A 115,343-nucleotide genomic window follows, 5' to 3' on the forward strand; every position below is an offset into this window, starting at 1 on the left:
GATATAAGGACAAGGTGGGACGGCCACAGCATCAAGATACTGAAGGTGGATGAGGCCGGAAATGTAAGATTTGCGGTTGCGGGGTACATGAACCGCGGACTCCATGAGGGAAATGTGGGCATCGCCGTCTATGATTATGACGCGTCCATAAATGCCGTGGAGGAAGTGGGATTCGTTGAGAGTACCCAGTCCGAAGAGATACTGATGCACTATGTGGATACACTGGCGTACTGTGGAAGCGGAGACGTTCTGTATGCGATGCTTGATCAGAATATCTACGCAGTTGACCTTATAGACCATAACGCCAGCCTGGTGGTAGATAACATTGGCGCAGGACAGTACAAGATATCCGAGTCTGAGAGCACCATTGCATGGCAGAGCGACCTTAAGAAGCTGAGTCTGATGAGCCTCAATTCCAGGACTGCTTCCGATATTGAGGCAGAGGCCGGGGATTACATCATTCTTCTTGGCTTTATGGGTGAGGACCTGGTATACGGTCTTTGCCACAGCGATGATGTGCGAAGCGACAGGATCGGAAATCCCATCTACGCCATGTACACCATCTGTATAGAAGACACTGACGGAAATACCCTGGAGAACTATCATCCCGAGGGGATTTATGTCACCGGTGTCAATATTGTGGACAACCAGATCAGGCTTACAAGAGTAGTCAGGGATGAGGAGAGTGATAATTACGTCTCCACATATGATGATCAGATAACCAGTACACTGAAGGCTGAGGAGGGCAGCAATACCGTTTCTCAGGTTTCCGTGGATATTTTTGAAAAGATTGTTCAGATCAACACCAAGAGTGATATCAAGCAAAAGCAGCTCAGGGTCCTTACACCGAACCAGACTCTTTTTGAGGGCAGCAGGAACATTGCACCGGGCCTGGAGAGAGATGCCACCCAGAAGCCTTTCTACTATGTCTACGGACTTGACGGAATCAGAGGCATCTACACCAATCCGGCAGATGCGGTGAGCCTTGCAAATACCGCTCCCGGTGTGGTTGTTGGAGACGACAACAGATATGTATGGGTAAAGGGAAATCTTCTTCGTTCCAACCAGATCATGTCCATCACAAGAAGTGCTGAGAGCTATGAGGATATTACCTCCACCGACAGCACAGTGGTGTGTCTTGATCTTATCCTTAAGTTTGAAGGAGTGAACCGGAACGTGGAGGCTCTTTTGACCGGAGGAAGCTCTGTTGTTGATATCCTTAAGGATTCTCTCACCGAGGCACAGATTTTGGAGCTGGACGGATGTCCTTTGTCATCTGTGTTATACTATGTTAATCAGGATCTGCCGGTTCTTGCCATGCTCAACGATGGACGGGCGATGCTGGTGATCGGATTCAATGACCTTAATACGGTGCTGATGGATCCCCAGACGGGACAGGTTTACAAGTACGGAATGAACGATTCCGACAAACTGTTCCAGGAGAACGGAAACCACTTTATTACATATATAAAGAGCCAGTGGTGATGCCCGGGGCTTAGGCCGGGCACACAGAAACGGAGTACCAATGAGTGACGATTTAGATTTCAGAGAAGTTACCGACGATGAGAGCGTTGATATAGTCGATGACGGCACAAAGAGCGGAAGCAGCGCGAAGGGCGGAAGTGATAAGAAGCCTGAGAGCGAAGTTTCCGACAAGGCTGAAGGCAGCGTTGAAACTCCAGATAAGAAGGACGATGCGGACAAAAAAGACAGCGAATACGAGGATGTTTGCTTTGTGTGCAGACGTCCCGAGAGCAAGGCCGGCAAGATGTTCCATCTGCCCAACAACATCTGCGTCTGCGATGATTGCATGCACAAGACCATGGATGCAGTGAGCCAGTTCGATTACCAGAACATGCTCAATAACCCGCATCTTATGAGCGAGCTCAATAAGCAGACAGGCAGCAGCTTCCCGGGATTCGGCTTCCTTAACATGGATGACCTTAAGAACGGCGGTTTCAATCTTGGGGGAGGAATTCCAAACACCCAGAAGATCAAGAAAAAGAGCGAGAAAGAGGCTAAGCCTGCCATAAATATCAAGGATATCCCTGCGCCTCACAAGATAAAGGCCAAGCTTGACGAGTATGTTATCGGCCAGGACCAGGCCAAGAAGATCATGTCCGTTGCGGTCTACAACCACTACAAGAGAGTGGCCACCGACACAATGGATGAGATAGAGATCGAGAAGTCCAATATCCTGCTTCTTGGACCTACCGGAAGCGGTAAGACCTACCTTGTAAAAACTCTGGCAAGGCTCCTTGATGTGCCCCTTGCCATTACCGATGCCACATCACTTACGGAAGCCGGCTATATCGGCGACGACATCGAGAGCGTTGTTAGTAAGCTCCTTGCGGCAGCAGGCAACGATGTAGAGAAGACCGAGCACGGAATCATCTTTATCGATGAGATAGATAAGATCGCCAAGAAAAAGAACACTACCTCCAGGGATGTCAGCGGCGAATCCGTTCAGCAGGGAATGCTTAAGCTCCTTGAGGGCTCTGACGTGGAAGTGCCTGTGGGTGCCGGCAGCAAGAATGCCATGGTTCCTCTTGCCACAGTCAACACCAGAAACATTCTGTTTATCTGCGGCGGTGCCTTCCCGGATCTTGAGGACATCATCACTCAGAGACTCAACAAGCAGACCTCCATCGGATTTGATGCCGACCTCAAGGACAAGTACGAAGATGACCCAAATATCCTTTCCAAGGTTACCATTGAGGATCTCAAGAAATTCGGTATGATCCCCGAATTCCTGGGAAGACTTCCCATTATCTGTACTCTTCAGGCCCTTACCAAGGACATGCTGGTACAGATCCTGAAGGAGCCCAAGAATGCTATCCTCAAGCAGTACCAGAAGCTTCTTGCTCTGGATGAAGTGGATCTTCAGTTTGACGATACAGCACTGGAAGCCATTGCCGAGAAGGCCATGGAGAAGGACACCGGAGCCAGAGCTCTTCGTGCCATCATAGAAGATTTCATGCTGGATATCATGTATGAGATTCCCAAGGATGACAACATTGGCCGTGTTACCATCACCAGGGACTATATAGAGGGCAAGGCATCTCCGTTGATCGAGATAAGGGGCGACGGAGTCGGCCCGAGGCTCCCTCAGTTTAATACGGAGGCTGCCACCGAAGTCTGATGTATAAGAGGACGGATAAAAAGTCTGATAAATAATCAGTAGTATATAACACAAAACTAAGAAGGGCGTTTCATCCCCGGCACTGCATTGCAGTCAGTCGGAATGAAACGCCCTTTTGTTTTATTGTCAGTCCGGGTAAAGAACCCTCGTTTGTTCTGTGACTGCCCCGGGAAGATCTCCCCGGCGGCTCAGCCGTTCACGATCATGGTTCCGGCTTTGCCCTTGAGGGCATCGGCAACGGAAGTGAGTGAAGTGATAAGAACCGATCCGTCGGGATTGGCTGAAAGGAACTCGATGGCGGCTTCTATCTTGGGAAGCATGTCAACTTCGCCGAATTCGCCGTCCTCGATGTACCTCTTTGCCTCGGAAACAGTCATTCTGGCGATGGGTGACTCCTCGGGAGTCTCATAGTTGAGGTATACGTAGGGCACGGAGGTGAGAATGATGAGCCTGTCTGCCTTGAGATCTGCTGCAAGCTTGCCGGCGATGGCATCCTTCTCGATGACTGCGGAAGCACCTTTAAGAACATGTCCCTGCTGGATAACCGGGATTCCGCCTCCTCCGCAGGCGATGACCTCCTGACCTGCATCAACCAGAGCCTTTATGGCATCAATCTCTACAATATCAATGGGCTTGGGAGCGGCGATTATTCTTCTGTAGCCGTTGCCGGGCTCCTCCCTTACGAAGTTGCCTTTTTTCACCTCGGTGTCAGCGTCCTCCTTGGACATGTTGCGGCCAATGGCCTTGGTGGGCGCATAGAAAGCCTCATCATAGGGGTCAACCGTTACCTGGGTGAGTATGGTGCTGACGGGAGTTGAGATCCCGCGGCTTGTGAGCTCTGTCTTTAAAGAATTCTGAATATCAAAGCCCACATAACCCTGGCTCATGGCATTGCACACGCACATGGGAGCCGCTGTGTAATCAATGTATATCCTGTGGAGCTCTGTCATGGCTTTGTGGATCATGCTGACCTGAGGGCCGTTGCTGTGTGTGATAACCAGCTGGTATCCGGCCTCGATAAGATCTGCGAGGGCCTTGGCAGTAACCTTTGTGGCATTTTTTTGTTCGTTGGTGGTAACGCCGAGAGCTTCATGTCCCAGAGAGACCACAGCTTTTTTGTTGTCCATCTTTTCCCCGTTTCCGCGCCGTTTGTAAGTGAAATGCCCCTCCGGCGCCATTAAGATAAAGTTATTATACATGATTTTTGTGAATTATGCTCTTGTTGTGCGGATTTTTCACCATGTATTTTTGGCGAAATTGTGCTTGATTATATTTGATATTGTAGTAGACTTACATTTTGTCTGTTGCAGTAATGTATTGTTTATTTTTGTTCGCTAAAGCGACAGTTGGGATATTTATGCAGAATAAATCAATTGTAAGGGACCTCACAGTGGGGGATCCCATGAAACTCATTATCGGATTTGCAATGTCTCTTTTCTGGGGCATGCTTTTCCAGCAGCTTTATAACATCATTGATACCGCCATTGTTTCCTGGTTCCTGGGAAAAGAGGCATACACCGGAGTGGGCACCACCGGCGCCGTGAACTTCCTGATCATGGGATTTTGCATGGGCGTATGCAACGGCTTTGCCATCCCTGTTGCCCAGAGATTCGGAGCCAAGGACTTTAAGAGCATGAGAAAGTTCGTATCCCATGCCATCATTCTCTGCTCTGTATTCGCGGTAGTCATGACATTTTTTGTAAGCGTATTTGCGCGTCAGATCCTGGTGGCCATGCGCACTCCCGCGGATGTTATTGATTACGCCTACGGCTACATCATCGTGATATTCCTTGGAATTCCCGTGACCTATATGTACAACCTGCTCTCCGGTGTCATCAGAGCCCTGGGAGACAGCAAGCACCCTGTGCAGTTCCTTATTATTGCGTCCATCATCAACATTTTCCTGGACCTTCTGTTCATCGTGCCCTTCCACATGGGAATCACGGGAGCGGCCCTTGCGACTGTGCTGTCACAGGGGATTTCCGGCATCATGTGCCTTGTGTTCATAATCCGCAAAATGGATATCCTCCACCTAAAGAAGGAGGACTGGGAGCTTGATCACTCTCATTTCATGATCCTTTTAAATATGGGAGTTCCCATGGGACTTCAGTATTCCATCACTGCCATAGGAAGCGTTATTCTTCAGATGGCCATCAACGGCCTTGGAACAGATGCTGCGGCTGCGGTAACAACAGCGGCCAAAGTCGGAATGTTCTTCTGCATTCCCTTTGACGCCCTCGGATCCACAATGGCTACCTACGGCGGTCAGAACGTTGGGGCAAAAAAGCTGGAGCACCTTCAGCAGGGCCTTGTGGCAGCCGTAAAGCTTGGCTGCGGCTATGCGCTCCTGGCATTTCTGGTGCTGTACTTCTTCGGAAGGTCCTTTGCTCTGATATTCCTTGATGCTTCGGACGTTGCCTGCCTTGATAACGCGCATCTGTACCTTATCATCAACAGCGCCTTCTATATTCCCCTGGCTCTTGTAAACATAGTCAGATTCCTGATCCAGGGAATGGGCTTTTCAATGTTTGCTGTTTTGGCGGGAGTTATGGAGATGATAGGCCGAACCCTGGTGGCGGTAGTGCTGGTTCCGATCTTCGGATTCCCCGCAATCTGTTTCGCCAGCCCCATCGCATGGATACTGGCGGATGCCTTCCTGATCCCGGCCTATATTTCCGTAAAGAACAAGCTTAAGAGAATCTTCAACGGTCAGGTTGAAGTCTACTGATAAAGCTTAGAAAAGATCACTGATTGTTGATGCCTGAAGTCATGTTGGGGTCAAGATCCGGATTGATCTTGGTAATGCGCCTGTCATAGGTGATAAGGCCGTTTACCTCTTCCTCAACATCACTAAGCTGAGTATATACCACTCCCGAGAGGCCCTTGGTGATAAGGGGCTTCATGGAGCCGTTCACAAGATTGTAATATGCGACACCCAGTTCATCCAGGGTGTCGTATTTTTTATATCCGTAAATCCTGTCCACGCTGCTGTGTCCGTCGATATGGCAGGCAAGGCCGCCGTACTCGGAGATCACAAAGGCGCGGTTTTCATTGTTGACTTCAACGGTGAGGGGCCTGAAATAGTTGTGGACACTTCTGAAGCTGCCGCTGCCCTCATCAAACCAGCCGCTGGCCTGGTCAATTGGACGGGTAGGATCCAGGTCTTTTGCCATGGTGGTGGCACCTGCGGCATTGAACTGTCCCCAGCCCTCGTTGAACAGAACCCAGGTTGCGATGCTGGGAACGTTATAAAGGTGCCTGATGGTAGCAAGCATCTCCTGAAGCCACTCGGAGCGGCCCTCGGAATCTCCTCTTGAGAAGGTCTTGTAATGGGATGGACCGTCGTTCATGCGGCCGAATACCTTCGGGAAAAGAGTCGGCAGATAAGACACCACGGGCTTGGCATAGGAGGAACCTCCGCTTACCATGTCCTGCCAAACGATCATACCCAGGCGGTCGCAGTGGTAGTAATATCTTGCGGCCTCCACCTTGATGTGCTTGCGGAGCATGTTGTAGTGGAGCCTCTTCATCTCCTTGATATCGAAAATAAGCGCCTCATCAGAAGGGGCGGTATAAAGCCCGTCGGGCCAGTATCCCTGGTCCAGAACTCCCATAAGGAAGTAAGGCTTTTTATTAAGGAAAAACCTGTAGATGCCTTCGCTGTCGGGCTCTACGGTAAAGCTTCTCATGGCAAAATAGGACCTTACGTTGTCATTTCCTGCCTCGATCACAAGAGGATACAGGTAGGGATCCTCCGGAGACCAGAGGTGCGGGTCCTCAATCCTGAATTCAAAATCATAGCAACAGCTGTCTGAAGGCGCCTTGCCGTCAGGGCCACAGGGACAGGTGTCAGAGGAAAGGAATGTCTCCTCAGTGCTCTTCCATCCGGAAGAGCCTGTGCTCTCGGGAGAGCGCACCATCTCATGCCCCGGTATCTTAACAGTCACCTTACAGGGACTGCAGGTGGAAACCTGAATGGAAACGGTCTGAAGGTCCTGGCCGGGAGTTATCTTGATCTGCCTAACATAGTTTTCGGGAACTTCCTCGATCCAGACGGTCTGCCAGATTCCGCTCTGACAGGTGTAGTACATGCCGCCGCGCCTCAGGGTCTGCTTACCTCTGCTGTGATAGGAGGAGTCGCTGGTATCCCTGACTCTTACGCAAAGCTCGTTCTCCTCGAGGGTCCGGGATCCATCCCCGGAAAACTTCAAAAGATCTGTTATATCAAGGGTAAAAGGAAGATATCCTCCGCTGTGGGAACCCGCAAAGGAGGAATTTACATATACGTCCGCAAACTGATCCACTGCGCCGAAGTGCAGAAGGAAGCGGGAATTTTCACTGCTTCTTTTTAATACGGGAAGTGTCCTCTTATACCAGAGGTACTGGTCGGGCAGAAGTCTCTTTTCCACTCCGGAGAGCATGGCCTCCGGCGAAAAGGGAACCAGGATCCTGCCGTCCATTTTGCTGGGGATCTGTTCTCCAAAGGCGTTGTTGAGCCCTTTGGTGTCGAATTCGGAAGGCTGTGGCACGATGGAATACTCCCAGTAGCCGTTTAAGTTTATGTAGCTGTCCCTGACAAACTGAGGCCTGGGGTACTCAGCAAGCACGTGTTCCGGATCAAGATTTTCTCCCCAGGGGGTAAAGAGCCTGTTCAGAACGTCGTCTTCATGGGGCTTGTCGATAGCTTTTATTGCGTCAATGAGATCCATATGTGTCCATCCTTAATGATGATATATTGGTAAAAAGATTTAGTTATTGCCGGAAGCTGCCGATGCAACAAGGTCCTGATAGAATGCGCAGGTTGATGCGTATCTGTAGACACTTACCCACAGAAGCGGCACGAACAGGGAAATGCATCCCAGAAGATATAGCGGAACAAAGGAAACGTTCAGGGCAAAGAGACGCAGCTTGTTTCCTTTCATAAGTCTCCTGCTGGTGGCCAACAGCTCTTTTGCCGACCTTCCCGGAAAGTCGTGGAGAAGGAAGAAGGCCTGGGAGTAGGTGAGTGAAACAAGGATATTCACCACAAGACCCAGGAAAAGAGCTATCAACAAAGCGGAGCGCAGATCGTAGCTCTGGTCCTGCTGATAGAACACCAGAAGGATCTGGCTGGGAATGCTCACAAGGAAATCCACCAGCACAAACAATGCCTGGATAACAACCGCTTTCTGAGGCTCTTTGCGCAGGCCAAAGAAGATGTCTGAGGTGGATACGGTCTGGGAATACAGAAGATTCATATAAAGATAAGCCTTGCCGGACATAAGAAGGCCCAGAAGGATATTCACTATCAAAGTTATGATGTTGTTGATGATAATGATGGCGATATTGCCTGAGGCGGCCACTGTGGTAAAGCCGGTGGCCAGTATCTGAATTGCAAAGATTATAATGTTGGCACCTATGAGGGTACCGTATTTACCCAGTGATTTCTCTTTGGCAATTCCCTTAAGTTCTGCAGATGATTTCATACTGCTCATGAAAAAGCGCTCCCCACCTTATCCGGCGAGGTCAACGTTTGCCCCCAGCAAGCCCTGCTTGTTCATGTTCTTTCTCGCCTGTATATAAGGATTTTCTTCGTTAGAATATGCTATCTTGGTGCAGGTCTCACCGCCTGCTACATAGGTTCGTCCGCACTCCGGACATACTGCTGTCTTGATTGATACCGATGCCTGAAGGACCTTGCCGTTGTTCATGGCCGCATCCTTGTAGGCGTTGCTCACGTGCTCAGCCTCATGGCCGCGAACCCTTGAAGCTGCCGCCTGAGGAGAAATGTGCTGTGCGCTCTTAAAAGAAACCATCTCGTCGGAACCGTCCTGATACTTGCGGTTCTTGCAGGTCTCACACTCGGCGGGAGAAACTCTCTTGCCGGGCTTTGCCTCTGTGGGCTGTCCGGGATTTAATATCGCCTTGCCCGCTTCATCAGCCTTGCCTGCGCCGCCGGCTGCGTATCCGCTGCCTGCCGCCGCCATCGACATCTGGTTTGCATAAGCACCATATCCACTTCCTATAGCACCGATCATACTCATAGGCACCTCATTTCATATGCCCGGGAAAAGGATCAGTTACCGCCTATGGAAACTCCGATTTCCTTGAGCATATCGTCAAAGCTGACACCGTTCATCTGCTGTGACATCTGGTTTAACTGCTCATGGTACTGAGGATCGGTCAGTACCTTGTGCACGTCATAGGCCATAACGCTGTATCCCAGGACTATTCCCAGGATTCCGAATATGACTGCCCGCCTGGCCTGTGGCAGGAATTTCTCCATCGTTCCCTTGGACAAAAGAGCCATCACTATGGCGATACCACCGATGACAACTCCTATGTTAAGAAAGAAACATAAGGGTATGGAAGCAAGCCCTAAAATAAGGGCCGTGCCTGCCATGGCTACATGCGGATCCAGCTCGTTATGAGCTTTGTTGTAGTCATAGTTATTGTAATAGTAATTGTTGTCCCCGTTTTCTCCCATCAATACTTCCTCAAATACTTATACTTACTATAGATTTTACTATAAAGCCGCCTTTTTTTCAATGTTTGAGCGGGGTTGACGAGTCTTGAAAACTGACTGAAAGGCTTGGTATAATAAGGAAGTGTGTTCTGTTTACGAAAGTTTTATCGAAATTTCCCACAGGGTTTATCCGCAGCAGAACGTATTTTGGTTTTTGGAGAGGTTTTTTATGGACATTGTATTAAAGATCAAAGAAGAACTTGGCGTAGAGAAGTGGCAGGTAGAGGCGGCTGTTAAGCTGATCGATGAGGGCAATACCATTCCCTTCATTTCCCGATACAGGAAAGAAGTGACAGGATCCCTTAACGATGAGCAGCTCCGTAACCTGGACGAGAGACTTAAGTATCTTAGAAGTCTTGAGGAGAGAAGAGAGCAGGTGCTTGCTTCCATAGAGGAGCAGGGCAAGATGACAGATGAGCTTCGGGAGAAGATCATCGCTGCAGAGACCATGGTAGCCATCGAGGATCTCTATCTTCCCTACAGACCCAAGAGAAAGACAAGGGCCAGTGTTGCCAGAGAGAAGGGCCTTGAGCCTCTGGCACAGATCCTTCTTTTGCAGGAGACCACAAAGCCTCTTCAGGAGGAGGCTGCGGCCTTTATAGATGAGGAAAAGGGCGTTAATGATGCGGCAGAAGCTCTTCAGGGAGCCATGGACATCATCGCCGAGGATGTTTCGGACAATGCGGATTTCCGTACCTACATCCGTGAAGCTACCATGGAGGAGGGCGTTCTTACCAGCAAGGCCAAGGATGAGAAGGCTCAGTCCGTATACGAGATGTACTACGACTACTCAGAGCCCGTTAAGAAGGTTCTGGGCCACAGAGTTCTTGCCCTCAACAGAGGTGAGGCTGAGAAATTCCTGGTAGTTAAGATCGAGGCTCCCGAGGAGAAGATCCTTCAGTTCCTCAACAAGAAAATGCTTAAAAATGACAATCCCATCACCACTCCCGTTATCGAGGAGATCAATCAGGATGCCTATGAGAGACTTATAGCTCCTGCCATTGAGCGTGATATCAGAAACGAACTTACAGAGAAGGCTGAGGATGGCGCCATTTCAGTATTCGGCAAGAACCTGACCCAGCTTCTCATGGCACCTCCCATTGCAGGCAAGACAGTCCTTGGATGGGACCCTGCTTTCAGAACAGGATGCAAGCTGGCCATCGTTGATGCCACCGGCAAGGTGCTTGATACCAAGGTCATCTATCCCACAGCTCCCCAGAACAAGGTTGAGGAGTCCAAGGCTGAGCTCAAGAAGCTCATCGACAAATATAATGTAGACCTTATCTCCGTAGGTAACGGTACCGCTTCCAGAGAATCTGAGCAGGTTATCGTGGAACTCATAAAGGAACTGCAGCGTCCTCTTCAGTACGTTATCGTAAACGAGGCCGGCGCTTCCGTATACTCAGCAAGTAAGCTGGCAACTGAGGAGTTCCCTCAGTTTGATGTGGGACAAAGAAGTGCCGCATCCATCGCAAGAAGACTTCAGGATCCCCTGGCAGAGCTGGTTAAGATCGATCCCAAGTCCATCGGTGTAGGCCAGTACCAGCATGACATGAACCAGAAGAAACTTGGCGAGACCCTTGAGGGTGTAGTTGAGGACTGCGTTAACAAGGTTGGTGTTGACCTCAACACCGCATCAGCACCGCTTCTTCAGTATATTTCAGGTATCAGCAAGACCATTGCCAAGAACATCGTTGATTACAGAGAAGAGAACGGCAAGTTCAAGGCTAGAGAAGAACTTTTGAATGTTCCCAAGCTCGGACCCAAGGCCTATGAGCAGTGCGCAGGTTTCCTCCGTATCGCAGACGGCGATAACCCTCTGGATGCCACCAGTGTTCACCCTGAGTCCTATGAGGCTACATTGAAACTTATGGAGAAGCTCGGCATCACCTTCGATGATGTCCGTGCAGCTCAGAAGAACGCAGCCAAGGCAGCTTTGGAGAAACCCGCAGCCAAGTCCGAAGATAAGCCCCGCCCTCAGAAGAAACAGAAGCAGGTAGTAATAAGGAATACCGGAACAGCCATGGGTGCCGCTCTGGCAGCAGCTCTGGCAGGAAGTAACCTTGCGGTTGTGGAGGACGGATCTGATAATGGTGCATCTAAGGGCGTTAGCGGAAAGGGCGCAGGCAAGAACGGCAATGGCTCAGCAAACGACGCAGGTAACGCTACGGCCGGTTCAGGCGCAGGAAGCCTCTCCAAAAAGGTAACCGAGGCTGAGAAGAAGAAACTTGCCCAGGAGCTTGGAATAGGTGAGATCACTCTTACGGATATCCTCTCCGAGCTTGAGAAGCCCTCAAGAGATCCACGTGAGAACATGCCTGCTCCTATCCTTAGAAGCGACGTCCTTGACATGAAGGACCTTAAGCCCGGTATGATCCTCAAGGGAACAGTAAGAAACGTTATTGATTTCGGATGTTTCGTAGATATAGGCGTGCACCAGGATGGACTGGTACACATTTCACATATTACAGATAAGTTCATCAAACATCCCCTCGAAGCTGTAAGCGTAGGCGACATCGTGGACGTTCAGGTGCTTGATGTTGAGCTGGACAAGAAGCGTATCTCTCTTACCATGAAGCTTCAGGATCCCGCTAAGGTTGCCGCAGAGGCAGCAGCCAATGCGGCAAAGAGAGCATCCCAGGCTCCGGCTAAGACTGCTGCTGATGGCGATGCCAAGAAAGCAACTAAGAGAGTCTCTGTTGTAGATCAGATGGCAAAGGAAGCAGGAATCACAAGAAAGCCCGCTGCAAAGAAGACTCCGGCTACATCATCTGCCCGCAGAGCCGATGGACCTGCACCTGACGCAAGACCCGGCGCCGCAACATCATCTGCCCGTCGCCCGGAAGGCAGCAGCGCAGCAGCCAAATCCGCTTCTGCCACAGCTTCCGCAGATGCCAAGCCCAAGACCTTCAAGAAGAAGGGAATTGTAATCTTTAAAGGCAACGCCAACGACTGATGAATTGCAGCATCAGCTGCACTGTTGGAGGATTACTGCACAGAAGAGGGAATTGAGACAGAGGCGTCATATGAAGTAGTGAGACAGGGCAAAGAGCATGTGGATTGAGTTTTTCTTGCGGTGAGTGTGATCGTTTGAAGAGCATGTGGATTGAGCACTTTCCGACACAAAGTACTCTACAAGCTGATTGAGTCGGTAAAATAGCCCCAAAACTTGACGTTATATCGGTAAATGGCTTGTTTTAGCGCTCGGTTATCGGAATAGCGTTTTCGTTCTGAATATTCTATATGCTATTTCGTCAATATCACCGCCGCAAAGTCCAATCACAGACAATTGCGTCGGAAGCACCTTGTAGAAATCATCGAAATCTTGTAAGCCCGTCGCATATAAATATAAGTTCGCCGCACATACCCAATTACGCAATCTGCAGATCGGTCTGTACCAGTTATGATGATGTATAGAACTCGTATTTGTATCATCCTGTTTCGGGCAACACAAATATAAAAAAGTGACAAAAAGAAAAACGGCAAAACCGGGATTTATAACCAGCTTTGCCGTTTTTTGCTTAGAGTCTTTTTCGGATTTTCGTCCGGTTTCTTCTTTTTATCATCTATAGGTCCTATAAGAATTCTCATTTCGTGAGCAAAATACTTACTGTTCTATACAATTATACGAATGAAAAAGAAAAATGGACATAAATATGGGCATTTTTTTACTTGATTTTATTTTAACAATCTGATAACCTAGTCCTCGTGCGCTTCTTGGGCCTTCCAAAGGACCGTATGGACAGGCGCACAAAAAATAATATGTTCCCTGTAAAGGCAAAAAGCTGTCTTTCAAAAGGAACATAAGAGGGTTAAGAGGAGAGAAAATTTATGAAAAAAAGATTTATCGGATTCATGCTGGCTACAGCAATGATGGTTACAGTTGCAGGCTGCGGCAAGCAGATCACACCTGCAGAGAACGTGACAGAAGAGACAGCTGTTGAGGAAACAGCGCAGGCAGAAGAGCAGACAGCAGAGGCTGAGCAGACAGAGTCTGCTGAGGCAGAGGAAAACGAGACAGCAGAGGCTGAGGCTCCCGCAGAGGAAGAGAGCGACGTTGAGTTCACAACAGGAACCGTAAACGGCAATGTATATGAGAACGAGTACTTTGGTATCAAGCTCACTGTTCCTTCTGACTATTCATTCCTTGATGATGATACACTTTCACAGCTTACAGGTATGGCTTCAGATATCATGAAGGACAACAAGGCTGCCAAGGAGGCACTTGAGAACGGAACAGCTGCTATCGTAGCTTACGCTATCAAGTCAGGCGCTGCTGATAACATTAACGTAACTATTCAGTCAAACGCATCTCTTGCAAACGCTGTATTCGATGAGAAGGCTATCATGGATGTAAGCAAGGATCAGCTTAAGAGCGTGCTTGAGTCACAGGGCGCAGAGATCACAAGCTGCGAAGTTGTTGAGAGCGAAGTTGCAGGCGAGAAGCACTACATCATCGAGCTTGAAGGAAACGTTAACGGTATGGAAGTACATGAGCAGGTTGTTAACTTCCAGAAGGGTGATTACATGATGGCAATCGCAGCCAGCACCTTCAATTCAGACGATGTTGCCGCACTTATGGCCGGTGTTGAGAAAAATTAACGTTTATTTTATCAAAAGACTATTGATTTATTTTATACCATAGGTTATTATTGCATAACGGACGACGTAAGAAGTCCAATATAACTATAGTTCTCTTATTCAGAGTGGTGGAGGTACATAGGACCTGAGAAGCCACGGCAACCCCTGACATACAGGAAGGTGCCAACCTGAGCGTGCAACTTTCGAGGCCTGATAGTTAGGCTGAGATACAACGAGCAATAAGAGGATCTGAAACCAGATCAGTTCCGCTTGTTTGTGTCCTGCACGCACCAAACAAGCGGATTTTTTACGCGTGTTATGGCAGAGGCATGAATCAACCTCGATATATGCAAAGCCACGTAAGTGAGGAATCGCGGAGTGATTTCGAGTATGCCATAACGCTTTATTGGCGCAAAGCGCAAGAAAGGAAAGAAGAATGGATAAGTTTATTTTCACATCCGAGTCAGTAACAGAGGGACATCCCGACAAAATTTGCGACAACATCTCAGACGCAATCCTTGATGCCTGCATGGCACAGGATCCCATGAGCCGTGTAGCCTGCGAGACTACAGCCTGCACAGGTTTCGTTCTCATCACAGGTGAGATCACCACAAAGGCAGTTGTAGATTACGCCAAGATCGCAAGACAGACAGTTTGCGAGATCGGCTATGACAGCTCAGAGAAGGGCTTCGATGGAAACACCTGCGCAGTTATGGTTGCTCTTGATCAGCAGTCAGCTGACATCGCTATGGGCGTTGACAAGGCTCTTGAGGCAAGAGAGAACAACATGACCGATGAGCAGATCGAGGCTATCGGTGCCGGCGACCAGGGTATGATGTTCGGTTATGCTACCAACGAGACAGAGGAGTATATGCCCTACGCTATCAGCCTTGCACACAAGCTCACCAAGAAGCTCACAGAGGTTAGAAAAGACGGAACTCTTCCTTATCTTCGCGCAGACGGCAAGAGCCAGGTTTCTGTTGAGTACGATGAGAACGGCAAGCCCATCAGACTTGAGGCTATCGTTATCTCAACTCAGCATGACGAGAAGGTTACACAGGAGCAGATCCACACAGATATCAGAAAGTATGTTATTGATGCAGTAGTTGATGCAGCTATGGTTGATGCAAACACCAAGATCTTCATCAATCCTACAGGACGTTTCGTTATCGGCGGACCTCAGGGTGATGCAGGACTTACAGGACGTAAGATCATCGTTGACACCTACGGCGGAGCAGCTCGTCACGGCGGCGGAGCATTCTCCGGCAAAGACTGCACAAAGGTTGACCGTTCAGGTGCTTACGCAGCAAGATACGTTGCCAAGAACATCGTTGCAGCAGGACTTGCTGACAAGGCTGAAATCCAGCTTTCATACGCTATCGGCGTAGCACAGCCCACATCAATCCTTGTAGACACCTTCGGAACAGGTAAGGTTTCCAATGAGAAGCTCACAGAGGCAGTTCGTAAGGTATTTGACCTTCGCCCTGCAGGAATCATCAAGATGCTCGACCTTCGTCGTCCCATCTACAAGCAGACAGCAGCTTACGGACACTTTGGCCGCAACGATCTGAACCTTCCCTGGGAGCAGCTTGACAAGGTAGAAGAGCTCAAGGCAGCAGTACAGTAATCTATATAAATCGCTTATATAATGAAAAGAGACGCATCATGCAGAGACGCATCATGCGTCTCTTTTTTTGCGTGTGAATAAATATACTATTAAGATTCTAACCGCGATATAAACGAAAAATGAAATTTATTTTAGATTTTACAAAAAATACCCCCTTTTATGATGGGTCACATGATGGGTCATAGGGTAGAATCTATTTTGGAGTTCACACTAAATTCACACAAAGTTCACACATTCTTATGAGAGGGTAAACAAATGAAGAAAAAATCAATTAAGAAGCAAGTAGTAAAAGCGCTTGCAGTGGGAATCAGTGCATCTATGGCGCTTCAACCAATGGCAGTATTTGCCGAGGGTGAAGCGGTACTTGAACCTATTGCACCGGCCCCTGTAGAAGGCTCTGCAGAAGAAGTTCCCGCAACTACCATATCCGAGTGGGTAGCTCCTACTCCTCAGGACATTGAGGGTAAAGCAGATGCTGCGCAGGAAGCTGCAGATGTTGTTTCAAATGATGTTGAAACAAACGAAGAAACCGGCCAGGTTCGCGGAGACCTGGACACAACTATCGATGATACTGAGACACTTACAGAAGATGTCTTCGACAACAGCAATATCTTTGAGACTCCCGGAGAAGCAGGCCCCGGTGTTCCTTTCGGAACAGACGCTGCACTCAATGTAGTTGTTGATGCTGCTGTTATAGCAACTCACGATCATGCAGAAGATGCTAAGGCTGATATTGAGAGTGCCAAGAAGGATCTTATCGTGGGTGAGATCGCTGAAGCTCAGGAAGAGCGTGGTGCTCAGGATGCAGCTAAGGCTGTCAATGATATGCAGACTCTGGCTGATGCCACCGATAAGCAGGTTGACGATGCAATAGTACAGGCTAATGAGTACGTTGATGGCATCAAGAATGCTACAACCCGTAATGCTGCACAGACAAACTATAACAATCTGGTAGCTCTTGCAGGCGAGACAGAGCAGGCAGTTATCGATGCTAATTCAGAGATGGAAGAGCTCAATGAGAAGTATGATGCTGCTAAGGCATACCTTGTAGCTGCTCAGATGAGATTTGAAGCAGCTATTAATGGTAGGGATGGCGCTTCTGCTGATGTTGCTGAGGCATCCAGAGAGATGAAGAAAGCTCATGAAGAGATTCATCAGCTCCAGGCGGATATTGCAGTAGCAGAGCAGAATATTGAGAGACATTACGCAGTAGCTCTTGAGATCGTAGCTCTTCAGGAAGAAGTTGCTAATGCTCCTGAGATTGAGAAATCCGAGAAGCAGGATCAGCTCTTTATAACAGTTATTGAGAAGCATTATGCAGACCAGTTCGCAGGCAAAGATGCTAAGAACGTTAAGGTAGAGAAGTCCGATAGCGGATACTTCACACTTAGCTATGAAGTTCCCGGCAAATCCCCTTATCGCACAGAGTTCAAGCAGAAATATTACACCTATGAAGTTGGCGAGAACGGAAATATCTCTTTCAGATTAAAGAGCGCTGAGCAGGTTGCAGCACTTGATTATGCAGCTAAATTTGAGGCAGAGCATAAGATTTCTCTTACAGATGAACAGAGAACAGTTTACAAGACTACCGAAGAAGGAAGACCTGGTCATGCTGATAAGGTTACATATTACACAAAGTATGAGCTTGAAAACAGAGATGATGTAGTATTTGTTGATGGCCAGCCTTATTTCCTTAACGGTAAGGGCAAGACTACACCTGAGATCACAATAGTTGGTGAGGACAATCTTAACAGCCTTTACAATGAGATTGCTCCCGGCGAGACCAAGGAAGTTGCTACCGGTATCGTAGAAGGCACCGAGCAGGTTTCCTATGAGGTTACAAAGAGCGGACGTCTTCTTAAGCACACAACAGCTACTGTCAATGTGACTGAGTATAAGAGAGAGCAGACCGAAGAAGCTGAATACAAGAAAGCATATGAAACAGGGAAAGGTCGTAATAAGACTACTGTTAATGGATACACCGAAGCTGATAAGAAGGCTGCTCAGGAAGCTTTAGAGGAAGAGTATGAGACAATCGTTATCTCCAAGATCGTAAATAAGGAGAAGACCTTCTTCGTAGTTTCCGGAACATATACACCTACATTCGTTGTTGACCTTGACGCCGCAGGTGGTATTTATAAACGTGCAATTGGCGGCTATAACGCTAAGAATAAGCTCATTGATGACATCGATGACGATATCATAGGCAAGTTCTGGTATGATGACAGTAAGCTTACTGCTCAGTATGAGAGCGATGTTTCAATAGCACTTGGATACGAGAATTATAAGCTTGGCGGAAAAGTGGTTCTCACCAGAAAACAGGTGTCAGGTGTTATCACTTCTGACGAGTTCGTATATTCAGATGATGCAGCTTTTGCTGCAGCCATAGCAGATCTTAAGAGTAAGATGAAAGATAATCTTGGCAAAGATGGCTATACAATGTCAGATGTGGTTCTGGATTCTTATAAGTATAATACAATTTGGCGTGGACTTATTCCTAAAGTAACTGTTGAAGATAAGGAAGTTAAAGTTTCACCTACAGAAGATTTCATTCTTAATCAGTCCTCCCTTACTGTGGACGATTACAAGAAGTATTCTTACTACATTGACTACATCAAGAAGGTTGGCGAGAGCACCAAGGAAGGCGAGCTGATCTCAACTACCGAGTACAAGAATGCTAAACATGCTATTGAGATCCTCCAGAATTCAGGACGTGAGCTTGAGCTGATCGATAAGCACTATCAGGAGTACCTTGATTATGCCAAGGATCTGCTTGATAAGTATCAGAGATATGCCGAAGAGGCAGAGGCTGTTCATCAGGATATCAAGCAGACTCAGAAGGATCTTAAGAAGCTTGATAACGCCATCGACAGACTGAACGATACACAGAAGGCAGGCGTTCTTCTTGAGTCGCTCCTCAATGGCGCAACAATTGCTGATTACTTCGGAATCAGTGAACTTCCGGAGGAGGAGAAGCGTGAGATCCTCGGTCATGTTAGAGAGGAAAATCTTGAGAATATTTCAGTCAGAGGACTTATCAGAATCTTAGACAGACTGAAAGTAAGAGCAAATAATAAGCTCCTTGAAGCAAATGAGAAACTTGGAGAGTTCGATGACATTCTTGCTACTGCAGATGAAGAGCTTCAGAAAGCACTTGAGCGTCTTCCTGAACCCACTCCCGGTCCCGGACCCGGACCTGGCCCTGCACCCAGTGGCCCTTCAACCACAGAAGATGTTATCACAACTTTGGCAGTTGTAAATCCTCCTGCAGCAGAAGAGGAGGCAGCAGTTCTTGGTGAGCAGAGACGTGTTTCCAGAAGAAGAACAGCAGCTACTGTAGAAGAAGTTGAAGCACCTGCTGAGACACAGGAAGCTCCCGCAGTTCAGGAAGAGCAGAAAGCTCCTGAGAAGACTGAAGAAGTTGAGGTTAAGCCTGAGACAACTATCGAGGATGCTGATACAGCTAAGGCTGCAGCACCTATACAGGCACAGACAGGATTCCCTTGGTGGATTCTTATCATCGTTGCAGCGGTAGCAGGCGTATCGGTTGAGGAGATCGTAAGACGCAGAAACGCTAAGGCAAAAGCAAACAGCGTAAGCGACACAACCAATAAGGATATCTGATAACTGATTTTTACACGTATAAAACGTGCAGCTCGTTATGTGAGCTGCACGTTTTCTTTTCCAAATACATCGGAAAGAGCTGCCAATGTAACTTTATCTGCATTTATGCTCTGGGAGCGCCCCAGGGCTTTCACCTGCTTGGTCTCTTTGAGGTATATCTTTACCTCATCATGGCCGTCGCTCTTTGCAATGATCTCTTCAAGAGCACCGGATCCGGCTTCATAATCCTCCTTGTTGGCAAACTGAACCCAGACAGTCTTGGGAACTTCATCAAAGGTCTTTACCTCAGAGGCGATAAGCTTGGCACTGCGGCCCTCCTCCACCGAAACTCTTCCGGAGATGAAAACCTTGGCATCCTCCATGAGCTTTGGCCCGTAGGTCTCGTAGGCCTTGGGGAAGACTATGACCTCCACGGTGCCAACCATATCCTCTATGGTGACGAAGGCCATCACCTGCTGAGTTTTGGTGTATTTAATGGTCTTGGCGGTGATGATTCCGCCGATGGTGGCGTTTGCCTTGTCTGTAACAGCGGGAACACTGTCGCCCGCAGAGGAATTCTTGTCATCATCGGTTCCTTCCTTGGTCTCCACAAAGAAGTCGGTGGAAACATTGGTGATCTTCTTTTTCCACATATTGACGTACTCTTCAAGTGGATGCCCGCTGGCATAGATTCCCAGTACGTCCTTTTCAAATTCAAGGAGCAGCTCCCTGTCAAACTCTCCGACCTTGGGCATGGGGATCTCGTATTGCTTCTTCTGATCCTCTCCCGCAATATCAAAAAGAGTCATCTGCCCGGCCATGGCATTTTTGCCGGAGGTGTGGAGCTGATCCATGATGGTTCCGTAGACGGTTATCATCTGCTTCCTGGTGTGGCCGAAGCAGTCAAAGGCACCGGCCTTTATAAAGTTCTCAACGGCACGCTTGTTGACTTCGCACTCGCCGCCCTGCATTCTGGTGAGGAAATCGTTGAGGTCCTTGAACCTGCCCCGGATCCTTCTCTCATGGACGATACCTTCGATAATGGGTCGTCCCACGCCTTTGATGGCAGTGAGGGCATAGCGGATTGCCTTACCGGAGGCCTTGCCTGCAGCAGCGCTTCCTTCAGCTTTGGAATTGTCACCGGCGGCGCCGCTTCTGTCCACGGAGAATCCCTCAACGCCGTCATTTATATCAGGGGGCAAAAGAGCTATCCCCATATTCCGGCAGGTCATGATGTAGCCCGCAACCTTACCCGGGGCATCGATGACGGAAGTCATCAGTGCAGCCATGAATTCAGCGGGATAGTAGTATTTGAGCCAGGCGGTCTGTATAGCCACAACGGCATAGCAGGCAGCGTGAGCCTTGTTGAAGGCATAGGCTGCAAAACTCATCATGGAATCAAAGATGCTCTTGGCAACTTCAGGAGAGATGCCCTTGGCTGCGCAGCCGGGGATTCCCTCTTCGGGATTGCCGTAAATGAAGTTTGCCTGCTCACGTTCCAGCTCGTCTGCGTGCTTCTTACTCATGGCGCGGCGGATCATGTCAGCTCGTCCAAGGGTAAATCCCGCCAGCTGCTGGAATATCTGCATAACCTGCTCCTGGTACACGATACATCCATAGGTTGTACTAAGGATAGGCTCAAGCTCAGGAGTTGCGTAGGTAATGGGCTCCTTGCCGTTCTTGCGGGCAATGTAGGTTGGAATGAAATCCATTGGGCCCGGGCGGAAAAGGGCCACGCCCGCTATGATATCCTCCAGTGACTGGGGCTTGAGGTTCTTCATGAATGCCTTCATTCCCGGAGACTCCAGCTGGAAGATACCGTCTGTCTGTCCTGATCCTATGTAGGAGAGAACATGCCGGTCGTTGTAATCAATTTTGTCTATATCTATAAAGTTAGGATCTCCGGGCTTTGCACCGATGGACTTATTGGCGTCACGCACGGCATCCTTGATAACGGTCAGAGTCCTAAGCCCCAGGAAATCCATTTTAAGAAGTCCCAGTGATTCCGTGGTCTTCCAGGGGAACTGAGTGGTGACACCGCCTTCTGCGGAGCGGGCAAGAGGTATCATATCCTCCGCCGGGTCTTTGCAGATAACCACGCCGGCAGCGTGGATGGAAGCGTGCCTTGGAAGGCCTTCAAGCTTCTTGCACATGTCAATGAGCTTGTGGGCAGTGGGATCCTCGTCGTACATCTTCTTAAGGTCCGGGCTCAAGCTAAGGGCCTTATCCAGAGTGATCTTGGGATCCGCAGGGATCATCTTGGCAATCTGGTCCCCGTAGCTGTAGGGAAGGTCCATTACTCTGGCAACGTCCCTTACAACGCCCTTGGCCAGGAGACTTCCGAAGGTTATGATCTGCATGACCCTGTCGGGGCCGTACTTGCGGGTAACGTAATCTATTACCTCCTGGCGCCTTTCGTACTCGAAGTCCACGTCTATATCGGGCATGGACACACGCTCGGGATTAAGGAAACGCTCAAAGAACAGATCATATTTAATAGGGTCGATATTGGTTATATGTATGCAGTAGGATACGATACTTCCGGCGGCGGAGCCACGGCCCGGGCCTACAGCGATGTCGTTCTCACGGCAGAAATTGATGTAGTCCCATACTATAAGGAAGTAATCCACATATCCCATGTTCCTGATGATATTAAGCTCGAAGTCAAGACGCTTACGAAGGGTCCCGTCATCATCGGGATATCTCTCCTTAAAACCGTCGTCGCAGAGCTTGTTGAGATAGGTCCAGGAATCGTACCCCTCCGGAACATCGTAGCTTGGGAGTTTGCTCTTGCCCATCTCGATATCCACGTGACATCTGTCGGCGATCTTCTGTGTATTGTCGATAGCCTCCTGAGCATAAGGGAAAAGAGATCTCATCTGCTCTTCACTCTTAACGTAATACTGCCCGCCCTCGTAGCGCATACGGTCTTCGTCGCTGACTTTTTTGCCCGTCTGGATACACAAAAGCAGGTCGTGAGCTTCCGCGTCGTCCTCGTAGGTGTAGTGGCAGTCGTTGGTGGCTACAAGCGGGATCCCCAGCTGCTGGGACAGAGCCATGAGAGAGTTGTTCACCATGCGCTGTTCGGGAATGCCGTGATCCTGCAGCTCCAAAAAGAAGTTGCCCTGGCCGAAGATGTTGTTGAGGCGAAGGGCTGCCACCTTGGCAAGGTCGGGAGTACCCTTTAGGATATTCCTTGGTATCTCGCCGGCAAGACAGGCACTTAGTGCTATGATGCCCTCATGGTACCGGGAAAGAAGCTCGTAATCCACACGGGGCTTATAGTAGTAGCCTTCCGTGAAGCCGCGGCTCACGATGTGGGTGAGGTTCTCATAACCCTTGTTGTTCTCTGCAAGAAGCACCAGGTGATAGTATCTGTCGTCGCTCTGGGACTCTCTGTCAAAGCGGGAACCGGGAGCAACGTAGACCTCGCAGCCGATTATGGGATTGATGGCATAGTCGGTGGGATCGTCCTTATTGACCTTTTTGCAGGCATTATAGAAGTCGATGACACCGTACATGACACCGTGGTCCGTAATGGCACCGGCGGTCATGCCAAGCTCCTTGAGGCGCGCTACATATTCTTTTATTTTATTGGAACCGTCCAGAAGGCTGTATTCCGTGTGGACGTGAAGATGTGTGAAAGCCATATGAAATCCCCCGTTTTTGCTCCTTACATAATAACACATTACGAGGGAGGATTGTGGGACACCTTCCTATATGATGATGGCTTTTTTGACCACATTTTTAGTTGCATCATAAAAAAACATGCGCTAATATAATAAGTTAGAGAAGATTGGGGAATTTATTTAGAATCGAGGATTAAAATATGGCAGCTAAGCAGATTAAGACAATCGGCGTACTTACAAGCGGTGGCGATGCACCGGGCATGAATGCCGCAATCCGTGCGGTAGTCCGCAAGTCACTTGCCAACGGCCTTAGAGTAGTGGGCATCAAGAAAGGCTATCAGGGTCTTCTCAATGAGGAGATCATTGAGATGGACAGACGCAGCGTTTCCGACATCATCCAGAGAGGCGGTACAATTCTTGGAACCGCAAGATGCATGGAGTTCACAACACCTGAGGGACAGGCCAAGGGCGCTGAGATCTGCCGCAAGCATGGAATAGACGGAATGGTTGTTATCGGCGGCGACGGTTCATACCGCGGAGCTCAGAAGCTCTCTGCACAGGGGATCAACACAGTTGGTATTCCCGGAACCATCGACCTTGATATCGCCTGCACAGATTACACCATCGGATTCGATACAGCCATCAACACAGCGATGGACGCTATCGACAAGATCCGTGATACTTCTTCCTCCCACGAGAGAGTCAGCATCGTAGAGGTTATGGGACGTCACGCAGGATACATCGCACTGTGGTGCTCAATCGCCAACGGCGCAGACGACATCCTTCTTCCCGAGAAGTATGACTACAACGAGCAGCGCGTTATTGACAACATCATCGATAACCGTAAGAAGGGCAAGACCCATCATATCATTGTAAATGCCGAGGGTATCGGACATTCAACCTCAATGGCACGTCGTATCGAGGCAGCTACAGGTCTTGAGACCAGAGCTTCAATCCTTGGATACATGCAGCGTGGCGGAAGCCCTACCTGTAAGGACCGTGTATATGCTTCCATGATGGGATGCTATGCAGCAGATATCCTTGCAGCAGGCAAGACCAACAGGGTTGTAGGCTACAGAAACGGCCAGTTCGTTGACTACGATATCGATGAGGCCCTTGCAATGAAGAAGAACATCAACGAGTACATGTACGAGATCGCGCGTACAATCTGATGTCTGTCATCTGAAGCGGCGGGGATGACCTGTCATTCATATAACAAGAAATTATGTGGACTTTTTTGCGCAGTGACTAGCACAAAACAAAAAAGTCCACTTTTTCTATTTATGCGCATCTGCTAAAATTTCCTTATGAAAACCCAAAACGAAGACAGCTACAAGAAAAGAATAGGCAGGCAGTACCTTTTGCTGATCCTGACTCTTATATTTGTCCTTATCACCCTGATCGCGGGAGCAGTGTTTTTCAGGCTCTACAGATCTGCCCTGGTGGCCAAGGCAGAGTCAAGGGTTTACGACAGATATTACGTAATGATCACGGATAATTACAAGTCTGATTTCTGGAAGTCCGTGTACAAGGGAGCGCTTGATACCGCAAGGGAGGAGAATGCCTTTGTGGATCTTCTGGGAGAGCATTTCTCCAAGGACTATTCCGTGGAGGAGCTGATGGAGATTGCCATCGCCTCAAAGCCTGACGGAATAATGGTTTACGCCAACGAGACCTTGGAGATGTCGGCCCTTATCAACAGGGCGGTAAACGCAGGGATCCCGGTGGTCACCCTTTACGGCGACTGCACCAAATCCGACAGACTCAGCTTCGTTGGAGTGGGCAGCTACAGCATCGGCAAGATGTACGGCAGCCAGATCATAGATATCATTAAGGAAAAGAGACGAGAAGAGCTTTTGGAGTCCGAGACCATCGAGGACAGAAGCCAGGTTAAGATCACGGTACTTGTCAACTCGGATACCAAGGACGCCGGGCAGAACATCATTATTTCCAGCCTTCAGGATACCATCTATCAGGGCAATGTCACCGACGCGGAGTTTGCGGTGTCAGTGGCGGCCATCGATAACACCAACAGCTTTTCCGTGGAGGAATCCATCAGGGATATTTTCCTTGGGGAGAATGTGCCCGATGTTATCGTATGCCTTGACGAGCAGAGTACGGACTGCACCTATCAGGCGGTGGTGGATTTTAATAAGGTTGGAGAGATCAGCATCCTTGGATACTACGGCTCCGAGACCATTATCAACGCCATAGACAGAGGCGGAATCTATGCCACTATATCAATAGATGCGGCCCAGCTCGGGGAATACAGTGTTACAGCTCTTTCCGATTTCCTGGAGTTTGGAACCACCAGCGAATATTACCTTGCGGACATAACTCTTATAAATCAGGACAACGTGGATGAATACCGGAAGGAGGATGGAGATGAATAAATTCCTCAACCGCCCCCTTCAGTTCAAGATCATCAGCGTCTGTATTTTTGCCAACGTAATTATCTTCATAGTAAATATCTTTTTGATCCTGGGCATCAACAGCATGTCCGAGGATATGGAGATGGTCTATCAGGATAACCGCTCCTTGAACCAGCTCTCCGAGGCTATGACCAAGGTTCAGGACTCCATGACCGCTTACCTTAGTTCCAAGACCAGCGAGTCCTTGGAGGAGTACTACAGGGATGCCCAGCATTTCTCGGATCTTTCCCTAACACTTAATGACTCCGTAACGGACCTTGCCTACAGCAGGATGGAGAGAAACATAAGGTACATGTCCCAGAATTACCTTCAGGAAGTAGCCCAGACCATCGAGGCCAAAAGAGGACGTAACGTCGAAAAATACAGGTCTTTTTACGAGAGCAGCACAAGGCTCTACGAGGACATCGATGACTATATCACAAGCCTTAACCTGGAGCTTTTCGTTATCAACTCCGAGAACTATCTGACCCTTTCAAGGGCGTTCAGAAGGTTCGAGGTCATCGGCGTCGGCGTAATGACCCTTGTCATGATAGGAAACGTAATCCTGGTTACAAGCTTTGTTACCACGGTTATCATGCCCCTTAAGAACCTGGCGAATACCGCCAACGAAGTTTCGGAGGGTAATTTCGACGCCAACATACCGCCGGCTCTTTACCATGATGAGGTGGGAATCGTTATCAATGCCTTCAGCAAGATGGTTGTCAGCATCAAGGACTACATCGAGAGGCTCAAGGAGAGTATGGAGAAGGAACGCTACATGCAGGAAAAAGAGCTGCTGATGGAGGCGCACCTCAAAGACGCCCAGCTTAAGTACCTGCAGGCACAGATCAATCCCCATTTCCTTTTCAACACCCTGAATGCGGGAGCGCAGCTTGCCATGATGGAGGGGGCTGACAGGACCTACGAGTACGTTCAGACCGTTGCGGACTTTTTCAGGTATAATGTACAGAGCCAGAAAAGAGATGTCACCATCAGGGACGAAGTGACGCTGGTGGACAACTATATAAGAATTCTTAACGTAAGATTTTCCGGGGACATCGGCTACGAGAAGCAGGTTGACGAAAGACTCCTTGACCACATTATGCCAAGCATGATACTCCAGCCCATTGTTGAGAATGCGGTAAACCACGGCATCAGGGAGATGGCCGGGGCAGGTAAGATAATGCTCCGGGTCTACAGAGAGGATGATATCGTATGCATCAGCATCAGGGATAACGGCAAGGGAATCAGCAAGGAAACCATTGATCAGCTGCTGAGCGGAAGCTTCAGTCACATAGAAGACAGCTATGACAACAACGGAATAGGAATGGACAACGTTATTTCCAGGATCAGGATCTTTGCCGGGGCGGAGGATGCCATCGACATCATCAGCTACGGCGAGAACAAGGGGTGCGAGGTCATCATAAGACTTCCTTTGGGAGGAGAAGAATGTATAGAGTGATGGTGGCGGATGACGAAGGCATCGTCATCGATTCCATGAAATTCATAATAGAAAAAGAGTTTGGCGACAGCTGCCAGGTGGAATGCGCCAAGAGCGGCAGGAGCGTAGTTGAGCTGGCGGAGAACTTCAGGCCCGACATTGCGGTCATCGACATTCACATGCCCGGCATCAACGGCATCGACGCCATAAGGGAGATGAAGCAGTTCTGCACCAACACCGTGTTCATCGTAATGTCCGCCTATGACAAGTTCGACTACGCCAAGGAGGCCATTGCCCTGGGTGTTATGGAGTACATCACCAAGCCCATGGAGAAGATGAAGGTGGTGGCAGTCCTCAAAAGAGCCATGGCCCAGATAGACGGAGACAGGCAGAAGCGCAGCAACGACCTTCTTATTAAAGAGAAGCTTGAGACCGTGGAGCCCATCATAGAGAACGGCCTTATTTATGACATTCTTTTGCAGGAGCATTTTGAGGAGGATGTGAACAACTACAAGACCATTCTTGGAATCACCGAGAACTACGGCTGTATGATGGCCATTATCTGCGGAGATTCCCAGGAGGGCAGCAGGATGACCAACGCCATCGGAAGCTCCGTTAAGATCTCCGGCAAGTACCACGAGATCCGTGAAGGCGTCAAATCCTACTTCAACTGCAAGATCGGAAACGTGATGTCCAACAAGATCGCGGTGCTGATCCCCTGCAACGAGTCCAGGATCGAGTACAACGAAAGAACCGAGATGATCGACAGGGCAAGAGAACTGGCCCGTTTCCTTCGCAAAAAAACCGACATAAGCTTCAGGATCGGAATCGGCGGAGTAAAGCCTCTTAGGGAACTTGGAGATTCCTACAGGGAGGCCCTGAACGCGCTTATAGCAACAACAGGTTCCGTAGCTCATGTGGATGACCTTGTCATCCCCTGCGACTACGACGAGGATTATCCCAAGAACCTTGAAAAACCGCTGTTTGAAGCCATCGCCAAGGGCGACCTCAACGAGGCTCAGGTGATGGTTGATAAGTACGGAGACTGGATGTGTCAGAAGGCCGGGGACGGGGATCTTATGTCAATGAGGCTCAAGACCCTGGAGTTTGCCCTTTACGCCGAACACATCGCCTACCAGAACGGCGGTCAGACCTACCACTATTCCGGAAGGAAGGACTATCTGCCCCAGATCATGGAGCTTGAGACGCCAGGGGAGATACGGGACTGGTTTTCGGAAAAGATAATGAGCGCCTGCCGAAACGTTGTGAGCAAGCGCGAGGAGCGCTCCGGCGACATCATAAGGAATGCAAAGAGGTATATTGAGGACAACTTTGACAAGGACATCTCCCTGGACGACGTATCCAGGGTGGTGAACATCTCCCCTTACTATTTCAGCAAGGTCTTCAAGGAGGAGAGCGGCCTCAATTTCATCGAATACCTGACCAACATCAGGATAGAGAAGGCAAAAGAGCTGTTGGAGAATTCCGGACTTTCCATCAAGGAGATATGTCTCTCCTGTGGATATACGGATCCCAACTATTTCAGCAGGAGTTTCAAGAAGAACGTAGGGGTAACTCCTACTGAGTACAAGGAGAAACTGAATGTATGAAAAAGAAGGTTAAGGGGCTATTGGGGATGGCACTGGCCATGGCGCTTCTTGTCATGTGCCTTGGCGGGTGCGGCGCTGCTTCTCAGGGCGATACCGACATGACGGCAGATGACGGCGACAAGATACAGATCGGCATGAGCTTTGACTCTTTTGTCATAGAGCGATGGCAGAGAGACCGTGATGTATTTGTTTCCGCGGCAAAAGAGCTGGGTGCGGAAGTCAACATCCAGAATGCCAACGGGGATGTGCAGCAGCAAAAAGATCACATCGACTACTTTATAAAGAAGGGAATGGATGTCATTGTTATAATCAGCATCGATCCCGATGAACTGGTGGATTCCGTCAGGAAGGCTCAGGATGTGGGGATAAAGGTCATCGCCTACGACCGTCCCATTCCCAAAGCATTGGTGGACCTCTATATCTCTTTTGACAATGAAAAAGTCGGAGAGCTTATGGGAGAAGCTATGGTAAAGGCAGGTCTTGACGAGGGAGGCAAGGCAGTGATGATCTGCGGATCACCCAAGGACAGGAACGTGCCCATGGTGGACGGCGGCTTTAAGGCTGTTATGAGCGACAACGATGTGGAGATCCTTGATGAGTACTACTGCGACGGCTGGAAGGCCGAGCTGGCGGGAGACTATGTCTACAACAATCCCGACAGGATCGAGGAAGCGGACGCCATCATGTGCGGCAACGACGACCTTGCCAGCAGAGTGGTGTATGCCCTTGCCGAGAAGAGAATGGCGGGAAAAAAGCTGGTGGTAGGCCAGGACGCCGATCTTGAAGCCTGTCAGAGGATAGTTGAGGGTACTCAGCTGATGACCGTTTACAAGCCCATCGAGAAGCTGGCCCAGAAGGCGGCGGAGGCAGCAGTCAGCCTTGCCAAGGGAGAAGAACTGCAGGGGGACGATGTATCGGAGTATGTGGGTGAAGCCGGCAAGGTTCCGTATCTTAAGATAGAGCCCATCGCCGTTACCCAGGACAACATCGATGAGGTGATCATAGGCAGCGGATTCCATCTGAAAGAGGATGTATACCTGAATGTTCCGGGGAAGATGCCGCCCAACTGACAGAAATTTAGTTTCACTTTAAAGGACTAATAGCAAAATATTGTTACATTAAAGCTGTGCTTGCAAAAAAATGCTAGCACAGCTTTTTTATGAAAGAATACAACTTAAAAATGTGCTACAAGTCGTAAATCATTCCTATTTGTTCTATGGTAAATTGAATCATGTAAAGAGCAGACATTCGTCTGTATAAACCAATCCAAAAAGGGAGGATTACTAAATGAAGAAGAAAATTTTAAGCGGTATTCTTTCAGTATTACTGGCAGCTTCCATGCTGGTTGGATGCGGCGGCGCAGCAGCTCCTGCATCTTCATCAGGATCAGCTTCAGGTAAGATCGGTGTAGCAATGCCTACAAAGGATCTTCAGAGATGGAACCAGGACGGTGCCAACATGGAGAAACAGCTCAAGGAAGCTGGCTACGATGTTGACCTTCAGTATGCATCAAACGATATCGCAACTCAGGTTTCTCAGATTGAGAACATGATCTCTTCAGGAGCAAAGGTTCTCGTAATCGCATCTATCGATGGTGATTCACTTGGAACAGTTCTTGCACAGGCTAAGGAGCAGGGCATCAAGGTTATCGCATATGACCGTCTGATCATGAACTCCGACGCTGTTTCCTACTACGCTACATTCGATAACTACATGGTAGGAACAAAGCAGGGCGAGTACATCAAGCAGCAGCTTGATCTCGACAATGCAGCAGGTCCTTTCAACCTTGAGATTTTCACAGGTGACCCCGGTGACAACAACGCAAGATTCTTCTACGGCGGTGCTCTCGACGTTCTTAAGCCTTACATCGACAGCGGCAAGCTGGTTGTTCAGTCAGGTCAGGTTGATTTCGATAACGTAGCTACAGCTAACTGGTCAACAGAGAATGCACAGGCTAGAATGGATGCCATCATTTCTGCTAACTATGCTGACGGAACAAAGCTTGATGCAGTTCTTTGCTCAAATGACTCAACAGCACTCGGTGTTACAAACTCACTTACAGCTAACTACACAGGTGAGTGGCCTATCATCACAGGTCAGGACTGTGACGTTGCTAACGTTAAGAACATGATCGCCGGCAAGCAGTCAATGTCTATCTTCAAGGATACACGTACACTTGCTGCTAAGACAGTTGAGATGGTTGACGCTATCATGAAGGGAACAGAGGCTCCCGTTAATGATACAAAGACATATGACAACGGCACAGGCGTTATCCCTTCATACCTTTGCGAGCCCGTATTCGCAGACGTAAACAACTACAAAGAGCTTCTTATTGATTCCGGCTATTACACAGAGGATCAGCTTAAGTAAAACCTCTTATTTTCCCAAATTGAACAAAGGGCGGGCCTTAGACGACCCGCCCTATGTTCGCTCTAAAAAGAAAAGCAATAAGATAGGAGGAGGGCAAAGTGGCACAGATATTGCTGGAAATGAAAAATATCACCAAGACCTTCCCTGGTGTTAAAGCCTTAGATAATGTAAATCTTCAGGTAGAACAAGGCGAGATCCATGCGCTGGTTGGTGAAAATGGTGCAGGAAAATCCACCCTTATGAACGTGCTTAGCGGAGTGTATCCCTATGGTTCATATGAGGGGGATATTATTTATGATGGTCAGGTTTGTCAGTTCAACCAGATCAAAGACAGTGAGGCAAAGGGTATAGTTATCATCCATCAGGAGCTTGCTCTTATACCTTACATGACAATTGCGGAAAATATGTTCCTGGGGAATGAGAGAGGACAGAAGTACAAGATTGACTGGCACGAAACAAACTCGCTTGCCAGAGAGTATCTGGACGTCGTAGGACTTAAGGAGAATACTCAGACTCTTATTAAGGACATCGGTGTAGGTAAGCAGCAGCTTGTTGAAATAGCGAAGGCTCTTTCCAAGGATGCAAGACTTCTTATCCTTGACGAGCCCACATCTTCACTTAATGAGACAGATTCAAAGGCACTTCTTGATCTGCTTCTTAAGCTGAAGGCAGAAAGAGGTCTTACCTCTATCATTATTTCTCATAAGCTCAATGAGGTTTCTTATGTTGCCGATAAGATCACCGTTATCAGAGACGGTGCAACTATCGAGACTCTTACAAAGGGTGTAGACGATCTCTCCGAGAGCCGTATCATCAAGGGCATGGTTGGTCGTGAGATCTCCGACAGATTCCCTAAGAGAGAGTCCCACATCGGCGAAGTAATGATGGAAGTAAAGAACTGGAACGTTTATCATCCTTTACAGAAGGAAAGAAAAGTCGTTGACAACGTAAATATTTATGTAAGAAGAGGCGAAGTTCTCGGTATCTCAGGTCTTATGGGCGCCGGAAGAACAGAGCTTGCCATGAGCATATTTGGGAAAAGCTATGGGGAAAATATATCGGGTCAGACTTTTATAAACGGCAAAGAAGTCCATATGAATACGGTAAGCAGTGCTATCCGCAATGGACTTGCATATGTAACGGAAGACAGAAAGGGTAACGGACTTATCCTGTCCAATCCCATAAAGATCAATACAACTCTTGCCAACCTTGATGATGTCAGCAATCACAAGGTTATCGACAAGCATAAAGAGTACAATGTAGCAGTAGAGTATAAGGAAAAGCTCAAGACCAAATGTCCTACAGTAGAGCAGAACGTAGGAAACTTAAGCGGTGGTAACCAGCAGAAGGTCCTTCTTGCAAAGTGGATGTTTGCGGATCCCGAGATCCTTATTCTTGATGAGCCTACAAGAGGTATCGACGTAGGTGCCAAGTACGAGATCTACTGCATCATAAATCAGCTGGTAGCTGAGGGTAAGTCAGTAATCATGATTTCTTCAGAGCTTCCTGAGATTCTTGGTATGTGCGACAGAATATACGTAATGAATGAAGGAAAAATGGTTGGGGAGCTTGATGCAAAAGACGCGACCCAGGAAAAGATCATGACTTATATATTACAGTCATCCGCAGAGAAGGAGGAGAATCATGAATAAAGAATCAGTTTTGGGATTTTTGAAAAAGAACACGATGATCATTGTTCTCGTCATCGTAGTTGCATTTTTCTCAATGCAGACAGGCGGAGCAATCCTGCTTCCCATGAACGTAAGTAACCTGATCTCACAGAATGCATACGTATTTGTTCTTGCAACAGGTATGCTGCTGTGTATCTTAACCGGTGGTAACATCGACCTTTCCGTTGGATCTGTTGTGTGCTTCGTAGGTGCGGTAGGTGCGGTTCTTATGATGAACCTTAATGTACCTGTATGGCTTTCAATCATTATCATGGTTCTCATCGGAACAGCTATCGGTGCTTTCCAGGGCTTCTGGATCGCCTTTGTAAGAATTCCTCCTTTCATCGTAACACTGGCAGGAATGCTTGTATTCAGAGGGCTTTCAAACGTAGTGCTCAACGGTCTTACCGTTTCAATCGGAGACAAGGTTGGCTTTGTAAACCTCTTCGGCGGCGGTGCAAACTGCTATATCCCCGATTACATCGGAGGCCAGGGCGGACTTAACATGACCTGTCTTATCGCAGGTATTCTTGCAGCAGTTTGTCTGGTTGTTGTTCAGGTAATGGGCCGTATCAAGAAAAAGAACTCCGGATATGAGCTGGAAGCTGTTTGGACCTTCACTCTTAAGCTGGTAGTACTTGCAGGTGTTCTTGTAGCATTTGCTTACAGACTTGCTCAGCACAAAGGTATCCCTTCAGTTCTCATCTGGGTTATCATCGTAGTATTCGTTTACGGTTACATCACCTCCAACACCACGGTTGGCCGTTACTTCTACGCAGTGGGCGGTAACGAGAAGGCAACAAAGCTTTCCGGTATCGATACAAACAGAGTTTATTTCCTTGCTTACACAAACATGGGCTTCCTTGCAGCTCTTGCAGGAATGATCACCATCGCAAGACTTACATCCGCTCAGCCCACATACGGCCAGAACTACGAGATGGACGCCATCGGTTCCTGCTTCATCGGTGGAGCATCAGCTTACGGTGGAATCGGAACAGTTCCCGGCGTTATCGTAGGTGCGGTTCTCATGGGTGTTATCAACCTCGGTATGTCACTGATGGGCGTTGATGCCAACATGCAGAAAGTTGTAAAGGGTGTCGTTCTTCTTGCAGCTGTTATCTTCGACGTAGTATCAAAGCGTGGCGGCAAGATGATCGTAAAGAACTGATAATCAAATCAGAAATATGGGGTTACAGGCCGGGGCCGGTTTTTCCGCCCCGGCCTTTTTGTGCTATACTAATCGTACTAACAATATTTGTCAGTGAGAGGAAGCTTAGATGATAACCAGTACCAGTAACGACCGGGTTAAGAAGGTTGTTTCATATGTAGAAAAGAGCAAGGCCCGCCGCGAGGACAAGGTCTTTGTCATAGAAGGCATGAAAATGCTAAGAGAAGCACCTGTGCTTCAGGTTAAGGAAGTCTACATCACCGAGAAGTTCCTTGACAGCGCCGGGGAGGACGACAAGGAGATCCTCTGGAGATACGGCGCCGAGACAGTCAGCGACGAAGTCATGAAGAAGATGTCCGACACCCAGACGCCCCAGGGAGTTCTGGCAGTTATGCGTCAGTACGAATACTCCGCTGAAGAGGTACTTACCGGCTACAACGAGAGCTCTTTTTCCGAGGGAAAAGAGACAGCGCCTCTCATTCTGGTCCTTGAGAACATCCAGGATCCCGGGAACCTTGGAACCATGCTAAGGTCCGGTGAGGGAGCAGGTGTTACGGGCGTGATCCTAAGCAAGGGATGCGCAGATATCTATAATCCCAAGGTAATAAGATCCACCATGGGTTCGATTTTCAGAATGCCTTTTATATATGTGGAGGACCTTCCCGGAACCGTGAAAGACCTTGAGACAAAGGGCATAAACACCTATGCGGCTCACCTCAAGGGAGAGAAGAACTACGACGAATTCGACTATACCGGGCCGACAGCTTTTTTGATAGGAAACGAGGGCAACGGCCTGACAAAAGAAACTGCGGATGCAGCAAAGACCTACGTACTCATCCCCATGAAGGGAGAGGTGGAGTCCATGAATGCTGCTACATCATCAGCGATATTAACATTTGAAGCTTCAAGACAAAGGAGGGGGTGAACCAAATGACAATCGGATTTATCGGACTTGGAAACATGGCGAAGGCCATGATCGGAGGTATGCTACAGAAAGGCGTTGTGGCGCCCAACGAGATCATAGGAACGGCGAACACCGAGGCGACCTGCCAAAAGGTGGCTGCTCAGTACGGCATTCAGACCCGCAATTCAAATGCGACGGTAGCCAAGGAGGCGGACATCATCTTCCTGGCTGTTAAGCCGGATTACATGTCAGTGGTCATCGCCGATATTATGGACAGCGTGGATGACAGCAAGGTAATTGTCAGCATCGCTGCCGGAAGAAGTATTTCCTGGATTGCCAAGGAATTTGAGAAGCCCGTCAAGATCGTGAGGGTTATGCCCAATACTCCCGCCCTTGTGGGAGAGGGATGCTCTGCAGTCTGCAGAAATGACCTGGTGAGTGATGACGACCTTCACTTTATCATGGAGCTGCTTGGAAGCTTCGGCAAGGCTTATACTGTCAAGGAATCACTTATGGACGTGGTGGTTGGAGTATCAGGCTCCTCACCTGCATATGTCTTTTTATTCATAGAGGCAATGGCCGATGCGGCTGTGGCAGGCGGAATGACCAGGAAACAAGCCTATGAATTCGCAGCCCAGTCCGTAATGGGCAGTGCCAAGATGGTTTTGGAGACCGGCAAGCATCCGGGCGAGCTAAAAGACATGGTTTGCTCCCCTGCAGGTACCACAATCGAGGCTGTGCGCGTACTTGAGGAGAACGGATTCAGGGGAACCGTTATGGATGCTGTATCTGCCTGCATTGACAAGAGCCGAAATCTTTGTTAATATTTCCTGCGGAGTGTTTTCACATTCTTAACAAGTTGCAACAAAGTTGTAACAAACTTATGAGGATAGCGGGAGAGATATGGACAAGTCAGTAAAGTTGTCTGCCGGCCTGTCAAGGCGCCTTGTTTCGGCATGCCTTGCATTGAGTGTATTTTTAGGCTCGGGGATGACCGTAGAGGCAAGGAATACATCAAGCTATTTGGAACTTGCTACAGGAATAACAAACATTATCAGCCCAATTTCGCCTCTGGGCATGGACAGCGAGGCGCCTGAAGTTAAGGCGGCGGAGAATGCGGAGAAGTCTTCTGCATCATCCAGCGCTTCAAGCCAGGAGGAAGAGAAAGAGAGCCCGAAGATCGTAATGGCCAACGTCAGCAAGGTCATGAACGTCAGGGAAGAGCCCAGTGAGGACGCCGTTAAGGTAGGTGTCCTTTACAAGGACTGCGGTGGTAAACTTCTTGACAGACAGGACGGATGGAGCAAGATCCAGTCCGGCGAGCTGATTGGATGGGCCAAGGATGAGTATCTTCTTTTCGATGAGGATGCGGAGGCTCTTGCCGAGGAACTGGGCAAACAGATCGTTACAAGCCAGAGCAGTGCTCTTAACGTAAGAGCAGAGGCATCTGCGGATGCAGAGATTCTGGGAGTTCTCACTGAGAAGACCTTCGTTGATATGATCGAGGATCTGGGCAACGGCTGGATCGCCATCGATTACAACGACGAGACGGGTTATGTTCAGTCCGAATATGTAACAACAGATTTTAAGATAGACCAGGGTGAGACCGTAGCGGCCATCAAGCTCCGTGAGGAAGCTGAGAAGAAGGCTGCACTTACCAGGAACCGCGGCGCAGTCAGCGCAGATGCGGATGAGGTCAAGCTTCTGGCAGCACTTATCCAGTGCGAGGCAGGTAATCAGCCTTACGAGGGAAGAGTCGCTGTTGGTGCGGTTGTCCTTAACAGGGTTAAGTCAGGTGCTTATCCCAACAGTATATACGGTGTTATCTATGCATCAGGCCAGTTTACACCAGCCCTTAACGGAACAGTGGCTAAGGTATACAACAGCGGCAGGATCAGTGATACCAACATCCAGGCAGCTCAGGCAGCCATAGGCGGTGAGACGACCGTAGGCGGAGCGCTTCACTTCAGAAGGGTCAACGGAAGAGAGGGTATCATCATCGGAGCCCATGTATTCTGGTAATTAAACATAGGGGTGCACAAAAAGCCCGCATAATGGTAGAATGAAGGGGATTGCAGAAACTGCAATCCCTTTTTCACTGGTTTTTTTGCCTATTAATAATTTCATATACAAGGAGGAGCCACATGAATCTGTACGGACGGGATTTTTTGAAACTGCTGGATTTTACCACAGAAGAGATCGAGTATCTCATAGACCTGGCAGCAGAGCTTAAGGACAAAAAGAAGAACGGTGTTCTTCATGACGAGCTTAGAGGCCGCAATATAGCGCTCATTTTTGAGAAAACCAGTACCAGAACCAGGTGCTCCTTTGAAGTGGCTGCCCACGACCTTGGAATGGGCACCACATATCTTAACCCCACTGATTCCCAGATCGGCAAGAAGGAGAGCATTGCAGATACCGCAAGGGTTCTGGCAAGCATGTACGACGGTATCGAGTACCGCGGCTACGGGCAGGAGATCGTTGAGACCATTGCAAAGTACAGCAAGGTTCCTGTATGGAATGGCCTTACCAACGAGTTCCACCCCACGCAGATGCTGGCAGATGCCCTGACCATCAGAGAGCACTTCGGACACCTTAAGGGGATCCATCTGGTTTACATGGGTGATGCAAGGTACAACACCGGCAATTCCCTGATGGTTCTTTGCGCCAAGCTTGGAATGCACTTTACCGCTGTTTCCAACAAGAAGTACTTCCCGGGAAAAGAGCTGGTGGAGGAGTGCCGGAAGATCGCCGAAACCACAGGAGCTGTCATCGACTTTAGCGAGGATGCCATCGAGGGAACCAAAGGTGCTGACGTTATCTACACCGACATCTGGGTATCCATGGGCGAACCCGACGAAGTCTGGGAAGAGCGTATCAGGGACCTCAAGCCCTATATGGTAACCATGGACATCATGAACAATGCCGGCCCTCAGTGCGTATTCATGCACTGCCTGCCTTCATTCCATGATCTCAACACCGGAATCGGCAGGGACATCAAGGAAAGGTACGGACTGGACGAGATGGAAGTTACAGATGAAGTTTTTGAGTCAGACAGGTCCATCGTATTTGAAGAAGCAGAGAACCGTATGCACACCATCAAGGCTGTGATGCTGGCAACTCTCAGGAAATAATTAGCAAAGGATGCAGAAAGCATGCTTGGCAGCAGTAAGATAATAAGCCTGCTCCGAACAAGGTGGGCAGGAAGAAATACAGTTTACAAAGACATAACGGGCTCCACCAATGACGATGCAAAAGAGCTGGCGGCTGCCGGTGCAGATCACGGCACGCTGGTGGTTGCGGACCGGCAGGATACCGGCAGAGGCTCAAGGGGCCGAAGCTGGGAGACACCTCCCGGAGCAAACATCGCCATGAGCCTTATAGTACGGCCCAATATCCCCATAGATCGGGTTCCCATGCTGACACTGGTGATGGGACTTTCTGTGGCGGAGGGCGCAGACGAGGCCATTAAAGAGACAGCAGAACTGCAGGGGAGTGAAGGCGCAACCGGTGCAGCAAACAGTGGACCGGCGACCACAGCGCACGAAGATGCCTCCAAGGATAACCTCGTACCTGCCTGCGGTATCAAGTGGCCCAACGACGTGGTTTTAGCAGAAAGGAAGATCTGCGGAATACTCACAGAGCTTCACATGAATCCCGATGGTTCTATAGGCGATGTAGTCATAGGCGTTGGCATCAATGTTAACATGAAACACGAAGATTTTGCCGAGAGCATAAGGCAGGTGGCGGGATCTCTTTTGACCGGAACCGGACTTAGGGTGGACAGAAGCCTGGTGGTGGCAAGGGTCATGGAGAGGTTCGAGGAGAACTATGAGAAGTTCACCGAAACCTGCGACCTGTCACTTTTAAGGCAGCAGTACGAGGCAAGACTCCTTAACAAGGACCGGCAGGTGATACTCATAGACCCCAAAAGGACGGCGGACATAGCTTCGAGGAGCAGCGTGGAAGATAAGTTCAGGGAGCAGAATGCAGCTTTGGACGCAGATGCCAAGGCCGGCAGCGCGAAGGCAGAAGGTGCCGCAGCCGGAAATACGAAGGCATCAGGCACCGCGGCTTCGGAGGAAACCGGCACAGCGCTTGGAATAACAGATCTTGGAGAACTCAGAGTAAAGCTTTCAAACGGCGAAGAGCTGCAGGTTAATTCCGGAGAAGTTTCTGTTCGCGGAGTCTACGGATACGTGTGATAGCCACACATTTTTTGATGGAGAGATAAGAAGATGATACTGGTGGCAGATGTTGGAAATACTAATATAACCTTCGGAGTTTTCAAAGGAGAGACGCTAAAGAGCTCCTTCAGGATGATCTCCAGGATCGAGCATACCTCCGATGAGTACGGAATGCAGATCCTTTCAATGCTGAGCCTAAACGGGATTGACAAAGAGGACATTGAGGGCGTGATGATTGCCAGCGTTGTTCCCAAGATAATGCACGCGCTGGTAAACGCCATCGTGAAATACATCGGGAAAAGACCTTACATCGTGGGCCCGGGGATCAAGACGGGAATCAAGATCAAAACGGATAACCCCAGGGAAGTGGGACCGGACCTTATCGTGGATTCGGTAGCGGCCTTTGAAATCTATGGCGGACCGGTGCTGGTGGTGGACTTTGGAACGGCGACCACCTATGTGACTGTCAATGAGAAGGGTGAGTTTTTTGCGGGAGTGGTTTCTCCGGGAATCAGGATCTCCGCAAGGGCACTGTGGGAAGGAACCGCCAAGCTGCCGGAGATTGAGATCAAGAAGCCTGACAGCATCCTTGCAAAGGAGACCATCTCCAGCATGCAGGCAGGACTAATTTACGGCCAGATTGGCCAGTCCAAGTACATCATTACAGAGATGAAAAAAGCCTCCGGCTGCCCGGACATGAAAGTAGTAGCCACAGGCGGTCTCGGAAGGCTCATCGCCGAAGAGACGGAAGAGATAGACATTTACGACCCCACGCTTACACTTAAGGGTCTGCAGATATTATATGAAAAGAACCGCAGGCAGAAGCCTCAGAACAAAGAATTTGACGATCAGGATCATCCTGAATAAGCCGGCGGTTTAAAGGAGCAGTTATGGGCGCTAAGGAATTTGAAGACGAGTACAAAAAAGAATTTGAACAGAACATAGACAACAGCGGGGATGACCTGCATATCGACGAGATGCAGAAGACCAACAAGGGAAGGGTGTTTGAAGAAAATGCCGGCGGCAGAGTGGTGCTTTGTGGTGCCAACGCCTACGAGCAGAAGTATTACTTCAACCCCATCTTCAAGCAGATCCCCGAGAGCATCAAGAAGGAGCTGAACATCATCAGCGTTCTCTTTACCCAGGAGGCGGGCGGTATCTTTACCATCGTCTTTGAAGAGGACGGCAATATCTCAATCGAGACCAATGCCGACGAGGAGGACATCACCTACGACGAGATCACAGCGGGACTTCTTGTAAGCGAAGTAAGAAGGAAGAGACAGGATCTTTTCGAGGCACTGGGTCTTTACTACAGGATCTACGTGCTTCACGAGAATCCGGCGGATATATTAGGAGACGAAGACTGAGATAGATAGTCTCTGATTTTCGTGAGCGAAGCTTGTTCTGGCGAGCGATAGCGAGAGCAGAACTACCTTGATAAGGAATTTTGATTTATGGCAGGCTACGGCAAGCTGCAGATAGGCAGCGTAACTCTTGACAACAACATAATACTGGGACCGATGGCAGGGGTATCCGACCTGCCGTTTCGTGTTTTATGCAGCGAAATGGGAGCGGGAATGGTGTGCATGGAGATGATAAGCGCCAAGGCCATTCTCTACAAGAACCGCAACACCAACATGCTGCTGGAGATCCACGAGAACGAGCATCCGGTAAGCCTCCAGCTCTTTGGCTCCGAGCCTGAGATAATGGCACAGGCCGTGGAGATGATAAAGGATAGGCCCTACGACATTCTGGATGTGAACATGGGATGCCCTGTGCCCAAGATCGTGGGCAACGGCGAGGGCTCGGCTCTTATGAAGAATCCGAAGCTCATCGAGGAAATCGTTGCGGCGCTGGCCAAGGTGTCCGACAGACCCATTACCGTTAAAATAAGGAAGGGCTTCAACGAAAATTCCGTAAACGCAGTTGAGTGCGCGCTGGCAGCACAGCAGGGCGGAGCGGCAGCGGTTGCCGTCCATGGAAGAACCAGAGAGCAGTTCTATTCAGGCAAGGCCGACTGGGATATCATAAGACAGGTAAAAGAGGCATTGAAGGTGCCGGTTATCGGAAACGGCGATGTGGTTGACGGAGAGAGCGCAAAGCGGATGTTTGAGGAGACCGGGTGCGACGGCGTAATGGTGGCAAGGGCAGCCCAGGGCAATCCGTTTATCTTCCGGGAAATTAATAGCTTTTTTACCCTGGGGAAGGCATGTGAGCGGCCGACGCAGCGTGAAGTTTACGACACAGTCATAAGGCATGCAGACATGCAGCTTAAGTACAAGGGCGAATACATCGGAATCAGGGAGATGAGAAAGCACGTGTCATGGTACACCACGGGGATGCCGGGAAGCGCCAGATTCCGCAATGAGATAAACCAGATGACGGATATGGAGTCCCTAAAGAGCGCCTGCGCAAAGGTCATGCTGGGAGAGTAAAAACATACGTTGACACACCCAGTTATAGACTGTATAATAGCAAAGTTAAAAGGAGCTAAAGATTGTTGGGTTAGTACCGATAAATATATAGTGAAAGCCGAAACGGCGGCGATTCAAACTTTGTGAAGGGCAGGAATTAGGAAATGGAAGAGAAGAAGAATATTTTAACTTATGAAGGTCTCAAGAAATATGAGGATGAGCTTCACGAGCTGAAGGTAGTCAAGAGAAAAGAAGTTGCCGAGAAGATCAAAGAGGCAAGAGAGCAGGGCGACCTTTCAGAGAACGCCGAGTACGATGCAGCTAAAGACGAGCAGCGCGACATCGAAGCAAGGATCGAAGCCCTTGAGAAGATCCTCAAGAACGCAGAAGTAGTTGTTGAAGAGGATGTAGACCTGAACAAGATCAGCATCGGATGCAAAGTTAAGATCCGTGACCTTGAGTTCAACGAGGATCTTGAGTACAAGATTGTAGGTTCATCAGAGGCTAACAGCCTTAAGGGCAAGATCTCAAACGAGTCACCTGTCGGAAAGGCTCTTATCGGTGCCAAGAAGGGACAGACAGTTTCAGTAGAGACACAGGCTGGCGTCCTTAAGTACAAGGTACTTGGAATCGAGAGATCTGAGTAATAAATTTGATTTAGGAGCCGGCGATCTGAGAGTAGGTCGTCGGCTTTACTTTAATAATAAGATGCAGATGTACAGCAATGTCGCTGTGAACATTGATCAGCAGAAACCAGCACAGGAGGAATTAACGTGGCAGAGAATAATCAGCAGAACAATCAGCAGAATGCACCTGCAGAGGACGTTGGACGTCTTCGTCAGGTAAGAAGAGACAAGCTCTCCGAGCTTCAGGCTCAGGGAAGGGATCCTTTCCGGATCGTTAAATATGATCAGACCCATCATACCCAGGAGGTTCGTGACAACTTCGAGACACTTGAGTTTGTTGCACCTACAGACGAGGACGGCAGGGCAGTTGTAGTGCCCATGTCAGACATCCCCGCAGAGAAGATCGTTTCCCTTGCAGGACGTATGATGAGCAAGCGTGTAATGGGTAAGGCTTCCTTTGCAAATCTTCAGGACAGAGACGGCCGCATGCAGCTGTACGTTTCAAGAAACGACCTTGGCGACGAGGCCTATGCTGATTTCAAGAAGATGGACATCGGCGATATCATCGGTGTTAAGGGCTTTGCTTTCAGAACCAAGACCGGTGAGATATCAGTTCATGTTAAAGAGCTGACTCTTTTGTCCAAGTCTCTTATGCCCCTGCCTGAGAAATTCCACGGCCTTACAGATACAGAGATCAGATACAGACAGCGCTACGTTGACCTTATCATGAACGAGGATGTTAAAGAGACCTTCAAGAAGAGAAGTGCTATCCTTCGTGAGATCCGTAACTTCCTTGCAGAGCGTGACTTCCTTGAGGTTGAGACTCCCATGCTTGTTGAGAACGCAGGCGGCGCAGCAGCAAGACCTTTCATCACACACTACAATGCCCTGGATGAGGAGAGAAAGCTTCGTATTTCACTGGAGCTCTATCTTAAGAGACTTATCGTTGGCGGTCTTGAGAGAGTATACGAGATCGGACGAGTATTCAGAAATGAGGGAGTAGATACCAGACACAACCCTGAGTTCACACTTATGGAGCTGTACCAGGCTTACACAGATTACGAGGGAATGATGGAGCTTACAGAGTCCATGTTCCGTTATCTTGCCGAGAAGGTTTGCGGCACAACACTTATCAAGTACGGCGACAACGAGATTGATCTCGGAAAGCCTTTCGAGCGTCTTACAATGAACGACGCAATCAAGAAGTACGCAGGCATTGACTTTGATGCTGTTAAGAGCGACGAGGAAGCCAAGGCTATTGCCAAGGAACACAATATCGAGTTTGAGGATCGTCACACAAAGGGCGACATCATCAACCTCTTCTTTGAGGAGTATTGCGAGAAGAACCTGATCCAGCCTACATTCATCATGGATCATCCTCTTGCCATCTCACCTCTTACCAAGAAGAAGCCCACAGATCCCGAGAAGGTTGAGCGTTTCGAACTCTTCATCAACACCTGGGAGATGTGCAACGCCTACTCCGAGCTTAACGATCCCATCGACCAGCGTGAGCGTTTCGCTGCTCAGGATGCTAACGCAGCAGCCGGCGACGAAGAGGCTGAGCACACCGACGAGGACTTCCTTAATGCCCTCGAAGTTGGTATGGCTCCTACAGGTGGTATCGGCTACGGTATCGACAGACTCTGCATGCTGCTGACAGATAGCGCTACCATCAGAGACGTGCTGCTGTTCCCGACACTTAAGAGCATGAAGTAAAAAACTCAGTGTTCATGCGGGTTTCAAGAGTTGAAATGATATTTGACAGCAAATTTGACAGCATATAGAGCGTGCAATGTAGTAAAATACAGTACGTTTTGTGATTTGGCAAATAAAATATAATGGAATTAAGAGTCATTTTTGAAGAAATTCAAAGATGGCTCTTTTTGTTTACTCAGAAGCCATGACATGTAGTAGGGCGTTCATCAACAACAAAATAAGGAGGCAAGACATGGGAAGAATTAAAAGGCCAAGAGAGTTCGGTGATCCTGATTATATAAGGATTGATCAGGCGGTATTCAAGTTTAACTGTTGTGAAGACACTGTTCGTGTTATTGCCAAACAGTGTGATGCCCAGAGGAAGGTCAATGGAGCTGTTTACTACGACTATGAAAAGCTCAAAAGATTCTTTGATCTTAGCCCTGCAAACTGAAAGGAGCAATCGGATGAGTAACATTGTTGATGAGTACATGGATATTGAGAGAAAAGATGAAGTAACGAGGGGTGTGAGGAAGCTTCGCAGGAAGTTCTTCAGGTACAAGGAAGCAGAATATGTTTACAGTATCGAGCACAAGAAGCTTCTGGAGCTTGCTGATAAAGCTGGAGCAATTTACAGGGTTGATGGATTTGTTCTCATTGAAAGGGAAATATTTGAGAGATTTCTTGAGACCTTTCATCAGCCACCTAAAATGACAAAGACCGGAGGACGTAAAAAATGAGCGGAATTATTTGGAAGTTCTCCCAGTACTTGGATGATGAAGATGTCATGTTCAGTCGTAAATGCATGGTGTCGTATCGAATGGCCCAGGATTATTACGGACTTGGAATGAAACCTATTATCAGAATGGCCTGGGCCTCAGGCTCGGTTTATAAGATCGGCAAAAAGGTTCTGATAAGGCGTGACATCTTTGAAGAGTATCTAAGACAGCATCAGAAGATTGTTGAAGATCTTATTGATGGTGATGAAGACAAATTATTAAAAGCCCTCGCTAAAGAGGTGGAAGGAGAATCGTATGAGTAAAGTTATTGCAATCGCAAATCAGAAAGGTGGTGTGGGAAAAACCACAACTACAGTAAATTTAGCAGCAGGCCTCGCAAATATGGGGAATAAGGTCCTGGTCATAGATGCTGATCCTCAGGCAAGTCTGTCCATATGTATGGGACAGCAGGAACCGGATAAGCTGGAGCCTACTATCGTGGATATTATCGAAAAGCTTGTAAATGAGGAAGAAATACCTGATGGCTATGCAATAATCCGTCATAGCGAGAATATAGACCTTCTTCCTTCTAATATAGGTCTTTCTGCCGCTGAAGTTTCTCTTGTAAACGTAATGAGCCGTGAGCTGGTTCTTAAGGGATATATCGAAAGTGTAAAAGAAAACTATGATTACGTTGTTATCGACTGTATGCCTTCACTTGGTGTCATGACTGTTAATGCGTTGGCATGTGCTGACACCTGTCTCGTTCCTGTTCAGGCAGCATTCCTTCCTGTGAAAGGATTACAGGCTCTTATTAAAACTATCTACACAGTAAAACGCAGGCTCAATCCAAAACTGGAGATTGAGGGAATTCTCCTAACTATGGTAGATAACCGAACAAACTACGCTAAAGACATTATAGCAGAGGTTAATGAGGTTTATGGAAAAAGTATTCCGGTATTTCCAATTCAAATTCCGATTTCAGTAAGGGCTACAGAGACCAGCGCTATGAGTAAGAGCATTTTTGAATATGATCCCAAAGGAAAAGTAGCAGCAGCCTATTCGACACTTACAGAGGTTGTCATGAAGAATTCATAAGGAGGAGCATTATGGTAGCAAAGAGACAGAAAATACATTTTGAGTCAGTTGAGGAGCTTCTTGGTGCTCCTATTACAAAAGATGTTACAGAAGAAATACAGATTAGTCAGATCAGACCGTTCAAGGACCATCCTTTCAAGGTTATTGATGATAGTCGTATGGAAGATCTTGTAAAAAGTATTGCAGTAAATGGTGTTCTTACTCCGGTAATGCTTAGACCCTGTGCTGATGGCGGTTACGAGATGGTTTCTGGGCACAGAAGAATGCATGCCGCTAAGCTTGCAGGGCTAAAAACGATTCCTGCTGTTGTCAAGGAAATGGATGATGATACCGCTGTTGTGGCAATGGTTGATTCTAATGTACAGCGAGAAGAGATTTTACCTAGTGAAAGAGCCTTTTCTTTCAAGATGAAATATGACGTTTTGAAAAAGCAGGGAAAGAGAAATGACTTAACTTGTGGAACTGAGTTCCACAAGTCAGAAGATGATGAAGACCTTGATGCTATATATGAGGACGAAGTAACATGTGGAACCGAGTTCCACAAGTTAGAACATGAGAATAAGAAAGCAAGGGACACAGTTGGAAAGGAAGCAGGCATAAGCGGCCGTCAGGTACAAAAATACATTAGCCTTACAGAACTTATTCCTGATCTTCTTGATTTAGTGGATGCCAAGAAAATAGGTTTAAATACCGCTGTCGATATTTCTCATTTTGACAGAGAACTGCAGAACTGGATTTATGAATACTACAGTGAGACAGGTTTCTTAAGGCCTGTTCAGATAGAAGCACTTAAGAATACTGAGAATGTAGAAAACATTTCTCATACAGTCATGACACAGATTATGAGAGATGCACTTCCAGAGAATAAGCCATCAAGAAAGGTTTCACTGTCAGAGAAAAAACTTGATAAGTATTTCCCTCCACACTTTAGTGCTAAGGAGAGAGAAATGGTTATCCTGGGGCTTTTGGAGAAGTGGCAACAGGAAAATGAACAATAATATGGAAATGGGAGGAAGATCCAAGTGGGTTACAAGGAAGAAGAAATCAAAAAACTGAATTTGAAGTATTTCAATGGAAAGGAGTCGGAGACATATGCTTTTCTCATGGTTCCCAAAGCAATTCTGTATGACAAGGAATATGAAGGGCTTAAGCTATCAGAGATTCTGATATATTCAAGCCTCCTTGAAAGAATGAAGCTGGGCGGAAATATTAGCGGACATGATGAACTGGGGAGAGCATATGTCTACTGTTCATTGGAAATGGCACAGCAATTTGGCCACTGTAAAAGAAGCTCAGCTATAACAGCTCTTAAGAGCCTTGAGGCCAGAGGGATGATTGAAAAAGATACAAGATGCCCAGGAAGTGTCTCAAGATTCTATGTGAAAAACTTCCTTATCAACGATATGCAGAAGTACAAAAAACAAACTTTTGGAGCGATTGATAAAAAGAGAATCCTTGAATCTGCTGGATCTACAGATGTGGATAACTTCACACCAGTCCAAAATTTAAACTATGGAGTACAGAATTTGGATGGGGGTAGTGTGAATTTTGAATCTAAACCCGTTCAAAATTTGGACCCATATAATAATAAAAATATAAAAAATATTAATAATAATCTCATCCCTATCTATCCCAGTAACAGTAATAAACAAAGGGTTGATGGGATAGGATTGGATGAAGATGCATGGGCATATAGAGAGTGTGTTGATGAAAATATCGAGACGGAAGCTCTTTGCCGGAATTATCCTGGGAACGCAGGGATTATCAGAGGAATAGCTGATCTCATGGTTGATGTCCTGACTTCATCCAAGGAGAAAATGGTCATTGGAGGTGAAGAGAGGAGCACCAATGTGGTTAAGGGAAGATTCATGAAGCTCACAAGATTCCACATCGAGGACGTTCTTGATAACTGGAACAAACTTGCAGAGCCGCCAATAAATCCAAGGCAGTATCTCCTGGCAATGCTTTACAACGTATCAACAACAGCTGATGCGCAATTTAAGGCAGTGATAAACAAAGACGCCAGGAATAACTTCCGGAGCGTGGAAGAAACCAATAACACAGATGATGACGAGTATATGGAGGGTTGAATATGTTTATGATCAAGTTACTTGCGAAGATAATAATGTTCCCGGTGTTCCTGATGGTTTGCTTCATCAGGACCTGGGTAGGTGTTCTTTCAAAGATCGGCTGCGTGATTTTGGGACTGTTCTACCTCATCATGCTGGCAATTATCATCATGTATGCCTGCCAGCATATGTGGGAGTGCGTGATGATTGCTCTGGGAATGTCTTTTGCGGCATTCCTTGTAAGCTTCTCAGCTGTGGCTGTGGGAATGGCCCTTGAAGGGATTGGAGATAAGATTGGGGAGTTTTTAGCATCATAAAGGTAATAGTGGAAGTGCTGTGAAACGATATCTCGGAATTATATCTTGCGGTATAACTGAGAAAGACAAATCGGTGTTTGTCGAGCTGCCTGTTTAGGAATAGCGCTTGATAAATTCCGGTTTCGGGCTGAAGTTGGCGTGTTATATTGGAATATAATTTCCTTCCTCGATGGTTCGCATTATTCACCATAATACGAACTAAAAGCTTTCGAGTAACAGTGACAGTTTTCAAATATTACCTTCATCAGAAGACATTCACGGGATTCTGAGGCGAGCATTGAAGGCGTGGTGTGCAGTAACTGTGCTACGAGAGTAGAGAACGCTCTTAACAGAAATGATGGTATTTATGCCAGAGTCGACCTGGGAAATAAAAAGGCTGTTATTCATGCCAAGAGAGGAATATAAGTCGAAGACTGAACCCTCTAAAAGTTAGCTATTGCTAACCAGACTACAACGTACTATAATCGTGTTAGCATTAGGTAACTTTATATGAGGAGGGTATCATGAAAAAAAGAAGTGTTATATCCTGGGTGCTTGAGTTTGCCGGAAGAAAGAGGGTGTTCTTCGTCGGAAGTGTACTTCTTGCTATGCTTGGAGTAGCTGCATCTTTTGCACCTTATCTTATTATTGCCAGGATTGTTTCAGAACTTTTATCAGGAAACAAAGACTGGAGTTTTTATCTGACGCAGACCATTATCATGGGCGTCTGCTGGATTCTCAGAGTGACACTGCATTCTGTGTCAACATCCCTATCACACATAGCTACATTTACTGTTCTTGGAACAATTAGAAAGCAGGTCTGCGAAAAGCTTGCGACAATTCCACTTGGCTCGGTTCTCGATGATAACAGTGGAAGCTACAAGAACATCATAGTTGAAAGAATAGATGCCATGGAGACCACTCTGGCACATATTGTTCCGGAGTTCACGGCAAATATTCTGTTGCCTGCAGTTATGTTTATCTATCTGCTAACTCTGGATTGGAGGCTTGGCCTTAGCAACCTTGTAGGAGCCGCAATTGGTCTTGTGTTCTGCACGGTGATGATGATAAAGAGCCGTGGCGGATATGAGGTCTCTGTTCAAAAGACAAAGAAGCTCAACGATACTGCAGTAGAGTACATCAACGGAATAGAAGTAATAAAGGCCTTTGGTAAAACAGGCAGTTCCTACGAAAAGTTTGTAGTTGCTGCAAGAGAAGGTGCGGACTGCTTCATTGATTGGATGAGAAAATGCATTTGGCCTCAGGCTGGAATGATGGCCTTTTTGCCTGCAACTTTCCTTGGAGTTCTTCCGATAGGTCTTTTACTGGTAAAGAATGGCGCTATTACTCCGGAAAAGTTTATAACAGGAAGCATTTTGTCTGCGGGACTTATCACACCGCTTGTGATCGCATTCTCTTACATGGATGACATCCTGAAGATGGGAACAATCTTTGGAGAAGTTACTGAAATCCTTGAGAGAAAAGACATGGAGAGACCGGCTGCAATAACCAAAAAGCCTCAGGGGTCTGATATCTGTCTTAAGAATGTGAGATTTACTTACAAAGATAAAGAAGTTCTTCACGGAATCGACATGGATATTAATCAGGGCGAAGTTGTTGCTATGGTTGGCCCTTCAGGTTCAGGAAAGAGCACAATCGCCAGGCTCATTGATTCTTTGTGGGATCCTGATTCGGGAACCATCACTTATGGTGGAGTCGATATAAAAGAACTGCCTCTTGATTATTACATGGGACAGATATCCTACGTTGCGCAGGATAACTACCTCTTTGATCTGTCTGTAAAAGAAAATATAAGACTTGGCAGAGCTGGAGCCACAGACGAAGATGTGATAAATGCCGCGAAGGCAACAGGATGCCACGACTTCATTATGGGGCTTGAAAACGGCTATGACACAGTGGTTGGCGGAGCAGGAGGTCATCTGTCCGGCGGCGAGAGACAGAGAATCTGTATTGCCAGAGCAATGCTCAAGAATGCTCCTGTAGTAATTCTTGACGAAGCTACTGCCTATACAGATCCCGAGAATGAAGCGCTGGTTCAGGCCAGTGTAGCGAGGCTCGTTCAGGGCAGAACCCTTATTGTGATTGCACACCGTCTTTCAACTATCGTGGATGCTGATAAGATCTTCGTGATCAATAACGGTAACGTGGAAGCCTGCGGAACACAGGAGGAACTCCTTAAGTCATGCGTACTTTACAGAAAGATGTGGGATGCTCACATCATGTCGAAAGATGAAGATATAGAGAATGCATCAGGTCAGGAACTGACCAGGAAGGAGGCCTAAATGCTTAGTATGGTAAAAAAGTTCTTTGACTTCTGCAATGAAAAGAACAGGAATAAGTTTTATAAATCAGTTGTACTTGGAGTAATAGATGCAATGTTTGCTGCAATGAAGATACCTGCAGCTTTTGTAGCAATCAAGGCAATTCTTGAGAACAATCTTACAAACACTACAATACTCACAGTTATCGGACTCATGCTTGTCAGTACTCTTGGCAAAATGGTCATAAACCGCTTTGCATATATGCTTCAGACGGAAGCAGGCTATGATACCTGCGCCATGAAACGAATCGAGATAGGTGAGCATCTTCGGTATCTTCCTATGGGATATTTCAACGATACCAGCCTTGGACATATCACTTCTGTGACAACAAATACCATGGAGCAGACCGGTGATATTGCTACAAGAGCAATAATGCTGGTACTTCAGGGCGGACTGACAACTATAGTTATTGCGCTTTTCATGTTCGCCTTTGACTGGAGGATTGGACTTATATCAGTGGCCGGCATAGGAGTCTTTTTCCTGGTGAACAAGTGGACAAATCTTAGCGTTGCAAGAGTTGCTGATGAGAAGCTTTCTGCTGACCGGGAGATGGTTGGAGTGATCCTTGAGTATATTCAGGGCATTGCCGAGATCAGGAATTATAACATCATAGGACAGAATCAGTCCAAAGTTCAAAAGTCTATTGAGAGAAAAAAGAAAGCTGATATAGCAGCTGAAATCGCAGCAATCCCGGCAGTTGGAGTACAGAATCTTATCTGCAAACTTATCGGAGTAGTGATTGCCGGCGTATCTGTGTATTTCTACCTGACAGGTACTATGGAGCTTGTTTATACAATCGTCATGCTCCTTAGCTCCTTCATGATCTTTGAATCACTGGATACCTGCGGTATTTACACTGCGCTTCTCAAGGTAATCGGTAAGGGAGTAGATCTTGCCAATGAGATCCTAAATATCGAGCAGATGGATATTGATGGCGCAGATTTTAAGCCTGAAAACAGGGATATCCATTTGGAACATGTAGGATTTGCTTACGAGAATCGAAAGATCATCGACGATGTAACTCTGGATATAAAAGAGAATACGACTACCGCTATTGTAGGACCTTCGGGAGGTGGAAAGACGACCATCACTTCCTTGATCGCCCGCTTCTGGGATGTTCAGGAGGGTAAGGTTACACTTGGTGGCAGGGATGTTAAGGACTACAGCTTTGACAGCCTTATGGAAAATTTCAGCTTTGTATTCCAGAGAGTATATCTTTTTGAAGATACAATTGCCAATAATATTCGCTTTGGAAAGCCTGAGGCGACAATGGATGAAGTCATTGAAGCTGCCAAGAAAGCTGCATGCCATGAGTTTATCATGGGGCTTCCGGATAAATATGAAACTGTAGTAGGTGAAGGCGGAGCTACTCTTTCAGGAGGAGAAAAGCAGAGAATAGCCATCGCCCGTGCCATTATGAAGGACGCTCCGATCATCATCCTCGATGAAGCTACAGCCAACGTGGATCCGGAGAATGAAAAAGAGCTTACGCAGGCAATTGAGAATCTTACCAAGCAAAAGACGATAATCATGATCGCGCACAGACTTAAAACTGTAAGAAATGCAGATCAGATAATCGTTGTCGATAAGGGCAAGATCGTCCAGAAGGGTAGACACGAAGAACTAATGGAACAGGATGGTATATATAAGAACTTTATTACCGGCAGAAAACAGGCAGTAAGCTGGAAGATTGCATGAAATTTAGAGGAGTTGTGGAGGAGAAAAAAGTGAACAAGAAATTGGAAGCTAAAGATTTTATTACCGTAGGACTTTTTACAGCACTGTTATTTGTGGTTGAGTTTGCATGTGGAATCCTCGGATTTATACACCCTTATATCGTAGCATCATACGTGGTGATGATCCCATTGGTAGGTGCCATTCCGATGATGCTTTTCTATACAAAGATCGATAAGTTTGGAATGATCAGTATAATGTCAGTTCTTCTGGCTATTATTATGTTTGTCACCGGGATGGGGTATCTTGGAGCTCCACTTATCATCGCGGCAGGAGTGATAGCTGATTTCGTTGCCAAAAGCGGAGATTATAAGGATTTTAAGAAGATTGCCATCAGCTATGGAATATTCTGTCTTTGGATCTGTGCTAACTATTTTCCTGTGATCGTAAGCGCTAAATCATACAGACAGGATCTTCTTGATGGGGGATACACTGCTGAGTATTGCGACAGTCTCTTTAGAGCTATCAATTCAAAAACCATTGCAGTTTTGCTTGTCCTTTGTTTGTTATTTGGATTTCTTGGAGCTTTCCTTGGAAAAGCAGTGGTCAGAAAGCATTTTGAGAAAGCCGGTATTGCATAAATGGAATTAAAACTAGACCCAAGGACAAAACTGTATATGATATTTGTTGTGTCGGCAGTTGTAATGATGAGTGCAACTACGCCCTTTTTATGGGGGCTAAGGATAGCAATAACTATGGTTCCAATAGCTCTTTTGATAGTGGAAAAACAATATGCATCAGCGCTGCGTTTTCTTGTATTGTATTTGGCTGCGTTAGGGCTTACTTTCTACTATCTTACGGCACAAGCCACCGGATTTCTGACGGCATTTCTTGTGGGCTATTGCAGTATTGTTGCTCAGTTTATGCCTGCAATGATAACCGCATGGTATGTGGTCAGGACTACTAAGATAGATGAGTTTATATCAGCAATGCAAAAGATGCATGTGCCCGATGGAATAACAATTTCCCTGGCGGTAGTGATGAGATTTTTTCCAACCATCAAGGAAGAGTATGCATCCATACGGGATGCCATGAAAATGCGTGGCGTTATGCTGGGCGGAGGCAGTGCAGTGAAAATGGTGGAGTACAGGATGATACCTCTTTTGTTTTCCTGCGTGAATATTGGTGATGAACTGTCCGCTGCGGCAATCACCAGAGGTCTTGGAGGAAAGGTTAAGAGAACCAGTATAGAGCAGCTTAAAATGCAGGCACTGGATTACGTTTTTATTTTCGTTTTTACTGCTGCGGCTGTGATATTTGTGGCCTCAAAATACATGAAATGATGAAGAATATTATAGAGATTAAAAATGTCAGGTTTCACTATAAAGGGGCAAAAGAATCACTGCAGAATGTTTCGCTTTACATAAAGGAGGGCGAAACTCTTTTGCTGTGCGGAGCATCGGGCTCAGGTAAGACTTCAGTATTAAGACTTATAAATGGTCTGATTCCAAATTATTATCAAGGTGAGCTTACGGGAGAAGTTATGGTTGCGGGAAGGGATATCTCAAAAACTCCGTTATATGAGCTTGCCGGTGTTGTGGGCACAGTTTTTCAGAATCCGAGAAGCCAGTTTTTCTCAGTTGATACAGATGGAGAGATTGTATTTGGACCTGAGAATGTTGGCCTTGAACCGGAAGAGATAAAGAGGCGAAAAGAACTGATCATCAATGAGATGGGAATAGATAAGCTTATGGAGAGAAGTCTCTTTGAATTATCCGGCGGCGAAAAGCAGCAGATAGCCTGTGCTTCGGTGGCAGCTCTTTTACCTGGGATTATACTTCTTGATGAACCATCATCAAACCTTGACCGTGATGCCATAGAAAAGCTCCATGACATTATTCTTAAGTGGAAAAAGCAAGGCAAAACAATCATTATCTCTGAGCACAGACTCTGGTATTTAAAAGATTTGTTTGATCGCGTGATATATATGGACAAAGGCAGGATTAAGAAGCAGTGGAGTAAGGAAGAGTTTTTGAAGCTCGACACTGCCACTATAGAGAATTTGAAGCTAAGACCATTGGAAGTGCCCTCATATTTCTCGGTGCTTTTTAATGAAAGGAGCAGTGAAAAAGAGACATCGGAGTCAGGCATGTCAAATAGTATATTACTGCAGGATTTCTTTTTCTCGTATCGAAGTTCGCCATATCTGTTTAGAAAAAGACATTTCGCGGAGAGTGATGGAGATAGACTCGAACTCTGCATTCCTGAGCTTAAACTGCCTAAGGGGAAAGTAATAGGAATAGTTGGAAAAAACGGAACAGGAAAATCGACGTTTCTTAGATGTTTATGTGGCTTAGAGAAGGACTGTAGAGGAATCATAGAAACAGATGGAAAAGTATATCGTGGAAATGCCAGGATCGGGCTAAGCTATATGGTCATGCAGGACGTGAACCATCAGCTTTTTACAGACAGTGTAGAGAGTGAAGTGCTGCTCTCTATGAGTGATAAGGATGAGATACGATGCCATGAAATACTTAAAAATCTTGGCCTAATTGAGTATAAAGACACACATCCAATGGCGCTATCAGGCGGACAGAAGCAGAGGGTTGCAATAGCGTCTGCTATAGCTGCAGGTGCAGAGATCCTTCTTTTTGATGAACCGACCTCAGGGCTTGATTTTGATCATATGATGAAAGTTGGACTGCTCTTGAAGGGGCTGGCGCAGTCGGGGAAAACTGTATTGGTATCAACACATGATCCGGAGCTTATAGAGAAATGCTGTGATTACGAATTGTACATAAAAAATGGCAGAGTAGAGTCGTTTGGCGGAATAGCAGAGAAAATTCTGAAAAGAAATGAGATTAAAGAAAGTGTATAGTTGTATTGGCAGAGAATGAAAACTGCATAAAGAGGAGAAGTTATGAAAGAGTTTCTTGAGATTAATGATATAAAAAAGAGCTTTGGAAGTGGTGAAGCCAGGCAGGATGTCCTCAGGGGCATGAATTTTACTGTAAAAAAAGGAGAGTTTTGTGTCCTCCTTGGTCCTTCCGGTTCCGGAAAGTCTACGCTGCTTAATATCATAGGTGGAATCGATACCCCGGATTCCTGATGCAGATGGATGGTTATTTCGCATTCTTCATGAGCAGGGAATCGATGGTGATGTCAGTAGTCTATATGCTGATAGGATATGCATTCGTATCACTGATTGACTTTAGGAGAATTAAACGGATACCACTGGATGTGGCGCTTAAGAACATTGAGTGAGGCTTATAGTTGTCGCCAATTAAAATAGATACGAAAACAAATTGAGGCAATCATATGATAATTGCCTCAATTTGTTTTCTGAGAATGATTTATGCAATGGCTCTTCCAAGCGCAGAGCAGTTCTTCAGATCATCATCAGAAGGTGCATTGTTGGCAATAACGCTGTCTGTTACAAGATTTGCGTTATCGGATTTGCATCTTTCCTCCCAGTCACGCATCCACTGGCCATCACCCCAACCATAAGAACCGAAAAGTACTACCTTTTTACCGGATAAAGAGTTTTCTACTGATGTGAACATTGGATCAAACTCAGTTTCTTCAAGGACCTCTGCTCCCATTGCAGGACAACCGAATGCTATTGCATCGTAACCTGAAACGAGGGAAGAATTGAACTCAGAAGGTGAGAACATATCGACTGAAGCACCACTGCTTTCAGCACCTGCTTTTACTGCCTCAGCCATTGACTGAGTATTTCCTGTACCACTCCAATAAACAATTGCTATTTTACTCATACTTTCCTCCTTTACGTTTAAGTTAGCTTATGCTAACATTGTATTTGACAGTGCTACAGTGTCAATATTTATCACTGAGAAAATGTCTCAAGAGGTGACAGACTATGGATATTCAGACAATAGTTGCAGCTGCTATATTTGTCGCAGCAATAATTCTTTTAATAATCATGATGAAGAAAAAGCTTCTTCATGGAGGCTCATGCTGCGGAGGACATGAAGCGCCTGAATCTAAAGTGAAGGTGGCCGATAAGAATATTAGTCATTACGACTATCATTATGAAGTGAGTATTGAAGGCATGGTATGTAGTAACTGTGCTACGAGAGTAGAGAACGCTCTTAACGGAAATGAGGGCATTTATGCAAAGGCCGATCTGGGAAATAAAAAGGCAGTTATTCATGCCAAGAGAGCGCTAAGCAAAGAAGAAGTGCTTGGGTATGTTAAAGAACTTCCGTATACAATAATGAGTTTTGCTCAAAAGTAACGTCAAGAGAGGGATATTAGTCGAATATGTTTTGGGATAAGATTTCACCTTTATATGATCTTTTTGAGAATATCTATAATCATAAGGTATACGCTGACACAGGAAAAAGAGTCGCTGACTTCATAGAGAGCACCGATGAGGTTTTGGAGTGTGCCTGCGGAACAGGAGCTATCAGTTTTTATATTGCGAAGAATTGTAAGACGCTGATTGCTACAGACTTTTCATCCGGAATGCTAAAACAGGCTTCCAGGAAATGCAGTACTTATAATAATGTTTATTTCAAAAAAGCAGATATCACAAATATCAAATGCAGGGATTCATGGTTTGATAAGGTTGTTGCGGGCAACGTGATCCATTTGCTTCCTGATCCGGGAAAGGCTTTTGCTGAGCTGTGGCGTGTGGTTAAACCGGGAGGCAAGATAATCATCCCAACATACATCAATAAGTCAAAACAGTCTGCAGGACTGGCAGTAAAGTTTGTCACGCTGCTCGGTGCAGACTTTAAGCAGCAGTTTGATCTTGATTCTTACAAGAAATTCTTCGAGAACCTGGGATATCAGGGCGTGGAGTACACAGTAGTTGATGGCAGAATGCCATGCGCTATTGCGGTGATCACAAAGGTGTAAACATGATTATTATGAATGATAAAGCTGGTTTTAGTAGAAGTACAAAAGGATTATATCCCAGGAAATATAACGAGAAAGTGAAGAAATGGCTTGTTGAAAGGTATGGTAAGGATAAGGCTGAAAGAATATGGGGGTGCCTTCAGGAAAACTATCTTCGGTTTCTGAATGAACTTCCGGATTATGGCGGTGCGAAAAACGGACATGCATCAGCGATATATGGAGGTTTTCTGATTTTTTCATTGTATCAGGCCCTGCCAGATCAACCGAAGATAGAAGAATTGCAGGACTTCGTACAAAATCTTTTCATGGAGCCGTTTACAAAACTGGGTAAGGTGGTAGATCTTAATAAACCATTTTACATGAAGCTCATAAACTATGTGTTTACCAGGGTTGGGGACAGGGATAGGAAAGATATATTAAAGTACCCGGATGGTTTCATAAATGTAACGGAAGGTTATGATAAAGAACATCTTGCTTCGAGATATTACTTTACACAATGCCCTAACGCTGAAATCGCAAAGAGATATGGGTTATTACATGTACTTCCGCTTATGTGTAACTGTGATTTTTATGGAATATCACAAATACATGGAAAGCTTGTCAGGGAAGGTACCTGCGGAAACAGTTCGAGGTGCGATTATCTTGTAATAGGGGATAAGAACCCCTTGGCATCCGAATATGAGACGGTAACCGATAAGGACGGATTTGTAGTAAGTAGACGGGTGGAGTTTAAAGCAGAATGACTAGCGGAGAAACTGAAAGAATTGATTGGGAAAGAATAAGGCATCTGTTAAAGGTTGGATGTTTTGCAGCATTAATGGTATTGGCAGCGGATATGATTCTGGGATGGGGAACATTTTACAGGGATGTACCCGGTCTTCCACCCATGTGGGCAAGATTCCTTTTAGTATCAGATGGAAGGATAATTGCATCAGCGCTTCTGGGGCTTATAGGGATTCCGTTGGAATGTCTGTGCTGGTTTGCTGTTTATCGCATGATAAAGCCCTTTTCTGAAAAGAATGCACATGATTACAGAGCTGGGCTCATAGGATGCCTTGCGTTTGGAGGATGTGGAGTGCATGTCCCATGCTGCATGGCGGTTTTTTTATTGAAGAGATTCTATCAATTGAATCCTGATACTGTGGTCGAAAACATGAAACCATTTCTGATCTGGTTCCTGTTACCTGCGACAATGATATTTCTGATCTTCTTTATACTTACAGCAGTAGTTCAGATAAGAGCATTCATCAAAGGAAACACGCCATTACCGAAGTGGTGCTGGGTATTTAATATTATGATTGGGATACCATGGATTGTTTTAATGAGAGTCGTAGGAGATTATCCAATTACCAATGCTCTTGCTGCAGCATGGATCAGCGTTGGTAATTTATGGATGATGGGCGGGCTGCTCATTATGACCAGAGGGAAATGAGATAGTAGGCGGAATGTATTTCTATTAAGAGGGAGATTTTTGGAGGAGCTTTATGTCTAAAAAGGCATCAAATTTTCAGAAAGTAGTAATGTCCTGGGGGTATCGCGGAAAAGAAATATTTAAACCGCTGAATACGGGATGGATTGATGAAAATGTGGCTTGTGTCCGGGAATGGATTGCCAATATCTTCTTTTATACCAAGAATGGCACAACAATCATGATTGATGCCGGATATAACTATGAGCGGCTTGCAGAGAAGATGAAATGGCTTGATATAGAGCCATCGAGCATAAAAGACATCCTGATAACACATCAGGATACTGATCATGTCGGCGCTGTGGAGAGAGACTCTGATGGACTGTTCAGGAATGCCAGACTGTATATCAGTGAAATTGAAAATAGATATATGACTGGCGAGAAGCGGCGCAAGGTAATCTTTGGGCTGTATAAGCTTCCGATGGTTAAAAGTGATAATGAGAGAAAACTTCTTAAAGATGGCGATGTGTTTTACATTGAGGACATCAAGGTGGAAGCAATCCTGGTTCCGGGTCATACTTGGGGGCATATGGTCTATCTGGTAGATGACGCTTATCTTTTCACCGGAGACACGATCTGGTTCGGCGCAGATGGCGGCTACAGTTTTATAAACGCACTGGCAGAGGATAACGAACTGTCAAAGAAGTCCCTGGCAAAGCTTGAGAAGCTACTTCGCGACAGGGGTATCAGGCCGAAGGTGATAACAGGCCATACAGGATGGTCTGATGATCTGGATTTTGTATTTGCGCACAGAGACCAGATCTGCAATAGTTTGAAGAGACAAAAACCTCATGATCCTAATGCTCCTTATGATGGATATGACGAGAGGGAAGATAACGAAGAGAGGGCAAGAACCGAACGGCTAAAAAAGGCAGTTCCTGTATCTGACAGAATCCAGAGCGCCTATCATGATTCAAAAAATATCTATGATGATGTTCTGACACAGGGAAGTTTCCTTAGCAGGCAGTACATTCGCTTTTTCTGGAGCGGTACTGATGACAATGAAATAGCAAGGAAAATACTTGCTTATGTTCCAGATGATTTCTCCGGGACACTACTTGATGTACCTGTAGGAACTGCGGTTTTTACAGAAAAGAAGTGGAGAAGGCTTTCAAAAGCTGGTATTACCTGCCTTGATTACAGCGTCGATATGCTGGAACAGGCAAAGAAAAGGCTTGAGGATTGTAAGAATATCTCATTTATTCAGGGAGATGTGGGAAAACTTCCTCTTGCTGATGGCAGCCAGGATATAGTCATGAGTATGAATGGATTTCATGCTTTCCCCGATAAGAAGAAGGCTTTTAAGGAGACATTCCGCGTTCTTAAGAAAGGTGGAATGTTTGTAGCATGCTTTTATATCAAGGGTAAATCCAAGAGAACAGACTGGCTTGTAAAGAACATTCTATCTAAAAAGGGCTGGTTTACACCGCCATTTCCTACAGAAGATCAGCTGCTTCGTATTCTTCATAAGCTATATTCTCAGGTTGAATATCATGTGGATGGTTCTATGGTGTATTTTAAATGCGTGAAGAGCAGATCTTTAAATGAATGAAGAGTAGCATCGTAAAAACATGAATGAAGTCTGATGTGCTGTTAGCAAATGCTAACTTTATATAAATGACTAATCAGAAAAGAGGAGGAAAAAAAGTAATGAAACCGGACTATAAGAACTGGGTGCCAAATGGGATGGTATATGGATTTTTGGGAGCTACCGGTGGGGCACTTATATTGACCTTGATCTTTGGCGTGGAAGGAATAGTTGGAAAGGTACTATTGGTAATAACTATAGTTCTTGCGCTAATGACGCTTTGGATGTTTCTGATGCACAGGGCATTTTCTTACAATGGCTCAAGGCAGATGTCCAGGCAGATAATTGATGGTGTTTCAGCCTATGTGAAGATTCCTGATGGAGGGAAAGGACTGGATGTCGGGTGTGGCAGCGGCGCGCTTACAATCGCATGTGCCAAGAAGAATCCAAATGCACAGATGGTTGGAATAGACAGATGGGGAAAAGAATATGCGTCATTCAGCAAGACTCTTTGCGAAAGCAATGCAGAAGCTGAAGGAGCAGCAAATGTTTCTTTTGGTCAGGGAGATGCTACAAAGCTTGGATTTGAAGATGAGACTTTTGACGCAGTGACAAGCAACTATGTATATCACAACATCCCCAGCAGGGACAGGCAGGCTATCCTCCTGGAGACGCTGAGAACACTGAAAAAGGGTGGAACATTTGCTATCCATGACATCATGTCAAAGAGCAAATACGGAGATATAGAGAGTTTTGCCAAAAAGCTTAAAGACATGGGCTACGAGGAAGTGCGGCTTGTTGATACTACCAGCGGAATGTTCATGAATAAGTTTGAAGCCACTTGGATGGGACTTAGTGGATCAACGATTCTTATGGGTAAAAAATAAAATGAGTGATGAGGAGGATACAATGATGGGATTATTCAAGAATTATGTAAGTCAGACAAGAAAACCGGAAGGGGTTCTCGGGAAAATGATGATCAATGGTATGAACAGTGGTCATGCTAAGATGGCGGACTGGGGAATATCACATCTTGAAGTCAGTGCACCCAAAGAGATGGTCGAACTTGGCTGTGGTGGGGGAAGAAATGCCGGGGTACTCATGGAAAAATACTCTTCGGCAAATATGACAGCAATTGACTACTCGCCGCTGTCTGTCGAAAAAGCAACAGAATACAACAAGGTAATGATCGATAAAGGAAGGTGCCAGGTTAAGCAGGGAGATGTATCAAATCTAACTCTTCCGGAAGAAAAGTATGATCTGGCAACTGCATTTGAAACTATATATTTCTGGCCGGGACTGGAGAAATGCTTTTCAGAAGTGGCAAAGGTTTTAAAGCCGGGTGGAACCTTCATGATTGTAAACGAATCAGATGGTACAGACAAAGCGAGCCTGAGCTTTGAGAAGATCATCGATGGGATGAGGTGTCATACTCCTGATGAGATAGAAAAAGCTTTAAAAAGCGCAGGCTTTTCAAAAGTGAGGACAGATCACCATGAATCTAAGCCATGGATTACTGTAATGGCAGAGAAATAAAGTTTATTAAACAAAGTATATGAGAGGAGAAGTGTTATGAGTTTAAGTGAAGTAAGGGAAAACAAAGATGCAGTGATCACAGCTATTCAAGGCGATACAAGGTTTATGAGCCGTATCACCTCGATAGGACTTACACCGGGCTGTAAGGTTAGCGTTATCAAGAACGATAAGAACAGACCTATGCTGGTTTATTCAAGAGATACCATGATCGCACTGAACCGTAAGGAGTGCAGTGGTATTACAGTCGAGGAGGTGACAGCATGAGTGCAGCTGCAACTATAGCCCTCCTTGGACAGCCTAACTCGGGCAAGTCAACTTTATTCAATGCGCTTACCGGACTTCGCCAGCATGTGGGAAACTGGCCAGGCAAGACAGTAGAGAAAAAAGAAGGATCTTTTACCTATGCAGGAAAAGAATACAATGTGGCGGATCTTCCGGGATCCTACAGCCTTTCTGCCAATTCAGATGAAGAGGTTATCACAAGAGATTTTATTACATCAGGAAAAGCTGATGTTGTCTGCATCCTTGCTGACAGTTCACAGCTTCAGAGAAGCCTTTTCATGCTGGCTGATTATGCGGGAATAAATGCACCATGCTTTTTATTGCTCAATATGGCAGATGTAGCCGCCGATCAGGGAAAAAAGATTGATGCCAAGGCTATAGAGGAAAAGCTTGGCATTCCTGTCATCCCTTTTTCTGCGACAGATGTGAAGTCTTATGACGAGTTCTATAAAACTCTTGAAAAGGCTATCAAGAAAGACTCAAGGCTTGATGTTTCCAAGCTAAAAGAACAGTACGAGAGTATCAAAGGTTTTCAGGAAATCTGCAACCTGATTCCTGAAGGCGTTATTCCCGGCTATTCTTCAATGTGGCTTGCTTCAAAGGTGCTTGAGAATGACAAGGTAGTTGTTGCGAAGCTTAAAAATACACTGGATGCATCTGTTTTTTCAGAAATTGAAAGTATCAAAGATTCATCCCAGGGCGCTGTGGCTGTCGGCGGCTGCAAATTCGCCTGGATCGATGATGTGATAGACGGTGCAATCCAATCTAAGTCTGTAAAGGTAACCCTTGGAAAACTTGACCGTATCTATACAAGTAAAGTCTGGGGAAAGCCTGCGGTTATACTTACTGTTCTATTAGGTCTTATTGCTTCATTTGTTCCTGCTCTTCCGCCCATGTTTCTGGGCGAGCTGGTTCTTATGACTAAAGCTCCGATTACTGCAGGATTATCAGCTATAGGATGTCCTGAATTCGTTATGCTCATCATTACAGATGTAATAATTCAGTCATTCTCATATATTTTCAAGATGTTGGGATTTGTGTTTGGTGTAACCCTTGTATTCGGACTTCTTGAGGAAGTGGGCATCATGGCCCGTATCTCCTATGTGTTTGACAACACCATGGGTAAGCTTGGGCTTCAGGGAAAGTCAGTCATGCCATTCCTGGTAAGCTTTGGATGTACCATGGGAGGCGCAGCGGGCGCAAGAGTTATAGATAACTGGGGACAGAAGGTTCTCACGATCGCTCTGGCATGGGCAGTGCCTTGCGGCGCAGCCTGGGCAACCATTCCTATGCTTTCATCTATTTTCTTCGGTCCAGGAGCAGTTCTTGTGGTGGCTGTAATCCTTCTTACTATGCTCTTGCACATGTATGTCACGGCCAAAGTCTTTGGAGCTAAGCTTGTTCAGAAGGAAGACCGCTACGGAATGATCATGGAGCTTCCTCCGTACCACAAACCAAAGTGGGGAGCTCTTTTCAGATATGTATTCGGAAGAACAAAGGAAACATTTATCAGAGTAACAAAGGTGGTTCTACTTGTTTGCGGAGTATTCTGGCTTCTTAGCTATTCTCCATCCGGAACAGGAGGAATCCTTTACACAATCGGTGTAGCAATAGAGCCTGTCACAAAGTTCTTCGGAATGCCATGGCAGTTATTCCTTTCCTACATTGCATCTGCTGTTGGAAAAGAAGGTGCTATCGGTGTCATAAGTGCACTTTATAGTGGTGGTTCATATAGCACAGCATTTACAGAGGCTATGAGTGGTGCAGGAACTACCGCAAATCTTAGTTCTGTTCTTCTTGCGAACGTAACAAAGCCGGAGGCCTTAGCATTTATCTTTGCCATGACCTTCAACATGCCTTGCGTCGTTGCCCTCGCGGCTACATATCAGGAGACACATTCAGCAAAATGGACAGGAAGGATTGTGCTTTATTACACAGCAGTATCTCTTTTGCTTGCGTTTATTGCTTATCATGTGGGAATGCTCATCTGGTGAGAAATGTAACTAGGGAGGCGTAAAATGGAACAACTTTTGGAACTGTTAAAAGATGGCCGTGCCAGAACCACAAAGCTTCTTGCCATAGAACTTCATACCAGTGAGGAAGATGTCACCAGACAGATGGAATATCTTGAAAACATGGGTATCATTAAAAGAGTGGTGTTCACATCCAAGAGTTGTTCAGGATGCAGTGGATGCTCATCCGGAAGCCACTCAGATGGACATACCTGCAAAGGATGCCTGCCTCAGGATGGATTTCAAAACATGGGACAGATGTGGGAAGTGGTGACGCCATGATTACAAGGGCTATAGGAACTTTGGATTACAAAGTCATATCTGTGATAAAGAAATAAAGAAAGAAAACCTCGTAGTTGCCAGAGAATAGCCGCTACGAGGTTTTATTATTGGTCAATCATCCAACAGATTTGTCATGCTCTTCATGCTTAGAGCAATGGTAGATGCGTTGTGTAGGAATGCTGTAGTGGTTGGGGTGAAGATACCCAACATACCCATAATTATCAGGAAGGAGTTAAACCCGATAATGGAATTGTAGTTCAGGTTGATCCTTCGCATCAGCTCTGTACTGAGACTTCTAAGCGTTAAAAGAGCTCCAAGATCATCAGAGGAGATGGTTATATCTGCAATCTCTCTTGCAATGGAAGCTCCTGTGCTGACGGCGATTCCTGCATCTGCCTCTGAAAGAGCAGGTGAGTCATTGATACCGTCACCTATCATGATTACTTTTCTACCTGCTTCATGTTCTTTTCTTATGAATTCAGCCTTGTCTTCAGGAAGAACTTCAGAGAAGTATCTTGTCACACCGGTCTTTTCTGCAACCGACTTGGCTGTTCTGTCACTGTCTCCGGTCATCATAACTACATTTTCAAAACCAACCTCTTTCAATTTCCTTATTACCGAAGGAGCCTCATCTCTAAGTGGATCTTCGATAAGTATTACTGCAGCGAGTTCTTCACCGATAGCCATATACAGGTGCGAATACTCAGGTGGAAGAGAATCGAACCTGTCAGTGAATCCACTTGGAACAATACACTTTTCGTCCTCAAAGATGTAGTGATGGCTTCCTATACATACCTTTTTACCGTCAATCGTACTGGAAATGCCATGTGCAACGATATAGGCAGCTCTGGTGTGCTTTTCTTCATGAGTAAGTCCTTTGACTTCTGCAGCTTTTACCACTGCGTTGGCTATGGAGTGAGGGTAGTGTTCCTCAAGACACGCAGCAAGGCGAAGCATCTCATCTTCGTCATTCTCGCCAAAAGTAACAACCTTGGCAACTTTTGGTGTGGCATGAGTCAGAGTTCCGGTTTTGTCGAAGACTATTGTTTTTGCTTCAGCCACAGCCTCCATGAACTTGCCGCCTTTTACAGATATCTTGTGATCACCGGCTTCTCTCATTGCTGAGAGTACTGAAATAGGCATGGCGAGCTTTAATGCGCAGCAGAAGTCCACCATAAGGATTGATGTGGCCTTGGTGGCATTTCTGGTAAATAGCCAGGTGAGGAGTGTGGCACCAAAAGTATAGGGAACAAGTCTGTCGGCCAGGTGTGCAGCCTTTGCTTCTGACTCGGATTTGAGCTTCTCGGATTCCTCTATCATAGCTACAATCCTGTCGTATCGTCCCTGCCCCTGTGCCTTCTGTACGGTTATGACAAGCTCACCTTCGTCAATAACAGTACCGGCGTATACAAGAGAGCCTTCTGTTTTGTGGACAGGCTCGGATTCACCGGTCATGGCTGCCTGATTTACGGAAGCATCACCGCTTAGTACTACACCGTCAAGGGGGATCATGGTGCCGGTTCTGACAACTATCCTGTCATTCTCTTTTATGTCAGAGATATTTGAAAGGACCTCCTGGCCGTCAGAAGAAAGCATCCATACCTTGTCTACATTCAGGGACATGGCCCTTGCAAGGTCATCGACGGACTTTTTGTGAGTCCAGTCCTCCATCATCTCACCCATTTCAAGAAGGAACATTACATTGCTTGCTGTTGCATGATCGCCTCTGAGCAGTGATACCGCAATGCTGGTTGCATCAAGAACAGAAACCTCAAGCTTTCCGGAGAGCAGGCACTTGAGCCCCTTAATTATGTAAGGGATAGCCTTTAGATATATGATCACCCTTCTTATCTGCAATGGAATGATGAATCTGCGGACAAGCTTGCCTGCAATATGGAAGAACATTCTGTCTTCGTATTCGATACGGAGTTCCCTGCCTGTATGTTCGGGCACAGTAATCTCTGTTCTCTCACTATATTCAGAAAACGCCTGTATCAGATCATTCCTGCAGGAAGAGTCATAGAAAACTATGGCATTTGAAGTCCGTTCATTTACATCAGCTTTTTTTACAAAAGGAAGTGAGGAGAGATAATACTGGATCTTATCAGCTTCAAAAGAAGACATATGGCGTACAGCAATGTGTACACGCATACGTCCCCCATTTTCATGCAATATTTTACAATTCATAGTATGCCTTTCATCTAAGCTTACTTATGTCTTATGCATTAGCGGCTTCAGCTTCAGCGCTTGCCAGAACAGCCTTTGCATCCTCTATTTCTTTTGCTCTTTCATCAGCATAGCGTTTTTCATTGATTTCCTTTGCATCAGCACTGATATCCTGACAGTTCTCCTTGATGTTAGTGTAGGTCTCAAGGCATGTATCCTTGCATCTGTACGCCGCAGCAGTTATATGTGTGTAGCATTTCTTGGCATCCTTGCTGGAGAGGAGCTTAACTCCTGCTGTACCAAGCGCGAAACCGCATGCCACTTTTCCTATTGTGCTCCAATTAATCATAGATAGTCCTTTCTGTACCTGGAAATGTACGTTAATAGATTTGCTAATTAATTATAAAACAGCGAAGGGAGTGTAGAGGCAGCTAACGTGTGAGAATTTTTATCAACAAGGCAGTGGAATGGATGTGCATAAAAACTGCAATTATGTCTTTATTTTAGGGTTAGCAAGTGCTAACATATTGGTGTATAGCGAGTATTCGTCGTTGATTGGTGTTGATAAAATGTCTCAAAAATAAGGAATACTTTATGACCTACCATGAATTCGGAAAAGAAAATGGAAAAGTAATAGTGTTAATCCACCCTGCTGTGGTGATGTGGGATTATTTTGAATATGTGATTCCGCTATTGGAAAAAGACTATCATCTTATCATTCCGGCACTTCCGGGATACGATCCTGAAAACGCAAGTGATTTTACAAGTATTGAAGAGATAGCAGAGGAACTGGAGAGTTGGCTAGGTGCACAAGGAATATCCACAGTTGAGTGCATATATGGCTGTTCAATGGGAGGGGCTGTAGTTACAAAGCTTTTGGCGAACGGAAAGATTTATTTTAACCATGCTGTAATTGATGGTGGTATCACACCATACCAGATGCCTTGGCTAGTTACGAGAATTATTGCACTCAAGGATTTTGCAATGATCTCCATGGGTAAGATTGGTGGAATCAAATTGCTTGAAAAAGCATTCTCAACAGATGAGCTTTCAGAAGATGACATCAGATATGAGGCAAAAGTTCTTGAGATGATAAGCTATCAAACAATATGGCGAACCTTTGATTCGGCAAATAACTATTCTATGCCGGATCATGTGAAAACTAATTGCCCGTTCATTGAATACTGGTTCGCAGAAGCTGAAGAAAAGGCAAGAAAATGGGACATTGCATATATCAGAAAAGCATTTCCCGGATCTCGTTTTGTCAGATTTAAGGACTTAGGACACGGAGGACTTGCACCGTTTTATCCTGAAAAGCTTGCAAAAGGAATTAGAATGCTCTGTTTGGAATCGATTGAAGGAACAGATGCCGTCATGGGATGAACTGCACAGAATATATGGGAACTGAGGAATCGTTAGATGATAATACTTCAACTGGTCATATACTGCCTTATATTTACGTTGATGGTCAGGTTTTCTGTTCGCGGAGGCGCAATAGACGGGATGTATTTCTATCCCAAGGCGGTACAAGACAGGGCAATAGAGATTGGTCTTACTACACGGGAGACCATGAATAGAAAAAGAAAGATATTCATGACGGAATTCTATATCGTCATGCTGACAACCCTTGTGCTGATCATAGGATTATGGAATAACGTATCAGATTTCAAGGCAGCATATCTGCACGCCCTGTTGTTCCTTGAGGTGATGAACTGGTATGACGGGATCGTTATCGATGAGGTATGGGTTAGATACAGTAAATTTTGGGTGATTCCCGGATGCGAAGACATACCTTATGTTCAGACTATAAAGCAGATGCTGAAAAAGAGACTGTTTTTGACACTTGTATGGGTTATAGGAGCAGCAATAGTTGCAGGTATCGTGACTTTAGTCTTTTAGGAGGAGTAATAGATGATTCTTACTATTTTTCTGGCGTTAGTTTTTTGTGTGGCGATAACGCTGATGATGTTTTCTGCAGTAGCATTTATACAGGATAAGAAATTCTTTTCATCAGCACCGAAGGAAGCTCAGAACGTGATAATCCCTCGGGAGAAAGAACTGTTCTATGGTGCTCGGGCAATAGGCTGGACATTCATGGTGTTCAGTATTCTGCTGATACTCGGAGTTGGAGTGATCTCTATATGGGATGGTTTCAGAAGCGGTTTTTCTTTCTGGCAGTTCTTCTTTAGATTTGTGTCGATTTTTACTGTATATAAGGTGTACGACATGATATGTTTTGACTACTTTCTGCTCATGAAATTTAAGTTCTTCCAATATTATTTTCCTGAAGTGGATAGTGTTTATACTGGCAGAAAGTATGGATTTAACATAAAGAGTCAATTGTTAAAACTACTTGTTATATTCCCGGTTGCCTCGGCATTTGCAGCTTGGATATGTACGATCTTTCAATAGCATAGAGTAAAATGAGCGGGAGATAAGCAATGAATACAGAGAAAGAATTAAAGAAAAAGACTGTTAGGATAATGAAAAGCAAGAAGGCTTTCAAGGCTGAGATTGAAAAAAGATTTTCAGCATCTGAGAGTGAAAAGATATGGAAAAATGCTCATAGAAGATTATGCAAAATGTACTCTGAGCATGAGAGTCTTCCAAAGGGTATCAGTGCACACACAGATTCCTTTATCTTCCCTGCGGCGGCTATATATCTTTCTATGAAGGAGAAAAATCCTGACATTGCTTATGATGTGATGAAGCAGGTTATGGCTATCAGATCAGAAAAGATGGGGCAATCATTAGCAAGGTGCTGCAAGATCCCAGGGTTCAGGAGATTTTTCTTAAGTATGTGGGATACACTGAGCCATAAAATGTTTGGAGAAGCATCTGGTTTTAAAAATGTGTTCTATCCAAAGGAAAAGGATTGCTTCCGTATGGATATCACTCAGTGCCCGTATCATAAGTATCTTACGGAACTGGGATGTCCGGAAATAAATGTTCTGTTTTGCGAGAATGATGTTCATATGTATGGAAAGCTGCCGGGGATGAGGTTTACCAGGACAATGACTATAGGTTCCGGCGGTGAATTGTGTGATTTTAAGATGGAAATAGTTTGATCTCTGGAGGAGTATTCCGTGATGGAAGTCGTATCAAAAAAATACCACATTGAGAAAAATACAGTTCAGGAGACACTGATTATTCCGCTTTATGGAAGAAAGGTTTGTTCAGAGCATTTTCCAGAGCTTTTCAAGGACGAGGAAGCTGAGCGAATATGCAACATGTTGGATTACGATTTCGCTGTAAAGGGCAAAAGAATGGAGAGCGGTGTCGGGCTTTTTGGCGCATTGGAAGTAGCTCAAAGACAATATGATCTTGCTTGGGAAGTGAGAGATTATTTAAAGAATCACCCTGATGCAAGTGTTGTGAATTTGGGATGCGGTTTGGATGATACGTTTCATAAGTGTGATAACGGTTCATGTATAGGGTACAATATCGATATGCCAGATGTGATTGCGGTAAGAAATGAGCTGTTACCAGCAGCTGCACGAGAAAGCAATATTGGATATGATTTAAATGACTATTCATGGATGGACATGATTGATGCTTCAAAAGGAACTGTTTTCTTCGCATCGGGTGTGTTTTATTATTTCAGAAAAGAAGATGTAAGAAAACTATTAGGCAAGTTGGCGAAGAGATTCCCAGGGGGCGTAATTGTATTTGATTCCTGTAATAGTCGCGGGGCAAAGATGATGACGAAGACATGGCTTAAAGAAGCTGGAATATCTGATGTCAGCGCATTCTTTTCATTAGAGGATAAATCTGAAATTGAAAGCTGGTGCACGGATTTTGAGGCGGTTACGGCTCGAAGCTACATGCGTGGATATAGGGATATTTATAAGGATGTAGGTCTTTTACATAAGATGATGATCAGTTTCTGCGACAGATATGTGAACATGCAGATCATAAGGGTAGCCTTTAAGGAGGAATCTTAAAAATGAACTCAAAGCAAAGAATTATGTTTGGATGTTATGCCATGGTATTAGCCATAGTTGGTGACTATTTGCTTGGTTTTGGAACAATAGGTACGAGTTCGGATCCTGATGCATATTTGGGAATAGATTGGAATGTTGCTCCGGATTGGAGGTATGCTGTTTCATCCATTCTTGGTTTTTTGTGTGCAGCCATGTTTGCTTATGCTGCCACAGAACTTCTAAGAGTTATGGAAGAAAACTATAAGCTGGAATCATACAAGCTGTATAAGATCTTTAAGGTGGCAAATTGGAGCGGGATTTTGTATTTTGCTTTTATTCATATAGGAATCTGCATGCTTCCGGTAGTCTTTAACGCTGGCATGGAGGCGACGGGAGATATTCCTACAGCTGCAACAATGACAGTAAGGGTGCTAAAGAGCATAGCTGTTCCAATGGTAGCTGGATTTATCACCTGCGATCTCCTAGTAACAATCGGATGGATTGGTATGGTTATGAAAGGACTTATTCCGGTTAAGAAAGTATTCATAATCTGTTGCCCGATATTCGGTGTTTTATTTGGCCAGCTTTTGAATCTTATCGCAGAAGGCTTGGACTCGGGGACAGAATCCTTCGGATGGCTTGTTATGTATCTGGTCTGTGCGATATGCCTAACAAAAGATAAGGAGAAAAGTGTCCGATTATGAGATTTCTGACACATGGGGATAAGGAAAAACGATCGCTTATGCTGATCCATGGTATGGCAAATACATCGGATCTTTTTGATCCGTTACTTCCGTACCTGAAAGATTATTATGTGGTTGTTTGCGAATTGGATGGTCACTCAAGAAGTGAAGCGGGAAACTTTGTTTCGGTAAGCGATGCAGCTCAGAAAATCGAAAAATATGTTAAGGAAACTCTCAGTGGAAGACTCTACGGCCTTCTGGGATTTTCTCTTGGAGGAACCGTCGCAACGGAACTAATCAGCAGAGGGAATATAGAAGTAGACAGAACTGTTTTGGATGCGGCATTTGTAATAAAGATGGGCATAATGACATATCCATTCAAATGGCTGTTTCAGGGCTCTATATGGAGCATCAAAAAGAATATCCATGTTCCAAAGCCACTTGTGGAAAGCATCATGGGAAAAGGAAACAGTGGAATAGTAGATACGCTTTATAAGGGAGTATCTCTTAAATCTGTTGGTAATGCAGCCTTGTCCTGCTACACATATACGATAAAGGATGGAATAAAGGATTATCATAATCCAGTCGTGTTCTGGCACGGAGAAAATGAACCATACCCAGTAAAGAGTGCGAAGCTTTTGAAGAGATATCTCCCCCAGATAAAAAAGCGGGTATTTAAAGGAATGGGCCATGGCCAGATGCTTCATGAACATACGAAGGTCTACGCCCAAAGATTGGTAGAGTTTTTGGAGGATTCAGAGAAATGAAGTATAGTGGAATGCCGGCGGCTATGTGGCTCTTATACAAAAAATCTTTTCAAAAGGCACTTGTAAATGACCTTAAGAAAAGCCCCGAAGAGGCAAAGCGGATTATGGCAAAGGCAAAGCCAAAATACAAAGAGATCATTAGCAAGCTCCCTGAATTTGAAAAAGGCGACAGGTTCAAGGCGAATATTGTAAATTGCGCCATTCTGACATCTGTATTTCTTAGTATGGACAGAAAACCAACGGCTGCCGAGGCAACCACATACTATGAGCACGCCATGACAAACTTTGCGACCAAAGCATTCTGCAAATTGGGAGGGAAGCAGAAGTTCACAGATAAAGATATTGAGGGAATGAAGAAGACGGCGGCTCTAAAAGCGGCTGACAGAAATCCTTATTCCTGGAATATGGAGTACCTGCCCTATGAGGATGGAAGCGGATATGAGGCGAGGTTCACAAAGTGTGGTATCTGTACCCTCATGAAAGAATACGGATTATTTGAGCTGGTTCCTGCTATGTGCCATCTTGACTACACTATGAGCGAATTTGGAGGCGCCTCAACTTTTGCTAGAGAATATACTCTCGCATCCGGCGGACCATATTGCGATTGTGGATATAAAAAGAAAAAATAGCAACTTGGAGTAGTTTGAAATGATAAAAACAATTGTCGTTGCGTTAGTATTACGTTTTCTTCCGGAGGATGTAAGACTTGCTGCTAAGGAACTTATGGTTTCCGGAAGCTTACTATTCGATTTGTAATACTGCTATATATCATGAAGGCATTTGATATAATTGTTCAGGATCAATGGCTTGTGATGACAGTGGGGTATTTTAAAAAGATTTTTCCTGTAAATTGCGGTATTGCTTTTTTTATTTAGGCTGAAACTGGCGTTATATCGAATGAAGATTGATATAGGGAGAAGATGGGGTGAACGAATCAGCGCTGTATAAGGAACTTGGAGTTTTAACAAAGGATAAGAGCAGGTGGGAAGAAAACATTCCGTATGTGTCATCGCTTCTTGCTCACGAATCTGAAAAAATTAAAGCAAAGGCCCTATGGCTGCTTGGTGAGATGGGGCTTGAACATCCAAAGAAAGTAAAAGATTATGTTAAAGAGATAGTTTCTTTTTGCGATAGCCAGGTGCCGCTTTTAAGAGAAAGAGCGGTTAATGCGCTAGGAAGGATAGGTAGAGCCGACTATTATTTGATTCAGGAATACTGGGAGGACTTGTTCAAATTCGCTTCTGATGAGGATCCAAAGGTCAGGCTGAGCTTCATCTGGGCGTCTGAAAACATTGCTACAAATACACCGGATATTTATGAAGGATATATGTCTGTGTTTGAAAGTCTTCTACACGATACGGACGATAAGGTAAGAATGGAAGCACCTGAGATATTCCGGGTCCTTGGTAAACGCAGACCGGAGTTTGTCAGGCCATACATTACGCAGTTACAGAAAATGTCAGAGACAGATAGTAACCGCGTAGTAAGGATACATTGCTTAGGCGCGATTAAAGCAACAAATAGGTGATTTGAAAGCAAATGAAGGAAGAATATCCCGGGAACAGAGGAGCTCATGCCTTATATTCACGGGAAAACACTGGCGGTTAAATGGATTGGGCCTTTGATCGGATTTCCAATACTTGCGGCAATCCTGGCATGGGTTATGCAACTGGCAGGGTAAATCTTTTACTTGGGAGGATTAGTATGAACGCTAGAGAATACCTGGATATTTTACACATTGCTGAGAGATTGAAAGATACGCCACGCCATTGCACTACTACAAAAAGGCGGACAGAGAGTGTTGCTGAACATAGTTGGCGTATTTCGCTGATGGCATTTCTTCTAAGGCATGAGTTTCCGGATCTGGATATGGATAAAGTTGTAGACATGTGCCTCATCCATGATCTTGGGGAATGCTTTACTGGTGATATTCCAACCTTTATCAAAACAGATGATGACAGAGAAGTTGAGGATTTGCTTCTCAACAAATGGGTGCAATCACTGCCGGAGGAATTATCCAGAGATATCGCCGGGTTATACAAAGAGATGGATGCGCAGGAAACTAAGGAAGCAAAGCTATACAAGTCTCTTGATAAGCTCGAAGCTCTTATACAGCACAATGAATCTCCTATAGATACATGGTCAGAAAACGAGTATGAGCTTAATAAAACATATGCATTTGATACTGTTGCATTCTCAGATTGGCTTACTGAACTGAGAAAAGAAATTTTGGATGATACCCTAAAAAGATAGAAGCAAAGAAGCAGTAACTTGCGGTATAACTGAGAAAGAATCGAGATTTGGAGTAATCATAGTCTATGAAATTTTCCAGTGCCCCGATTTGCCCCTCTTATGCCCCTTTTTCGCCCCTAACTTCACCTTTTTATCATTTTTTAGGCATGATATTATTATAATGCGCCAAGTGATATGAGATGCACAGCTTCACATACCGCGGGGCGTATTTCTTTTGCAAAAGAATAACCTGAAATGAAGCACTGTGTTTTGACAGGGATGTCATTACACAGTGTTTTTTCATGCCTTAAAACATTTGGATAAGAGAGGGGAAATTAAAAATGGACTTTGAGACATTTAAAGAGAATCTGGCCAATGATGTGAAGGAGCAGTTCTACGAGAGATATGGAAAAGAGGTTGCTGTAGAGAGTCACAAGATCGACAAGATGAATGAAACTTACGAAGCACTCACTGTAAAGCCTGAGGATGGCGTCATCGGTGTAAACCTTAACGTAGATTCACTCTACAAGGACTACGAAGAGGGCAGACCTTATGACACTATCGTGACAGGCGCTACAGAAGTTGCTGGAACTGCTCTTGAGAACAGACCGGACTTTGACATCGATGCCTTCACTGATTATGACAAGATGAAATCAACTCTTGCCATGGAAGTTGTTTCTGCAGAGAGGAACGCTGAGCTCCTGGAGACAGTACCTCATAAGGACATTGAGGACATGGCTGTTGTTTACCGATTTGTGATCGGTGAGACTTCACAGGGTTCCGGTACAATCCTTGTTACCAATCAGATGCTTGATAACTACGGCATCACTCCCGAGCAGCTTCATGAGGACGCTGTTAAGAACGCACCTGAGATTCGACCTCTTGTCATCGAGGGAATGGCAGAGGTGCTTGCAAAGCAGATGGGAGTTGAGGACCTTGAGATGCTTGGTCTTAACATTCCACCTGAGCAGGAGCAGATGTTTGTTGCATCTGTAGAAGGAAACGTACATGGTGCCGGAGTGCTGGCATATAACGATTTTATGGAGAAGGCATCTGAGAGAGTTAATAATCAGAGCTTTTTCATTTTGCCAAGTTCTATACACGAACTTCTGATTATTCCTGACAATGGTAACTTCGATCTCAAGAGCCTGGAGAACATGGTAAAAGAGGTCAATGCTACCACAGTGGATCCTGCTGACCAGCTCACTGATAACGTGTATCACTATGATGCGCAGAATAAGGTCTTTGAGCTTGGTGAGAAGTTCGTAGAGCGCCAGGCAGCAAAAGAGGAAAAGGCAGCCGAGAAGAAATCTCTTCTTGGAGAGCTTAAGGCTGCTAAGGAAGAGGCTTCAAAGGCACCTAAGAAGGATGCTGCTGATATTGGCAGTAAGTCCAAGGGCGAAGCAGCCATCTGATCATATGGGCGCTGGTCTGTAAAGTTTCCGGACCGGCGTCCATTTTTGCAGAAAGTATTTCTTTTTATGAGGGGGATAAAGAGATGTCAGCACAATACAACAGAGACAAATACAGTGGTGGTAAGAGTTTTCAGGGTACAAGGGATCCGATCCCAGTGGCAGGGTTAAAACCGCATAACTGCAAAACTCCATGCCCTTATGGAAATGGAACAACTTTCTGTTTTCCATGCATGGCCAAGATCATGGATGAACACAAGAAACTAAGAAAGGCAGCGTGAAAGCGATGGAGGAACTTAAGATAAAGATTGAACTTGATCCGGTTACAGATGGAATCATCAAGTTCCCTGGTAACTTTATGGCGGATGTAAGTGGAGATATCAGAAAGGGTCTTGTTATTGGTACGGACGAAAACTTCCGATCAGTCAATACTGATGAGATGGACAGAATCTTTGATGGGATAGGACAGGATGGATATGCAGCTCCTATTGGAGATGATTATCTTTTGTGCTTTTCCGGGAACAGCATAATGGATACGGGATATGCAAGATATCTTGTCGGCAGTGCAATCATGGTAAAAGTTGGGAAGGATTCAAGGATCAAGCCACTTACAGATATTGACATCAAGATTATGCGGACCAACTTCCAGATTCCTCTTTACTCAGAACAAAAAGTATCATTATCTGATATCTAAATAAATGCAGAAATATGTGTATCAATTTTTGAAGGAACAGGAGATGAGATTAAGGATATGTGGTTCTGCATTATGGATGGAAAGCAGACGGAGATCATCCTTCGAATTACAATTGATCAGCTCCTGATGATCACCCATAAACTCATAATGCTGGCAGGTAAGCCTATCAAGAAAGGCTCTTACTGCCAGCTTTTTTTGTGCAATAAGTTTCTCTAGAATAGCTGTTGTATCTGTTTTGTAAACAGCGATGAGCGGCTCATCTTTACCATCATGGGACAGAATAGTGGCATCAAAATTTCCGGAGAAATGCTTCTTTAGAAGGCTCTCCAATGTTTGGCTTGAGATAAGCGGAACATCAACGCTGAGTACAAGTGCATTGCTGCAGTTACATTCCAAAAAGCAGGAATAGAGACCTCCCAGTGGGCCCATGTCAGGTATTATATCCATTATGTGGTGGGCATATGGGATAGGAGAAGATTTACCAGAAACATAGACCCTGCCGGCACCAAGGTCTATTAGTTTATCTGTCTGTATCTGGAGGAAGGACTTTCCATCAAGAATGATTTCTGACTTGTCCGTTCCCATTCTTTTGCTTTTTCCGCCTGCCAAAACAATTCCGTCAAACTCATTCATTTAAAAGTTCAATCCTCACAACATTCTTCACCTGACGTTTTGAGTCGCTGTCACCGAACACATACAGTCTTGCACTGGTGCTTCCGTCGTCTTCCTGCTGTTTTGCAAGATAAGCTTTACCATCTTCGTTTATTTCGTCAAAAGAAATTTCAGCGGCAAATTCATCTGATGATACAACCCGGGCTTTTGTGAAACCGGCCTTATCAAGTCCTGATTTTGAAATGGAATCCTTTAGTGATATTCCGATCTCATCTACATCCTTTTCCTGCCCCTTGGCATTTATGGTAATGCCCTTTACTGAAACCAGGCTCCCGCTAAAGGGGTCAATGAGAACTGTTTTATCCCCATTAATAATAGCCAGATTCCCTTTTGGCGCATCATTTCTTGACCTCAAATAGAAAACAGATGCAATGCAGGTAATTACTAGCAGAATGATGACGATAACAATACTTTTTTTCTTCATGTTGTCTCCTTGTTTTTATATGGTATTTTTGCGGTGGCTTTATCTGGACCGATGACCGGGTGGAGCCTTTCTATAAGTTTCTCTCCCAAAAGCCCGCAGATGGAACCGCTTGTGGTAGCAACCAGTGCATATACAAAAAGAACTATTCCACTTAATTTGAACACAATGAAGTTTGCGGTAAGACAAGCCGTAATAGAAGCAATTATAGACGAAATCAGTATTCCATTATCGCGTCGACCGGAAGTTTTCTCTGCTAAAAAGAAAACCAGATCAATCATGATTCCAGGAAGGATGTAGCCGATAGGCGCAAGAGCGCCCATGCTGCCGGTCATTCCAAAACACAATGCAAGAAGGCTCTGGACAATGCCCATGATTGTAGCACAGAAAGGAAATGGCATAAGTGCAGCCGCTATGACTAAAAACAGTAGGGAGAAGCTGGTGGCAATACCACCTGGGATATGAAGAAATTCAGTTATGAAATTTGCTGCGGGAGATATCAGTTTTTTGGCAAACAAACCAAGATCGCAGCATAAAGCCATAAAAATAAGGCTTCTGAGATCAGCTTTTTTCATTATGTTCTCCTTTTCAATAAGGAAGGCGCTTCTGTTTCCATCTGCACCCCGGCAGAGTATTTGTCTGCGTCTTAAAAGCCATGAAGACTAAAGCTTTTTAGGCTTAAAAGCTCGGAGATTTTCTACAAACTGATTATACCATATTGGTTTGTAAATAATCTATAAATTAACGACTGAACGCCCACGAAGAATGACTAAAATGTTATGATTAGATTGGTGGGTTATAGTTATGACAAGTATGTCTAAAGGAGAAGGTAAATGGTCAAAAAGGTTCAATCTACGTGTAATTTTTGTGCCATCGACTGCAATCTGGATTTCTATGTGGAAGATGGAAAAATCATCAAGACAGTTCCAACGAAAGGATATCCCGTCAATGATGGGTTCTCCTGTATCAAAGGATTATCCCTGAGCAAGCAGCAGACAACAGTTAAGCCAAATGCGCTCCCGAAGATCAGGCAGGCTGACGGAAGCTTTAAAGAGGTACCCTGGGAAGAGGGCTTTAAATATGTTGCAGATAAACTAAAGGAGTTGCAGGAAAAATATGGCAGGGAGAGTGTAGCCGGTATCAGCACCGGTCAGCTGACTCTGGAAGAGTTTGCCATCTTTGGTCATGTTATGAGAAATTTCCTTCAGACCAACGTGGATGGAAATACAAGACTTTGTATGGCATCAGCAGCTGTTGCCCACAAGGGTACTCTCGGCTATGATGCCCCCGGATATACTCTTAACGACTTTGAACTTTCTGACACGATCATATTCATAGGGGCAAATCCTGTGGTTGCGCATCCTATCATCTGGCAGCGAGTAAGAAACAACAAGATTCCCGACACGAAGATAATTGTCATTGATCCGCGAAAATCAGAGACTGCAAGGAACGCTGACTACCACTATCCGCTGAAGTGGAGAAGCGATCTTACGCTTATGTATACACTTGCAAATCTGATAATAGAAAAAGACTATGTGGATCATGACTTCGTTGATAACCATACTGAAGGCTACGAAGGGTTTGCGGAGTTCGTAAAGAATTTCACTCTGGAGAGAGGAAGCAAGGCAACAGGGCTTTCGGAAGATCAGATTTTAGAGCTCCTTGAACTTATCCATAACGGAAAAGCAGTTTCCTTCTGGTGGACCATGGGTGTCAACCAGGGATATGAGGCAGTAAGAACTGCCCAGTCCATCATGAATCTGGCGTTCCTGACAGGAAATGTCGGTAAACCTGGTACGGGCGGAAATTCTATAACAGGTCAGTGCAATGCTATGGGTTCAAGGCTCTTTTCCAATACCACCTGTCTGTTTGCAGGCGGTGATTTTGCTGATGAGGCCGAGAGAAAGAGAATTGCCGACATTGTTGGTATAACGCCTGAGCTTATGGCGAAGAAGCCGACGATTCCATATAACAAGATCATAGAAGGCATCAATGCCGGAGAGATAAAGGGACTTTGGATCCTCTGCACCAACCCAAGACACAGCTGGACCAATAATGAGACCTTTGCAGAGGCTGCAAAAAAACTTGAGTTGTTTGTGGTTCAGGATATCTACGACACAATAGAGAGCGCTGAGGACTGCACAGTTTATTTCCCAGTAGTTCCCGGAATCAAAAAAGAAGGAACCTATATCAACATGGAGAGGCGCCTGTCTGCGATGCGAAAAGTCCTTGACAGAGGCGAGAATGAGATCTCAGATTATGAGTGCATCCTGGGAGTAGCCAAGGCTCTTGGAATGGGAGAAGCTATAGCAAAATGGGAGACCCCGAGACAGTGCTTCGATCTTCTCAGGGAATGTTCAAGAGGAAAGGGATGTGATTTCACAGGTATTCATTGGGATGACCTGACGGATTCGCACGGTATTCAGTGGCCGTATCCTGAAGGTCATGAAAAAGAACTTTCAGATGAGCAGAGAAGACTCTATGCCGACGGTAAGTTCTTTACACCATCAGGTAAAGCGCAGTTCATATATGAAGAACCTCTTGAGAATCCGATTCCTGTGACTGACAAGTTCCCGCTTGTTTTCAACACAGGAAGAGGTTCTGTTGGTCAGTGGCACACTCAGAGCAGGACCAAGGAAGTAAAGTTTGTTGAAGACGTTTCCTTAAAGAGAGCCTATCTTTATATGAATACTCAGCTTGCTAAAGAAAATGACATTCATGATATGGATGAGATAAGAGTATTCTCTTCCAATGGAAAAGATGCAATATTTGCAGTAAAGGTATCAGACAACGTTCAGTACGGCGAGCTTTATGCGCCAATTCATTATATTGAATGCAATGCGCTGACGCCGTCCAGCTATGACAAGTATTCCAGGGAGCCTAACTACAAGGGCGGAACCTGCAGATTTGAAAAGATCGCAAGGGAGGGCTGATAAATGTATAGAATAAAGATTGACCGAGATAAATGCATTGGATGCCTTACCTGTGTGACGGCCTGCGTGGTCAGTCACGAGACGGAGAGCGGCGATGCCAGAAACAGAGTGGTAATTGATTCCGAGACCACGCCTGCCCCAATTTTCTGCAGGCACTGCAACAGACCCGAGTGCACATATACCTGCATGACCGGTGCAATGCACAAGAATCCTGATACCGGATTTGTTGAATATGACAAGAACCAGTGTGCAAGCTGCTACATGTGCATAATGTCCTGTCCATACGGAATACTTAAGTATGACAGCATTCATCAGAAAGAGATCATGAAATGTAATATGTGCGTTCACAGGAGCGAGGACGGCAAAACTCCTATGCCCATGTGTGTTGAGAAGTGTCCTATGCACGCAATAACTCTTGAGGAGGTGAAGGAATGAGATACGTAATTATTGGATCATCTGCCGCAGGAATTAACGCCATAAGAGAACTCAGGAAAATAGATAAGGATGGAGAGATCATTCTTGTTTCCAAGGATGAGCACATTTATTCAAGATGCATACTCCACCAGTATCTGTGTGGGGAAAGAACTCTTGAGAGGCTCAACTTTGCAGAGAAAGACTTTGACAAAGTTTACGATGTGAACTGGATGAAAGGGAGAGAATCAATATCTCTCCGTCCAAAGGAACATATTTTGGTTCTTGATGGGAATGAGGAAATTAAGTATGGAAAGCTCCTTATTGCCACGGGATCCCATACCTTCATTCCTCCAATCAAGGGGCTTTCCGAAGCTGATAACTACATTGGCTTCAGGAACATAGATGATATCGAAGTGCTAAAAGAGGTGCCAAAGACCGCCAAGAATATTGTGGTTCTGGGATCAGGGCTAATTGGCATCGACTGTGCTACCGGTTATCTTCACATGGGAGTAAAGGTTACACTGGTTGATTTTGCAGGCTGGCTCCTCAACAGGCAGTTGGATGAGAGGGCAGCTAAGACCTATATTGATGCCTTTAAGGAAAACGGAGTGGAGCAATATTACGGCGTTGGAGTGAATGAAGTTCATGTAAAAGATGGAAAGATCTACGAAATAGAGCTTAGCGATGGAAAAGTCCTTCCCTGCGATTATTTCGTGGTTACAGCCGGTGTCCGATCCAACGTTGAATTCCTGCAGGATTCAGGACTTGAGCTTTCTAAGTTCGGCCTGGTATACGACGAGACCGGTAAGACATCCGATCCTGATGTTTACGGTGCAGGTGATGTGTCAGGTACAAGTCCTATCTGGCCTGTTGCAGTAAAAGAGGGAATGGTGGCAGCGGCAAACATGGCAGGCAAGAAAGAGAAGATGACTGACTTTTTCGCAAGCAAATCTACCATGAGCTTTTTAGGTATACACACAATGTCTCTGGGAACAGTAACGCCGCCTGACGATACCTACAGAGTTGATGTTTATGACAAGGACGGCGTATACAAAAAGGTTGTCTCCAAGGATGGAATTATTGTTGGAGCTCTTTTGCAGGGAGATCTTGCTTATGGCGGTGTCCTTCAGCAGATGATCGCCAGAAAGATAGACGTAAGGAAGGTTAAGAAGCCACTGTTTGAGATTGACTACTCAGACTTTTTCCATGAGAGAACCAATCTGGAATTTGCATATGACCTTTGATGAAAGGAGGTGCTGATGAAGGAGCGATTAAAGAAGCTTCCGGTTCCTGTTCTTCCGACTTTTGTGGGAACGCTCACGCTTGGAAATGTGTATGGAGGTATGGGCTATACATGGTTTAGAGTGCTGATAATGATATGTGCTACAGCTGTTGTGCTGGCTTATATCTTTAAAATCATTCTCTGCTCATCAACATGCATAGAGGAGTACAAGCAGACGGTTCCCTGCAGTCTCTATGCGGGATTTACCATGTGCCTCATGATCCTTGGCAGCTTCTTCTTTGAGAAAGGAATGGCATTTGGAAAATGGATATGGCTTTTAGCAATTATCATCCATGCAGTTCATATCTGCATTTTCACTATCAGAAACGTGATCCTGAAAAGAGATGTGAATACCACCGTGCCCAGCTGGTTTGTTACTTATAACGGAATCATGGTGGCCTGTGTCACGGGCGGTGCCATGAACATGACAGGCCTTTTAAAAGTGATAACTGTGTACGGCATAATCATATATCTGATTCTCATTCCGGTAATGATAGTAAGACTCATCAAGGTGCCGGTTAAGCCGCAGGTCTATCACACCATGCCGGTTGTGCTGGCGCCTTGCAGCCTCTGTGTGGTGAGCCTGTTAAATGTATATGAAGCTCCTAATCAGGTACTTTTGTACTTTTTATATTTTTGCGTTTTGGCATCACTCTTGTTTATTATCATCAAACTCCCGGATTTCTTTTCATTTGATTTTACTCCGGGATTCGCAGGGCTTACTTTCCCGATGGCAATAGGGATAGTGGCAACAAACAAGATGGCTGCGTACCTAAATGGTCATGGAAGTGAAAACGCAGGTTTTGCATTGACCCAGCTGTCAGGTCTTCAGATATTCCTGACCTCCATGCTGGTTGGATATGTACTTCTAAACTTCCTGAGGATGTTGCTCGGGAAAGGCAAGAGGCCATAAAGCAATTATTTGGAAGGAGGTTTTTATGGGCTATGTACTTAATAAGGAGAGCTTTTCTGACCTAGTCAGCGCTCTTCTTAAAGATTACCGCATCTTTGCTCCGGTCCTCAAAAAAGGCGCAGGCAGATTCACTGACGTGGACTGCGTAATCTATGATGAGATAAAAGATGCATCTGAAATTGAGCTGGAGAAGAAGTCAGACTATGCGTCAAAGGAGTTTCTTACGCCTCTTTCGGAGACGCTTTTGTATTTCACTGAAGAGGAAGTAAAAGAGGCAGATCTTTGTGAAAAGAAAGTGCTGATATTTGGCAGGAGCTGCGATCTGAACGGATTAAAACGTCTTGACCAGATCTATCTTGATAATGGCCTCGCAAAAGATCCCTTCTATAAGCGCCGCAGAGACCTGATTAAGCCTGTCCTTATCGGCTGCGGCCATTCCTATGATAACTGCTTCTGTGTATCCATGGACTCAAATAAATTTGAGGAAGGGTATGCTTTTTCTGTGGATCTGATTGACGGTGAGATTCATTCAAATGTCCTTGATAAGGAATTTGATAGCTTCTTTAAAGCTGCTGCAGGAGCAAAAGAGCTTGATGTAACTCCGCGATTTGTAACAGAAAATGAAGTTAAAGTTGAGATCCCTGATGAGATACCGGGCAGGATCATCACTGACGATCTGTGGGATGAGTACACCACCAGGTGCATTAACTGTGGAAGATGCAACTTCGTCTGCCCTACCTGCACATGTTATACGATGCAGGATGTCTTTTACTCAGACAACGGCAGGGTCGGAGAGAGAAGAAGAGTATCTGCTTCCTGTATGGTTGATGGCTACACCGATGTGGCCGGAGGAGGTCAGTACAGAAGAAAGAACGGAGAGAGGATGAGGTTTAAGGTTCTTCACAAGATCTCCGATTTCAAGAAGAGATTTGGCTATCAGATGTGCGTTGGCTGCGGAAGATGCGATGACATCTGCCCTGAGTACATCTCTTTTTCCAATATCATAAACAAGGTAAACGATGCGGTTAAAAAGGAGGTGAACTCATGAATACTCTGAATCCATATCTTCCTTTTTCATCTAAAATCCTGGAAGTTATAAAGCACACCGAGAAGGAGTATACCTTCAGGATGGAGTTTAAGGGCGAAGTAAAGCCCGGACAGTTTTTTGAAGTTTCAATTCCTAAGTACGGAGAGGCACCTATTTCGGTCAGTGGCATCGGAGAGAATTTTGTTGACCTGACAATCCGCCGCGTTGGCAGGGTTACCAATGAAGTATTTGAGCGATATGAAGGGCAGTCACTTCTTCTTAGAGGCCCCTACGGAAATGGCTTTGACGTTGACCTATATAGAGACTGCGAAGTTGTAGTTGTTGCAGGCGGAACCGGAGTATCCCCCGTAAGAGGCGTTATCCAGGCTCTTTCCGATATGCCTGATGCATCGGATAAATATGTTGTTGCGGGTTTCAGATCACCGGAGGACATGCTCTTTAGAGATGACCTAAAGGCCTGGGATTCTAAGCTGAATCTCACGCTTACTGTTGATGGGGCGCCTGAAGGTTATCAGGGTAACATCGGACTTGTTACCAAATACATTGAGGGGCTTCCTTTGAAAGAACCTTCAAAGGCCAGAGCCGTTGTGGTAGGCCCGCCTCCAATGATGAAATTTACTATAATAGAGCTCAAGAAAAAGGGATTTACTGATGCAAACATCACTGTATCACACGAGAGGAAGATGTGCTGTGGCCTTGGCAAGTGCGGTCACTGCCGTGTAAATGATCACTACATCTGCCTTGATGGCCCTGTGTTCAGCTATGAAGTTGCAAAAGACTTTGTGGATTAAGGAGGCGTGATATGGCAAATTTAGATGTTAATGTAGGAAAGCTTAAAAAGAATGCATTCAGATACTCAAAGGTAAGAGGTGAGACTGCCTCAAGAATCCGTATCCCGGGTGGCGTGATTGATTCTGCTTCCATGGCCAAGGTTGTGGAAATTGCAGAGAAGTACGGCACTGGCGTTATCAATATAACTAACAGACAGGGTATTGAGATTCCGGGGATAAAACTGGAGGACGTCGACAAAGTTAATGCTGAGGTGCAGGAGGTTATTGATGCCCTCAGGATTAACCAGCCGGAAAAGAGTAAAGGCTATCCTTCATCCGGAACTCGAAATGTGATAGCCTGTCCCGGTGCGAGGCTCTGTCCCTTTGGCTGTTATGATACTACGGCCTTTGCCCAGAAGATGGAAAACAACATCTACCCCAATGACAGACATGTAAAGATTGCCTTTACCGGATGTTCTAACGACTGCGGCAAGGTAAGGATGGCGGATTTTGGAATCATTGGAATGACGGAGCCCCAGTACAACAAGGACAGATGCGTTGCCTGCGGAGCCTGCGTTGATTACTGTAAGAGAAGATCTGTAGGTGCTTTGCAGTTGGTAAACGGCAAGGTTGTAAGGGATACAGACAAGTGCATAGGCTGCGGTGTATGCGTTGTTTACTGCCCCACAAGGGCCTGGACCAGAAGCAGGGAGCACTATTTCAGGGTGGTTCTTCTTGGAAGGACAGGAAAAAAGAATCCAAGGCTTGCTGAGGACTTTATCAAGTGGGCAGATGAAGAGAGCATCCTTAAGATGGTCAAAAACACATACGCCTATATTGAGGAATATATTGACCCTAATGCTGTTGAACACAAGGAGCATATCGGCTACATAGTAGACAGGACCGGATTTGAGGAATTCAAGAAATGGATCTTTGAAGGGGTTGAACTGGGACCTAAGGCAGAAGTGAATGACAGAATCTATTGGGGCGGAAAAAACTATGCTAAGTATGGCGGTTAAGAAAAAAATAGCAGTAATCAGTGTGTTATGTATGATCGCAGCCACTTTTATGAGTGGCTGCGCATCTTCTTATGCGGAGAATTCCCAGGAAAAAGATGACACTGTGGGCATACAGAAAAGCAATTATGAATGTGTAGTGGCGCTGTCTAAATCTATAGCGGACATGTGGCTCATATCAGGCGGCACACTGAAAGGGGTGACCGAGGATGCCTTTGAGCTTGACGGCTTGAGTGATGGAGCTGAAAGTGTTGGAACGATATCAAAACCAAGCACAGAAGCAATCCTGTCACTTAAGCCTGATCTGGTTCTTCTTTCAGGAGAGCTGGCGGCACATGAACAGCTTAAGGCTGAGCTGGATAAGTTATCAGTTTATACAATTGCAATAACTGTGGATTCTTTTGAGGATTACGATAATGTGATCTACATGTTTTCGGAAATGAATGGAAGAGACGACCTTTATCAAAAGAATGTCACAGAAGTAAAGAAAAGGATAGACAGTATTGTTTCGGAAGTGGGGGATAAGTTTGAAGGAACATCTTATCTTTGTATCAAGGCTTCTGCCACAAAAACTAAAGCATTAAAGAAGGATCATTTCGCATGTAATATCATGGATGATCTGTGCCTTTACAATATTGCAGATGATGACAGTGCACTTAATGACTTAAGCATTGAGGAGATTGCGCTTCAGGATCCTGACTATATATTTGTTGTATTTATGGGAGATGACGATAAGGCAGCGCAGAGTTTTGCTGATGAATTTGAAAGCCAGGCTGTGTTTAAAGAGCTTAGAGCTGTAAAGGAGGATAAACTGATAATTCTTCCTAAAGATCTTTTTAACTACAAACCAAATGCTAGGTGGGATGAAGCGTACAAATATGTTAAGGACATCTTGGAAAAAGAATAAGTGGATGATTGTGGGACTTTTCCTGCTCGTTACGGCGATTGTTCTGGCTTTGTTTAGCTCAAATGCGAGCTTGTCATTTATTGATTTCTTACAGGCTCTGACTGGCAGGGAAGGTGCAGATGAAACCGCATTTCTTATCCTTTCAGGGGTGAGGGCTCCAAGAGCCGTTGCAGGAATATTCTGCGGAATCGGTCTTTCTGTAGCCGGACTTCTAATGCAGGAAGCCTTGAACAACCAGCTTGCTGCTCCCAGTGTTATGGGAATAAATAGTGGAGCAGGGCTTTTTGCCCTGGTGGGTTCATGCCTGCTTCACGGCAGCGCCTTGTTAAGAGGGGCATTTTCTTTTGCCGGAGCGATTGTTTCGATTGCTCTGGTTCTTCTTATATCTGTCTATTCAGGAAGCAGAAAGAGTACAATGATCCTGTCCGGTGTTGCGGTTTCTGCAATGATGAGCGCATTCACAAACCTGATAATTACATTAAGACCCGATTCTGTATCGGATAAGGCGGCTTTTCAGCTGGGGTCCCTTCAGAGTATACCAATGCCGCTCATAGTTTTGACAACGATATGTGTAGTTATCGGAACTTTCGGCGCACTGTTTCTTGTACCGGGAATGGAACTGTTTAAGCTTGGTGATGAGATGGCGATGGGACTGGGGGTTTCAGTTAGGTCCTACAGATATCTGTGTGTTTTTCTGGCAGCTTTTTTGTCCGCTGCTGCTGTTACCAGTTGCGGACTGATCAGCTTTGTGGGACTTATAATTCCCAATCTTGTTAGAAGAATGGAGACGGAAAGATCGAGAATGCAGGTTCTTTTGTGTGTAGTCTGGGGCGGCGCACTGGTTCTTTTTGCAGATACTCTAGCGAAGACTTTATTCTATCCCTATGAACTTCCAGTGGGAATGATTCTGTCAATCCTGGGTGCCCCGTTCTTTATCCTGATGATAATATCACGAAAAAAGAGAATTAAGTAAAAGGACAGATCTGATGATAGAACTCACAAACTTAACTGCCGGATATGGCGGAGTACAAAAACTTCATATTGATCGTTTTGCCCTTAAACCATCGGAGATAGTATCAATTATTGGCAACAATGGGAGTGGAAAATCCACACTTTTAAAAACAATTGACGGACAACTTGAATATAGAGGGAATGTACTTATTGACGAGAAAGAAGTGTCTAGACTTCCCGCTAAAAAGCGTGCAAGGATGATTTCATTTCTTCCACAGCAGGTTCTGCCTGTAGATATGAGTGTTGCACTGCTGATTTCACATGGTAGATTTTCGTTTGGCGATTTTTCTCATACATTAAACGCTGAGGATAAAGCAGCAATTGAAGATGCGCTGAAAATGGTAAGACTTGAAAGTTACAGACAGAAGAAGGTTTCTGATCTCTCAGGAGGAGAGCGGACGCTTTCTTATCTGGCGATGGTTATTGCCCAAAAAAGCAGATATATGCTTTTGGACGAGCCGCTTTCAGACATTGATATTCCGCACAAGCTGCATATATGTAAAATACTTGAGAATCTCAAAAAGTCCGGGACAGGAATCCTTATAGCATCACATGATATTCCCATGAGTTTTTCCATAAGCGATAGGATATGCGTGCTGGATGGCGGAGAGATTGTTGTCTGTGGTACTCCTTCTGAAGTGGCGGCCCAGGATGAAATGATGAAAAAAACACTGGGAGCATGTGTCCGGGCAAATGGCGATGGTGATATGCTCTATAAATATTCACTGTATGCAAGAGCTGAAACTTATAGCTAAAACTATAGATTGTCCTCGCCCCATTTTTTCAGTTCAAGGAGAATGGGGATGAGGCTTTTTGTTTTCTCAGTAAGATTGTATTCTACTCTTACGGGCATCTCATCATACTGCTTTCTCTCCACAAGTCCGTCAGACTCAAGCTCTTTTAATGAGTTGGCAATTGGAAGTTATGATATGTGTGCTTGACAAAAATACTCCTATATCGTAGTATAAAACTACGATATAGGAGTATTTAATTATGAAGACAAATGGTGGATTTCTTGTTACAAAAATAAAACAGCTGGGTGATCGTATATTTGAAAGGATACTGGCAGAAAAAAACATTGATGCATTCAACGGAGCTCAGGGAAGGATTCTTTATGTCTTATGGCAGGAAGATGGTGTTCCTATTAAAATTATTTCCGAGAAAAGCGGACTTGCAATTACTTCACTTACAACCATGCTTGAGCGGATGGAAAAAAACGGACTGATAAGCCGCAAAACTGATGAAGCTGATAAGAGAAAAACTCTTCTGTTCCTCACGGATAAAGCCAAAGAACTTAAAGAAGCTTATGACTCCGTATCAAATGAGATGGGGAATATTTATTATCGTGATTTTACGGATAAAGAGATTCTTCAGTTTGAAGAGTATCTTAACCGCATCAGGGTAAACCTTGAGGAATGGAGTGACAAATGAGTATCTGTATTAAAGATCAGATTCAGAACATGAATCTTGTTATAGGGTGTACTGTTGGATGTCCGTACTGCTATGCCAGAAACAATACGAGGCGTTATCACATCATAGATGATTTTGAAAAGCCACAGTTTTTTCAAGGAAAGCTTCGTATGATGGAAAAGAAGAAGCCGCAGAATTTTCTGCTGACCGGCATGAGCGATCTCTCGGGCTGGCATGAGGAATGGAGAGAGGAAGTCTTTAAAAAGATAGCAGAGAATCCTCAGCACCAGTTTCTTTTTCTTACCAAACGACCGGATCTTCTGTCTTTTGAAACAGATCTTGATAATGCATGGTTTGGCGTTACAGTTACGAGAAAGTCTGAGTTATGGCGTATTGATGCACTGCGGAGCAATGTGAAGGCAAAAAAATATCATGTTACCTTTGAGCCTTTGTTCGATGATCCGGGTAAGGTTGATCTTACAGGCATTGACTGGATTGTGGTGGGAACCATGACAGGTGCAAAGAGCAGGACTGTTAAAACAGATCCCGGGTGGGCTTATTCATTGACAGAACAGGCTCATGAACTGAACATTCCTGTATTCTGGAAAGAAGATCTTGTTCCGATTATGGGAGAAGAAATGATACAGGAAATGCCGGATGCTTTTAACAAAGTGCTGGAGGAACAGAGGATATGGAACAACCAGAAATCAAAGTAAATCATATAGAAACAAAAAGTGTAATGACAAAATCGAATACTCCTATTGGAGGATATTCGGTGAATCCCTATGTGGGGTGTCCCCATGCCTGTAAATACTGCTACGCATCTTTTATGAAACGCTTTACAGGGCATACGGAGGAATGGGGAACTTTCATGGATGTGAAAGACTGGCCTGAAATAAAGAATCCAAAGAAGTATGCCGGCCAGAAAATAATCATTGGAACAGTTACGGATGGTTATAATCCGCTAGAGGAAACATATAAAAATACAAGAAGACTTCTGGAAGAACTAAAGGACAGTGGTGCGGACATACTTATCTGCACAAAGTCAGACCTTGTACTAAGAGATCTGGATCTGCTAAAAGAGATCAATGAAAATAGCAGACTTACAGTATCATGGTCAATCAATACTCTCGATGAAGAGTTTAAAGATGATATGGATGCGGCAGTAAGCATAGAAAGAAGGCTTGCTGCAATGAAAGAGGTATATGCGGCAGGCATTCGTACAATTTGCTTCATTTCACCCGTGTTCCCGGGGATTACGGATATAGAAGCAATCATAGACAGGACAAAAGATCAGTGTGACCTTGTATGGCTTGAGAATCTGAATCTTCGCGGAGGTTTTAAGGCAGATATCATGAAATACATTTCCGATAAACATCCGGATCTGGTGCCGCTGTATGACGAAATCTATAATAAAAAGAACCGCAGCTATTTTGAAGCGCTGGAAAAGAAAGCAGAAGAGCTGGCTAAAAAGTATGATTGCAGGTTTGTTGATAATGAAACTCCGTATGAGAGAGTAGAGAAAGGACATCCAACAATCGTAGATTACTTTTACCACGAAGAAGTAAGAGGAACTGCCAATAGTGGAAAGAGAAATGTAATACATAATCCTTGATGGAAGAATAAACCGGAATTTAAAGATTCGATAGCATTACAATAAATACCATTTTGCATTTGGTAAATTATTGGATTGAAGGTAAGGACAAGTAATATGGCTTTTCGTAGGACCCTTAGTGATCTTATTCGGCTGTATGCTGATGAGATTGCTGATATGGATGTAGATATTTGCCAGTATGATAAAAGATATGATGTGTGGGGATGCTTTTAGCATTGCTTGTTAAAACTGATATTAAACGGCCCGTTTTCTTAATAGAAAGCGGACCTTTTTATTTTAGTACAATATCAGTTCTACAGTCGATTAACTCAGGCAGGAGAATTAGCTTTGTCATCTGAGGCATATATAGCCTTCAATATTATAGGTGTCAGAATTGAGCTTAATATTATCAACAGGATTACTGCGGTAAAGTATCTGCTGTCAACGATATCAGCTTTTAAACCTCTTTGAGCTACGATAAGTGCAACTTCGCCTCTGGTCATCATACCCACACCAATCTTTAACGAGTCAGAGGTGTTGTACTTAAGGAGCTTTGCAACGATGCCACAGCCGACAACCTTTCCGAGGAGTCCAACGACAACAAATGCTGCCGAGAATGCAAGGATTGTCATGTCGACAGACCTTAGGTTTGTCTGAAGGCCTACACTTGCAAAGAATACGGGGCCGAATAACATATATGAATTTATGTCCATCTTTCTGTCTATATACTCGGAGTTGTCCAGAGAGCTGAGAATAATACCTGCAACATAGGCACCGGTGATATCAGCTACTCCAAAGTACTTATCGGCAACATAAGACATTGCAAAGGCAAGTGCCAGACCCATGATCGGGATTCTTCTGGTATGAGGCCATTTCGCTTCTGCTTTTGACATTATCTTAAAGATGATAATTCCCACAACAACCGAAAGCGCAAAGAAGGCTACGGTCTTTAAGCAAACAGCTGCAAGATTGGCATTTGGATCTTTCAGACCAAGAACAGCTGTAAGAACCACGATTCCTATTACGTCATCGATGATTGCGGCGCTCATAATTGTTGTTCCCACTTCTGTGGAAATCTTTCCAAGTTCCTTTAGAACCTGAACTGTTATGCTCACGGAAGTAGCTGTAAGAATAGTTCCTATAAAGAGTGCTTTTATGAACTCGGTTGATCCGGGAGCTGCAAAGCCATAGAAGGCCATGTACAGGAGCGTTCCAAGAACAAGCGGAACTCCAACACCTGTGCATGCAAGGATTGTTGCCTTCAGGCCGGATTTTTTGAGTTTGTCGATATCTGTTTCCAGTCCGGCGCTGAACATCAGAAGAATCACACCGATTTCGGCCATGCCCGACAGGAAATCACTGGGATTAACAAGATTAAGCAGTGTTGGACCTATGAGAAGACCTGCGATGATCTCACCGGCAACCTGTGGCGCATGAAGTCTTCTGGCTATCAGTCCGAATAACTTTGCCATGACGATTATGATAAAAAGATCTCTGAGTATCTGAATTGTATCCATATATATACCTCCTAGTTAATAACGCTAAGAAATGAGTATGATGCTTTTTCGTCTCAAAATCAAGTTAAAAAACTATAACCAACGTAGTAATAACCCCCCAGGGGGCTTGTGGGGCGGATTTTACAATGCTATCCTTTCCATTGTGTGAGGTGATTCAGACACAATGGAGGATACTATATTATGAAGAAAAAATTTTTAGCAGCACTGCTTGCTGCAACCATGACATTATCAATGGCAGCCTGTGGTTCCGGTGCAGGAACTCAGACAACAGAAACTCAGACAACAGAATCTGAGGCATCTGCTGATACACAGGCAACAACATCTGATGATCAGACAGCTGACGCAAGTCAGTCTACAGCTACAGGTGAAAAGATTCTTCACACTGCAGCATCTTTTGCTTATCCAAGTCTTGATGTACATAAGGAGTACTACGGATGGTACACATCAATTTATGGAGTTTCAGAGGCACTGTTTAAGCTCGACGAGACCATGAGTGCTGTTCCATGCCTTGCTAAGGACGCAGTTGCAGATGGCAGCACATGGACTGTTACACTTAATGATGGAGTTCAGTTCTCGAACGGAAACCCTCTGACAGCTGATATGGTAATCAGAAACCTTCAGCGTCTTGCTGCAGAGAACAGCAGATTTGCTTATCTCGGCGATTTTGAAATGACTGCTACAGATGACAAGACAATCGTTATCGATACTAAGGAAGTTTACCCTACTCTTAAGAACGACCTTGCAAGCCCTGAGTGCGGAATGATCGATCTTGATGCAACAACAGATTTTGACAACGCACCTGTATGCACAGGCCCGTTTGTTGTTACAGAGTTTATCCCTGAGGGAGATGTTACAGTAGCAAAGAACGAAAACTACTGGGGCGGAAATGTTAAGCTTGACGGCGCTGTATTCTACTACATGCAGGAGGATGATCCCAAGCTCCTTGCTATGCAGAGCGGCGAGATCGACTGCTACAACAGCGTTTCATCAGCAGCTCTTGAGGTCTATAACCAGAGCCCTGATCTGTACGATGTAGTTTCAATTCCCGGTGCACGTCTCCAGTTCTACATTCTCAATGAGAATACACTTGATGATTCTGTGAGAGAAGCAATCAATCTCACTGTTGATAAGGACAAGATTGCAGAGTACCTTTCAGGTACAGTATCTGCAGCAGTCGGACCATTCTCAACATCAGCTGCTTATGGTAAGGTAAATGTTCCTGCAGTAGATACTGCCAAGGCAAAAGAGCTTTTGGAGGCCGATGGTTATACACTTGGGGCTGACGGCATCTACGAGAAGGATGGTAATAAGCTCAGCATCAGCATTGCATACTATGCAGCAAGATCTCTTGATACTCTTGCAATCCTGATCCAGGAGCAGCTTAAGGCTGTTGGTATTGATTCAACACTTAGAGTTGAGGAAGATCCGGATGCTACTTACATTGCAAACGCTGACTTTGATCTTGCTCTTTACTGCATGATCGCTGATAAGTCAGGTGATCCTCTTTACTTCATCGACTCAACTCTTGCAGACGGAGCTTACTACAATGTAGGTGGATTTGAGAGTGCTGAATGCCAGAGCATGATTGAGCAGCTCAGAATTGAGACAGATACTGCAAAGAGAGCAGAGCTTGCCAACAAGATCGTTCAGATTGCTATAGATGACAATGCATTTGGATATGTTGGACTTTTCAATAACACTACAGTTCTTCGTAAGGGCGTAAGCGGATTTGCTGAGTATGTTCCTTTCGATTTCTATGGAGTAGACGCAGAGACTGACATTAATGGCTAAACAAATACTTAAAAGGATTCTGGGACTTGTCATGATACTTTTAGTGCTGAGCTTTCTTGTGTTTGGCATAATGTATCTGGCTCCCGGTGATCCTGCGGAAAAGAGACTCACCTCCCAGGGTGTGGTGGTCACAAAAGAAATACTGCAAGCGGAGCGGGAGAGGCTTGGCCTCCTCCGCCCCTTTATCGTTAGGTACGCGGAGTGGCTTTCGAATGTTCTTAGAGGAGATTTTGGTGTTTCCTTTAAGGATGATCTTCCCGTTGCGCCAAAACTGATAAAAGGGCTTAAGAACACATGTGGGCTGGCTTTAACCAGTCTGCTTTTGGCGCTTATAATCTCTTTTCCACTGGGAATATGGTCAGCGGTCAAAAAGGGAAAATTGGTAGACCATATCGTCAGGCTCTTTTCATTTATAGGTAATTCTCTTCCGAATTTCCTGATATCAGTACTTTTGATGTATCTGTTTTGCATACATATCAAGGTCTTTCCTGTAATTGCAGATGGAAGCATCAAAGGACTTATGCTGCCTGCACTTTCTCTGGCAATACCCATGGCGGGAAGGTTTACAAGACAGATAAGGAGCGAGCTCTTGGATCAGCTTGGGGAAGAGTATGTTGTGGGGATGAAGTCCAGAAAGGTAAAGGGCAGATTTATTCTAATCAACAACGTCCTTAGAAACAGTCTTGGACACATACTTACGATAATCGGTCTTCAGATCGGAACCCTGATGGGAGGCAGCGTTGTTATTGAGAATATTTTCAGATGGCCGGGTATCGGCAAACTTGTGATGGATTCCATAACAGCCAGGGACTACCCTGTGATCATGGGCTTTGTGCTTATTATGGGAACAATCTATGTTGTTATAAATCTGATAGTTGATATTACCTACAGGCTTTTGGATCCGAGGTCTTTTTAATGAACCATAAACGGAAAAAGATTAACAGAATAAAAGTAATTGTATCTGCAGGTGTTGCACTTCTTTTGGTGCTTATAGCTCTTTTCGCAAGCGTTATTGCACCAAACGACCCATATGCTACAAGCGCATCAGCCATAAGGTCAGCTCCGTCCGGGGAATTTCTGTTTGGAACAGACAACCTGGGAAGATGCGTGTTTTCAAGAGTTTTATATGGAGCAAGGACAACTATAGCAGCTACATTTATATTGGTTGCGATTTCTTTCATCCTTGGAAGCTTTATCGGAGTACTTAGCGGATATTATGGCGGAATATTGGATGAAATTATGATGAGGATTGCCGATATTATGCTGGCATTTCCTCAGATGGTAGTAGCCATCGCGGTTGCGGGCATTCTTGGAGGAGGACTTTCAAGCGCCATGATCGCGCTGGGAATAACTATGTGGACCGGGTTTGCCAGACTTGCACGGAGTCATACTTTTGCCATAAAGAATTGCCCCTACGTGCAGGCTGCAAAACTGGCGGGAAAGAGTGGGCCGGCTATAATGATGGCCCACATACTTCCCAATATAATAGCACCACTTCTTACAAATGCCCTTACGCAGATAGGAACCACAATGATAGGTATCTCGGGCCTGTCCTTTTTGGGGCTTGGAGTTGTGCCACCCACTGCTGAGTGGGGATCAATGATCAATGAATCCAGGGCGTATATACAGATTGCACCTTGGGCTGTGCTGTATCCGGCAATTGCCACCATAGTCACCATCATAGTATTTAACTATCTTGGGGACTGCGTCATGGAATACAGAGATGAGGACTAATGCATGGATACAATACTTAGGATAAGCAATCTCTCTGCCGGTTACGGTGATGAGAATGTTATAAATGATATCTCTTTTGAGGTGGAAGCAGGTAAAAGAGTCTGCATCGTCGGCGAGAGCGGAAGCGGTAAATCTACGCTTCTGAAGGCTATTCATGGCTTTGGAGGTGTGACTGTAACAAACGGCAGTATAGAGACCCCAAAAGACATTTTGCTTGGCGTTGTGCCTCAGAATCCCGGGGGATCTTTTAATCCCATAAGGACTTACAAGGCACAGATCATGGAGGCGCTAAAGAGCAATAACATTGATTTTAAAATAGATGAAGTTGAGAAGACGCTCCGGATCCTGGGACTTAATGATGCTAAAAGAGCGCTTGCATCAAGGCCTTATGAGCTTTCAGGAGGCATGAACCAGCGTATGGCCATTGCCACAACAATGCTCCTGGAACCGGGGATTTTATTGTGCGATGAAGTTACAAGCGCCCTGGATGTTAAAACTGCAGGGATGGTTGTGGAGCAGCTTCTTGAGATCAACAAACTAAAGGGCACTACTATTCTGATGGTTACCCACCATTTGGGTATTGCATCTAAAATGGCTGATTACATTGGAATCATGAAAAATGGCAGGATGCTTGAGTATGGCCCTGCAAAAGAGATCCTGGAGAATCCGCAAAACGATTACACAAAGAATCTCTTGAAGGCCGTACCAAGACTGAAGGTGAGCTGATATGCCGGATTCAGATATAATTTTAGAAGGAAAAAATCTAAATAAAAGTTACGTTGATAAAGGCAAAAAATTACAGGCCTTAAAGGATGTGAGTTTCTTCCTGAAAAATGGAGAGATCCTTGGAATCGTCGGCGAGAGCGGAAGTGGAAAGAGCACCCTTCTTCGTCATGTCAGCTGCCTGGAAAAGCCTGATAGTGGAAATCTTTATTATAAGGGAACAGAGTATACAGGTAAGTCGCCGGCCTTTGCCGGAGCTTTTCTGCAGATGATATTTCAGGATGCCCAGATGTCTTTTGACCCAAGAATGAAGATGAAAAAAGCCGTTGTGGAAGCTACAAAGGGCTGTGGCCATGAAAAACTGTCACGAATCCTTGAGGCCGTTGGGCTTGATGAGAGTCTTTTGGAGAAAAAGGCAGGAAGCATGTCCGGAGGACAGTGCCAGCGAATGTCAATTGCAAGGGCGCTGTGTTCTGATGCCGGGATTCTTTTGTGCGACGAGGCAACAAGTGCGCTGGATGTTACAACTCAGGCCCAGGTAGTAGCTCTTTTGCAGCAGCTGAGGGAAAAAGAAGGGGTGTCGATCATATTTGTCTCCCACGACATCGCCCTGGTGAGCATGCTGTGCGACAGGATAATGGTAATGAAAAACGGAGAGTGTGTGGAAGAGGGAGAGACCGGCAGAGTCCTCGGGAATCCACAACATGAGTATACAAAAGAACTACTCGATAATCTGATCGAATAACTTAGTATTAGAAAGATAATTGGGGTATACGTAGTAATATGACTAAACTTATGCAGATTCCTTTTGAGGAGGAAGCTGAAGATATCAAAGATAAAGTTGTGACCTATTGGTCAAAGAGAGCTGAGAGCTTTAGTGAGCACAAGCACGAGGAGATCCACAGCAAGAAAAAACAGCTGTGGCAGGCGGAGTTTTTTAGACACTTTTCAGCTGATGATAAGTTGTCCGTTCTGGATGTTGGATGCGGAGCCGGCTTTTTCGAAATGGTGTTGTCGGATTTTGATTTTGACGTGACCGGTGTGGATCTTACGCCTGAGATGATAGAGAAGGGAAAAGAGCTGCTTTCGCGCCATGGAGCAAAGGCGCGCCTTATGGTTATGGACGCAGAAAAACTGGATTTTGCCGATAGCTCTTTTGACCTGGTGATAAATAGAAATCTTGTCTGGACACTTCCGCATCCGGTGGAAGCCTACATGGAGTGGCACAGAGTGTTAAAGCCGGGAGGAATGCTGCTTGTGTATGATGCGGAGTATGCAAAGGGATTTCATCACTATGATCAGATGCAGAACCTTGCCCACAAAAATGTGACCGACGCCATGGTAAAGGAGTGCCACGATATTTACCACATGTTATCTATCAGCACTTTGGACAGACCGGAGTGGGACAAGGCTTGTCTTGAAAAAATCGGTTATGAAAATATAGTTACTGATCTTGGGGCGGGAGATAGACTCTATAGCGAGAAAGACCAGTTTTATATGCCTGACAGGATGTTTCTGGTAAAGGCGCAGAAAGCATTAGTCTAATAATATGAATGGAGTTTGAGATGAGAAGAGGAATTGATACTACAGATATGATGGTATATGGCCACGAAGCCTGGATAATCACTGACAAGAGTGTATATGAGCCGGGGGAAGAAGTCTGCGGAATAATGAGATGGGGACATCACATGAGACCTGACGGATTCTTTCGCCTTGATGAGATAAGAGCCTTTGCCACAGATGAAAAAGGCAACAGAATATCAATAACACCGGTTAAGGGTCCGGGCGATGAGCAGGGAGACTATTATGAGCTTCGCTTTACGCCAGTTTCTGAGGGCATTTACACCCTTATGTGTATCTATGACAACAATTATGTAAGAGATGAAAAAGACGTGTATTATGAGGGCGACAGAAGGACATATCCTGATATTCTTGATGCCAAGAACTATCCTCAGATATATGTGACAAACATAACTGTTGGAGATAAGAAGGGGACTCCCGAATTTATCCATGAGTCCAGAGTAAGCTTCGTTCCCGATCCCTGGGAAGCTGACAGCGATGTGCTCCATTTAAAGCTTATTCACGACAAGTTCCCGCTTAAGGGATCCACTGTTGTTGTGGTGTTCTATGATGGAAAAGAGTATTTTGAGAGAATCCTGAACACAGATGAGGAAGGCAGGATATTCTTCTCAGTGGAGAAAAAGGGTGTGTATATGGCCGTTACAAGGACTCCACTTGCTGAAGGAATTCCGGGGATCTATGACAGCAAAGAAATTGCTTCAACATTCACATACGTTAAGAGATGAAAAAAACAGGATGCACTCAACATGCATCCTGTTTTTGAATTATACCGTAGGTCACCATGGGGCCGTCTTTGATTATGCTAAGGGATGAGCACTGATGGATCAGAACTCCGTCAGTGTCGGCAATGGCCGTGTGAAGGGGCCTTCCAAAGTAATCCCTTATCTCACCAAATTTATCACCTTTTGAAAATCTCTCTCCCACCTTTTTCTCTGGATACCAGCAGCCGGTGAATGGGGCGTCATCACTGAATTCTCTGAGTTCTGTCTTGGGATATGTCTTGTACTCTCCTTCAATAAGACCAAGGAATTTCAAAATGTTCAGTACATCTTCTTTGTCTGCCTGTACCTCATCTTTTGGAAGGAGACTAAGCTGACCGCGTTCTATTAGAACACTGGGGATTCCGGCCATGGAGGCTGTGTTGTAGGCGCCTTCGGTGGTGCAGGTACTCTTTACGCAGTAGGAGGCGTTGACGCAGTCTACCATCTTTTTTGCAATATCACTGGCAGGAGAAGCTCCCACGTAGTATGCGTAGGGGATAAGAGTCTCATATCCATCTCCGCTATGCAGGTCAATGTAAGCATCAGCGTTTTTAATAAAAACATCAAACAGAAGGCTTGCCAGTCGATCGGCGGCTGAACCATCCTTGTCTCCCGGGAAGACTCTGTTGAGATTTTTGCCATCCTCATAAACAAGGGACATGGTTCTGTTTTCAAAACCTGACCTGTTGGCTAAGGGGATGATGATAAGATTTCCTGAAAGGTCTTTGGGAGAAATCTCATTAGAGAGCTCAATAGCTGCCTGAATACCGACATATTCTGCGTTGTGAATGCCGGCTGTGACAAGAACGGTTTTGCCCGGCTTTTCTCCGCAGATGATGATGTGGGGAATGTGTATCTCAGTTCCGCCGACATGTATATGATCTTTTATCGTCTTGCCGGAGGTAAGTTCGTGTCCGGCTATATTTATTTTCTCCATAGTTTTTAAACCTCACTTCAGAGCCAAGGTTACCATGTTAGGACCGGGACTTTCAAGCCCCCTGGGGGGTTACATAGCTCCCGCGTACACAAAAAACCATAAACATCAGTACCATATCTAATGAACCTCAGCCTTAGGACGCTTGCTAAGTGCTGAGGTCTTTTTGTAGGAATGCGGTGTCAAAATTTAAAAATTTTGGCTCCGGTTTTCTGTTGTAGTAAAAATGCGGCATAGGGCAGTGTCAGATATACGTGTCATTAAGAAATAGCGCATACTCTGGAATTGCTTAAGAAAAAATCTTATAATCAAAGTTGCAGCTATGACAGTATCCTAAGCCTGCGTGAAGTGGGTCTTGATTATTTGCCGGATGATATAAAGAGGCCTGTTTCAGAAGACAAGATGCAGGAGTTAGTAATCCCACTCGACTATGTGAATGCAGAGTGGCTGCCTAGGGAGGTTCAAGATACCGCTGTAATCAGAAAGCAAGAAGAATCTTAGTATAGAATAACTTTCAGGATAATGAAATAAGCAAATCGGGATTAGTGGAGTAGAACATGGATAAAAAAAGGGCTTTGTCTGGCGCCATAACATTTATAACCCTGATGGGAATCGTAAGTCTGTTTTCGGACATGACTCATGAAGGCGCCAGAAGCATATTGGGCGAATATCTGAACCTCGCAGGGGCATCCGCTGCAACCATCGGATTTGTGTCCGGTATAGGAGAATTGTGCGGGTATTCACTAAGGCTCATATCCGGATTTATAGCAGATAAAACGAAGAAATACTGGACATTTGTTATCACAGGCTATGTAATACAGGTTCTGGCGATTCCTGCACTGGCACTCGTATCCGAACATGGCTGGATTTGGGCCTGCGGTCTTGTGATCCTGGAGCGTATCGGAAAAGCGATAAAAAAGCCTGCCAAAAACACATTGGTAAGCTTTGCGGCAAGCGAGATCGGAACCGGAAAAGGCTTTGCCTATCAGGAGTTTCTGGATCAGCTTGGCGCGTTTCTCGGACCGATACTGATTTTTGTAACAGCTCTTGTAAAAGGTACAGACGACCTTTTTACAACATATAGGATCTCTTTTGCGATACTGCTTGTTCCTGCAATGATCACCATAGCTCTTGTTTTGACAGCAAAGATAAGATACCCTGATCCGGAGATCTTTGAAAAGCAGGAAGATAAACCGGCAAGCTTTGAATTCAGGAAGTCATTTGTTCTGTTCATGGCGGCCATCTGCTTTTTTGCTTTTGGCTTTGCAGACTTCACCCTGATCACACTTCATTCGGCTAATACCGGAGCATTTAATGAATCCATGCTCAGCCTGTTATATGCTGGGGCAATGGCTGTGGATGCCTTTGCTGCACTATTCTTTGGCTGGCTTTATGATAAGGTCGGGCTGAAGGCTCTGATCATTTCCACACTATGCAGCACATTCTTCTCATGTTTTGTTTTTATGACTGGAAATGCCTGGTTGATCGGAGCTGGGATAATTCTGTGGGGGATTGGAATGGGTGCGCAGGAAAGTATTATGAAAGCAGCTGTCAGCGGAATCGTCCCGCGTTCCATGCGAAGCACCGGTTTCGGAATATTTGAGACAGGATTTGGTATTGCGTGGTTTCTGGGCAGTTGGCTTCTCGGTGCCCTGTATGATTTGAATCCTGTGTATCTTGTCACTGTGTCTGTGGTATCACAGTTTCTGGCGATTGCATTTTATGCTTTATGCCTCCGGTGCAATAAGACAGAGTGCTAACAATTCCAGTTTGTTGGAATGAGCATTATATCGGAATATAAGTTAAAGTTGGCGCACATCATTAGATTAACGAGGAGGACAGAGAAATGAGCAGAACAAACTTTGGAGCAAAGCCACTTATGTACCCACACCCGGTACTTATTATCGGAACATATGATGAGAACGGTGTTCCCAATGCAATGAATGCTGCCTGGGGAATCACAACAGATTTTAAAGAGATATCTATTAGCCTTTCAGAGCATAAGACTACTGATAATCTTGCTAAAAGAGGTGCTTTTACTGTAAGTATGGCTACTGAAGATCAGGTTGTTGCATGTGATTATGTAGGAATAGAATCCGGCAGGAAGGTTCCTGATAAATTTGAAAAAGCCGGTTTCCATGCAACAAAGAGTGAGTTTGTGGATGCACCTCTCATCGATGAACTCCCTCTTGCTTTAGAATGTAAGGTAAAGAGCTTCACAGACGGCATACTTGTTGGCGAGATCGTAAATGTAAGTGCGGATGACAGCGTGATTACAGATGGCAAGGTTGATATGAAAAAGCTTAGACCTATAGCATTTGATCCATTTAACAATGCTTACGTTGGAATTGGTGAGAAAGTAGGCAATGCTTTTTCTGATGGAGCTAAACTGAAGTGAGTATAGATTGAGTATACAATGAGTATAAATTGAGTATAGTTTGAGTATAGATTGATTATGGAAGACCATTTTAGGCGTGATATTATTATGATGGACAAGGGAGCAGGCAAGAGCCAAATGCTTCCTTGTTTTTTCTTGGCCAAGAGAATATTGGTATGAGGTGAGCATCCAGAAATGAACACATTTTGTTTAAAATCATTTAAGGCTGTTTTAAGGTTCGGATCATATCATGAATACATCAAGAAGAACAAAACTTCTTGAACCCCACACAACACTTTTTCATAGAAACTTTCATAACACACAAAAAAAGGCTGATCCGAATAAGTAGTCAGCCTTTCCTCCCTCAAACAACCCAGATACATTAAGGGGATTTACCATAGATGATACTCTGATGACTCATATAGCATCAGAGTATTTTTTTTACTATAATTGAAAGAGTGATTATTTGGGAAAAAGAGGCATTTATGGAGACTTCCAGAAAGACAATAAATGTAGTAGCTGCGCTGATCAGAGACGGCAAAAGAGTCTTTGCGACAGCCAGAGGATATGGGAATTATAAAGGCTGATGGGAATTTCTTGGATATGAGATCAAGAAAAGGATGGCATAAGCTTAACAAGAAGTATTGGGTTAGGGGAGACTGATCATAGATGAGAATAGATAAGAGAATGCTTGAAGATATTCCGGCATGGCTTGCTAGGCAGGATGATATTCCTGGCGGATGGCTATATTTCGGAGATGAGAAGGAAAGATATCTTCTAGGGCAACCTGGGAGAAGGAACATGCTTGTGTTTGGCGTTAATCCAAGCACGGCATCAGCGGGAGAAAATAATTTGGATCCCACTATTAAAAGAGTGCGGAAGTTTGTTCAAAAGGATCCTACCTGTGATGGCTGGATCATGGCGAATCTTTACCCGCTAAGGGCTACGAACCCCGACGATCTGCCTGCCAAGGCGGACAAAAAACTAATCGAGAAGAATCTCAAGGTTCTGGAGGCTCTTCAGAAATCTTACTTCATCGATAAGGTTTGGGCTGCCTGGGGTGATCTCATTGATTCAAGGGATTATCTTGGCAACACGCTTTATGACATTCAGGATACGATAAAAGAGGCTGAGTGGTACCACCTTGGAAGTACGACCAGATGGGGGAATCCCAGACATCCTTTGTATTTGAAAGGAGATTCTGAGTTTCAGTGGTTCCCGGTTTTTGATTATGCCTGCGAATGCAGAGATGGGGATATTTGGTGATGAAGAGGGACGTTTGCCAAAAGATCTGAAGCGCGGAGTGCTCTCTGAGGATGGAATTTATGATGCGCTTGAGCGGAACAATGAATTGATGGAAAGGATAAGGGGAACGAGAATGGTTAAACATGTGATTTTATGGACACTTAAGGATGAACTTTCTGCAGAAGAAAAGATGACAATTAAGCAGGGAATCAAGGAAGGCCTTGAAGGATTAAAGGGCAAGGTCCCTGGAATCGTTGATATCAAGGTTAATATCAACGGCCTTGAGTCTTCAAATGCAGACCTTATGTTGGATTCAACTTTTGAGAACGTAGAGGCACTTAAGGGATATTCAGTTCATCCTGAGCACGTAGCAGTGGCTGATTCTAAGGTAAGACCTTATACCAAGATCAGAAGCTGCCTGGATTTTGAGGTTTAAAATGAGATATATTGACTCATTTAAGTTTCCAGGAGTGGAAAATGAAGAGCAGTTTGTAAACTATATAAGAAGAACGTGCTATACCTCGTTCTATCCGTTTGAGGTGTTCGCAGAGAATGAGCTGCGGGAGCTGTCTTTTTCTGAAATAACGATTTTGTATGGAAACAATGGCTCAGGAAAGAGCACAGCCCTGAACCTTATGGCAGAGAAACTTGGGATGTCAGAAGCTGAAGCTAAGAGCTTTGTTCCGGCGCCCAGAAGCATCGATGGAAAGTGTGGCGGATACTTAAGTGTGGTTGCCATGCTTGAGAAGCTTGGTATAGATAAGGCCAAGGAGTATGAGCAGATGTTCCTTGAAAAGAACGGATCTCTTTTCTGCAAGGAGCTGATAGCCAGGAGATCAGGTACGGGGCGTACCTGCAATGATATCGTTGGCGAAGCTGCAGCAATGATGGAGAGTCTGCTCTGACAACTAAGGGGAATATGAGATCATGAGTAAGCTTAATGTATGCCTCAGGCACATTTCAGAGGTCTTTTTATATGAATACTACTGCCTGGGCGATGATGAATATGAAATTTCAGAAGAGGATACTCTGACGCCGCACAAGACTAAGGCAAAAGAGCTGCTTCTTTCCGGGGATTACGCGAAGGCCCAGCAGGAGTGGCTAAGTGCGCATCTTGAGAATCCTGTGGATATGGAAGCCATACTTGGGATAATCCTATGTTGCAAGCAGCTTGGCGACTCCGAGGGGGAGTATTCCTATACGACAGAGTCTTACAATTACTGCTGCACCAGAGCTGAGCTTGCAGCTTATTACAGGAATCTTGGGTGGTACTACCTGGAGAAGTACAAACCTGAGGTGGCTGCAGCATGTTATCTGTACAGTAAGTACTTCGAGGATTCACAGCAAGCCGATGCGTAGCTTGAGTTCCTTGAGAAAGCTATTGGCAAAAAGATGGCTGATAAAGATCTTGACCAGATACAGAAGATCCTGAAGGAAAATGATATTCCAACCGAGGCGAATCCTGTTACACTGGCACTTCTCTACAAAGCAGCACAGGAGGCTGATGAAGCTGGCGACACACAGCAGGCCCTTGACTGTTACAGGATGGTCTATGACCTGACAGCTGATGAAGAAGTTGGGAAAATTATAAGCAAGATAGTAAGGTGAAAACTGATGAATGAAATGGAAATGAAAGCCCGACTTATTGTTGATGATATAAAGAACGAAGAGGGTACAAGCCCTGTTGCCATTTTTAAGAGAATGGCAAAGAAGGAGTATGTGAGTATCCACGGACCGGAACACCACATACTTGATGGAGCATGTCTTTTGGTGGCATTCAAGAATGCGAGTGGCGACATAGATCTTGATGAAGCCCTTGAAAAGCTGATCAGAGAAGGACTTAGGATGCCTGGAGCAATGTGTGGACTTTGGGGAGTCTGCGGTGCTGTAACATCAATCGGTGCAGCTCTTTCCATAATTGATGGAACTGGGCCTTTGTCTGTTGATGGTACCTGGGGAAATCATATGCGGTTCACATCGGCGGCTCTCAGCGACCTTGGGGAGATAAACGGGCCTCGTTGCTGCAAAAGAGATGCCATGATTGCTTTTAAGAATGGAATAAAATATGTGAATGAGCACTATGATGTAAAGCTGATATACGAGGAGCAGGAATGTGAATTCTATTCCCAGAATCAGCAGTGTATAAGAGAGAAGTGCCCATTTTATCCTGCATAATAAACGAGAGGAGTGTATGAATGATGTCAGAGTTTAATGTTGGGGTCTGTAAGGACAACGAAGTTATAAAAGAGATTTTCAAAGAATATTCCCAGATAAAAGGTGCGGAGAGCTGCTTTGTTTCTTTTGATAAGGAACTAGCTGATTTGGACGGGTATTATAAGGGCGGAGCGCTGCTTCTTGGAAGTGAGGATGGGACCCCGGTTGGAAGCATTGCCATCAGGAAGATTGATGATGCAACCTGTGAAGCTAAGAGATTATTCATAAAGCCTGAATTTCGCGGCAAAGGCTATGCGAGAGTAATGCTTAATACCATGCTTGATAAGGCAAAAGAGCTTGGATTTAAGGAAGTTACTTTTACTACCAAGCCTGAAGTGATGAAGGTTGGATACGAGCTGTATAAGCGTATGGGTTTTGAAGAAGTTGGCGAGAAAGACGGAGTTGTCAGCATGAGGATGGGATTATGAGATATCTCAAATGGCTGAATTTGATACCGCTTATTATGTTCTTCATTGTTGATAAGCTTAGAGGAACACTAATCAGCAGGCATTTACTGATAATAATTGTTGCACTTGGAGTTATGAATATGTTCCTTGCCAAAAGCATGAAAGAGTATGTGATTTCTTCTTTGATGCTTGTTGCATCCACCGTAGTGGGAATGATTCTTTACACATATTATTACTACTACTTTGTCAGCGCTAATCCTGAGACTCCGATTTTTGGTGCGGCTATCATGATGGTTTATGGCTTTATCGCGTTTGCAGTTGCCGCAGTTGGAACTGTTGTGGTGGTAATAAAAGAGAGAATGGCTGAGAAAAAGATACAATGAGACGAAAAGAGATTTTTATCGTAGCTATGCTAATGTTTGCCCTTGTGTTTGCGGGCTGCGGAGCTAAAACTGAATCGGATGTGACAATTATCGGTGGTGCGGATGGTCCAACATCTGTTTTTCTTGCTTCGAAGAATGACAAGAATAGTTACACACAGATTGACCAGGAGACGGCGAAGCTAATGATGGATATTGAAGATGGCCATGTGGTCGTGGATGTCAGGCGCCAGGATGAGTTTGATGAAGGGCATATTCCGGGAGCTATATGCATTCCAAACGAGAGCATAATTGATACGCAGCCTAAAGAATTACCGGATCTTGATCAGATTATTCTTGTTTACTGCAGAAGTGGAAGACGTAGTAAGGAAGCTTCGCAAAAATTATTTGATATGGGTTACACAAATGTGTTTGAGTTTGGCGGTATTATAGACTGGACTGGAGAAGTTGTTACAGGAGAAGATTGATTATGAGATTTCTTGGTAATTTGATTTGGATATTATGCGGAGGGCTGCTTAGTGCCCTGGGATGGTGGATTGTAGGACTTCTCTGGTGCTGCACAGTTGTAGGTATTCCTGTAGGGCTCCAGTGTTTTAAGCTTTCTTCAATATCACTGAATCCTTTTGGAAAAGAGATTGTGGACGAAGGCGGGGCAGTATCTCTGCTTCTTAACATCCTTTGGATCTGTCTTTCCGGGATTGAACTTGCGATTGCAAACGCGGTGATTGGCTGCATTTTCTGCATTACTATTATCGGTATACCCTTCGGTAAGCAGTTCTTTAAGATTGCTAGAGTAGCTCTTTTCCCATTTGGGGCAAAGATTGTGAGGGTACATTATTAAGGATGGAGTGAAAAAGTAGATGTTTTTTATCATGGGAATTACAGATGGCAGGAATGATTTTGAGTTCAATCAGCTGATAACCTGCGCAATCTGCGGAAAATATGGGCGCTTTAACGTGTTCATGACATATACAGTGCTGTCTCTTTTCTTTATACCTACATTAAAGTGGAATAAGCATTACTACGTGCAGACCAGCTGCTGCGGAACTGTTTATGAGCTTGATCCGGAGATTGGTAAGATGATCGCAAGGGGCGAAGAAGTGGAGATTCTGCCAAGTCATCTGACTCAGGTAAGCGGCGGAAGAGGATTCACGACCGGTTATAAGAGATGCAGACAGTGTGGATACGAGACAGCAGAGGACTTTGATTTTTGTCCTAAGTGCGGAACGAGGTTTTGAGGAGCTGGGATTATGCTGAGACTTAGACCATATAAGAGCTGTGATGCTGAAAAGATAAGTGAATGGATAAAAGACGAGGATGTATTTGTTAAGTGGGGCGGAGATCATTTTGGAGAGTTCCCGATTACCGCAGGCATTATTGATGACAAGTACAGACAGAGTAATGGCGACTGCAAAGAGTTAGACAACTTTTATCCCTGGATCGCAATAGATGATGAGAACAGAGTAGTAGGGCATTTCATTATCCGCTACATCCATGGCGATAACAGGATCCTTAGATTCGGCTGGGTAATTGTAGATAATACCATCAGAGGAAAGGGCTACGGGGCAGAAATGCTTCGCCTGGGCCTTAAATACGCTTTTGAACTTATGGATGCTGAGGTTGTTACCATAGGTGCGTTTGAGAACAATGACATTGCTCATGAATGCTACAAGAAGATTGGATTCAAGGATAAAGAGGTAACGGAAAAAGAGCCTTTTAATATTATTGAGATGGAACTGAAGAGGGAAGATTTTATACTACAGCTAGCGTAAATTTTCACTCGGATTAAATAAAATACAAGAGAACACCAAAGTCTGATAAAGTTAAAGGCGACTAAACCAAACTATAAAAGACAGAGGTGTTCTCCATGGTAAAAAGTATACAGTATTTTAACGAGGAATGTGTACCAGTTTTTGAAAGGCTTGAGGATGATTTTTTAAAGAATCCCTCCGATATTGCATCCTACATCACTAAGTTGACAGATGAGCTTCATAAGGCTGGTATAAGAATGATAGAGGAGACGCTTGGATATCTGGATCAGATGATCACAGAAAGTGAGATGAGAAAGCTCTCTTGGGTAGTGGACAGACATGAGTCCAAACAGCTTATAACATCCCTTGGTAACGTTAATTACAATAAGACGTTGTTCAAGAACAAAGAAGAAGGAAAGCGCTCTTATATCATAGATTTACTCATGGGTATGGATCCTCATGAGAGAATGACAGAGGATGCAGAAGCAAGGCTTTTAGAAGAAACAGTTCAGACTTCATATCGAAAAGGTGGAGAAAAAACAAGCATACTTGATTCAGTTAGCAAACAGACCGTGATGAAGAAAATACATGCATTACAGTTTCCGCCTGAAGATGAAGCGTTAATAGATAAGAAATTCGTACAGTTCCTGTACATAGATGCTGATGAGGACCATGTATCGCTCCAGTTCAAAGAGAAAAAAAGCGACCTGGTCAAAGGTGAAAATGGTTATAAGTATAACAGCATGATAGAAAAGCTGGTCTATGTCTATGAAGGCATTGAAAATGAATCCCCGGAGAGCAAGAGACATAGACTTATTAATCCTCATTATTTTTGTTCTGACAGTACCAGCGAGACAAATGACGCCTTCTGGGAGCGTATCTACGCATATATAGATACCCACTATGATATGAGTCGTATTGAGAAGATATACATAAATGGCGATGGTGGTGCATGGATTGAAGCTGGAAAGAAAAATGTTTCCGGAGTCATAGTTACAATGGACGAGTTCCACATGCAAAAGTACCTGGGAAAGATTACCAGCCATCTCCGAGATAGCCAGTGGGATGCTATTTCAGACCTCCGAAAAATCATCATGCATAAGACTAAGAATGACTTTAATTCATACGTTGACATGGTAAAAGAGTATCTAGAGGCCGGAGATAAAAAGCAGGCTGCGAGTATTGAAGACGGAAGAAAATATATCCTTGATAACTGGATGCCATGCAAAGTCAGACTGAGTAACAGAAGGAAACTTCCGGGATGCAGCGCTGAAGGACATGTGAGTCATGTTCTATCATCACGCATGAGTTCAAGACCGATGGGATGGAGTAAGCGTGGAGCAGGAAAAATGGGAAGGCTCAGAGCATACTTCTACAACGGTGGAGATATGCTCGAACTAGCCAAGTTCCAAAGAGAAGAATTGAAAGATGCTGTAGGTTATGAGATGTCATATTTCTCACCTACAGAGGTAATGAGATCTGAAAAGAACAGGCATTATGAACTTGGTAAGTATATGGCTGCTATACAGGGAACACTTCCATCAGAGATAAAGAAGAAGCTATGCATCAATCATCACATCGCTGGATTATAAGGCATTGAAGATGCACTATTTAGCTTAGTCCTCTTGATCAACCAGAAAGCTGAGGGAATATGTATGTCAAGGGTGCAAGGCACCTCTATGAGGCATGCCCTTGACATACATATTTCCTCGGCTCAAAAACATACAAGAGGACTAAGCGTAGGGTTGCCATAAGGAAATCAAAAGAGTAATATAAAACCAATATTTCAAAAGCCTGATCTTTTATCAGAGCTTCTTTGGTGGATTCTAACCTTTTATTTCCGTAGGTAAATTTACGCGGCCTTATACTACAAGGCTAATAGACAACTAAAGATACCGGTGTTACTATACGATATAGAAAGAGATAAGCGGAGCAGATAAGAGCTCCCGGAAAGGAAAAGAAAGAGACATGACAACAATGAATCGCAATTATTGCCTTTATAGCGAATGTTATGAATCATCACTCCAGAGTAAATCAGAGTGGATGTTTAATTTCATGCGCTCATTTAAGGATAGGCAAATGCGAGAAAATGTTGTTTTGGCAGAATCGTGATAGACAGGATCCGAGCTTATAGATGAACATGTTTAGCAGCTGCTTACCTCTTAGATGAGGCAGGTAGCTTTTTATTTTGCCTAAAATGCAGAGTTGGCTCAATTGGTACAGCATCGGTCTTGAAAACCGACATTCCTCACGGATATCTGGGTTCGAATCCCAGGCTCTGCGCTATAGATTCGTGGTGTAATTGGATGCGTGGCCTCCGGGGGAGGCCGAGCTACGCATTCGGACGACGCGAAGCTAGGACGCAGCAGTCCCAAAACTTGCACGAGTGGCGAAGCTGGTAGACGCACCTGACTTAGGATCAGACGCTGAAAGGCATGTGGGTTCGAATCCCACCTCGTGTACTTGGCCATTGGCCAGAAAGGAGTCGGAAATGACACAGAATATTCCAACGATCGATATGGTCGCTACGGGACAGAGAATTACAGATTTAAGAGTGGCAGCCGGTATGTCTGTTAGGGATTTACAGGATGTGTTCGGTTTTGCTACTCCACAGGCGATTTACAAGTGGCAGCGCGGAACTGCCATGCCAACACTTGACAATTTAGTCGTATTAGCAGCTGTTTTAGGTGTTGCTATGGATGACATTATCGTAGTTGAAGGGGAATGGCTTTATTCACTAAGCGCATGAACTGAATATAGATTAGCGGGCGTGAAAGCGCCTGCGCATGGTCCCATAGTCTAATGGTTTAGGACGCTGGCCTTTCACGTCAGAGATACCGGGTTCAAGTCCCGTTGGGATCACTGTGGCTTCTTGGTCTAATTGGTAAGGACGTCAGCCTCTCAAGCTGGAAATGTCGGGTTCGAGTCCCGCAGGAGCTATTATGGGTGGGTATGCCTAGAAGCGAGGGCAAGAGTCTGTAAAACTCCCACATTAGAAACACCGCAGGTGCAATTCCTGCTCCACCCACTTATGTTTGCGTGACCGAGATGGCTTATGGTATCGCTCTGCTAAAGCGAAGCACGGCTAAACTGTGCCGAAGGTTCGAATCCTTCCGCAAACGCTCCGGGTAGGTATGCCTAGTGGCGAAGGCAGGGGTCTGTAAAACCCTGACAAGGAAACACCGTGAGTTCGAGTCTCACCCTGCCCACTTAAGTGTCATCTGCTAGCGTAAAGTTTTTGTAGGATTAATTGAAAAAGGGGATTTCCTTCGTGATATAGTTATTTACGGTGTCCAAGCCAAAATAACCAAACGGAGGAGTCCCCTTGTGTTAAATAGTATACAGCATTTTATTGAGAATGGAGTACCAAATCTTCAGAAGGCATCAAAAGATTTTTCAGAGGATCCGAGAGACTTTGCAGGTTTCATATACAAGGTCAGGAATGAAGCGCTTCAGATGGCGTTGGATTACATTTCTGAAACCCTTACAACCTGCAACCAGATATTAAAAGACAGTCCTGTGAGAAAGGAAAGATGGGAAGTGGTAAGGACTGACGAGAAGTCTCTTATCACCTCAATTGGAAAGGTTATGTTTTCCAAGACACTGTTTAAGAACAAGGTGACTGGAGAACGCAGATATCTACTGGATGACATGCTTTCATTTGACCCTCATGAAAGGATGTCAGAAGATGCCATAGCACAGCTCTTATCAGAGAGCGTTCAGACCTCTTATCGTAAAGGTGGACAAGCAGCAAGCATCCTTGATGAGGTCAGCAAAGAGACTGTAAAGGATAAGATACATGCTCTCGAGTTCCCCAAGGAACAGAAAAGAAGAGGCAGAAAACGCAAGGTTGAGTATCTGTATATAGAGGCTGATGAAGATCATGTGTCGCTTCAGTTCCAGAAGGAAAAGGGGGATCTCCAGGTCAACCAGTATGGAAGAAAACTCAATGGAATGATAAACAAGCTTATCTATGTTCATGAGGGCATTGAAAAGGATGCTCCCAAGAGTACAAGACATCACCTTGTTAATGCCCATTTCTTCTGTGGTTCTTATGAAGGCAAAGCAAACAGTGAACTCTGGGATGAAGTCTACACATATATTGACAACAACTATGACATAAGCAGCATAAAGAGGATATACCTAGGAGCAGATGGTGGAGCCTGGATTAAGGCTGGGGGAAAAAGGATAAGTGGCATCACATATGTGATGGACGAGTTCCACCTCAAAAAATACCTGATAAAGATGACAAACCATTTGATGGATAGTGCTGATGATGCCAGAAAGCTTCTCTGTGAAATGATCAAGGATGGAAGTAAGGAAGATTTCCTGTCTGTGGTAGATATGCTTGAATATCATGCCTCAAACGACAAGGAAATGAAACGTGTGCAAGAAGGCGCTGATTATATACTTGATAACTGGTCTGCAGCCAAGACAAGGCTTAGATACAGGAGGATTCCTGGATGTAGTACTGAAGGTCATGTCAGTCATGTCCTGTCAAAAAGAATGAGCATGACTCCAATGGGCTGGAGTCGAAAAGGCGCTGATAAGATGGCAAGACTCAGTGCCTATACATGGAACAAAAGGGATATGCTGGAACTTGTGCGTTACCAGAAGACAGTAATGCCTAAGGCTGCTGGGGCAGAAGAAGTAGAGACTGTAGTAGCGCATGTAAGAGAAAAACAGTATTCCCATCCGGCGTGGGGAAAGTATGTCGATAGCATACAGGTAGAGCTTAGTTCAGAGCTGAAGAAGTGGATGAGCATCGGAATGCATAACTACATCTGGAAACTGTTCTAAAAGGAAGCCAGAGGCTGACGCCTCTGCCTTTGAATAAAGTGCGCCAGAGCGCACACCTATCCTTGATCTGCTTGACTACAGACCAAGGATTAGAATGACAGCCTTGAACTGTCCTCCAACCAGGCGCTATAATGAGTAAGGTTTGAACATCTGAACTGATCACAGGGGCAATCTACCCTTTCGAATCCTACAGTAAATTTACGCCGTCGTGTCATCTGATGACACTGTACAAACTGGTCCGACAGGACGATAATACAAACAGAATAAAGATATGGAGCTGCGGGGAGCAGCAGAAAGTTAAGAGGATTTATTTAAGAATGTACTACGTAACTATCAACAAGCAATTTAATAACAAACAGTTTATGCAGTTCTGCAAAAATCAGAAGTGCTATGTTAGTTATGCAAATTGCAAGTTGGTGGTTGATGGTCCAGGATCCGGGAAAAGATAATCCGAAGAAATCCTGAGCATTAAGAATAGAGTAGTTCTAGATCCACTTAACTTGCGTTAGGTGGATTTTTTAATGCAATTATTCAGGAGGAAAAGAGAAATGGATTATCCGGTAATAGATATCGAAGGAACAGGAATAAGGATCAGGGAGCTGATCAGAGAAAGTGGTCATACAGTATCTGAGGTTTCAGAATACCTCGGAGCAAGCACATCACTTGTTTACAGATACTTAAGGGGAGAGGTTCTTCCAAGTATAGATAGGATTGTGGCTCTTTCAGTTTATCTTGAGGTTCCTATTGATGACATAATCGCAGTCGCTTAAGACTGCACAGTGCGGTATAGCTCAATTGGCAGAGCGCCTGACTTTGACTCAGGATTATTGTAGGTTCGAGTCCTTCTGCCGCAGTTTAAGACGTAGTAGCCAAGCTGGAAAGGCAGCGGACTGCAACTCCGCGAGCGTGGGTTCGACTCCCACTTACGTCTCTAAGGGCTTGTAGCTCAATTGGTAGAGCTGGGGATTGAAAATCCCTGCGAGGTGGTTCAACTCCACTCGGGCCCATTATGCTGTCTTAGCTCAGTTGGAAGAGCAACGGTCTTTTAAACCGTAGGTCATGGGTTCAAGTCCCATAGGCAGCACTAAGCTGTTGTAGCTCAGTTGGAAGAGCAACGGTCTCTTAAACCGAAGGTCGTGGGTTCAAGCCCCACCAGCAGCATCAATGCGGCATAGTTCAATTGGTAGAGCGTCTGACTCTGACTCAGGAAGTTGCAGGTTCGAGTCCTGCTACCGCAGCTTTGGATACATAGCTCAATTGGCAGAGCGCCCGGCTGTTAACCGGGAGGTTGTGGGTTCAAGTCCCTCTGTATCGTAAGCGCAAAATAATCCGGCGGATTGCACTATCCCGCAATGCATGTTAACAGGTACAAGGGCTTTTGCCCATAAAATATACCCCAGCCTCATAGAGACTGGAGCACCTTGACAATTCACATATGATAAAGATTACATTGCGTCGAAGATTGCTTTCTGATGCTGTCTGTGAAGTTCATCCAGAGCTTCCTTGCATTCAGGATGCCACGGGCAGAGCTTCTCAAGATCTTCATCGCTGGTAAGAGATGTTGGACACTTCATGAGAAGATATTTCAGGTAGTAATAAACATCAACACCATTTGCCCTAGCTGTTTCAACAATGGAATAAGTAAGAGCACTTGCCTCTGCGCCATCAACTGAGTCTGAAAACAGCCAGTTCTTGCGGCCAGTAACAAAGGCCTTGCAGCTTCTCTCGGAAGTGTTGTTATTGAAACTGCAGCCACCATCCTCAAGATAGGTTTCGAGGAACGGTCTTCTGTTTTGGATGTAAACAAGGGCTTTGTACATTCTGGAATTCTTTATTGCAGTCTGGCAGTCAAGCCAGTTCCAGAAACCGTCAAGTACAGGTTTCTCCTTTTCAAGGCGGAACTTCTTTATGGCATCGAAATCAGAGCCCTTCTTTTCATGGATTTTCCGTTCCATCTCGAAGAGCTTGTCGACATAGGCAAGTCCCTGTACTGCCGGCTGGCTGTGATCGTATTCCTTACCTTTGGGAATGGCATCTATAAGATACCTTCTTATGTGCGCCCAGCAGGAATTCCTCGTGCAGTCCCTGAGCTTATTGTATCCACTGTACCCGTCAGTCATAAGGTACCCGTGGAATCCTTCAAGGAACTCCTTTGCAGTATCTCCCGCCCGTGTCGGAGAATAGTGGAACAGAACTATCTGCTCCGGATCAAACTCTCCCGAACGGAAAACCCACATGTACGACCTTGATTCAGCCCTGCGCCCTGGTTCTTTGAGCACCTGTACGGGCGTTTCGTCTGCCATTGCATATCTTCCGGCAACAAGCTTTCTCTGGAAGTAATTGCACATAGGCTTGAAGAACTCTTCAGCGTTATTGATTATCCAGTTGGCAATGGTTCCTCTGCAGATTTCGGCTCCGTACATCTTGAAGTCTTTTTCCTGTCTGTAAAGAGGAAGAGAGTTAACATACTTCTGATACATTACCCACGCAACTGTTCCGGCAGATGCCATGCCGTGCAGCATATGTGCCTGACCGTCGCGTCCTCTTACGATGTGCGGGACCTCAGCATTTATCTTGCAGTTAGGACATCCATAGCTGACACTGTAGTAATCAATGATCTTGATACTTGGCTTAATGAATTCGATCTCTCTGCGAAGGAATTCTTTCCCAATCCTCTCAAGAGGAGTGCCACAGACATCGCAGATGCGCTCATCTTCAGGAACATCAAGAATAACCTCCTGGACAGGGAGGCCTGCAAACTTATCAGACATCTTGGATTTTTTCTTGCGGGTATGTTTCTCGACGGTGGTGAATTCCTGTTCCTCGGGATCAGGATCAGCCTTTAGAGTTTCGGCTTCATTGAAGAGATTCAGCTGTCCCTCAAAATCATCACGTTTCTCACTTGATCTGCCAAAGAGTTTCTTGGTGAGGTAATCTATCTGTTCCTGCAGGACTTTTTCTCTTTCGATATGTTCCTGCTCTTTCAGAAGATGCTCCTCTTCGCGTTTGTTAGCAGCCTCAATGTGTGCGTTGAGATTTCTGATGGTGGTATTCAGTTCTTTCACAGTGTCCTTCAGCTCAATGAGC

General features: G+C 45.2%; 115 protein-coding genes, 14 tRNA genes, 2 pseudogenes and 2 riboswitches (2 of these 133 cut by a window edge). Of the genes and pseudogenes, 115 read left to right on the forward strand and 16 right to left on the reverse strand.

What is annotated here, in order from left to right; genetic code table 11:
• Nucleotides 1-1,485, forward strand: partial view of a hypothetical protein gene (locus T456_RS0106450; protein ID WP_024865455.1) — the 3' portion only. Its footprint begins 1,077 nt before the window's first position; the window shows 1,485 of its 2,562 coding nt (coding positions 1,078-2,562); its start codon lies off the left edge, out of view; its stop codon occupies nt 1,483-1,485.
• A gap of 40 nt (nt 1,486-1,525) precedes the next feature.
• Complete coding sequence (clpX, locus tag T456_RS0106455; protein WP_024865456.1) at nt 1,526-3,142, forward strand: ATP-dependent Clp protease ATP-binding subunit ClpX; 1,617 nt, start codon at nt 1,526-1,528, stop codon at nt 3,140-3,142.
• A gap of 188 nt (nt 3,143-3,330) precedes the next feature.
• Here the strand turns inward: clpX and arcC are convergent, their stop codons facing one another.
• Nucleotides 3,331-4,269, reverse strand: a complete 939-nt coding sequence (gene arcC / locus T456_RS0106460) for a carbamate kinase (RefSeq protein WP_024865457.1) — start codon at nt 4,267-4,269, stop codon at nt 3,331-3,333.
• Nucleotides 4,270-4,499: 230 nt separating this feature from the next.
• Between arcC and T456_RS0106465 the strand changes: the two genes are divergently transcribed.
• Nucleotides 4,500-5,870, forward strand: a complete 1,371-nt coding sequence (locus T456_RS0106465; protein ID WP_024865458.1) for an MATE family efflux transporter — start codon at nt 4,500-4,502, stop codon at nt 5,868-5,870.
• A gap of 16 nt (nt 5,871-5,886) precedes the next feature.
• Here T456_RS0106465 and T456_RS0106470 read toward each other — a convergent pair whose 3' ends face one another.
• The 4 genes from T456_RS0106470 to T456_RS0106485 are packed head-to-tail and all read right to left on the reverse strand — an operon-like array spanning nt 5,887 to nt 9,608.
• A complete protein-coding gene (locus T456_RS0106470) occupies nt 5,887-7,851 on the reverse strand; it encodes a glycoside hydrolase family 2 protein (RefSeq protein WP_035801465.1) in 1,965 nt (654 codons plus the stop codon).
• A 39-nt stretch (nt 7,852-7,890) separates the two neighbouring features.
• A complete protein-coding gene (locus T456_RS0106475) occupies nt 7,891-8,616 on the reverse strand; it encodes a DUF975 family protein (protein WP_024865460.1) in 726 nt (241 codons plus the stop codon).
• A gap of 18 nt (nt 8,617-8,634) precedes the next feature.
• Nucleotides 8,635-9,165, reverse strand: coding sequence for a hypothetical protein (locus T456_RS0106480; RefSeq protein WP_024865461.1), 531 nt, complete (start codon nt 9,163-9,165; stop codon nt 8,635-8,637).
• Nucleotides 9,166-9,197: 32 nt separating this feature from the next.
• Nucleotides 9,198-9,608, reverse strand: coding sequence for a hypothetical protein (locus T456_RS0106485; RefSeq protein ID WP_024865462.1), 411 nt, complete (start codon nt 9,606-9,608; stop codon nt 9,198-9,200).
• Between the two features lie 208 nt (nt 9,609-9,816).
• Between T456_RS0106485 and T456_RS0106490 the strand changes: the two genes are divergently transcribed.
• From T456_RS0106490 to T456_RS0106505, 4 genes are all read left to right on the forward strand, one after another.
• Nucleotides 9,817-12,603 (forward strand): Tex family protein, encoded by a 2,787-nt coding sequence (locus tag T456_RS0106490; protein ID WP_024865463.1) that lies wholly within the window; start codon nt 9,817-9,819, stop codon nt 12,601-12,603.
• A gap of 875 nt (nt 12,604-13,478) precedes the next feature.
• Entirely contained in the window at nt 13,479-14,249 is a 771-nt protein-coding gene (locus T456_RS0106495; protein WP_024865464.1) for a hypothetical protein, read from the forward strand.
• 92 nt (nt 14,250-14,341) lie between these two features.
• Nucleotides 14,342-14,445, forward strand: a riboswitch (SAM riboswitch).
• A 219-nt stretch (nt 14,446-14,664) separates the two neighbouring features.
• Nucleotides 14,665-15,855, forward strand: coding sequence for a methionine adenosyltransferase (gene metK, locus T456_RS0106500; protein WP_024865465.1), 1,191 nt, complete (start codon nt 14,665-14,667; stop codon nt 15,853-15,855).
• A gap of 255 nt (nt 15,856-16,110) precedes the next feature.
• The gene (locus T456_RS0106505; RefSeq protein ID WP_024865466.1) at nt 16,111-19,479 is read left to right on the forward strand and encodes a hypothetical protein; all 3,369 of its coding nucleotides are present in this window, start codon (nt 16,111-16,113) and stop codon (nt 19,477-19,479) included.
• A 35-nt stretch (nt 19,480-19,514) separates the two neighbouring features.
• Here T456_RS0106505 and T456_RS0106510 read toward each other — a convergent pair whose 3' ends face one another.
• Nucleotides 19,515-23,108, reverse strand: coding sequence for a DNA polymerase III subunit alpha (locus tag T456_RS0106510; RefSeq protein ID WP_024865467.1), 3,594 nt, complete (start codon nt 23,106-23,108; stop codon nt 19,515-19,517).
• 179 nt (nt 23,109-23,287) lie between these two features.
• Between T456_RS0106510 and pfkA the strand changes: the two genes are divergently transcribed.
• The 32 genes and pseudogenes from pfkA to T456_RS0106665 form a co-directional block, all read left to right on the forward strand.
• Entirely contained in the window at nt 23,288-24,259 is a 972-nt protein-coding gene (gene pfkA, locus T456_RS0106515) for a 6-phosphofructokinase (RefSeq protein WP_024865468.1), read from the forward strand.
• Between the two features lie 135 nt (nt 24,260-24,394).
• The gene (locus T456_RS0106520) at nt 24,395-25,480 is read left to right on the forward strand and encodes a sugar ABC transporter substrate-binding protein (protein ID WP_024865469.1); all 1,086 of its coding nucleotides are present in this window, start codon (nt 24,395-24,397) and stop codon (nt 25,478-25,480) included.
• Nucleotides 25,473-26,960, forward strand: a complete 1,488-nt coding sequence (locus T456_RS0106525; RefSeq protein WP_024865470.1) for a sensor histidine kinase — start codon at nt 25,473-25,475, stop codon at nt 26,958-26,960. Before T456_RS0106520 ends, T456_RS0106525 begins: the two co-directional genes overlap by 8 nt.
• On the forward strand, nt 26,948-28,549 hold the full coding sequence (locus T456_RS0106530; RefSeq protein WP_024865471.1) for a response regulator transcription factor: 1,602 nt from the start codon (nt 26,948-26,950) through the stop codon (nt 28,547-28,549). The genes T456_RS0106525 and T456_RS0106530 overlap by 13 nt, the downstream gene beginning before the upstream one ends.
• Nucleotides 28,546-29,619, forward strand: coding sequence for a sugar ABC transporter substrate-binding protein (locus T456_RS0106535; RefSeq protein ID WP_024865472.1), 1,074 nt, complete (start codon nt 28,546-28,548; stop codon nt 29,617-29,619). Before T456_RS0106530 ends, T456_RS0106535 begins: the two co-directional genes overlap by 4 nt.
• A gap of 217 nt (nt 29,620-29,836) precedes the next feature.
• Nucleotides 29,837-30,919 (forward strand): multiple monosaccharide ABC transporter substrate-binding protein, encoded by a 1,083-nt coding sequence (chvE, locus tag T456_RS0106540; RefSeq protein WP_024865473.1) that lies wholly within the window; start codon nt 29,837-29,839, stop codon nt 30,917-30,919.
• A 98-nt stretch (nt 30,920-31,017) separates the two neighbouring features.
• Entirely contained in the window at nt 31,018-32,571 is a 1,554-nt protein-coding gene (gene mmsA / locus T456_RS0106545; RefSeq protein ID WP_024865474.1) for a multiple monosaccharide ABC transporter ATP-binding protein, read from the forward strand.
• Entirely contained in the window at nt 32,561-33,757 is a 1,197-nt protein-coding gene (gene mmsB, locus T456_RS0106550) for a multiple monosaccharide ABC transporter permease (RefSeq protein ID WP_024865475.1), read from the forward strand. The genes mmsA and mmsB overlap by 11 nt, the downstream gene beginning before the upstream one ends.
• 109 nt (nt 33,758-33,866) lie before the next feature.
• A complete protein-coding gene (locus T456_RS0106555) occupies nt 33,867-34,682 on the forward strand; it encodes a TrmH family RNA methyltransferase (protein ID WP_024865476.1) in 816 nt (271 codons plus the stop codon).
• A gap of 5 nt (nt 34,683-34,687) precedes the next feature.
• Entirely contained in the window at nt 34,688-35,485 is a 798-nt protein-coding gene (gene proC, locus T456_RS0106560) for a pyrroline-5-carboxylate reductase (RefSeq protein ID WP_024865477.1), read from the forward strand.
• 79 nt (nt 35,486-35,564) lie between these two features.
• A complete protein-coding gene (locus T456_RS0106565; RefSeq protein ID WP_024865478.1) occupies nt 35,565-36,683 on the forward strand; it encodes a cell wall hydrolase in 1,119 nt (372 codons plus the stop codon).
• Nucleotides 36,684-36,805: 122 nt separating this feature from the next.
• On the forward strand, nt 36,806-37,795 hold the full coding sequence (gene argF, locus T456_RS0106570; RefSeq protein ID WP_024865479.1) for an ornithine carbamoyltransferase: 990 nt from the start codon (nt 36,806-36,808) through the stop codon (nt 37,793-37,795).
• Nucleotides 37,796-37,816: 21 nt separating this feature from the next.
• The gene (locus T456_RS23015) at nt 37,817-38,866 is read left to right on the forward strand and encodes a biotin--[acetyl-CoA-carboxylase] ligase (RefSeq protein WP_024865480.1); all 1,050 of its coding nucleotides are present in this window, start codon (nt 37,817-37,819) and stop codon (nt 38,864-38,866) included.
• A gap of 33 nt (nt 38,867-38,899) precedes the next feature.
• Complete coding sequence (locus T456_RS0106580; RefSeq protein ID WP_024865481.1) at nt 38,900-39,715, forward strand: type III pantothenate kinase; 816 nt, start codon at nt 38,900-38,902, stop codon at nt 39,713-39,715.
• 23 nt (nt 39,716-39,738) lie between these two features.
• Nucleotides 39,739-40,215, forward strand: coding sequence for a DUF6145 family protein (locus T456_RS0106585; RefSeq protein WP_242835886.1), 477 nt, complete (start codon nt 39,739-39,741; stop codon nt 40,213-40,215).
• Nucleotides 40,216-40,302: 87 nt separating this feature from the next.
• Nucleotides 40,303-41,283, forward strand: coding sequence for a tRNA dihydrouridine synthase DusB (gene dusB, locus T456_RS0106590; protein WP_024865483.1), 981 nt, complete (start codon nt 40,303-40,305; stop codon nt 41,281-41,283).
• 143 nt (nt 41,284-41,426) lie between these two features.
• Nucleotides 41,427-41,909 carry a transcription elongation factor GreA gene (gene greA, locus T456_RS0106595; protein WP_024865484.1) on the forward strand — a complete coding sequence of 161 codons (483 nt, stop codon included), beginning with the start codon at nt 41,427-41,429 and terminating at the stop codon, nt 41,907-41,909.
• A gap of 126 nt (nt 41,910-42,035) precedes the next feature.
• Entirely contained in the window at nt 42,036-43,604 is a 1,569-nt protein-coding gene (gene lysS, locus T456_RS0106600) for a lysine--tRNA ligase (RefSeq protein WP_024865485.1), read from the forward strand.
• Nucleotides 43,605-43,836: 232 nt separating this feature from the next.
• The gene (locus T456_RS0106605; RefSeq protein ID WP_022769853.1) at nt 43,837-44,037 is read left to right on the forward strand and encodes a hypothetical protein; all 201 of its coding nucleotides are present in this window, start codon (nt 43,837-43,839) and stop codon (nt 44,035-44,037) included.
• 13 nt (nt 44,038-44,050) lie between these two features.
• The gene (locus T456_RS0106610) at nt 44,051-44,323 is read left to right on the forward strand and encodes a DUF6462 family protein (RefSeq protein WP_022769855.1); all 273 of its coding nucleotides are present in this window, start codon (nt 44,051-44,053) and stop codon (nt 44,321-44,323) included.
• A complete protein-coding gene (locus T456_RS19355) occupies nt 44,320-44,625 on the forward strand; it encodes a DUF6462 family protein (RefSeq protein ID WP_022769856.1) in 306 nt (101 codons plus the stop codon). Before T456_RS0106610 ends, T456_RS19355 begins: the two co-directional genes overlap by 4 nt.
• Nucleotides 44,618-45,400, forward strand: coding sequence for a ParA family protein (locus tag T456_RS0106620; protein ID WP_022769858.1), 783 nt, complete (start codon nt 44,618-44,620; stop codon nt 45,398-45,400). Before T456_RS19355 ends, T456_RS0106620 begins: the two co-directional genes overlap by 8 nt.
• A gap of 11 nt (nt 45,401-45,411) precedes the next feature.
• The gene (locus tag T456_RS0106625) at nt 45,412-46,398 is read left to right on the forward strand and encodes a ParB/RepB/Spo0J family partition protein (protein WP_024865487.1); all 987 of its coding nucleotides are present in this window, start codon (nt 45,412-45,414) and stop codon (nt 46,396-46,398) included.
• Nucleotides 46,399-46,422: 24 nt separating this feature from the next.
• Nucleotides 46,423-47,490, forward strand: a complete 1,068-nt coding sequence (locus T456_RS0106630; RefSeq protein ID WP_022769860.1) for a DUF6017 domain-containing protein — start codon at nt 46,423-46,425, stop codon at nt 47,488-47,490.
• Nucleotides 47,491-47,498: 8 nt separating this feature from the next.
• The gene (locus T456_RS0106635; RefSeq protein ID WP_155838033.1) at nt 47,499-47,786 is read left to right on the forward strand and encodes a hypothetical protein; all 288 of its coding nucleotides are present in this window, start codon (nt 47,499-47,501) and stop codon (nt 47,784-47,786) included.
• Nucleotides 47,787-48,071: 285 nt separating this feature from the next.
• On the forward strand, nt 48,072-48,191 hold the full coding sequence (locus tag T456_RS21910) for a cation transporter (RefSeq protein WP_207640362.1): 120 nt from the start codon (nt 48,072-48,074) through the stop codon (nt 48,189-48,191).
• 98 nt (nt 48,192-48,289) lie between these two features.
• The gene (locus T456_RS0106640) at nt 48,290-50,068 is read left to right on the forward strand and encodes an ABC transporter ATP-binding protein (protein WP_024865488.1); all 1,779 of its coding nucleotides are present in this window, start codon (nt 48,290-48,292) and stop codon (nt 50,066-50,068) included.
• Nucleotides 50,069-51,805, forward strand: a complete 1,737-nt coding sequence (locus T456_RS0106645; RefSeq protein ID WP_022769864.1) for an ABC transporter ATP-binding protein — start codon at nt 50,069-50,071, stop codon at nt 51,803-51,805.
• A gap of 29 nt (nt 51,806-51,834) precedes the next feature.
• Nucleotides 51,835-52,422 carry an MptD family putative ECF transporter S component gene (locus tag T456_RS0106650; protein ID WP_024865489.1) on the forward strand — a complete coding sequence of 196 codons (588 nt, stop codon included), beginning with the start codon at nt 51,835-51,837 and terminating at the stop codon, nt 52,420-52,422.
• The gene (locus tag T456_RS0106655; RefSeq protein ID WP_022769867.1) at nt 52,423-53,124 is read left to right on the forward strand and encodes an energy-coupling factor transporter transmembrane component T; all 702 of its coding nucleotides are present in this window, start codon (nt 52,423-52,425) and stop codon (nt 53,122-53,124) included. It abuts the gene before it with no gap.
• The gene (locus T456_RS0106660; RefSeq protein ID WP_051464985.1) at nt 53,121-54,659 is read left to right on the forward strand and encodes an ABC transporter ATP-binding protein; all 1,539 of its coding nucleotides are present in this window, start codon (nt 53,121-53,123) and stop codon (nt 54,657-54,659) included. Before T456_RS0106655 ends, T456_RS0106660 begins: the two co-directional genes overlap by 4 nt.
• A 42-nt stretch (nt 54,660-54,701) precedes the next feature.
• Nucleotides 54,702-54,887: pseudogene (locus T456_RS0106665) on the forward strand (ATP-binding cassette domain-containing protein); the annotation flags it as partial.
• A gap of 247 nt (nt 54,888-55,134) precedes the next feature.
• On the opposite strand, the gene T456_RS0106675 reads toward T456_RS0106665, so the two are convergent.
• Nucleotides 55,135-55,557, reverse strand: a complete 423-nt coding sequence (locus tag T456_RS0106675; protein ID WP_022769872.1) for a flavodoxin — start codon at nt 55,555-55,557, stop codon at nt 55,135-55,137.
• Between the two features lie 104 nt (nt 55,558-55,661).
• Here T456_RS0106675 and T456_RS0106680 point away from each other — a divergent pair, with 104 nt between their 5' ends.
• The 10 genes from T456_RS0106680 (at nt 55,662) to T456_RS0106725 (ending at nt 63,773) form a co-directional block, all read left to right on the forward strand.
• Complete coding sequence (locus tag T456_RS0106680; protein ID WP_022769874.1) at nt 55,662-56,039, forward strand: heavy-metal-associated domain-containing protein; 378 nt, start codon at nt 55,662-55,664, stop codon at nt 56,037-56,039.
• 26 nt (nt 56,040-56,065) lie between these two features.
• Nucleotides 56,066-56,665, forward strand: coding sequence for a class I SAM-dependent methyltransferase (locus T456_RS0106685; RefSeq protein ID WP_022769875.1), 600 nt, complete (start codon nt 56,066-56,068; stop codon nt 56,663-56,665).
• An 11-nt stretch (nt 56,666-56,676) separates the two neighbouring features.
• Nucleotides 56,677-57,408: an L-2-amino-thiazoline-4-carboxylic acid hydrolase gene (locus tag T456_RS0106690; RefSeq protein WP_196802293.1), complete on the forward strand. Its 732-nt coding sequence runs from the start codon at nt 56,677-56,679 to the stop codon at nt 57,406-57,408.
• A complete protein-coding gene (locus T456_RS0106695) occupies nt 57,405-58,097 on the forward strand; it encodes a DUF6796 family protein (protein ID WP_022769878.1) in 693 nt (230 codons plus the stop codon). Before T456_RS0106690 ends, T456_RS0106695 begins: the two co-directional genes overlap by 4 nt.
• A gap of 52 nt (nt 58,098-58,149) precedes the next feature.
• Nucleotides 58,150-59,685: a methyltransferase domain-containing protein gene (locus T456_RS23600; protein ID WP_022769879.1), complete on the forward strand. Its 1,536-nt coding sequence runs from the start codon at nt 58,150-58,152 to the stop codon at nt 59,683-59,685.
• A gap of 98 nt (nt 59,686-59,783) precedes the next feature.
• On the forward strand, nt 59,784-60,548 hold the full coding sequence (locus T456_RS0106705) for a class I SAM-dependent methyltransferase (RefSeq protein WP_022769880.1): 765 nt from the start codon (nt 59,784-59,786) through the stop codon (nt 60,546-60,548).
• Between the two features lie 22 nt (nt 60,549-60,570).
• On the forward strand, nt 60,571-61,197 hold the full coding sequence (locus T456_RS0106710) for a class I SAM-dependent methyltransferase (protein ID WP_022769882.1): 627 nt from the start codon (nt 60,571-60,573) through the stop codon (nt 61,195-61,197).
• 36 nt (nt 61,198-61,233) lie between these two features.
• Nucleotides 61,234-61,461 (forward strand): FeoA family protein, encoded by a 228-nt coding sequence (locus tag T456_RS0106715; protein ID WP_022769883.1) that lies wholly within the window; start codon nt 61,234-61,236, stop codon nt 61,459-61,461.
• Nucleotides 61,458-63,473, forward strand: a complete 2,016-nt coding sequence (gene feoB / locus T456_RS0106720; RefSeq protein ID WP_022769884.1) for a ferrous iron transport protein B — start codon at nt 61,458-61,460, stop codon at nt 63,471-63,473. Before T456_RS0106715 ends, feoB begins: the two co-directional genes overlap by 4 nt.
• Before the next feature lie 24 nt (nt 63,474-63,497).
• Entirely contained in the window at nt 63,498-63,773 is a 276-nt protein-coding gene (locus T456_RS0106725) for an Lrp/AsnC family transcriptional regulator (protein ID WP_024865494.1), read from the forward strand.
• Nucleotides 63,774-63,884: 111 nt separating this feature from the next.
• On the opposite strand, the gene T456_RS0106730 is transcribed toward T456_RS0106725, so the two are convergent.
• Nucleotides 63,885-65,960 (reverse strand): heavy metal translocating P-type ATPase, encoded by a 2,076-nt coding sequence (locus T456_RS0106730; protein WP_022769887.1) that lies wholly within the window; start codon nt 65,958-65,960, stop codon nt 63,885-63,887.
• Nucleotides 65,961-65,991: 31 nt separating this feature from the next.
• A complete protein-coding gene (locus tag T456_RS0106735; RefSeq protein WP_022769888.1) occupies nt 65,992-66,288 on the reverse strand; it encodes a DUF6110 family protein in 297 nt (98 codons plus the stop codon).
• Nucleotides 66,289-66,533: 245 nt separating this feature from the next.
• Here T456_RS0106735 and T456_RS0106740 point away from each other — a divergent pair, with 245 nt between their 5' ends.
• From T456_RS0106740 to T456_RS0106810, 13 genes are all read left to right on the forward strand, one after another.
• Nucleotides 66,534-67,322, forward strand: a complete 789-nt coding sequence (locus T456_RS0106740; protein ID WP_022769890.1) for an alpha/beta fold hydrolase — start codon at nt 66,534-66,536, stop codon at nt 67,320-67,322.
• 36 nt (nt 67,323-67,358) lie between these two features.
• Nucleotides 67,359-67,838, forward strand: coding sequence for a hypothetical protein (locus T456_RS0106745; RefSeq protein WP_022769891.1), 480 nt, complete (start codon nt 67,359-67,361; stop codon nt 67,836-67,838).
• Nucleotides 67,839-67,850: 12 nt separating this feature from the next.
• Nucleotides 67,851-68,351, forward strand: coding sequence for a hypothetical protein (locus tag T456_RS0106750; RefSeq protein WP_022769892.1), 501 nt, complete (start codon nt 67,851-67,853; stop codon nt 68,349-68,351).
• Between the two features lie 29 nt (nt 68,352-68,380).
• A complete protein-coding gene (locus T456_RS0106755; protein ID WP_022769894.1) occupies nt 68,381-69,007 on the forward strand; it encodes an L-2-amino-thiazoline-4-carboxylic acid hydrolase in 627 nt (208 codons plus the stop codon).
• A gap of 21 nt (nt 69,008-69,028) precedes the next feature.
• Nucleotides 69,029-69,883, forward strand: a complete 855-nt coding sequence (locus T456_RS0106760) for a class I SAM-dependent methyltransferase (protein ID WP_022769895.1) — start codon at nt 69,029-69,031, stop codon at nt 69,881-69,883.
• A 2-nt stretch (nt 69,884-69,885) separates the two neighbouring features.
• On the forward strand, nt 69,886-70,566 hold the full coding sequence (locus T456_RS0106765) for a DUF6796 family protein (protein ID WP_022769896.1): 681 nt from the start codon (nt 69,886-69,888) through the stop codon (nt 70,564-70,566).
• Entirely contained in the window at nt 70,563-71,312 is a 750-nt protein-coding gene (locus T456_RS0106770) for an alpha/beta hydrolase (RefSeq protein ID WP_024865495.1), read from the forward strand. Before T456_RS0106765 ends, T456_RS0106770 begins: the two co-directional genes overlap by 4 nt.
• A gap of 104 nt (nt 71,313-71,416) precedes the next feature.
• Nucleotides 71,417-71,941 carry an L-2-amino-thiazoline-4-carboxylic acid hydrolase gene (locus tag T456_RS0106775; protein WP_242835887.1) on the forward strand — a complete coding sequence of 175 codons (525 nt, stop codon included), beginning with the start codon at nt 71,417-71,419 and terminating at the stop codon, nt 71,939-71,941.
• A 296-nt stretch (nt 71,942-72,237) separates the two neighbouring features.
• Nucleotides 72,238-72,840: a sister chromatid cohesion protein PDS5 gene (locus T456_RS0106785; RefSeq protein WP_022769900.1), complete on the forward strand. Its 603-nt coding sequence runs from the start codon at nt 72,238-72,240 to the stop codon at nt 72,838-72,840.
• 176 nt (nt 72,841-73,016) lie between these two features.
• Nucleotides 73,017-73,565, forward strand: coding sequence for an HD domain-containing protein (locus T456_RS19365; RefSeq protein ID WP_022769903.1), 549 nt, complete (start codon nt 73,017-73,019; stop codon nt 73,563-73,565).
• Nucleotides 73,566-73,885: 320 nt separating this feature from the next.
• Nucleotides 73,886-74,959, forward strand: coding sequence for a DUF5688 family protein (locus T456_RS0106800; RefSeq protein WP_022769904.1), 1,074 nt, complete (start codon nt 73,886-73,888; stop codon nt 74,957-74,959).
• Nucleotides 74,960-75,042: 83 nt separating this feature from the next.
• A complete protein-coding gene (locus T456_RS0106805) occupies nt 75,043-75,237 on the forward strand; it encodes a hypothetical protein (RefSeq protein WP_022769906.1) in 195 nt (64 codons plus the stop codon).
• On the forward strand, nt 75,234-75,650 hold the full coding sequence (locus T456_RS0106810; protein ID WP_155838034.1) for a hypothetical protein: 417 nt from the start codon (nt 75,234-75,236) through the stop codon (nt 75,648-75,650). Before T456_RS0106805 ends, T456_RS0106810 begins: the two co-directional genes overlap by 4 nt.
• A gap of 21 nt (nt 75,651-75,671) precedes the next feature.
• Here T456_RS0106810 and mobA read toward each other — a convergent pair whose 3' ends face one another.
• The 3 genes from mobA to T456_RS22365 form a co-directional block, all read right to left on the reverse strand.
• Entirely contained in the window at nt 75,672-76,283 is a 612-nt protein-coding gene (gene mobA / locus T456_RS0106815; RefSeq protein WP_024865497.1) for a molybdenum cofactor guanylyltransferase, read from the reverse strand.
• Complete coding sequence (locus T456_RS0106820) at nt 76,276-76,746, reverse strand: hypothetical protein (protein ID WP_024865498.1); 471 nt, start codon at nt 76,744-76,746, stop codon at nt 76,276-76,278. Before T456_RS0106820 ends, mobA begins: the two co-directional genes overlap by 8 nt.
• Nucleotides 76,743-77,318, reverse strand: coding sequence for a hypothetical protein (locus T456_RS22365; RefSeq protein ID WP_024865499.1), 576 nt, complete (start codon nt 77,316-77,318; stop codon nt 76,743-76,745). Before T456_RS22365 ends, T456_RS0106820 begins: the two co-directional genes overlap by 4 nt.
• Nucleotides 77,309-77,447: riboswitch (molybdenum cofactor riboswitch) on the reverse strand. Its footprint overlaps the gene before it by 10 nt.
• A 129-nt stretch (nt 77,448-77,576) precedes the next feature.
• Between T456_RS22365 and T456_RS0106830 the strand changes: the two genes are divergently transcribed.
• The 10 genes from T456_RS0106830 to T456_RS0106875 are packed head-to-tail and all read left to right on the forward strand — an operon-like array spanning nt 77,577 to nt 87,792.
• Nucleotides 77,577-79,676 (forward strand): molybdopterin oxidoreductase family protein, encoded by a 2,100-nt coding sequence (locus tag T456_RS0106830; protein WP_024865500.1) that lies wholly within the window; start codon nt 77,577-77,579, stop codon nt 79,674-79,676.
• Nucleotides 79,677-79,679: 3 nt separating this feature from the next.
• Nucleotides 79,680-80,111, forward strand: coding sequence for a 4Fe-4S dicluster domain-containing protein (locus T456_RS0106835; RefSeq protein ID WP_022766790.1), 432 nt, complete (start codon nt 79,680-79,682; stop codon nt 80,109-80,111).
• Complete coding sequence (locus T456_RS0106840; protein WP_024865501.1) at nt 80,108-81,334, forward strand: NAD(P)/FAD-dependent oxidoreductase; 1,227 nt, start codon at nt 80,108-80,110, stop codon at nt 81,332-81,334. Before T456_RS0106835 ends, T456_RS0106840 begins: the two co-directional genes overlap by 4 nt.
• A gap of 15 nt (nt 81,335-81,349) precedes the next feature.
• Nucleotides 81,350-82,285: a TDT family transporter gene (locus T456_RS0106845; protein WP_022766788.1), complete on the forward strand. Its 936-nt coding sequence runs from the start codon at nt 81,350-81,352 to the stop codon at nt 82,283-82,285.
• 25 nt (nt 82,286-82,310) lie between these two features.
• Entirely contained in the window at nt 82,311-83,333 is a 1,023-nt protein-coding gene (asrA, locus tag T456_RS0106850; RefSeq protein ID WP_022766787.1) for an anaerobic sulfite reductase subunit AsrA, read from the forward strand.
• Nucleotides 83,330-84,124 (forward strand): anaerobic sulfite reductase subunit AsrB, encoded by a 795-nt coding sequence (gene asrB / locus T456_RS0106855; RefSeq protein ID WP_022766786.1) that lies wholly within the window; start codon nt 83,330-83,332, stop codon nt 84,122-84,124. The genes asrA and asrB overlap by 4 nt, the downstream gene beginning before the upstream one ends.
• An 11-nt stretch (nt 84,125-84,135) precedes the next feature.
• Entirely contained in the window at nt 84,136-85,122 is a 987-nt protein-coding gene (asrC, locus tag T456_RS0106860) for a sulfite reductase subunit C (RefSeq protein WP_024865502.1), read from the forward strand.
• A complete protein-coding gene (locus T456_RS0106865; protein WP_022766784.1) occupies nt 85,103-86,026 on the forward strand; it encodes an ABC transporter substrate-binding protein in 924 nt (307 codons plus the stop codon). The genes asrC and T456_RS0106865 overlap by 20 nt, the downstream gene beginning before the upstream one ends.
• Entirely contained in the window at nt 85,998-86,999 is a 1,002-nt protein-coding gene (locus T456_RS0106870; protein ID WP_024865503.1) for a FecCD family ABC transporter permease, read from the forward strand. The genes T456_RS0106865 and T456_RS0106870 overlap by 29 nt, the downstream gene beginning before the upstream one ends.
• Before the next feature lie 13 nt (nt 87,000-87,012).
• Nucleotides 87,013-87,792 (forward strand): ABC transporter ATP-binding protein, encoded by a 780-nt coding sequence (locus tag T456_RS0106875; RefSeq protein WP_024865504.1) that lies wholly within the window; start codon nt 87,013-87,015, stop codon nt 87,790-87,792.
• A 2-nt stretch (nt 87,793-87,794) separates the two neighbouring features.
• Here T456_RS0106875 and T456_RS24050 read toward each other — a convergent pair whose 3' ends face one another.
• On the reverse strand, nt 87,795-87,953 hold the full coding sequence (locus T456_RS24050) for a winged helix-turn-helix transcriptional regulator (protein WP_081749011.1): 159 nt from the start codon (nt 87,951-87,953) through the stop codon (nt 87,795-87,797).
• A gap of 77 nt (nt 87,954-88,030) precedes the next feature.
• On the opposite strand from T456_RS24050, the gene T456_RS0106885 reads away from it, so the two are divergent.
• From T456_RS0106885 to T456_RS0106895, 3 genes are read left to right on the forward strand one after another with little or no spacing between them, the layout of a single operon-like run.
• Nucleotides 88,031-88,468 (forward strand): radical SAM mobile pair system MarR family transcriptional regulator, encoded by a 438-nt coding sequence (locus T456_RS0106885; RefSeq protein WP_013282512.1) that lies wholly within the window; start codon nt 88,031-88,033, stop codon nt 88,466-88,468.
• Nucleotides 88,465-89,163, forward strand: coding sequence for a radical SAM mobile pair protein A (locus T456_RS0106890; protein ID WP_022762011.1), 699 nt, complete (start codon nt 88,465-88,467; stop codon nt 89,161-89,163). The genes T456_RS0106885 and T456_RS0106890 overlap by 4 nt, the downstream gene beginning before the upstream one ends.
• Nucleotides 89,139-90,062, forward strand: coding sequence for a radical SAM mobile pair protein B (locus T456_RS0106895; RefSeq protein ID WP_024865505.1), 924 nt, complete (start codon nt 89,139-89,141; stop codon nt 90,060-90,062). Before T456_RS0106890 ends, T456_RS0106895 begins: the two co-directional genes overlap by 25 nt.
• 308 nt (nt 90,063-90,370) lie before the next feature.
• Here the strand turns inward: T456_RS0106895 and T456_RS0106905 are convergent, their stop codons facing one another.
• Nucleotides 90,371-91,558 carry a cation:proton antiporter gene (locus tag T456_RS0106905; RefSeq protein ID WP_022762014.1) on the reverse strand — a complete coding sequence of 396 codons (1,188 nt, stop codon included), beginning with the start codon at nt 91,556-91,558 and terminating at the stop codon, nt 90,371-90,373.
• Nucleotides 91,559-91,738: 180 nt separating this feature from the next.
• On the opposite strand from T456_RS0106905, the gene T456_RS0106910 reads away from it, so the two are divergent.
• From T456_RS0106910 to T456_RS0106940, 7 genes are read left to right on the forward strand one after another with little or no spacing between them, the layout of a single operon-like run.
• Nucleotides 91,739-93,349 carry an ABC transporter substrate-binding protein gene (locus tag T456_RS0106910; protein ID WP_024865506.1) on the forward strand — a complete coding sequence of 537 codons (1,611 nt, stop codon included), beginning with the start codon at nt 91,739-91,741 and terminating at the stop codon, nt 93,347-93,349.
• Entirely contained in the window at nt 93,342-94,265 is a 924-nt protein-coding gene (locus tag T456_RS0106915) for an ABC transporter permease (protein WP_022762016.1), read from the forward strand. Before T456_RS0106910 ends, T456_RS0106915 begins: the two co-directional genes overlap by 8 nt.
• Entirely contained in the window at nt 94,265-95,083 is an 819-nt protein-coding gene (locus tag T456_RS0106920; RefSeq protein WP_022762017.1) for an ABC transporter permease, read from the forward strand. Before T456_RS0106915 ends, T456_RS0106920 begins: the two co-directional genes overlap by 1 nt.
• Before the next feature lie 3 nt (nt 95,084-95,086).
• Nucleotides 95,087-95,809: an ATP-binding cassette domain-containing protein gene (locus T456_RS0106925; RefSeq protein WP_022762018.1), complete on the forward strand. Its 723-nt coding sequence runs from the start codon at nt 95,087-95,089 to the stop codon at nt 95,807-95,809.
• A 1-nt stretch (nt 95,810) separates the two neighbouring features.
• Nucleotides 95,811-96,551: an ABC transporter ATP-binding protein gene (locus tag T456_RS0106930; protein WP_024865507.1), complete on the forward strand. Its 741-nt coding sequence runs from the start codon at nt 95,811-95,813 to the stop codon at nt 96,549-96,551.
• A 38-nt stretch (nt 96,552-96,589) separates the two neighbouring features.
• Nucleotides 96,590-97,351: a class I SAM-dependent methyltransferase gene (locus tag T456_RS0106935; RefSeq protein WP_051464986.1), complete on the forward strand. Its 762-nt coding sequence runs from the start codon at nt 96,590-96,592 to the stop codon at nt 97,349-97,351.
• 20 nt (nt 97,352-97,371) lie between these two features.
• Nucleotides 97,372-98,112 (forward strand): DUF4198 domain-containing protein, encoded by a 741-nt coding sequence (locus T456_RS0106940; RefSeq protein WP_024865509.1) that lies wholly within the window; start codon nt 97,372-97,374, stop codon nt 98,110-98,112.
• 16 nt (nt 98,113-98,128) lie between these two features.
• Here the strand turns inward: T456_RS0106940 and T456_RS0106945 are convergent, their stop codons facing one another.
• The gene (locus tag T456_RS0106945) at nt 98,129-99,085 is read right to left on the reverse strand and encodes a succinylglutamate desuccinylase/aspartoacylase family protein (RefSeq protein ID WP_024865510.1); all 957 of its coding nucleotides are present in this window, start codon (nt 99,083-99,085) and stop codon (nt 98,129-98,131) included.
• A gap of 554 nt (nt 99,086-99,639) precedes the next feature.
• Here T456_RS0106945 and T456_RS0106950 point away from each other — a divergent pair.
• The 33 genes and pseudogenes from T456_RS0106950 to T456_RS0107105 all read left to right on the forward strand — a co-directional run bounded on the left by T456_RS0106950 (nt 99,640) and on the right by T456_RS0107105 (nt 113,571).
• Nucleotides 99,640-100,842, forward strand: coding sequence for an MFS transporter (locus T456_RS0106950; protein WP_024865511.1), 1,203 nt, complete (start codon nt 99,640-99,642; stop codon nt 100,840-100,842).
• 86 nt (nt 100,843-100,928) lie between these two features.
• A complete protein-coding gene (locus T456_RS0106955) occupies nt 100,929-101,480 on the forward strand; it encodes a flavin reductase family protein (RefSeq protein ID WP_024865512.1) in 552 nt (183 codons plus the stop codon).
• A gap of 648 nt (nt 101,481-102,128) precedes the next feature.
• Nucleotides 102,129-102,725, forward strand: a complete 597-nt coding sequence (locus T456_RS0106965; RefSeq protein WP_024865513.1) for a DUF1643 domain-containing protein — start codon at nt 102,129-102,131, stop codon at nt 102,723-102,725.
• Nucleotides 102,709-102,810 (forward strand): annotated as a pseudogene (locus tag T456_RS24055) (DUF4298 domain-containing protein); the annotation flags it as partial. The gene T456_RS0106965 and the pseudogene T456_RS24055, both read left to right, overlap by 17 nt.
• Before the next feature lie 27 nt (nt 102,811-102,837).
• On the forward strand, nt 102,838-103,140 hold the full coding sequence (locus tag T456_RS0106970) for a Dabb family protein (RefSeq protein WP_024865514.1): 303 nt from the start codon (nt 102,838-102,840) through the stop codon (nt 103,138-103,140).
• A gap of 1 nt (nt 103,141) precedes the next feature.
• Nucleotides 103,142-103,609 carry a hypothetical protein gene (locus T456_RS0106975; RefSeq protein ID WP_024865515.1) on the forward strand — a complete coding sequence of 156 codons (468 nt, stop codon included), beginning with the start codon at nt 103,142-103,144 and terminating at the stop codon, nt 103,607-103,609.
• Nucleotides 103,610-103,631: 22 nt separating this feature from the next.
• The gene (locus T456_RS0106980; protein ID WP_024865516.1) at nt 103,632-104,063 is read left to right on the forward strand and encodes a hypothetical protein; all 432 of its coding nucleotides are present in this window, start codon (nt 103,632-103,634) and stop codon (nt 104,061-104,063) included.
• A 33-nt stretch (nt 104,064-104,096) separates the two neighbouring features.
• Nucleotides 104,097-104,312 carry a hypothetical protein gene (locus T456_RS0106985; protein WP_024865517.1) on the forward strand — a complete coding sequence of 72 codons (216 nt, stop codon included), beginning with the start codon at nt 104,097-104,099 and terminating at the stop codon, nt 104,310-104,312.
• A gap of 6 nt (nt 104,313-104,318) precedes the next feature.
• Nucleotides 104,319-104,879, forward strand: coding sequence for a DUF5714 domain-containing protein (locus T456_RS0106990; protein ID WP_024865518.1), 561 nt, complete (start codon nt 104,319-104,321; stop codon nt 104,877-104,879).
• Nucleotides 104,880-104,899: 20 nt separating this feature from the next.
• Nucleotides 104,900-105,346, forward strand: coding sequence for a GNAT family N-acetyltransferase (locus tag T456_RS19375; RefSeq protein WP_024865519.1), 447 nt, complete (start codon nt 104,900-104,902; stop codon nt 105,344-105,346).
• Nucleotides 105,343-105,708 (forward strand): hypothetical protein, encoded by a 366-nt coding sequence (locus T456_RS0107000; protein ID WP_024865520.1) that lies wholly within the window; start codon nt 105,343-105,345, stop codon nt 105,706-105,708. The genes T456_RS19375 and T456_RS0107000 overlap by 4 nt, the downstream gene beginning before the upstream one ends.
• Nucleotides 105,705-106,172 carry a rhodanese-like domain-containing protein gene (locus tag T456_RS0107005; protein WP_024865521.1) on the forward strand — a complete coding sequence of 156 codons (468 nt, stop codon included), beginning with the start codon at nt 105,705-105,707 and terminating at the stop codon, nt 106,170-106,172. Before T456_RS0107000 ends, T456_RS0107005 begins: the two co-directional genes overlap by 4 nt.
• Nucleotides 106,173-106,174: 2 nt before the next feature.
• A complete protein-coding gene (locus T456_RS0107010; protein WP_024865522.1) occupies nt 106,175-106,546 on the forward strand; it encodes a YccF domain-containing protein in 372 nt (123 codons plus the stop codon).
• 19 nt (nt 106,547-106,565) lie between these two features.
• Nucleotides 106,566-106,943, forward strand: coding sequence for a zinc ribbon domain-containing protein (locus tag T456_RS0107015; RefSeq protein WP_024865523.1), 378 nt, complete (start codon nt 106,566-106,568; stop codon nt 106,941-106,943).
• 12 nt (nt 106,944-106,955) lie between these two features.
• A complete protein-coding gene (locus T456_RS0107020; protein ID WP_024865524.1) occupies nt 106,956-107,477 on the forward strand; it encodes a GNAT family N-acetyltransferase in 522 nt (173 codons plus the stop codon).
• Nucleotides 107,478-107,572: 95 nt separating this feature from the next.
• Nucleotides 107,573-109,048 carry an ISLre2 family transposase gene (locus T456_RS0107025; RefSeq protein ID WP_024865525.1) on the forward strand — a complete coding sequence of 492 codons (1,476 nt, stop codon included), beginning with the start codon at nt 107,573-107,575 and terminating at the stop codon, nt 109,046-109,048.
• Between the two features lie 607 nt (nt 109,049-109,655).
• Nucleotides 109,656-109,739, forward strand: a tRNA-Ser gene (locus T456_RS0107030).
• Nucleotides 109,740-109,836: 97 nt separating this feature from the next.
• Nucleotides 109,837-109,918, forward strand: a tRNA-Leu gene (locus T456_RS0107035).
• Between the two features lie 29 nt (nt 109,919-109,947).
• Nucleotides 109,948-110,205, forward strand: a complete 258-nt coding sequence (locus T456_RS0107040; RefSeq protein WP_024865526.1) for a helix-turn-helix domain-containing protein — start codon at nt 109,948-109,950, stop codon at nt 110,203-110,205.
• A 39-nt stretch (nt 110,206-110,244) separates the two neighbouring features.
• A tRNA-Glu gene (locus T456_RS0107045) sits at nt 110,245-110,318 on the forward strand.
• A 4-nt stretch (nt 110,319-110,322) separates the two neighbouring features.
• Nucleotides 110,323-110,396 (forward strand) — tRNA-Glu (locus tag T456_RS0107050).
• Between the two features lie 4 nt (nt 110,397-110,400).
• Nucleotides 110,401-110,484 (forward strand) — tRNA-Tyr (locus T456_RS22375).
• Nucleotides 110,485-110,489: 5 nt separating this feature from the next.
• A tRNA-Ser gene (locus tag T456_RS0107055) sits at nt 110,490-110,578 on the forward strand.
• Nucleotides 110,579-110,582: 4 nt separating this feature from the next.
• A tRNA-Tyr gene (locus T456_RS0107060) sits at nt 110,583-110,665 on the forward strand.
• A gap of 118 nt (nt 110,666-110,783) precedes the next feature.
• The gene (locus tag T456_RS0107065) at nt 110,784-112,256 is read left to right on the forward strand and encodes an ISLre2 family transposase (RefSeq protein WP_024864352.1); all 1,473 of its coding nucleotides are present in this window, start codon (nt 110,784-110,786) and stop codon (nt 112,254-112,256) included.
• A gap of 548 nt (nt 112,257-112,804) precedes the next feature.
• Nucleotides 112,805-113,026, forward strand: coding sequence for a helix-turn-helix domain-containing protein (locus tag T456_RS0107070; protein WP_024865527.1), 222 nt, complete (start codon nt 112,805-112,807; stop codon nt 113,024-113,026).
• A 10-nt stretch (nt 113,027-113,036) separates the two neighbouring features.
• Nucleotides 113,037-113,110, forward strand: a tRNA-Gln gene (locus T456_RS0107075).
• Nucleotides 113,111-113,115: 5 nt separating this feature from the next.
• Nucleotides 113,116-113,187, forward strand: a tRNA-Cys gene (locus T456_RS0107080).
• A 4-nt stretch (nt 113,188-113,191) separates the two neighbouring features.
• Nucleotides 113,192-113,263, forward strand: a tRNA-Phe gene (locus tag T456_RS0107085).
• Between the two features lie 4 nt (nt 113,264-113,267).
• Nucleotides 113,268-113,340, forward strand: a tRNA-Lys gene (locus T456_RS0107090).
• 4 nt (nt 113,341-113,344) lie between these two features.
• Nucleotides 113,345-113,417 (forward strand) — tRNA-Lys (locus tag T456_RS0107095).
• 4 nt (nt 113,418-113,421) lie between these two features.
• Nucleotides 113,422-113,494, forward strand: a tRNA-Gln gene (locus T456_RS0107100).
• Between the two features lie 4 nt (nt 113,495-113,498).
• Nucleotides 113,499-113,571, forward strand: a tRNA-Asn gene (locus tag T456_RS0107105).
• A gap of 130 nt (nt 113,572-113,701) precedes the next feature.
• Here T456_RS0107105 and tnpC read toward each other — a convergent pair.
• On the reverse strand, nt 113,702-115,343 hold the 3' portion of the coding sequence (gene tnpC, locus T456_RS0107110; protein ID WP_024865528.1) for an IS66 family transposase. Its footprint extends 26 nt past the window's final position; 1,642 of the gene's 1,668 nt are visible here — the last part of the coding sequence; its start codon lies beyond the right edge, outside the window — the gene reads right to left on this strand; the stop codon is at nt 113,702-113,704.

The sequence above is a fragment of the Butyrivibrio sp. FCS014 genome (assembly GCF_000526935.1).
In the GTDB taxonomy this organism is placed as follows: domain Bacteria; phylum Bacillota; class Clostridia; order Lachnospirales; family Lachnospiraceae; genus Butyrivibrio.

Bases quoted from the DNA above. Each gene is read 5' to 3' on its own strand.
- clpX (WP_024865456.1), top strand. From the start codon at position 1,526: ATGAGTGACGATTTAGATTTCAGAGAAGTTACCGACGATGAGAGCGTT.
- arcC (WP_024865457.1), bottom strand. From the start codon at position 4,269: ATGGACAACAAAAAAGCTGTGGTCTCTCTGGGACATGAAGCTCTCGGC.
- T456_RS0106465 (WP_024865458.1), top strand. From the start codon at position 4,500: ATGCAGAATAAATCAATTGTAAGGGACCTCACAGTGGGGGATCCCATG.
- T456_RS0106470 (WP_035801465.1), bottom strand. From the start codon at position 7,851: ATGGATCTCATTGACGCAATAAAAGCTATCGACAAGCCCCATGAAGAC.
- T456_RS0106475 (WP_024865460.1), bottom strand. From the start codon at position 8,616: ATGAGCAGTATGAAATCATCTGCAGAACTTAAGGGAATTGCCAAAGAG.
- T456_RS0106480 (WP_024865461.1), bottom strand. From the start codon at position 9,165: ATGAGTATGATCGGTGCTATAGGAAGTGGATATGGTGCTTATGCAAAC.
- T456_RS0106485 (WP_024865462.1), bottom strand. From the start codon at position 9,608: ATGGGAGAAAACGGGGACAACAATTACTATTACAATAACTATGACTAC.
- T456_RS0106490 (WP_024865463.1), top strand. From the start codon at position 9,817: ATGGACATTGTATTAAAGATCAAAGAAGAACTTGGCGTAGAGAAGTGG.
- T456_RS0106495 (WP_024865464.1), top strand. From the start codon at position 13,479: ATGAAAAAAAGATTTATCGGATTCATGCTGGCTACAGCAATGATGGTT.
- metK (WP_024865465.1), top strand. From the start codon at position 14,665: ATGGATAAGTTTATTTTCACATCCGAGTCAGTAACAGAGGGACATCCC.
- T456_RS0106505 (WP_024865466.1), top strand. From the start codon at position 16,111: ATGAAGAAAAAATCAATTAAGAAGCAAGTAGTAAAAGCGCTTGCAGTG.
- T456_RS0106510 (WP_024865467.1), bottom strand. From the start codon at position 23,108: ATGGCTTTCACACATCTTCACGTCCACACGGAATACAGCCTTCTGGAC.
- pfkA (WP_024865468.1), top strand. From the start codon at position 23,288: ATGGCAGCTAAGCAGATTAAGACAATCGGCGTACTTACAAGCGGTGGC.
- T456_RS0106520 (WP_024865469.1), top strand. From the start codon at position 24,395: ATGAAAACCCAAAACGAAGACAGCTACAAGAAAAGAATAGGCAGGCAG.
- T456_RS0106525 (WP_024865470.1), top strand. From the start codon at position 25,473: ATGAATAAATTCCTCAACCGCCCCCTTCAGTTCAAGATCATCAGCGTC.
- T456_RS0106530 (WP_024865471.1), top strand. From the start codon at position 26,948: ATGTATAGAGTGATGGTGGCGGATGACGAAGGCATCGTCATCGATTCC.
- T456_RS0106535 (WP_024865472.1), top strand. From the start codon at position 28,546: ATGAAAAAGAAGGTTAAGGGGCTATTGGGGATGGCACTGGCCATGGCG.
- chvE (WP_024865473.1), top strand. From the start codon at position 29,837: ATGAAGAAGAAAATTTTAAGCGGTATTCTTTCAGTATTACTGGCAGCT.
- T456_RS0106555 (WP_024865476.1), top strand. From the start codon at position 33,867: ATGATAACCAGTACCAGTAACGACCGGGTTAAGAAGGTTGTTTCATAT.
- proC (WP_024865477.1), top strand. From the start codon at position 34,688: ATGACAATCGGATTTATCGGACTTGGAAACATGGCGAAGGCCATGATC.
- T456_RS0106565 (WP_024865478.1), top strand. From the start codon at position 35,565: ATGGACAAGTCAGTAAAGTTGTCTGCCGGCCTGTCAAGGCGCCTTGTT.
- argF (WP_024865479.1), top strand. From the start codon at position 36,806: ATGAATCTGTACGGACGGGATTTTTTGAAACTGCTGGATTTTACCACA.
- T456_RS23015 (WP_024865480.1), top strand. From the start codon at position 37,817: ATGCTTGGCAGCAGTAAGATAATAAGCCTGCTCCGAACAAGGTGGGCA.
- T456_RS0106580 (WP_024865481.1), top strand. From the start codon at position 38,900: ATGATACTGGTGGCAGATGTTGGAAATACTAATATAACCTTCGGAGTT.
- T456_RS0106585 (WP_242835886.1), top strand. From the start codon at position 39,739: ATGGGCGCTAAGGAATTTGAAGACGAGTACAAAAAAGAATTTGAACAG.
- dusB (WP_024865483.1), top strand. From the start codon at position 40,303: ATGGCAGGCTACGGCAAGCTGCAGATAGGCAGCGTAACTCTTGACAAC.
- greA (WP_024865484.1), top strand. From the start codon at position 41,427: ATGGAAGAGAAGAAGAATATTTTAACTTATGAAGGTCTCAAGAAATAT.
- T456_RS0106605 (WP_022769853.1), top strand. From the start codon at position 43,837: ATGGGAAGAATTAAAAGGCCAAGAGAGTTCGGTGATCCTGATTATATA.
- T456_RS0106610 (WP_022769855.1), top strand. From the start codon at position 44,051: ATGAGTAACATTGTTGATGAGTACATGGATATTGAGAGAAAAGATGAA.
- T456_RS19355 (WP_022769856.1), top strand. From the start codon at position 44,320: ATGAGCGGAATTATTTGGAAGTTCTCCCAGTACTTGGATGATGAAGAT.
- T456_RS0106620 (WP_022769858.1), top strand. From the start codon at position 44,618: ATGAGTAAAGTTATTGCAATCGCAAATCAGAAAGGTGGTGTGGGAAAA.
- T456_RS0106625 (WP_024865487.1), top strand. From the start codon at position 45,412: ATGGTAGCAAAGAGACAGAAAATACATTTTGAGTCAGTTGAGGAGCTT.
- T456_RS0106635 (WP_155838033.1), top strand. From the start codon at position 47,499: ATGATCAAGTTACTTGCGAAGATAATAATGTTCCCGGTGTTCCTGATG.
- T456_RS0106640 (WP_024865488.1), top strand. From the start codon at position 48,290: ATGAAAAAAAGAAGTGTTATATCCTGGGTGCTTGAGTTTGCCGGAAGA.
- T456_RS0106645 (WP_022769864.1), top strand. From the start codon at position 50,069: ATGCTTAGTATGGTAAAAAAGTTCTTTGACTTCTGCAATGAAAAGAAC.
- T456_RS0106655 (WP_022769867.1), top strand. From the start codon at position 52,423: ATGGAATTAAAACTAGACCCAAGGACAAAACTGTATATGATATTTGTT.
- T456_RS0106660 (WP_051464985.1), top strand. From the start codon at position 53,121: ATGATGAAGAATATTATAGAGATTAAAAATGTCAGGTTTCACTATAAA.
- T456_RS0106675 (WP_022769872.1), bottom strand. From the start codon at position 55,557: ATGAGTAAAATAGCAATTGTTTATTGGAGTGGTACAGGAAATACTCAG.
- T456_RS0106680 (WP_022769874.1), top strand. From the start codon at position 55,662: ATGGATATTCAGACAATAGTTGCAGCTGCTATATTTGTCGCAGCAATA.
- T456_RS0106685 (WP_022769875.1), top strand. From the start codon at position 56,066: ATGTTTTGGGATAAGATTTCACCTTTATATGATCTTTTTGAGAATATC.
- T456_RS0106690 (WP_196802293.1), top strand. From the start codon at position 56,677: ATGAATGATAAAGCTGGTTTTAGTAGAAGTACAAAAGGATTATATCCC.
- T456_RS0106695 (WP_022769878.1), top strand. From the start codon at position 57,405: ATGACTAGCGGAGAAACTGAAAGAATTGATTGGGAAAGAATAAGGCAT.
- T456_RS23600 (WP_022769879.1), top strand. From the start codon at position 58,150: ATGTCTAAAAAGGCATCAAATTTTCAGAAAGTAGTAATGTCCTGGGGG.
- T456_RS0106705 (WP_022769880.1), top strand. From the start codon at position 59,784: ATGAAACCGGACTATAAGAACTGGGTGCCAAATGGGATGGTATATGGA.
- T456_RS0106710 (WP_022769882.1), top strand. From the start codon at position 60,571: ATGATGGGATTATTCAAGAATTATGTAAGTCAGACAAGAAAACCGGAA.
- T456_RS0106715 (WP_022769883.1), top strand. From the start codon at position 61,234: ATGAGTTTAAGTGAAGTAAGGGAAAACAAAGATGCAGTGATCACAGCT.
- feoB (WP_022769884.1), top strand. From the start codon at position 61,458: ATGAGTGCAGCTGCAACTATAGCCCTCCTTGGACAGCCTAACTCGGGC.
- T456_RS0106725 (WP_024865494.1), top strand. From the start codon at position 63,498: ATGGAACAACTTTTGGAACTGTTAAAAGATGGCCGTGCCAGAACCACA.
- T456_RS0106730 (WP_022769887.1), bottom strand. From the start codon at position 65,960: ATGAATTGTAAAATATTGCATGAAAATGGGGGACGTATGCGTGTACAC.
- T456_RS0106735 (WP_022769888.1), bottom strand. From the start codon at position 66,288: ATGATTAATTGGAGCACAATAGGAAAAGTGGCATGCGGTTTCGCGCTT.
- T456_RS0106740 (WP_022769890.1), top strand. From the start codon at position 66,534: ATGACCTACCATGAATTCGGAAAAGAAAATGGAAAAGTAATAGTGTTA.
- T456_RS0106745 (WP_022769891.1), top strand. From the start codon at position 67,359: ATGATAATACTTCAACTGGTCATATACTGCCTTATATTTACGTTGATG.
- T456_RS0106750 (WP_022769892.1), top strand. From the start codon at position 67,851: ATGATTCTTACTATTTTTCTGGCGTTAGTTTTTTGTGTGGCGATAACG.
- T456_RS0106755 (WP_022769894.1), top strand. From the start codon at position 68,381: ATGAATACAGAGAAAGAATTAAAGAAAAAGACTGTTAGGATAATGAAA.
- T456_RS0106760 (WP_022769895.1), top strand. From the start codon at position 69,029: ATGGAAGTCGTATCAAAAAAATACCACATTGAGAAAAATACAGTTCAG.
- T456_RS0106765 (WP_022769896.1), top strand. From the start codon at position 69,886: ATGAACTCAAAGCAAAGAATTATGTTTGGATGTTATGCCATGGTATTA.
- T456_RS0106770 (WP_024865495.1), top strand. From the start codon at position 70,563: ATGAGATTTCTGACACATGGGGATAAGGAAAAACGATCGCTTATGCTG.
- T456_RS0106775 (WP_242835887.1), top strand. From the start codon at position 71,417: ATGGCAAAGGCAAAGCCAAAATACAAAGAGATCATTAGCAAGCTCCCT.
- T456_RS19365 (WP_022769903.1), top strand. From the start codon at position 73,017: ATGAACGCTAGAGAATACCTGGATATTTTACACATTGCTGAGAGATTG.
- T456_RS0106800 (WP_022769904.1), top strand. From the start codon at position 73,886: ATGGACTTTGAGACATTTAAAGAGAATCTGGCCAATGATGTGAAGGAG.
- T456_RS0106805 (WP_022769906.1), top strand. From the start codon at position 75,043: ATGTCAGCACAATACAACAGAGACAAATACAGTGGTGGTAAGAGTTTT.
- mobA (WP_024865497.1), bottom strand. From the start codon at position 76,283: ATGAATGAGTTTGACGGAATTGTTTTGGCAGGCGGAAAAAGCAAAAGA.
- T456_RS0106820 (WP_024865498.1), bottom strand. From the start codon at position 76,746: ATGAAGAAAAAAAGTATTGTTATCGTCATCATTCTGCTAGTAATTACC.
- T456_RS22365 (WP_024865499.1), bottom strand. From the start codon at position 77,318: ATGAAAAAAGCTGATCTCAGAAGCCTTATTTTTATGGCTTTATGCTGC.
- T456_RS0106830 (WP_024865500.1), top strand. From the start codon at position 77,577: ATGGTCAAAAAGGTTCAATCTACGTGTAATTTTTGTGCCATCGACTGC.
- T456_RS0106835 (WP_022766790.1), top strand. From the start codon at position 79,680: ATGTATAGAATAAAGATTGACCGAGATAAATGCATTGGATGCCTTACC.
- T456_RS0106840 (WP_024865501.1), top strand. From the start codon at position 80,108: ATGAGATACGTAATTATTGGATCATCTGCCGCAGGAATTAACGCCATA.
- T456_RS0106845 (WP_022766788.1), top strand. From the start codon at position 81,350: ATGAAGGAGCGATTAAAGAAGCTTCCGGTTCCTGTTCTTCCGACTTTT.
- asrA (WP_022766787.1), top strand. From the start codon at position 82,311: ATGGGCTATGTACTTAATAAGGAGAGCTTTTCTGACCTAGTCAGCGCT.
- asrB (WP_022766786.1), top strand. From the start codon at position 83,330: ATGAATACTCTGAATCCATATCTTCCTTTTTCATCTAAAATCCTGGAA.
- asrC (WP_024865502.1), top strand. From the start codon at position 84,136: ATGGCAAATTTAGATGTTAATGTAGGAAAGCTTAAAAAGAATGCATTC.
- T456_RS0106865 (WP_022766784.1), top strand. From the start codon at position 85,103: ATGCTAAGTATGGCGGTTAAGAAAAAAATAGCAGTAATCAGTGTGTTA.
- T456_RS0106870 (WP_024865503.1), top strand. From the start codon at position 85,998: ATGTTAAGGACATCTTGGAAAAAGAATAAGTGGATGATTGTGGGACTT.
- T456_RS0106875 (WP_024865504.1), top strand. From the start codon at position 87,013: ATGATAGAACTCACAAACTTAACTGCCGGATATGGCGGAGTACAAAAA.
- T456_RS0106885 (WP_013282512.1), top strand. From the start codon at position 88,031: ATGAAGACAAATGGTGGATTTCTTGTTACAAAAATAAAACAGCTGGGT.
- T456_RS0106890 (WP_022762011.1), top strand. From the start codon at position 88,465: ATGAGTATCTGTATTAAAGATCAGATTCAGAACATGAATCTTGTTATA.
- T456_RS0106895 (WP_024865505.1), top strand. From the start codon at position 89,139: ATGGAACAACCAGAAATCAAAGTAAATCATATAGAAACAAAAAGTGTA.
- T456_RS0106905 (WP_022762014.1), bottom strand. From the start codon at position 91,558: ATGGATACAATTCAGATACTCAGAGATCTTTTTATCATAATCGTCATG.
- T456_RS0106910 (WP_024865506.1), top strand. From the start codon at position 91,739: ATGAAGAAAAAATTTTTAGCAGCACTGCTTGCTGCAACCATGACATTA.
- T456_RS0106915 (WP_022762016.1), top strand. From the start codon at position 93,342: ATGGCTAAACAAATACTTAAAAGGATTCTGGGACTTGTCATGATACTT.
- T456_RS0106920 (WP_022762017.1), top strand. From the start codon at position 94,265: ATGAACCATAAACGGAAAAAGATTAACAGAATAAAAGTAATTGTATCT.
- T456_RS0106925 (WP_022762018.1), top strand. From the start codon at position 95,087: ATGGATACAATACTTAGGATAAGCAATCTCTCTGCCGGTTACGGTGAT.
- T456_RS0106930 (WP_024865507.1), top strand. From the start codon at position 95,811: ATGCCGGATTCAGATATAATTTTAGAAGGAAAAAATCTAAATAAAAGT.
- T456_RS0106935 (WP_051464986.1), top strand. From the start codon at position 96,590: ATGACTAAACTTATGCAGATTCCTTTTGAGGAGGAAGCTGAAGATATC.
- T456_RS0106940 (WP_024865509.1), top strand. From the start codon at position 97,372: ATGAGAAGAGGAATTGATACTACAGATATGATGGTATATGGCCACGAA.
- T456_RS0106945 (WP_024865510.1), bottom strand. From the start codon at position 99,085: ATGGAGAAAATAAATATAGCCGGACACGAACTTACCTCCGGCAAGACG.
- T456_RS0106950 (WP_024865511.1), top strand. From the start codon at position 99,640: ATGGATAAAAAAAGGGCTTTGTCTGGCGCCATAACATTTATAACCCTG.
- T456_RS0106955 (WP_024865512.1), top strand. From the start codon at position 100,929: ATGAGCAGAACAAACTTTGGAGCAAAGCCACTTATGTACCCACACCCG.
- T456_RS0106965 (WP_024865513.1), top strand. From the start codon at position 102,129: ATGAGAATAGATAAGAGAATGCTTGAAGATATTCCGGCATGGCTTGCT.
- T456_RS0106970 (WP_024865514.1), top strand. From the start codon at position 102,838: ATGGTTAAACATGTGATTTTATGGACACTTAAGGATGAACTTTCTGCA.
- T456_RS0106975 (WP_024865515.1), top strand. From the start codon at position 103,142: ATGAGATATATTGACTCATTTAAGTTTCCAGGAGTGGAAAATGAAGAG.
- T456_RS0106980 (WP_024865516.1), top strand. From the start codon at position 103,632: ATGAGTAAGCTTAATGTATGCCTCAGGCACATTTCAGAGGTCTTTTTA.
- T456_RS0106985 (WP_024865517.1), top strand. From the start codon at position 104,097: ATGGCTGATAAAGATCTTGACCAGATACAGAAGATCCTGAAGGAAAAT.
- T456_RS0106990 (WP_024865518.1), top strand. From the start codon at position 104,319: ATGAATGAAATGGAAATGAAAGCCCGACTTATTGTTGATGATATAAAG.
- T456_RS19375 (WP_024865519.1), top strand. From the start codon at position 104,900: ATGATGTCAGAGTTTAATGTTGGGGTCTGTAAGGACAACGAAGTTATA.
- T456_RS0107000 (WP_024865520.1), top strand. From the start codon at position 105,343: ATGAGATATCTCAAATGGCTGAATTTGATACCGCTTATTATGTTCTTC.
- T456_RS0107005 (WP_024865521.1), top strand. From the start codon at position 105,705: ATGAGACGAAAAGAGATTTTTATCGTAGCTATGCTAATGTTTGCCCTT.
- T456_RS0107010 (WP_024865522.1), top strand. From the start codon at position 106,175: ATGAGATTTCTTGGTAATTTGATTTGGATATTATGCGGAGGGCTGCTT.
- T456_RS0107015 (WP_024865523.1), top strand. From the start codon at position 106,566: ATGTTTTTTATCATGGGAATTACAGATGGCAGGAATGATTTTGAGTTC.
- T456_RS0107020 (WP_024865524.1), top strand. From the start codon at position 106,956: ATGCTGAGACTTAGACCATATAAGAGCTGTGATGCTGAAAAGATAAGT.
- T456_RS0107025 (WP_024865525.1), top strand. From the start codon at position 107,573: ATGGTAAAAAGTATACAGTATTTTAACGAGGAATGTGTACCAGTTTTT.
- T456_RS0107040 (WP_024865526.1), top strand. From the start codon at position 109,948: ATGACACAGAATATTCCAACGATCGATATGGTCGCTACGGGACAGAGA.
- T456_RS0107070 (WP_024865527.1), top strand. From the start codon at position 112,805: ATGGATTATCCGGTAATAGATATCGAAGGAACAGGAATAAGGATCAGG.